At 51.6% G+C, this 115343-nt stretch carries 112 protein-coding genes, 1 tRNA gene, 1 other RNA gene and 1 pseudogene (2 of these 115 cut by a window edge); 52 read left to right on the top strand and 63 right to left on the bottom strand.

Features of this window, described 5'->3' with window-relative positions:
• Positions 1 to 188 carry the beginning of a peptidase U32 family protein gene (locus tag ACLJXE_RS10370; protein ID WP_286629397.1) on the bottom strand. Its footprint begins 808 nt before the window's first position, so 188 of the gene's 996 nt are visible here — the first part of the coding sequence; its start codon is at positions 186 to 188; the stop codon falls past the left edge of the window.
• A gap of 219 nt (positions 189 to 407) precedes the next feature.
• Here ACLJXE_RS10370 and ACLJXE_RS10365 point away from each other — a divergent pair, with 219 nt between their 5' ends.
• A complete protein-coding gene (locus ACLJXE_RS10365) occupies positions 408 to 932 on the top strand; it encodes an SCP2 domain-containing protein (RefSeq protein WP_137382409.1) in 525 nt (174 codons plus the stop codon).
• Positions 926 to 1429 (top strand): GNAT family N-acetyltransferase, encoded by a 504-nt coding sequence (locus ACLJXE_RS10360; RefSeq protein WP_137382408.1) that lies wholly within the window; start codon positions 926 to 928, stop codon positions 1427 to 1429. Before ACLJXE_RS10365 ends, ACLJXE_RS10360 begins: the two co-directional genes overlap by 7 nt.
• Here the strand turns inward: ACLJXE_RS10360 and ACLJXE_RS10355 are convergent.
• Positions 1426 to 1731, bottom strand: a complete 306-nt coding sequence (locus tag ACLJXE_RS10355; RefSeq protein WP_286629398.1) for a GIY-YIG nuclease family protein — start codon at positions 1729 to 1731, stop codon at positions 1426 to 1428. The two genes, ACLJXE_RS10360 and ACLJXE_RS10355, sit on opposite strands and share 4 nt — an antisense overlap.
• 37 nt (positions 1732 to 1768) lie before the next feature.
• Between ACLJXE_RS10355 and ACLJXE_RS10350 the strand changes: the two genes are divergently transcribed.
• Entirely contained in the window at positions 1769 to 2197 is a 429-nt protein-coding gene (locus ACLJXE_RS10350) for a YhbP family protein (RefSeq protein ID WP_286629399.1), read from the top strand.
• 38 nt (positions 2198 to 2235) lie between these two features.
• Positions 2236 to 2871: an NAD(P)H-binding protein gene (locus ACLJXE_RS10345; RefSeq protein ID WP_410750808.1), complete on the top strand. Its 636-nt coding sequence runs from the start codon at positions 2236 to 2238 to the stop codon at positions 2869 to 2871.
• A 29-nt stretch (positions 2872 to 2900) separates the two neighbouring features.
• Here the strand turns inward: ACLJXE_RS10345 and dolP are convergent, their stop codons facing one another.
• From dolP to ACLJXE_RS10325, 4 genes are all read right to left on the bottom strand, one after another.
• Entirely contained in the window at positions 2901 to 3476 is a 576-nt protein-coding gene (gene dolP, locus ACLJXE_RS10340; protein WP_048213381.1) for a division/outer membrane stress-associated lipid-binding lipoprotein, read from the bottom strand.
• A gap of 9 nt (positions 3477 to 3485) precedes the next feature.
• Positions 3486 to 4076, bottom strand: a complete 591-nt coding sequence (gene diaA / locus ACLJXE_RS10335; RefSeq protein WP_003024948.1) for a DnaA initiator-associating protein DiaA — start codon at positions 4074 to 4076, stop codon at positions 3486 to 3488.
• A 61-nt stretch (positions 4077 to 4137) separates the two neighbouring features.
• Positions 4138 to 4539 (bottom strand): YraN family protein, encoded by a 402-nt coding sequence (locus ACLJXE_RS10330; protein WP_410750807.1) that lies wholly within the window; start codon positions 4537 to 4539, stop codon positions 4138 to 4140.
• On the bottom strand, positions 4497 to 6548 hold the full coding sequence (locus ACLJXE_RS10325; protein WP_410750806.1) for a penicillin-binding protein activator: 2052 nt from the start codon (positions 6546 to 6548) through the stop codon (positions 4497 to 4499). The genes ACLJXE_RS10330 and ACLJXE_RS10325 overlap by 43 nt, the downstream gene beginning before the upstream one ends.
• A gap of 62 nt (positions 6549 to 6610) precedes the next feature.
• Here ACLJXE_RS10325 and rsmI point away from each other — a divergent pair, with 62 nt between their 5' ends.
• Both rsmI and ACLJXE_RS10315 read left to right on the top strand, forming a co-directional pair.
• On the top strand, positions 6611 to 7474 hold the full coding sequence (rsmI, locus tag ACLJXE_RS10320; protein ID WP_410750805.1) for a 16S rRNA (cytidine(1402)-2'-O)-methyltransferase: 864 nt from the start codon (positions 6611 to 6613) through the stop codon (positions 7472 to 7474).
• 196 nt (positions 7475 to 7670) lie between these two features.
• The gene (locus ACLJXE_RS10315; protein WP_410750804.1) at positions 7671 to 7880 is read left to right on the top strand and encodes a winged helix-turn-helix transcriptional regulator; all 210 of its coding nucleotides are present in this window, start codon (positions 7671 to 7673) and stop codon (positions 7878 to 7880) included.
• A 3-nt stretch (positions 7881 to 7883) separates the two neighbouring features.
• On the opposite strand, the gene ACLJXE_RS10310 is transcribed toward ACLJXE_RS10315, so the two are convergent.
• The 12 genes from ACLJXE_RS10310 to kbaZ form a co-directional block, all read right to left on the bottom strand.
• The gene (locus ACLJXE_RS10310; protein ID WP_410750803.1) at positions 7884 to 8603 is read right to left on the bottom strand and encodes a galactosamine-6-phosphate isomerase; all 720 of its coding nucleotides are present in this window, start codon (positions 8601 to 8603) and stop codon (positions 7884 to 7886) included.
• 53 nt (positions 8604 to 8656) lie between these two features.
• A complete protein-coding gene (gene agaD, locus ACLJXE_RS10305; RefSeq protein ID WP_410750802.1) occupies positions 8657 to 9448 on the bottom strand; it encodes a PTS galactosamine transporter subunit IID in 792 nt (263 codons plus the stop codon).
• Positions 9438 to 10244 carry a PTS galactosamine transporter subunit IIC gene (gene agaC, locus ACLJXE_RS10300; protein ID WP_005131760.1) on the bottom strand — a complete coding sequence of 269 codons (807 nt, stop codon included), beginning with the start codon at positions 10242 to 10244 and terminating at the stop codon, positions 9438 to 9440. Before agaC ends, agaD begins: the two co-directional genes overlap by 11 nt.
• Positions 10245 to 10299: 55 nt before the next feature.
• Positions 10300 to 10776, bottom strand: a complete 477-nt coding sequence (gene agaB / locus ACLJXE_RS10295; protein WP_410750801.1) for a PTS galactosamine transporter subunit IIB — start codon at positions 10774 to 10776, stop codon at positions 10300 to 10302.
• Between the two features lie 186 nt (positions 10777 to 10962).
• Complete coding sequence (gene kbaY / locus ACLJXE_RS10290) at positions 10963 to 11838, bottom strand: tagatose-bisphosphate aldolase subunit KbaY (protein ID WP_410750800.1); 876 nt, start codon at positions 11836 to 11838, stop codon at positions 10963 to 10965.
• Between the two features lie 12 nt (positions 11839 to 11850).
• Positions 11851 to 13005 (bottom strand): AgaS family sugar isomerase, encoded by a 1155-nt coding sequence (locus ACLJXE_RS10285; RefSeq protein ID WP_410750799.1) that lies wholly within the window; start codon positions 13003 to 13005, stop codon positions 11851 to 11853.
• 300 nt (positions 13006 to 13305) lie between these two features.
• Positions 13306 to 14439 (bottom strand): N-acetylglucosamine-6-phosphate deacetylase, encoded by a 1134-nt coding sequence (gene nagA, locus ACLJXE_RS10280; RefSeq protein WP_410750798.1) that lies wholly within the window; start codon positions 14437 to 14439, stop codon positions 13306 to 13308.
• Positions 14436 to 14870, bottom strand: coding sequence for a PTS galactosamine/N-acetylgalactosamine transporter subunit IIA (gene agaF, locus ACLJXE_RS10275; protein WP_038634146.1), 435 nt, complete (start codon positions 14868 to 14870; stop codon positions 14436 to 14438). The genes nagA and agaF overlap by 4 nt, the downstream gene beginning before the upstream one ends.
• 16 nt (positions 14871 to 14886) lie before the next feature.
• Positions 14887 to 15765 (bottom strand): PTS N-acetylgalactosamine transporter subunit IID, encoded by an 879-nt coding sequence (agaE, locus tag ACLJXE_RS10270; protein WP_043017758.1) that lies wholly within the window; start codon positions 15763 to 15765, stop codon positions 14887 to 14889.
• Positions 15755 to 16534, bottom strand: a complete 780-nt coding sequence (gene agaW, locus ACLJXE_RS10265) for a PTS N-acetylgalactosamine transporter subunit IIC (protein ID WP_003839998.1) — start codon at positions 16532 to 16534, stop codon at positions 15755 to 15757. Before agaW ends, agaE begins: the two co-directional genes overlap by 11 nt.
• 10 nt (positions 16535 to 16544) lie before the next feature.
• Positions 16545 to 17018: a PTS N-acetylgalactosamine transporter subunit IIB gene (gene agaV, locus ACLJXE_RS10260; RefSeq protein WP_003024925.1), complete on the bottom strand. Its 474-nt coding sequence runs from the start codon at positions 17016 to 17018 to the stop codon at positions 16545 to 16547.
• 19 nt (positions 17019 to 17037) lie between these two features.
• Positions 17038 to 18333: a tagatose-bisphosphate aldolase subunit KbaZ gene (gene kbaZ / locus ACLJXE_RS10255; RefSeq protein ID WP_410750797.1), complete on the bottom strand. Its 1296-nt coding sequence runs from the start codon at positions 18331 to 18333 to the stop codon at positions 17038 to 17040.
• Between the two features lie 249 nt (positions 18334 to 18582).
• Between kbaZ and ACLJXE_RS10250 the strand changes: the two genes are divergently transcribed.
• Entirely contained in the window at positions 18583 to 19392 is an 810-nt protein-coding gene (locus ACLJXE_RS10250) for a DeoR family transcriptional regulator (protein ID WP_187260119.1), read from the top strand.
• Between the two features lie 60 nt (positions 19393 to 19452).
• Here ACLJXE_RS10250 and garD read toward each other — a convergent pair whose 3' ends face one another.
• The gene (gene garD, locus ACLJXE_RS10245; RefSeq protein ID WP_286629413.1) at positions 19453 to 21024 is read right to left on the bottom strand and encodes a galactarate dehydratase; all 1572 of its coding nucleotides are present in this window, start codon (positions 21022 to 21024) and stop codon (positions 19453 to 19455) included.
• Positions 21025 to 21435: 411 nt separating this feature from the next.
• Between garD and garP the strand changes: the two genes are divergently transcribed.
• From garP to ACLJXE_RS10150, 19 genes are all read left to right on the top strand, one after another.
• Positions 21436 to 22770, top strand: a complete 1335-nt coding sequence (gene garP, locus ACLJXE_RS10240) for a galactarate/glucarate/glycerate transporter GarP (RefSeq protein ID WP_286629414.1) — start codon at positions 21436 to 21438, stop codon at positions 22768 to 22770.
• Positions 22771 to 22785: 15 nt separating this feature from the next.
• Positions 22786 to 23556: a 2-dehydro-3-deoxyglucarate aldolase gene (gene garL / locus ACLJXE_RS10235; RefSeq protein ID WP_410750796.1), complete on the top strand. Its 771-nt coding sequence runs from the start codon at positions 22786 to 22788 to the stop codon at positions 23554 to 23556.
• A 30-nt stretch (positions 23557 to 23586) separates the two neighbouring features.
• Entirely contained in the window at positions 23587 to 24477 is an 891-nt protein-coding gene (garR, locus tag ACLJXE_RS10230) for a 2-hydroxy-3-oxopropionate reductase (RefSeq protein WP_286629416.1), read from the top strand.
• A 65-nt stretch (positions 24478 to 24542) separates the two neighbouring features.
• Entirely contained in the window at positions 24543 to 25688 is a 1146-nt protein-coding gene (gene garK, locus ACLJXE_RS10225) for a glycerate 2-kinase (RefSeq protein WP_286629417.1), read from the top strand.
• A 32-nt stretch (positions 25689 to 25720) separates the two neighbouring features.
• Positions 25721 to 26097: RNase P RNA component class A (gene rnpB / locus ACLJXE_RS10220), an RNA gene on the top strand.
• A 481-nt stretch (positions 26098 to 26578) separates the two neighbouring features.
• Positions 26579 to 27931 carry a histidine-histamine antiporter gene (hdcC, locus tag ACLJXE_RS10215; protein WP_005131726.1) on the top strand — a complete coding sequence of 451 codons (1353 nt, stop codon included), beginning with the start codon at positions 26579 to 26581 and terminating at the stop codon, positions 27929 to 27931.
• A gap of 40 nt (positions 27932 to 27971) precedes the next feature.
• The gene (locus ACLJXE_RS10210; RefSeq protein WP_286629418.1) at positions 27972 to 29108 is read left to right on the top strand and encodes a histidine decarboxylase; all 1137 of its coding nucleotides are present in this window, start codon (positions 27972 to 27974) and stop codon (positions 29106 to 29108) included.
• A gap of 211 nt (positions 29109 to 29319) precedes the next feature.
• A complete protein-coding gene (locus ACLJXE_RS10205) occupies positions 29320 to 30702 on the top strand; it encodes an amino acid permease (protein ID WP_286629419.1) in 1383 nt (460 codons plus the stop codon).
• Positions 30699 to 31967, top strand: a complete 1269-nt coding sequence (hisS, locus tag ACLJXE_RS10200) for a histidine--tRNA ligase (protein WP_286629420.1) — start codon at positions 30699 to 30701, stop codon at positions 31965 to 31967. The genes ACLJXE_RS10205 and hisS overlap by 4 nt, the downstream gene beginning before the upstream one ends.
• Positions 31968 to 32115: 148 nt before the next feature.
• On the top strand, positions 32116 to 33954 hold the full coding sequence (locus tag ACLJXE_RS10195) for an ATP phosphoribosyltransferase regulatory subunit (protein ID WP_410750795.1): 1839 nt from the start codon (positions 32116 to 32118) through the stop codon (positions 33952 to 33954).
• A 674-nt stretch (positions 33955 to 34628) separates the two neighbouring features.
• A complete protein-coding gene (gene tdcA / locus ACLJXE_RS10190; RefSeq protein WP_410750794.1) occupies positions 34629 to 35567 on the top strand; it encodes a transcriptional regulator TdcA in 939 nt (312 codons plus the stop codon).
• Positions 35568 to 35664: 97 nt separating this feature from the next.
• Positions 35665 to 36654 carry a bifunctional threonine ammonia-lyase/L-serine ammonia-lyase TdcB gene (gene tdcB, locus ACLJXE_RS10185; protein ID WP_137382486.1) on the top strand — a complete coding sequence of 330 codons (990 nt, stop codon included), beginning with the start codon at positions 35665 to 35667 and terminating at the stop codon, positions 36652 to 36654.
• Positions 36655 to 36676: 22 nt separating this feature from the next.
• Entirely contained in the window at positions 36677 to 38008 is a 1332-nt protein-coding gene (gene tdcC, locus ACLJXE_RS10180) for a threonine/serine transporter TdcC (protein WP_271442072.1), read from the top strand.
• Between the two features lie 31 nt (positions 38009 to 38039).
• The gene (gene tdcD / locus ACLJXE_RS10175) at positions 38040 to 39248 is read left to right on the top strand and encodes a propionate kinase (RefSeq protein ID WP_410750793.1); all 1209 of its coding nucleotides are present in this window, start codon (positions 38040 to 38042) and stop codon (positions 39246 to 39248) included.
• A 28-nt stretch (positions 39249 to 39276) separates the two neighbouring features.
• Positions 39277 to 41571, top strand: a complete 2295-nt coding sequence (gene pflB / locus ACLJXE_RS10170; protein ID WP_410750792.1) for a formate C-acetyltransferase — start codon at positions 39277 to 39279, stop codon at positions 41569 to 41571.
• Between the two features lie 13 nt (positions 41572 to 41584).
• Positions 41585 to 41980, top strand: a complete 396-nt coding sequence (locus ACLJXE_RS10165) for an enamine/imine deaminase (RefSeq protein WP_286629425.1) — start codon at positions 41585 to 41587, stop codon at positions 41978 to 41980.
• A gap of 89 nt (positions 41981 to 42069) precedes the next feature.
• Complete coding sequence (gene tdcG / locus ACLJXE_RS10160) at positions 42070 to 43434, top strand: L-serine ammonia-lyase (RefSeq protein ID WP_410750791.1); 1365 nt, start codon at positions 42070 to 42072, stop codon at positions 43432 to 43434.
• Positions 43435 to 43787: 353 nt separating this feature from the next.
• Positions 43788 to 45119, top strand: coding sequence for a hypothetical protein (locus ACLJXE_RS10155; protein ID WP_410750790.1), 1332 nt, complete (start codon positions 43788 to 43790; stop codon positions 45117 to 45119).
• A gap of 24 nt (positions 45120 to 45143) precedes the next feature.
• A complete protein-coding gene (locus tag ACLJXE_RS10150) occupies positions 45144 to 46454 on the top strand; it encodes a serine dehydratase subunit alpha family protein (protein WP_410750789.1) in 1311 nt (436 codons plus the stop codon).
• A gap of 130 nt (positions 46455 to 46584) precedes the next feature.
• Here ACLJXE_RS10150 and ACLJXE_RS10145 read toward each other — a convergent pair whose 3' ends face one another.
• Positions 46585 to 46737, bottom strand: coding sequence for a hypothetical protein (locus tag ACLJXE_RS10145; protein ID WP_410750788.1), 153 nt, complete (start codon positions 46735 to 46737; stop codon positions 46585 to 46587).
• A 26-nt stretch (positions 46738 to 46763) separates the two neighbouring features.
• Positions 46764 to 47465, bottom strand: coding sequence for a pirin family protein (locus tag ACLJXE_RS10140; protein ID WP_101742427.1), 702 nt, complete (start codon positions 47463 to 47465; stop codon positions 46764 to 46766).
• A 104-nt stretch (positions 47466 to 47569) separates the two neighbouring features.
• Between ACLJXE_RS10140 and yhaJ the strand changes: the two genes are divergently transcribed.
• A complete protein-coding gene (gene yhaJ, locus ACLJXE_RS10135; protein ID WP_271442079.1) occupies positions 47570 to 48466 on the top strand; it encodes a DNA-binding transcriptional regulator YhaJ in 897 nt (298 codons plus the stop codon).
• Positions 48467 to 48576: 110 nt separating this feature from the next.
• Here yhaJ and ACLJXE_RS10130 read toward each other — a convergent pair whose 3' ends face one another.
• The 11 genes from ACLJXE_RS10130 to exuT all read right to left on the bottom strand — a co-directional run bounded on the left by ACLJXE_RS10130 (position 48577) and on the right by exuT (position 55866).
• Positions 48577 to 48942, bottom strand: coding sequence for a DUF805 domain-containing protein (locus ACLJXE_RS10130; RefSeq protein WP_137382496.1), 366 nt, complete (start codon positions 48940 to 48942; stop codon positions 48577 to 48579).
• A gap of 125 nt (positions 48943 to 49067) precedes the next feature.
• Entirely contained in the window at positions 49068 to 50054 is a 987-nt protein-coding gene (gene yqjG, locus ACLJXE_RS10125) for a glutathionyl-hydroquinone reductase YqjG (protein ID WP_410750787.1), read from the bottom strand.
• A 71-nt stretch (positions 50055 to 50125) separates the two neighbouring features.
• Complete coding sequence (locus ACLJXE_RS10120) at positions 50126 to 50518, bottom strand: DoxX family protein (RefSeq protein ID WP_005131473.1); 393 nt, start codon at positions 50516 to 50518, stop codon at positions 50126 to 50128.
• A gap of 183 nt (positions 50519 to 50701) precedes the next feature.
• A complete protein-coding gene (locus ACLJXE_RS10115) occupies positions 50702 to 51001 on the bottom strand; it encodes a YqjK-like family protein (RefSeq protein WP_410750786.1) in 300 nt (99 codons plus the stop codon).
• Positions 51001 to 51396, bottom strand: coding sequence for a phage holin family protein (locus tag ACLJXE_RS10110; protein ID WP_271442083.1), 396 nt, complete (start codon positions 51394 to 51396; stop codon positions 51001 to 51003). The genes ACLJXE_RS10115 and ACLJXE_RS10110 overlap by 1 nt, the downstream gene beginning before the upstream one ends.
• Positions 51397 to 51398: 2 nt before the next feature.
• Positions 51399 to 51704 carry a YqjD family protein gene (locus tag ACLJXE_RS10105; RefSeq protein WP_003024832.1) on the bottom strand — a complete coding sequence of 102 codons (306 nt, stop codon included), beginning with the start codon at positions 51702 to 51704 and terminating at the stop codon, positions 51399 to 51401.
• Between the two features lie 33 nt (positions 51705 to 51737).
• The gene (locus ACLJXE_RS10100; RefSeq protein ID WP_286629434.1) at positions 51738 to 52106 is read right to left on the bottom strand and encodes a DUF1090 domain-containing protein; all 369 of its coding nucleotides are present in this window, start codon (positions 52104 to 52106) and stop codon (positions 51738 to 51740) included.
• A 148-nt stretch (positions 52107 to 52254) separates the two neighbouring features.
• On the bottom strand, positions 52255 to 52638 hold the full coding sequence (gene mzrA, locus ACLJXE_RS10095) for an EnvZ/OmpR regulon moderator MzrA (RefSeq protein WP_286629435.1): 384 nt from the start codon (positions 52636 to 52638) through the stop codon (positions 52255 to 52257).
• 3 nt (positions 52639 to 52641) lie between these two features.
• A complete protein-coding gene (gene yqjA / locus ACLJXE_RS10090; protein WP_410750785.1) occupies positions 52642 to 53304 on the bottom strand; it encodes a DedA family general envelope maintenance protein YqjA in 663 nt (220 codons plus the stop codon).
• Between the two features lie 349 nt (positions 53305 to 53653).
• Complete coding sequence (gene exuR, locus ACLJXE_RS10085; RefSeq protein ID WP_005131459.1) at positions 53654 to 54430, bottom strand: transcriptional regulator ExuR; 777 nt, start codon at positions 54428 to 54430, stop codon at positions 53654 to 53656.
• A 134-nt stretch (positions 54431 to 54564) separates the two neighbouring features.
• Positions 54565 to 55866 carry a hexuronate transporter ExuT gene (gene exuT, locus ACLJXE_RS10080; protein ID WP_286629436.1) on the bottom strand — a complete coding sequence of 434 codons (1302 nt, stop codon included), beginning with the start codon at positions 55864 to 55866 and terminating at the stop codon, positions 54565 to 54567.
• A 473-nt stretch (positions 55867 to 56339) separates the two neighbouring features.
• On the opposite strand from exuT, the gene uxaC reads away from it, so the two are divergent.
• The 3 genes from uxaC to ACLJXE_RS10065 all read left to right on the top strand — a co-directional run bounded on the left by uxaC (position 56340) and on the right by ACLJXE_RS10065 (position 60016).
• Complete coding sequence (uxaC, locus tag ACLJXE_RS10075) at positions 56340 to 57752, top strand: glucuronate isomerase (protein WP_410750784.1); 1413 nt, start codon at positions 56340 to 56342, stop codon at positions 57750 to 57752.
• Positions 57753 to 57766: 14 nt separating this feature from the next.
• Positions 57767 to 59254 carry a UxaA family hydrolase gene (locus ACLJXE_RS10070; protein WP_286629438.1) on the top strand — a complete coding sequence of 496 codons (1488 nt, stop codon included), beginning with the start codon at positions 57767 to 57769 and terminating at the stop codon, positions 59252 to 59254.
• 207 nt (positions 59255 to 59461) lie between these two features.
• Positions 59462 to 60016: a YgjV family protein gene (locus ACLJXE_RS10065; protein WP_286629439.1), complete on the top strand. Its 555-nt coding sequence runs from the start codon at positions 59462 to 59464 to the stop codon at positions 60014 to 60016.
• 14 nt (positions 60017 to 60030) lie between these two features.
• Here the strand turns inward: ACLJXE_RS10065 and sstT are convergent, their stop codons facing one another.
• The 4 genes from sstT to ACLJXE_RS10045 all read right to left on the bottom strand — a co-directional run bounded on the left by sstT (position 60031) and on the right by ACLJXE_RS10045 (position 64331).
• On the bottom strand, positions 60031 to 61275 hold the full coding sequence (gene sstT, locus ACLJXE_RS10060) for a serine/threonine transporter SstT (RefSeq protein WP_286629440.1): 1245 nt from the start codon (positions 61273 to 61275) through the stop codon (positions 60031 to 60033).
• A 245-nt stretch (positions 61276 to 61520) separates the two neighbouring features.
• A complete protein-coding gene (locus tag ACLJXE_RS10055) occupies positions 61521 to 62489 on the bottom strand; it encodes a TerC family protein (protein ID WP_286629441.1) in 969 nt (322 codons plus the stop codon).
• Positions 62490 to 62759: 270 nt separating this feature from the next.
• A complete protein-coding gene (locus ACLJXE_RS10050) occupies positions 62760 to 63758 on the bottom strand; it encodes a Gfo/Idh/MocA family protein (protein WP_410750783.1) in 999 nt (332 codons plus the stop codon).
• A 72-nt stretch (positions 63759 to 63830) separates the two neighbouring features.
• Positions 63831 to 64331: a M48 family metallopeptidase gene (locus tag ACLJXE_RS10045; RefSeq protein WP_410750782.1), complete on the bottom strand. Its 501-nt coding sequence runs from the start codon at positions 64329 to 64331 to the stop codon at positions 63831 to 63833.
• A gap of 84 nt (positions 64332 to 64415) precedes the next feature.
• Here ACLJXE_RS10045 and rlmG point away from each other — a divergent pair, with 84 nt between their 5' ends.
• Complete coding sequence (gene rlmG, locus ACLJXE_RS10040) at positions 64416 to 65552, top strand: 23S rRNA (guanine(1835)-N(2))-methyltransferase RlmG (protein ID WP_410750781.1); 1137 nt, start codon at positions 64416 to 64418, stop codon at positions 65550 to 65552.
• A gap of 101 nt (positions 65553 to 65653) precedes the next feature.
• On the opposite strand, the gene ACLJXE_RS10035 is transcribed toward rlmG, so the two are convergent.
• Together ACLJXE_RS10035 and ygjG are read right to left on the bottom strand one after the other, a co-directional pair.
• Positions 65654 to 67672, bottom strand: a complete 2019-nt coding sequence (locus tag ACLJXE_RS10035; protein ID WP_410750780.1) for an FAD-dependent oxidoreductase — start codon at positions 67670 to 67672, stop codon at positions 65654 to 65656.
• A gap of 176 nt (positions 67673 to 67848) precedes the next feature.
• Entirely contained in the window at positions 67849 to 69228 is a 1380-nt protein-coding gene (ygjG, locus tag ACLJXE_RS10030; RefSeq protein ID WP_167335587.1) for a putrescine aminotransferase, read from the bottom strand.
• 430 nt (positions 69229 to 69658) lie between these two features.
• On the opposite strand from ygjG, the gene ACLJXE_RS10025 reads away from it, so the two are divergent.
• Together ACLJXE_RS10025 and ACLJXE_RS10020 are read left to right on the top strand one after the other, a co-directional pair.
• The gene (locus ACLJXE_RS10025; protein ID WP_410750779.1) at positions 69659 to 71179 is read left to right on the top strand and encodes a methyl-accepting chemotaxis protein; all 1521 of its coding nucleotides are present in this window, start codon (positions 69659 to 69661) and stop codon (positions 71177 to 71179) included.
• Between the two features lie 318 nt (positions 71180 to 71497).
• On the top strand, positions 71498 to 73063 hold the full coding sequence (locus ACLJXE_RS10020) for a methyl-accepting chemotaxis protein (protein WP_410750778.1): 1566 nt from the start codon (positions 71498 to 71500) through the stop codon (positions 73061 to 73063).
• Here ACLJXE_RS10020 and ACLJXE_RS10015 read toward each other — a convergent pair.
• A complete protein-coding gene (locus ACLJXE_RS10015; protein ID WP_410750853.1) occupies positions 73060 to 73737 on the bottom strand; it encodes a PadR family transcriptional regulator in 678 nt (225 codons plus the stop codon). The two genes, ACLJXE_RS10020 and ACLJXE_RS10015, sit on opposite strands and share 4 nt — an antisense overlap.
• Positions 73738 to 73976: 239 nt before the next feature.
• Between ACLJXE_RS10015 and ACLJXE_RS10010 the strand changes: the two genes are divergently transcribed.
• Positions 73977 to 74759, top strand: coding sequence for a siderophore-interacting protein (locus ACLJXE_RS10010; protein ID WP_410750777.1), 783 nt, complete (start codon positions 73977 to 73979; stop codon positions 74757 to 74759).
• On the opposite strand, the gene ACLJXE_RS10005 is transcribed toward ACLJXE_RS10010, so the two are convergent.
• Positions 74756 to 75604, bottom strand: coding sequence for a helix-turn-helix domain-containing protein (locus ACLJXE_RS10005; protein ID WP_353655427.1), 849 nt, complete (start codon positions 75602 to 75604; stop codon positions 74756 to 74758). The two genes, ACLJXE_RS10010 and ACLJXE_RS10005, sit on opposite strands and share 4 nt — an antisense overlap.
• Before the next feature lie 67 nt (positions 75605 to 75671).
• Here ACLJXE_RS10005 and cfa point away from each other — a divergent pair, with 67 nt between their 5' ends.
• The gene (cfa, locus tag ACLJXE_RS10000) at positions 75672 to 76826 is read left to right on the top strand and encodes a cyclopropane fatty acyl phospholipid synthase (RefSeq protein WP_271455840.1); all 1155 of its coding nucleotides are present in this window, start codon (positions 75672 to 75674) and stop codon (positions 76824 to 76826) included.
• Positions 76827 to 76920: 94 nt separating this feature from the next.
• Here the strand turns inward: cfa and ACLJXE_RS09995 are convergent, their stop codons facing one another.
• Positions 76921 to 78579, bottom strand: coding sequence for a glycerone kinase (locus tag ACLJXE_RS09995; RefSeq protein ID WP_410750776.1), 1659 nt, complete (start codon positions 78577 to 78579; stop codon positions 76921 to 76923).
• Between the two features lie 562 nt (positions 78580 to 79141).
• On the opposite strand from ACLJXE_RS09995, the gene ACLJXE_RS09990 reads away from it, so the two are divergent.
• Positions 79142 to 80239: a glycerol dehydrogenase gene (locus tag ACLJXE_RS09990; protein ID WP_410750775.1), complete on the top strand. Its 1098-nt coding sequence runs from the start codon at positions 79142 to 79144 to the stop codon at positions 80237 to 80239.
• Positions 80240 to 80331: 92 nt separating this feature from the next.
• On the top strand, positions 80332 to 82257 hold the full coding sequence (dhaR, locus tag ACLJXE_RS09985; RefSeq protein ID WP_286629452.1) for a dihydroxyacetone kinase operon transcriptional regulator DhaR: 1926 nt from the start codon (positions 80332 to 80334) through the stop codon (positions 82255 to 82257).
• Here the strand turns inward: dhaR and ACLJXE_RS09980 are convergent.
• From ACLJXE_RS09980 to ACLJXE_RS09965, 4 genes are read right to left on the bottom strand one after another with little or no spacing between them, the layout of a single operon-like run.
• Positions 82235 to 82765 (bottom strand): cob(I)yrinic acid a,c-diamide adenosyltransferase, encoded by a 531-nt coding sequence (locus ACLJXE_RS09980; RefSeq protein WP_410750774.1) that lies wholly within the window; start codon positions 82763 to 82765, stop codon positions 82235 to 82237. The genes dhaR and ACLJXE_RS09980 overlap by 23 nt on opposite strands.
• Positions 82766 to 83119, bottom strand: coding sequence for a glycerol dehydratase reactivase beta/small subunit family protein (locus tag ACLJXE_RS09975; RefSeq protein WP_410750773.1), 354 nt, complete (start codon positions 83117 to 83119; stop codon positions 82766 to 82768).
• 16 nt (positions 83120 to 83135) lie between these two features.
• The gene (dhaT, locus tag ACLJXE_RS09970; protein ID WP_116360753.1) at positions 83136 to 84299 is read right to left on the bottom strand and encodes a 1,3-propanediol dehydrogenase; all 1164 of its coding nucleotides are present in this window, start codon (positions 84297 to 84299) and stop codon (positions 83136 to 83138) included.
• Between the two features lie 22 nt (positions 84300 to 84321).
• Positions 84322 to 84750 (bottom strand): GlcG/HbpS family heme-binding protein, encoded by a 429-nt coding sequence (locus tag ACLJXE_RS09965; protein WP_410750772.1) that lies wholly within the window; start codon positions 84748 to 84750, stop codon positions 84322 to 84324.
• A gap of 394 nt (positions 84751 to 85144) precedes the next feature.
• Here ACLJXE_RS09965 and ACLJXE_RS09960 point away from each other — a divergent pair, with 394 nt between their 5' ends.
• The 9 genes from ACLJXE_RS09960 to ACLJXE_RS09920 all read left to right on the top strand — a co-directional run bounded on the left by ACLJXE_RS09960 (position 85145) and on the right by ACLJXE_RS09920 (position 94558).
• Positions 85145 to 86812, top strand: a complete 1668-nt coding sequence (locus tag ACLJXE_RS09960) for a propanediol/glycerol family dehydratase large subunit (RefSeq protein WP_286629456.1) — start codon at positions 85145 to 85147, stop codon at positions 86810 to 86812.
• A gap of 11 nt (positions 86813 to 86823) precedes the next feature.
• Positions 86824 to 87408: a propanediol/glycerol family dehydratase medium subunit gene (locus ACLJXE_RS09955; protein ID WP_040230555.1), complete on the top strand. Its 585-nt coding sequence runs from the start codon at positions 86824 to 86826 to the stop codon at positions 87406 to 87408.
• A 2-nt stretch (positions 87409 to 87410) separates the two neighbouring features.
• Positions 87411 to 87839: a diol dehydratase small subunit gene (locus ACLJXE_RS09950; protein ID WP_286629457.1), complete on the top strand. Its 429-nt coding sequence runs from the start codon at positions 87411 to 87413 to the stop codon at positions 87837 to 87839.
• Positions 87840 to 87849: 10 nt separating this feature from the next.
• Complete coding sequence (locus tag ACLJXE_RS09945) at positions 87850 to 89664, top strand: diol dehydratase reactivase subunit alpha (RefSeq protein ID WP_410750771.1); 1815 nt, start codon at positions 87850 to 87852, stop codon at positions 89662 to 89664.
• A 110-nt stretch (positions 89665 to 89774) separates the two neighbouring features.
• The gene (locus tag ACLJXE_RS09940) at positions 89775 to 90098 is read left to right on the top strand and encodes a DUF1889 family protein (protein ID WP_410750770.1); all 324 of its coding nucleotides are present in this window, start codon (positions 89775 to 89777) and stop codon (positions 90096 to 90098) included.
• Positions 90099 to 90533: 435 nt separating this feature from the next.
• A complete protein-coding gene (gene leuC / locus ACLJXE_RS09935; protein WP_410750769.1) occupies positions 90534 to 91955 on the top strand; it encodes a 3-isopropylmalate dehydratase large subunit in 1422 nt (473 codons plus the stop codon).
• 1 nt (position 91956) lies between these two features.
• Positions 91957 to 92583, top strand: coding sequence for a 3-isopropylmalate dehydratase small subunit (leuD, locus tag ACLJXE_RS09930; RefSeq protein ID WP_410750768.1), 627 nt, complete (start codon positions 91957 to 91959; stop codon positions 92581 to 92583).
• 61 nt (positions 92584 to 92644) lie between these two features.
• The gene (locus tag ACLJXE_RS09925; RefSeq protein ID WP_410750767.1) at positions 92645 to 93559 is read left to right on the top strand and encodes an alpha/beta fold hydrolase; all 915 of its coding nucleotides are present in this window, start codon (positions 92645 to 92647) and stop codon (positions 93557 to 93559) included.
• 33 nt (positions 93560 to 93592) lie between these two features.
• Positions 93593 to 94558, top strand: coding sequence for a LysR family transcriptional regulator (locus tag ACLJXE_RS09920; protein WP_410750766.1), 966 nt, complete (start codon positions 93593 to 93595; stop codon positions 94556 to 94558).
• Here the strand turns inward: ACLJXE_RS09920 and ACLJXE_RS09915 are convergent.
• Positions 94503 to 94776, bottom strand: a pseudogene (locus ACLJXE_RS09915) (cytoplasmic protein). The gene ACLJXE_RS09920 and the pseudogene ACLJXE_RS09915 overlap by 56 nt on opposite strands.
• A 161-nt stretch (positions 94777 to 94937) precedes the next feature.
• Positions 94938 to 95013 (bottom strand) — tRNA-Ile (locus ACLJXE_RS09910).
• Positions 95014 to 95137: 124 nt separating this feature from the next.
• On the opposite strand from ACLJXE_RS09910, the gene mug reads away from it, so the two are divergent.
• Positions 95138 to 95644, top strand: a complete 507-nt coding sequence (gene mug, locus ACLJXE_RS09905; RefSeq protein WP_410750765.1) for a G/U mismatch-specific DNA glycosylase — start codon at positions 95138 to 95140, stop codon at positions 95642 to 95644.
• A gap of 51 nt (positions 95645 to 95695) precedes the next feature.
• Here mug and rpoD read toward each other — a convergent pair whose 3' ends face one another.
• The 3 genes from rpoD to rpsU form a co-directional block, all read right to left on the bottom strand.
• On the bottom strand, positions 95696 to 97543 hold the full coding sequence (gene rpoD / locus ACLJXE_RS09900; RefSeq protein WP_003024699.1) for an RNA polymerase sigma factor RpoD: 1848 nt from the start codon (positions 97541 to 97543) through the stop codon (positions 95696 to 95698).
• Between the two features lie 165 nt (positions 97544 to 97708).
• Positions 97709 to 99454, bottom strand: a complete 1746-nt coding sequence (dnaG, locus tag ACLJXE_RS09895; RefSeq protein ID WP_137382533.1) for a DNA primase — start codon at positions 99452 to 99454, stop codon at positions 97709 to 97711.
• 238 nt (positions 99455 to 99692) lie between these two features.
• Positions 99693 to 99908 carry a 30S ribosomal protein S21 gene (gene rpsU, locus ACLJXE_RS09890; protein WP_001144069.1) on the bottom strand — a complete coding sequence of 72 codons (216 nt, stop codon included), beginning with the start codon at positions 99906 to 99908 and terminating at the stop codon, positions 99693 to 99695.
• 236 nt (positions 99909 to 100144) lie between these two features.
• Between rpsU and tsaD the strand changes: the two genes are divergently transcribed.
• Positions 100145 to 101158 carry a tRNA (adenosine(37)-N6)-threonylcarbamoyltransferase complex transferase subunit TsaD gene (gene tsaD, locus ACLJXE_RS09885; protein ID WP_038633989.1) on the top strand — a complete coding sequence of 338 codons (1014 nt, stop codon included), beginning with the start codon at positions 100145 to 100147 and terminating at the stop codon, positions 101156 to 101158.
• 48 nt (positions 101159 to 101206) lie between these two features.
• Here the strand turns inward: tsaD and ureG are convergent, their stop codons facing one another.
• From ureG to ttdA, 10 genes are all read right to left on the bottom strand, one after another.
• Complete coding sequence (gene ureG / locus ACLJXE_RS09880; RefSeq protein WP_410750764.1) at positions 101207 to 101824, bottom strand: urease accessory protein UreG; 618 nt, start codon at positions 101822 to 101824, stop codon at positions 101207 to 101209.
• A 9-nt stretch (positions 101825 to 101833) separates the two neighbouring features.
• Complete coding sequence (locus tag ACLJXE_RS09875) at positions 101834 to 102505, bottom strand: urease accessory protein UreF (protein WP_410750763.1); 672 nt, start codon at positions 102503 to 102505, stop codon at positions 101834 to 101836.
• Positions 102505 to 102963 carry an urease accessory protein UreE gene (ureE, locus tag ACLJXE_RS09870; RefSeq protein WP_410750852.1) on the bottom strand — a complete coding sequence of 153 codons (459 nt, stop codon included), beginning with the start codon at positions 102961 to 102963 and terminating at the stop codon, positions 102505 to 102507. The genes ACLJXE_RS09875 and ureE overlap by 1 nt, the downstream gene beginning before the upstream one ends.
• Positions 102964 to 102972: 9 nt before the next feature.
• The gene (gene ureC / locus ACLJXE_RS09865) at positions 102973 to 104676 is read right to left on the bottom strand and encodes an urease subunit alpha (RefSeq protein WP_410750762.1); all 1704 of its coding nucleotides are present in this window, start codon (positions 104674 to 104676) and stop codon (positions 102973 to 102975) included.
• Positions 104669 to 104989 carry an urease subunit beta gene (locus tag ACLJXE_RS09860; RefSeq protein ID WP_286629468.1) on the bottom strand — a complete coding sequence of 107 codons (321 nt, stop codon included), beginning with the start codon at positions 104987 to 104989 and terminating at the stop codon, positions 104669 to 104671. Before ACLJXE_RS09860 ends, ureC begins: the two co-directional genes overlap by 8 nt.
• A 9-nt stretch (positions 104990 to 104998) precedes the next feature.
• Entirely contained in the window at positions 104999 to 105301 is a 303-nt protein-coding gene (locus ACLJXE_RS09855) for an urease subunit gamma (RefSeq protein ID WP_137382538.1), read from the bottom strand.
• Between the two features lie 10 nt (positions 105302 to 105311).
• The gene (locus ACLJXE_RS09850) at positions 105312 to 106136 is read right to left on the bottom strand and encodes an urease accessory protein UreD (protein ID WP_410750851.1); all 825 of its coding nucleotides are present in this window, start codon (positions 106134 to 106136) and stop codon (positions 105312 to 105314) included.
• Between the two features lie 122 nt (positions 106137 to 106258).
• Complete coding sequence (locus ACLJXE_RS09845; protein ID WP_410750761.1) at positions 106259 to 107722, bottom strand: anion permease; 1464 nt, start codon at positions 107720 to 107722, stop codon at positions 106259 to 106261.
• Between the two features lie 49 nt (positions 107723 to 107771).
• Entirely contained in the window at positions 107772 to 108377 is a 606-nt protein-coding gene (gene ttdB / locus ACLJXE_RS09840; protein WP_137382541.1) for a L(+)-tartrate dehydratase subunit beta, read from the bottom strand.
• Positions 108374 to 109285: a L(+)-tartrate dehydratase subunit alpha gene (ttdA, locus tag ACLJXE_RS09835; protein WP_410750850.1), complete on the bottom strand. Its 912-nt coding sequence runs from the start codon at positions 109283 to 109285 to the stop codon at positions 108374 to 108376. The genes ttdB and ttdA overlap by 4 nt, the downstream gene beginning before the upstream one ends.
• A gap of 210 nt (positions 109286 to 109495) precedes the next feature.
• Between ttdA and ttdR the strand changes: the two genes are divergently transcribed.
• Positions 109496 to 110437: an L-tartrate utilization transcriptional activator TtdR gene (ttdR, locus tag ACLJXE_RS09830; protein ID WP_286629470.1), complete on the top strand. Its 942-nt coding sequence runs from the start codon at positions 109496 to 109498 to the stop codon at positions 110435 to 110437.
• A gap of 31 nt (positions 110438 to 110468) precedes the next feature.
• Here the strand turns inward: ttdR and plsY are convergent, their stop codons facing one another.
• Positions 110469 to 111086: a glycerol-3-phosphate 1-O-acyltransferase PlsY gene (plsY, locus tag ACLJXE_RS09825; protein WP_286629471.1), complete on the bottom strand. Its 618-nt coding sequence runs from the start codon at positions 111084 to 111086 to the stop codon at positions 110469 to 110471.
• Between the two features lie 106 nt (positions 111087 to 111192).
• Between plsY and folB the strand changes: the two genes are divergently transcribed.
• A complete protein-coding gene (folB, locus tag ACLJXE_RS09820) occupies positions 111193 to 111561 on the top strand; it encodes a bifunctional dihydroneopterin aldolase/7,8-dihydroneopterin epimerase (protein WP_038633959.1) in 369 nt (122 codons plus the stop codon).
• 90 nt (positions 111562 to 111651) lie between these two features.
• Entirely contained in the window at positions 111652 to 112470 is an 819-nt protein-coding gene (gene bacA / locus ACLJXE_RS09815) for an undecaprenyl-diphosphate phosphatase (protein WP_410750760.1), read from the top strand.
• Positions 112471 to 112524: 54 nt separating this feature from the next.
• Here the strand turns inward: bacA and ACLJXE_RS09810 are convergent, their stop codons facing one another.
• On the bottom strand, positions 112525 to 113760 hold the full coding sequence (locus ACLJXE_RS09810; RefSeq protein WP_410750759.1) for a multifunctional CCA addition/repair protein: 1236 nt from the start codon (positions 113758 to 113760) through the stop codon (positions 112525 to 112527).
• A gap of 61 nt (positions 113761 to 113821) precedes the next feature.
• Positions 113822 to 114442: a TIGR04211 family SH3 domain-containing protein gene (locus ACLJXE_RS09805; RefSeq protein WP_410750849.1), complete on the bottom strand. Its 621-nt coding sequence runs from the start codon at positions 114440 to 114442 to the stop codon at positions 113822 to 113824.
• Positions 114443 to 114684: 242 nt separating this feature from the next.
• On the opposite strand from ACLJXE_RS09805, the gene ACLJXE_RS09800 reads away from it, so the two are divergent.
• Positions 114685 to 115343: the 5' portion of an inorganic triphosphatase gene (locus ACLJXE_RS09800; protein WP_410750758.1), read on the top strand. The gene runs 643 nt beyond the window's last position; the window shows 659 of its 1302 coding nt (coding positions 1–659); its start codon is at positions 114685 to 114687; the stop codon falls past the right edge of the window.

Here is a 115343-nt window from a genome sequence, read left to right as displayed (position 1 = left end):
ATGTGCAGTTTACGGCGATGCTGATGGACGAAACTCACCGCTTCCTGCAATTTTTTCTCGGTAAAATTAAGGCCGGCGAAATGACGGGCGTTGGTATCATCTTTTAGCCCGATGTACACAGCATCAGCGCCGTTCTCGATGGCCGCCTTAAGCGCCGGGAGATTTCCGGCAGGGCAGAGCAGCTCCATAATTTATCCTGAAAGTTACGCCGCCTGGGCGCAAAAATGTTAACGAAGAGGGATTTTAGTTAACCTTGCTGAGACAATTTTTGATTTGAGGCAGTTAAAGTTGTATTGGTATCACCAATAAAGAGGTAACAATTTCGTATTGAATTGTTGATTTATGCCGCTATGTCGTTTATTTGATATGGCAAAATAGCAGGACTATTGAAACAGGGAGTAAAGCTCGTGTTGGATAAACTGCGTTCACGCTTAGTACATTTAGGTCCTTCTCTGATGAGTGTACCGGTTAAACTGACGCCCTTTGCGCTGAAGCGCCAGGTTCTGGAGCAGGTCCTGAGCTGGCAGTTTAGTCAGGCGCTGGCCGATGGGGAGCTGGAGTTTCTCGACGGTCGCTGGCTGAGCATTCATGTGCGCGATATTGGCCTCAGATGGTATACCTCAGTAGAGAACGGCAAGCTTATCGTCAGTGAGAGCGCAGATGCTGATGTGAGTTTTAGCGCCGATGCCAGCGATCTTCTGATGATCGCGGCGCGTAAGCAGGATCCAGATACGCTTTTCTTCCAGCGTCGCCTGGTGATCGAAGGTGATACAGAATTAGGGCTGTATGTTAAAAATCTGATGGACGCCATCGAACTGGAGCAGATGCCGAAAGCATTACGTGTCATGCTGCTGCAGTTGGCGGATTTTGTTGAGGCGGGTATGAAAACGTCGCCAGAAACCAAACAGACCTCGGTAGGTGAAGCATGCTGATTCGAGTTGAAATTCCCATTGATGCCCCAGGTATTGATGCGCTGCTGCGTCGTTCATTTGAAAGCGATGCGGAAGCGAAGTTAGTGCACGACCTGCGCGAAGACGGTTTCTTAACGCTGGGTCTGGTTGCTACCGATGATGAAGGTCAGGTAGTGGGCTACGTCGCATTCAGCCCTGTTGATGTGCAGGGTGAAGATCTGCAGTGGGTCGGCATGGCACCGTTAGCGGTAGATGAAAATTACCGTGGGCAAGGCCTGGCGCGTCAGCTGGTTTATGAAGGGCTGGATTCTCTTAACGAGTTTGGCTACGCCGCGGTGGTCACCCTGGGCGATCCGGCATTGTACAGTCGCCTGGGCTTCGAACTGGCGGCTCATCACGACCTGCGTTGCCGCTGGCCGGGTACAGAAAGTGCCTTCCAGGTGCATCGCCTGGCGGAAGATGCGCTGGAGGGCGTATCTGGCCTGGTGGAATATCACGACCATTTCAACCGCTTTTAAGTGTCGGGGGTTTGCAGGCTCCTCAGTAGAGTCTCAAACCCTTCACCTTCCACAAGGCGCTCTTTCTGGCGTTTTGTAAGCTGCTTGACCCGATACTCTATGCGCAGGGCCAGCGAGCGATCGCCGACTTGTGCCGCAAATGCCAGAGTGAGCTCTCCCTTCCCGCGTAGCGCTTTCGCACCTTTTCCGCTCTGATGCTGCTGATAGCGGCGTTGTACATCGGTGGTTATTCCGGTGTACAGGGCATTGTCTGCGGTACGGATCAGATACAGATACCAGGGTGTCATTGTTACCATCGACATGATAATTTTCAGTCCTACAGTATAAAAGAGAACAGAAATGGAAACACTGACTGCGGTGACGCGTTGGCTGGCAAAGCAGCACGTCGTGACCTGGTGTGTACACCATGACGGTGAATTGTGGTGCGCCAATGCGTTTTATCTGTTTGATGCGCAAAAGGTTGCGTTCTATGTGCTCACCGAAGAGAAGACCCGCCATGCACAGATGTCTGGCCCGCGTGCGTCCGTTGCCGGAACGGTAAACGGTCAGCCTAAAACGGTCGCGCTGATTCGCGGCGTTCAGTTCAAAGGGGAAATCCGCCGCCTGGAGGGAGAAGAGAGCGACGCTGCGCGTAAAGCGTATAACCATCGTTTCCCTGTCGCCAGGATGCTGTCAGCGCCCGTGTGGGAGATTCGGCTGGATGAAATCAAGTTCACTGACAATACGCTGGGCTTTGGCAAGAAGATGCTCTGGCTGCGTGATCTATAGTTAGAAGATCGATTGAGGGTGCGGGGGACGGAAAAGTAATGAGCCAGGTGTTAATAACAGGTGCCACTGGGCTGGTGGGCGGAAATTTGCTGCGGATGTTGCTGAATGAACCCCGAATCCATGCTATCACCGCACCGACACGACGACCATTGGCAGATACGGTCGGGGTCTATAATCCGCACGATCCACAGTTAAGTGATGCGCTGGCGCAAGTTACTGACCCGGTCGATATTGTTTTTTGCTGCCTGGGTACGACCCGACGTGAAGCGGGTAGCAAAGAGGCGTTTATCCATGCGGATTATACGCTGGTGGTGGACACCGCCCTGACAGGGCGTCGGCTGGGTGCCCAGCATATGCTGGTGGTGAGTTCGATGGGCGCCAATGCGCATTCGCCGTTTTTTTATAATCGGGTGAAAGGGGAAATGGAGCAGGCGCTGATCGCTCAGAAATGGCCACGATTAACGATTGTCCGGCCTTCGATGTTGCTGGGTGACAGGGAACAACAGCGAATGAACGAAAGGCTTTTTGCGCCGTTATTCAAGCTGCTACCGGGAAACTGGAAGTCCATTGAGGCGCGTGATGTCGCGCGGGCAATGCTGGCGGAAGCGATGTCGCCGGATCATGAAGGCGTTTCAATCCTCACGTCCTCAGCGCTTCGGGAGAGGGCGAAATAGCCCGGCTAATCAACCGGGCTATTAATAGGCTACTTGATGAACGTAAAGGCGGTGGTGACGCGTTTCACGCCGCTTACCCGGCTGGCGATATCCGCTGCCGCTTTCGCTTCGCGCTCAGTCACCAGACCCAGCAGGAAGACTTCTCCATTCTCGGTGGTGACTTTAACGTTTGACGATTTAACCTGATCGCTGGTTAGCAACTGGGAGCGCACTTTGGTGGTGATCCAGGTATCGTTGGACGCATCGCCCAGGCCGATAGGTTGGCCCTGACGGATCTCATTAAAGACTTCCGTTGTGCCCTCCACACCCATTGCAATTTGTTTTGCTCGTGCAGAGAGTTCACTATTCGGCGACTGGCCGACCAGCAGGACTTTGCCCTGATATGCGCTCACGTTGATGCGCGCTTCTTTCTTGATCTGGGCATCTTTCGACAACGCCGTATTGACGCGTAATTCCAGGGTCCCATCATCTACCTGGGTGCCGACACTGCGAGGATCCGTTGCTGCTTTCGTCCCGACAGCTGCTGTTCCGACAACGGCGGCAGCTACACAGCCTTGCAACAGCAACGCTGAGAGAACGACGGCGAGCGGCGAAAATGCCTTCATGTGTACTCCTTAATCATCCTGGTGAGGGAAAAGCGTGTTATCAATGAGATCGCAAAGGCAATTGACCGTCAGCATATGCATTTCCTGAACGCGGGCGCTGTGGTGTGAAGGGATGCGGATTTCAACGTCCTGTGGCCCCAACAATCCGGCCAGTTCCCCTCCGTCATAACCGGTCAACGCAACGATCGTCATGTCGCGCGTAACGGCTGCTTCAACGGCTTTTACGATATCGCGGCTATTACCACGCGTAGAAATTGCCAACAGAACATCACCTGCATGTCCCAGCGCACGGACTTGTTTTGCATAAACTTCGTCGTGCAGGCGATCGTTGGCAATCGCAGTTAAGACCACATTATCAGTATTTAGTGCAATCGCAGGTAAACTGGGTCGCTCTGTTTCAAAACGGTTGATCATGCTGGCAGCAAAATGCTGTGCGTTGGCAGCGGATGTCCCATTACCACAACAGAGAATTTTGTTGCCATTGAGCAGGGACTGAACCAGCGTCATGGCTGCACGGGAGATCGCATCCGGGAGTGCTTCAGCCGCAGCTATCTGAGTTTGAATGCTTTCTGTAAAGCAGACTTTGATTCTGTCTAACACGCTAATCCTTAAGTACCAGGCACGTCAGGTTATTTTATTTGCCTGATGGGCAGGTTCTGATTCAACTATATGAGCGGTCGTTGAACGCGTTCTTAAACCACTCAACATCATTTCCGGTGAAGGCTAACACATCGAACCGGCAATCCACAGTATCAAAACTCCCATTGTGGCGCGCAAGCCACAAGCGGGCGGTCTGTAATAATTTGTGTTGTTTGCTGCGGGTCACACTCGCCGCCGCGCCGCCAAATTGGGCGGACCGCCGGTAGCGGACCTCGACAAAGACGGTGGTCCTGCCTTCACGCATTATCAGGTCGATTTCGCCGCCACGTTCACGTACGTTGGCGGCGAGAAAACGCAGTCCTTTGCTTTCCAGCCAGTGACGCGCAGTTGTTTCCCACGTATCACCGGTCTGTTTGCTCGTTAACTGGCGGGGACGACCTGTCCTTGCTGGTATTTGAGCCATGATAACTTCCTGTTAATCACGCAATCCTGAGTTGCGGTCAATGCGCCGGTGTTGCCGTTAATTTCGAAGCCCTGCACCTGACGCATTTGCGAGAAATGATTAGCGAGCGACCAGGCATCAACACCCATTGCATACATGCGCGCAAGCGAGTAGTCATTGCGTACTGCACTAAGCGCTTGCTGCATGAGCGGCTCGTTGCCGCCAGCCAGCATTGGAATTTCGCTGTACTGCAGGCCTTCCATCTCCAGACGGAAATCAGGACCAGCGGTACCCTGCGCGCTACGGGAACTGGCATAAAGTGTTGCGCCGCTCTGGCTGCCGTTACGCATGGCGATCATCGGTTTAATAAACGCAATTTCTTCCGGCGTCGCCAGAATATACACAGCATCAACACGACCGCTGCCGCCAGTGATTTGGGCATCGGTAGGCGCTGCCGGTATCGTCAGACCGCCAATCGTCACGCCAGGTTGCGCAGGCACAGAGGACGCCACCGGGCTACCCGTCAGGGAAATCCCCGAACCGCCGTTGACACCCATTTTAAGCTCAGCGGTCGACCCGAACTTCTGCTGCAGCACCGTGCCGCCACCCAGTTTTTGCCATTCCTGAGCAAAGGCATTGGCGACACGATCGCCCAGACTGCTGCGTGGGATCAGCAGCAGCGGAGCCTGCTTGCCCTGGGCGTGAATATGACGTGCGGCATCGCGCGCTTCATCTTCTGGTGATAGTGCGAAGTAGCACACATTCGCCAGATTCTTCACCGACTCGGGCTGGTTTAGTGCCAGTACGTTGAGCGGTGTATTGCTTTTCATCAGCTCTTCGACATTGTTCTTCAACAGCGGGCCGACAACAATGCTGGCGCCATCCTGCTGCACCTGAGCCAGGATCTGATTCAGCGGCTGTGATGACGTGTCGTAAATTTTCAGCTCTGCGGACGGATTCGCCGGCGCGCTGGCCGTCGTTGCCGGTTGAACTGGCGCAGTCTGAGGCACTGCGGCCGCTGGCTGTACTGGCGTATCGTTGGTCAGATCGCTGACAGAAGCCTGAGCGGGACTGGCGACGCCGTCAGTCGTCTGTGGTTGTGCCGTTGTTACACCTGCATCAGTGTTAGCTGCAGGTACGGCGGCAACAGGTGCAGCGACCGGTTGAGTACCCATATTTTTTGCCGCTTCAAAGCCCTGCTGAATGGTTCGCCCAAAAACAGCGGCCTGGCCATTCAGAGGCAATAGCAGTGCTATCTTGCTGGTGGAGGCGGGCTTAAAGCTCTGAACGTTGACGAGCTGCGTAGGCAACAGTTTCGCCCCAGGATTTTGTGGGTAACGTTTTTGCCAGTCGGCAATACCCGCTTTCATCATGTTTGGATCGTTACGGTTATCGAACCAGACGCGCTGGAGATCCAGCCAGCCTTGTAGAACGTTTTCATCAGCGTTGATGACCAGCGTCTGTGCTTGTTCTGGCGTCATTGACGACAGGGCCTGCCAGGTTGCATCAATATTTTTCTGCTTATCGTTGGCGGCCAACAGCGGTTCCTGAGCGATCAGCGCGCGTAGCAGCGTGAGCGACGGACGACCCTGGTTGGCGTCAATTTGCGCCTGCCAGTAACGTGCTTGCTGGTTTTGCGAGAAATCGGCTGGTTTTAACTGACCCAGTAGCGCCTGTGCGCCAGCGATATCTTTCTGCGCAAGTTTGATTTCGACGGCCAGTAGTGACTGTTCAGGACGCTGGGTATCGTTCAGTTGCTGCGGTAACTGGTTGAACAACTCGACCGCCTGCTGGCTCTTGCCTTCTTTCAGCAGTGCACGAATGGCGAGTAATTGCCAGTTGGTCTTGCTATCATCTGAGCTTTGCTGCATTTGCTGCAGATAAAAGCCGGAATCAGCCTGTGCTGTGCCCTGCATATGGGCAGCACTCTGGTCTGGCGCCTGGGTGCCACAGCCTGCGAAAATCAATGCTGCCAGAATGACAGGCAGCGCGCGTGCAGCTTTCAAACGAGAAAATGTTGAGGGTACCATACTGTATCCAGTGATATTTTTTACGCAATGCTCAATATTAAATCGGCAATACGGACGACACAATGAAACAACACGAATCGGCGGATAATTCTCAAGGCCAACTCTTTATTGTACCTACTCCTATCGGAAATTTGGCTGATATTACCCAACGAGCGCTCGAAGTTTTACAAGCCGTTGATTTGATTGCCGCTGAAGATACTCGTCATACAGGGCTATTGTTACAACACTTCGCGATTAACGCGCGATTGTTCGCCCTGCATGACCACAACGAGCAGCAAAAGGCCGAAACGCTGGTGGCAAAGCTCAAAGAAGGGCAAAACATTGCGCTGGTTTCCGATGCCGGAACACCGTTGATTAACGATCCCGGCTACCATCTGGTGCGCACCTGTCGCGAAGCGGGGATCCGCGTGGTACCTCTGCCTGGCCCTTGTGCGGCGATTGCCGCGTTGAGTGCTGCAGGTCTGCCATCAGATCGTTTCTGCTATGAGGGGTTCCTGCCAGCCAAATCTAAAGGGCGTCGTGATGCGATGAAAGCCATTGAGGCTGAACCACGTACGCTTATTTTTTATGAATCCACTCACCGCTTGCTAGACAGCCTGGAAGATATGGTAGCGGTCTGGGGCGAATCCCGTTATGTCGTGCTGGCGCGTGAACTGACCAAAACCTGGGAAACCATTCATGGTGCGCCGGTGGGGGAGTTGCTGGCGTGGGTTAAAGAAGACGAAAATCGCCGTAAAGGTGAAATGGTGCTGATTGTCGAAGGGCATAAAGCGCAAGAAGACGACCTTCCGGCTGATGCGCTGCGTACGCTGGCCTTATTGCAGACAGAATTGCCGCTGAAAAAGGCCGCCGCGCTGGCCGCAGAAATCCACGGCGTGAAGAAGAATGCGCTGTATAAGTATGCGCTGGACCAGCAGGGAGCGTAAAAGTGAGCCCCTACCAACCACCTTTTACCGTTACGCCATTGATCCTCAATCAAGTCATTGAGGTTGGTGAGTTGATGGGGCTTGTCGATAACCCGGGCCAATTGCGATCCGGCAATATCGGTGTTTACAGGGAAAAGTAACCATTATCTCTGCTTTGCAAGAGGGATTAGGACAATCATCGGCCGTGTCGGAAGAAATGTCGGAGGAAAGGCCGTCTGATTTACTGGATATGGAAAAGCGCATTCTACAAATCTTGTCGAATCAGCCTGGTAGATCTGCCAAAAGTATCGCTGATGAGTGTGAAATCTCACCCCGAACAGTTGAACGCTATCTGAAAGCGTTGCAGCTAAAAGGTAAACTGCAACGTGTTGGCGCGACGAAACGGGGGATGTGGCGGGTGCTGTAAATTTTATTTATCAGGATATTGTGAGCCGTCAATTAGGCAACTCACATTGCTGTGCAGCCACAAAAATGAAGCAGGAATTGCAGTAGTAACAGTGGCGGCCAGGTATTTTTCTACCGCATCATGCTTCCCTTCACCTGCTATCAGCAACAAGATCTCTTTTGCATTCAGGATGTCCTTCAACCCGAGCGTAACGCCGCGAGTTACAGGATTAGTGGCCGTTTTTAACATGTCATGATGGCGCGTTTTCTCATCAAGTACGCTGATATGGCAAAACGGTTCCAGGAACTCCGCGGGTTCATTCAGTCCCAAATGGCCATTTTTGCCGATTCCGAGCAGACATAAATCAAGGCCGCCACGGCTGGCAATAATCTCGGTGATGCGTTCGCATTCCTGCTCGTTAACATTTTCAGATTGAAAACCGACCAGCTGTTCTGCTCGTAAACCCAGTGGTTGAACGATATGTTGTTGCAGGAAATATTGGCACGTTACTGGAGAGTTCAGGGGAATGCCAATCCACTCATCCAGTTTTACGAAAACTACCCGGCCAATATCGATCTGACGCTGGTTAATTTTCTCGACAAAATAGCGATAGGTGAGAAGCGGAGTGCCTCCGGTTGCCAGACAGATGGTGGCATCAGGTTTCTTCTGTATCAGCGTAATTAACTGCTCGCTGGCGCGATCGCTCAATACGTCATAATTGTCGCAGTACTGGGTGTATTGCATTTTTCGAGTCCTTTTGAAGGAGGATGTTGCTGGCCGCTTCATCCTCTTTTCGTTTAAAGAATGCCAAGTGCTGACGAGATAATTGACAGTACAAACGTTACACCGATTAACAGTACAGGATGTGCTTTTTTCACCCGCAACAGGTAGTACATCAGCAGCGTGTAGCCCATCGGTAAAATATTCGGGAATACTTTATCGAAAAAATCCTGCTGTAACGCCACGCTGTGGGTACTGTCGATCGCGAAGGAAGTTACAACATTGATATGCACATAGGAGGCGATGAGCCCACCGATAACGGTTATCCCGAGGATCGTTGCTGAGCGGGCGATCATCTGCGAATTTTCCCGTACTTTATCGATAGCTTTAACCCCGACCGAGTAACCAACGTGCGTCCAGCCGACACGCAGGAAAAAGATCATCAAATAAACGGCGAAAAACAGAATTGGCCCCAGTATGTTCCCCTGACTGGCGAAAGAGGAGCAGATCCCCGCCATAATGGGCAGCAAGGTGAACCAGAAAATGGCATCGCCGATCCCGGCGATGGGTCCAAACAATGCCACTTTCAAGCCCTTAATCGTGTCGCGATTTTCTCCCTTCTCTTCCATTGAGATTAGAAGTCCCATCAGGAAGCCAACCAGGTTTGGGTGGGTATTGATAAATTCCAAATGATCTTTCATTGCCGCGCTGAGACCGGCTTTATCATCCTTATAGATTTTTTTCAGTGCCGGGAGCATTGCCCAGGTAAAACCTCCCGCCTGCATCCTCTCATAGTTAAAGCTGGCCTGAAGAAGGGACGATCGAAACCCCAGGCGAGTAATGTCTTTTTTACTGATTTCAGATCCCATTGCTGTAGTCCTCTTCTTCATTGTTCTTATTGGCGACAGGCTGAGGTTGAGCCTGCTGTTTGGCTTTCGCATTGAAAAACTCATATACGGCGAAGCCTGCGCCTAATACGGCGACGGGCAGAAGGTTGTTAACCTGGATGTAGCAAACGAAAAGGAAGCCAGCAATCAGGTATGGAATGTACTGTGCTTTAAACATCACGCGGAGCAACAAACCAAAACCGACTGCGGGCAAAATGCCCCCGGCCACTTCAAATCCATGTGTTAACCAGGCGGGCATGGCTTTTACCAGAGACTGCATAGCGCCTTGTGCCAGATACGTACACAGGAAGGCTATGATGGCGTAAGAAGAAGCCACAATCAGCGTTGTCAGCCAGTTCAAACGTGTAAATGCGCCTGTGTTTGCTTCTTTCGCACAGCTATCTGCTTTCGCCATGAACAGGGAAAATGCAGAGTAAAAGAACAATATGACGTACTGCATCAAGAGGCTGAAAGGTAAGCCAAGACCGATAGCTGTTTTAGCATCCACACCGGTAGACCATGCTATTACCGTGGTCATTAAACCTGCCATGATGGGGTTCGGCGGTTGTACTCCACCTGCGGGTGTCAAACCGGCAAAGGCCAGTTCTGTCAGACCACCCGTTATCAGGCCAATATGAATATCGCCGAGAATAGCGCCGGTTAGAGTACATACAATGATTGGCCGGAATAAAAACAAGGCTTCCAGCCAAAAATCTATTCCAAGGAAGAAGACTAATGCAGCCAGGGATATACCCTGAAGTAGGGTTATTTCATGCATGTCGGACACCTCAAATAAATAAATCCTTTTATTATGAATAAATCTGATTTATCCCTTACTCAGGGATCTGTTCTTTTTGATCGCCGGGGACATCCTGAATAAAAATATTAATGCCTTTTTTCTTAATAAATTGAAGATCTTCAAGATCCTGCTCGTTAACATAAACCTTGCTACTGATCTGCTTTTTACCTTCTGAAAAATGCATATTACCTACATTGACATCCTTCAGAGTAATGCCTCCTTCAAGCAATTTTCTGACCGTTTGTGGGGTCCGGCAAATCAGGAAGATTTTCTGATGTGGTGCGGCCTTACCGATAACGTTGATGGTTTTTTCTATAGAAAAAAAGCGGATGCCAAAACCATAGGTTTCAGCGGTGATGCCCATTAATTTCTGCTGGATCTCATCTTGAGCAACGTCATCATCAACGACGACTAACAGGTTTGCACCAATTGTTGATGTCCATGTCACGCCAACTTGTCCGTGAACTAAGCGGTTATCAATACGGGTTAAAAGAATATTTGGACTGCTCATAATTAAATCCTCACCATAAAATAATTGAATGACATAGATTATTGAAATATATTATTATCGCAGCACTAAATTAATAGATTTATTCAGCGTGATTTAAAAATCAGACCTCCTTTGTTATTTGAACAATGAGTGCTACCTGACATTATGCAGATAGCACTCGTGAATAAAAAAGAGATATAACGATGGTCACGATAATTCGCAGGCCGCCATCAATTTGTTTGCTGAGCCACATACATTGATTTTGCTACGCACCACTTCTTTCATCGCATCCATACCGACCCGCATGTAGTAGCGCGGATCGTTGCCCTGCGGATTTTCTGCAAACCATGCTTTGACCGCGTCGGCAAAGGCAATTTTCAGCTCAGTGGCGACGTTAACTTTGCACACGCCAAGCTCGATCGTGCGGCGGACGTATTCGTCAGGGACGTCGCTTGCGCCATGCAGCACTAGCGGAATGTCCACTACCTCACGAATTTCACCCAGGCGCTGGAAATCGATTTTAGGCGTTTTGGTGTACAGGCCGTGTGCTGTGCCGATGGCCACTGCAAGGCTATCTACGCCGGTACGCTCTACAAACCGTTTGGCTTCTTGCGGATCGGTGAGGAAGGCGCTTTCGGCATCCACGCTCATGTCATCTTCAACACCGCCGAGTCGACCTAACTCTGCTTCAACACTGCAATCTTTGGCATGGCAAAAATCGACGACAGATTTCACCAGCTTTACGTTTTCTTCAAACGGGAAGTGGCTACCGTCGATCATTGCGCTACGAACGCCAGCATTTACTTTGCGGCGGATATCGTCCAGAGATTCATGATGATCGAGATGTAACGCCAGCGGCATGTCGTAGCTGGTGGAATAAGCGCTGCACAGTGCATAGATCTCTTCCAGTGCAATATGCTTAAAGGTGCCAGGCGTTCCGGCGAGGATCACTGGCGATCGCATTTCATGGCACACTTCAAGGATCGCCTGGATCGTTTCGGCGTTGTGAATGTTGAAGGCAGGTACGGCATAGCCCTTTTTTTGCGCATCCAGCAGAAGATATTTTGTGGAAATAATGCTCATAAAACGATCCTCTTAGGCGTTCCAGGGATGAATAACAACGCCCTGTACAACACGGTTCACTGTGCCACTGGCGGAAGGTGTATCCGGCGTATTACCGATATTGATTGATTGGGTCAAAGCAAAGACCTGGGCGTAAATCAGGAAGCAGAACGCCAATTCCATATCGATGAAAGAGCGTGCTGGTGGCAACAGAATATGTGGGCCAGCTTCAATCACTTCATGGGGTTGTGCGGAAATCGCGACTACCCGCAGCGCCTGCCGATCGCGGCGTAATTCTGCTAACAGATCGAGATCGTATTGACGTGTATAGGGATGATTGGAAACAAAGACAACGACCAGCGTTTCGTTGTCAACCAGCGACTTTGGACCGTGACGAAAGCCGGTCGGGGAATCGTAGAATGCGACCAGTTTTCCCGCTGTTAGTTCCAGAACTTTCAGTGCTGATTCTCGCGCAACTCCTTGTAATCCACCGCTACCGAGGTAGACGATCCGTTTCCAGGGCTCATTGCCAAACACACCGTCGCTGAAATTGCCAAGTGAAGTCAGGATCGCCTGGCACCGATCTGCCACATCGCGGAAGGTCTGACTGTTGATTTTCTCTGGGGCGAATACTGCCAGGCAGCTGGCCATCATGGTGGTAATGCTGCTGGTCATGGCAAAACCACGGTCATGTGTTTCAGCGGGCATTAACAGAGCAAAAGCATTGTCGCTTGCGACTGCGTTTTGATACAGGCTACCTGCTTCGTTGCAAGTGATCGGCAGGTGATAACACTCAGGTACAAACTGATTAGCCAGTTCCACTGCCGCAACGCTTTCTGGGCTGTTACCTGAGCGAGCGAAAGAAATTAGCAACAGCGGATGTGCGGGACTCAGGTAATCCATCGGATTGGTGACCAGATCGGTGGTCGGCACAGCACTGATGTTTTTTCCGGTATAGCTTGCCAGCCACGGAGCGATGATGTCGCCAATGAACGCTGAAGTCCCGGCCCCGGTCAGTACGATCCGCAGATCGTTTTTGCGCAACAATGGCGCAAGAAAGCTATCAATGGTGGATCGAATATTGTCGATATTGGTGAGAGAACGGATCCAACTGGCTGGCTGTTGACGGATCTCTTCTTCGGTCCAGGTGCCCGTTGCCGCAGTAACAGGGGTATAGGTTTCTGGCATAACTTAAGTCCTTAGTCTTGTAAACTCCACTTAAGACACTGGCGATATGTCGCTATCTTTCGTTTCGTTTCATTTGTTCATCATGTAGATTGATTAAAATCTATATGAAAGAAATCGAAAGAGCAATGATTCAAAATGAAATAAAACGAAATTTGTGATCGTGAGAACGAAAGGCGTGATTATCTTATTGATCTATAAGGAGGAGATTTGTTGAAAGGTGGTCTGGTATTTACTCAACCGAAAGGAAAAGAAAGGCCTTGCGATCGAAGACCGCAGGCCAATACAAGACAAAATGAAAGGTCAAAGGGGGAGAGCCTGACCCTGAATCCAGATCTGTTGTAAATGCAGCCCGCTATTTAGCGCGATCGCGTCGGCACGTTTGCCCACCGCTAACGATCCCAGTAGGCGATCGATGCCCAATAGACGTGCGGGGTGGAGAGAGGCCATATGAATCGCTTCTTCTGCCGTTACCCCGGTCAACTCGACCATATTACGTACGGCTGTATCAACCGAGAGTGTGCTGCCAGCCAGTCCACCGGACGCGGTACGCACAATACCGCTGCGCATTTCCACTTCCTCGCCGCAGAGCGTATAGCGCCCGTCCGGCATTCCTGCAGCCTGCATGGCATCGGTGATCAGCACCAGTCTGTCTTTCGCACAGCAGCAGCATAGCTTCATGGCCGCCGGGTGGACGTGGTGTCCGTCAGCAATAAGCTCTAGCCAGGCGCGAGGGTCGGTTAACCCTGCGCCAACCATTCCGGGCTCCCGGTGATGTAAGCCTGTCATACCGTTATAGCAGTGAACCAGTCCGTCAGCACCGGCATCAAAGGCCGCGCGGGTTTGTTCCCAGGTGGCTGAGCTGTGGCCCAGCATTACCCGTACGTCGCGTCGCTTCAGATGTTCGATAGCCTGCAATGCGCCGGTTTTTTCTGGCGCCAGAGCAACGACGCGTAATGTTTGCTGGGAAATCGTAATCAGTTCATCCAGTTCACTGAGTTCCAGTTCCCTGAAAAGCTCAGGCGGATGCGCACCTTTGTTCTGTGGCGTAAAGTACGGGCCTTCAAGATAACTGCCCAGCACCTGTGCGCCAGGCCCACCAGAATGGTAACGACAGGCGATACGCTCCAGCGCCCTGTGAATATCCGGTAGTGGAGCGGTGACGGTGGTGGGTAGCCAGTTGGCTACCCCTTCACGCGCTTTGTGCATCGCCAGTTTGTCGAGCGTATCCGGTGACTCATCCATCACATCGACGCCCGCACCACCGTGCACGTGGGTATCAATGTAAGCCGGACAAAGCAGTTCAGCGTCGCGGTCCATAACGCCGGAAGGAATTGGCTCTATTGCAGCAATGATACCGTCTTCAATGTGTAACTGATGATCGTCCAGCCACCCCTGCTCGGTCAGTAGACGTCTGGCACGCAGTCGCTGTGTCATATCCCTTCCTCAACGGGTTTTTCCTCGCGACAGCGTCCCAGCTCATCCACCAGGCTGGTTAAACCCCGGTGCCCGCACTCCAGCGCCTGTAAACGAAACGCTTCGCTGCTCAGGCCGTCGCGCTCTAGCACCATCTCCAGTAGCAGTTGTAGATTGGTACCGGTGATCACTTCAGTGCCTTGCCTTTGCATGGCCAGGGTGGAAGCGACGCGAAATGGCGTCCCGCCCAACAGATCTGTCAGAAACACGATGTCTTGCTGAGCATCCAGTTCACTCACCGCCTGTTCAAGTTGCGAGGTGAGTAAGGCAGTGGTTGAGGTTTCCGGAAAGTCGATAGCGATGAACTGAGTTTGCTCACCCAAAATCTGTTTCATCGCTTTTTCCATTCCGCTGGCAAACCCGCCATGACCGGTCAAAATAATACCTAACATCTACAACCCCTTATATTTACAGGAAGTGACAGAACTTACCTACGACGCCGAGCACCACGGTAATGGCGATAAGGCGCAGAGGACTCCAGCCACGACGGACCAGCCAGAACATGGTCAACGTGTAGACCAGCGGCAAAAATGCAGGCATCAGCTTGTCTATCACGTCTGTTTGCAGTTTCACAACCGCATCGCCAGCAGTAATTTCCAGCGTAGTGTTCAGACGAACATAGGTTGCTACCAGCGCGCCGATCACCGTCATCCCAACGATGGATGCCGCATGTCCAACCTTTTTGGTGTTAGCTTTAATTAGCGGGATGGCAGCAACGCCCATTCGATAAGCATAGTGTGCCAACCCAAAGCGCAGTCCAAGATGAACCACGTTAAACATAACAATAAAGACAACTGCGCCAAGAATAGAGCCTTGCAATGCCAGACTGGCCCCGATACCGCCGCAAATAGGCAATAACGTTAACCAGAACATGGCATCACCGATACCGCCAAGCGGGGCACCTACGGCAATCTTGGTGCTTTGAATACTGTTCACATCCTGCTTGGAGCGTTCCATCGCCAGGATAATCCCGATAACAAACGTGACCAGGAATGGGTGCGTATTGAAGAAGCCCATATGGCCTTTCATCGAACGCGCCAGATCGCGCTTGTTGGTATGAATCTTTTTCAGTGCAGGTAACAGGCCATACAACCATCCTGATGCCTGCATACGTTCGTAGTTAAAAGAGGCTTGTAATAACATTGAACGCCAGGCAACACGGTTGATATCTTTTTTCGTCAGCTCGGCACCGATATTCTGGTCTTCGTAGACGTTTTCATTGGTGCCGGACAGCAGTGTTTCTTCGGTTTCGGAAACGTTCGGCAGAGCCGTTTGATTAGATGCCATCTTCGAATTCCTCTTTTTGTGCTGCAGGAGCTGTAGGTTCAGGTGATTTACGCAGAAAGTCGATCAGCGCCATTGCCAGTGCTGCTGCGGCAATCGCCAGCACGGGGAGTTTGAGCCAGGCTGCGGCAACAAAACCCAGGATGAAGTAGGGGATATAGACGTTTTTCATCATGATTTTCAGCAGTACGGCGAATCCGATAGCTGGCATGATGCCACCTGCCACTCCGAGGCCGTCGATCAGACGCGTCGGCAGAACATCTATAGCGGTTTTGGCATGTTCTGCACCAAAGTAAATCGGCAGGAACGCGCATAAAAAATAGAAGGTCCCCAGCGCCAGCAACGCCAGATAGTTGACCCGCTCAATCCCTGCAGTATCGGCATTCGCTGCCATGCGATCGCACCGAGCCATCACCCCTGACATCACTGAGAACAGGAAGGTAATTCCCATCTGTACCGCTACGGCGAACGGTACCGCCACACCCACGGCAACTTCGGGTTTCACTCCGGTTGTTATGGCAAACGTAGTTCCTACGATAGTGCCGATAATCACGTTTGGCGGCTGAGCTCCAGCCAGCGGGGCCAGACCCATCCACACCAGTTCCAGCGTACCCCCTGTCAAAATACCGGTATGCAGATCGCCCAGAATCAAACCGACCAGCGGCCCGAGAACAACCGGGCGGTGCATGTGCGTTAACCCGTTGAACATATCCAGCCCTGCAATAAAGGCGAGAATACCCAACGCAAAAGCCTGCAACAGACTGATTTCCATTGTGAATCCCTCAGAGAAGTTTATAGAGGTCCTGGGCGGGTTCTGTTGGAACGCCCTGAACGAAGCATTCCACTCCAGCGGCTTTGAGCCCGTTGAACGCCGTAATATCAGCAGCGTCTACAGAAACCGTTTTGGCGATTTGTTGCTTGCCGTTGGCGTAGTGCATATTGCCAACGTTGATACGGTTAACAGGAACACCGCCTTCGACCAGACGAAAGAAATCCGCAGGCGATTTGCAGACCAGCAGAATTTTCTGGCGATCGGCGGCACGGTGAATATTGTCGATCACTTTTTGTAGTGACCAGAAGCGTACGGCGATCCCTTCTGCCAGTACCATTTCCATCAGGTTTTGCTGCACTGGATCTTCTGCCACCTCATCATTAGCGACCAGCACCAGGTTTGCCCCCGCAAACCCAACCCATTGCACACCAACCTGACCGTGAATCAGACGTTCATCAATGCGACTTAATACAATGTTTGGCATGGTATTTTTCTCTTTTTTGTTATGCGTTACGATCTTGAGCACCCAGGCAGGCGCAGTGATATTGCTGCAGTATGTCCTGAATATGGTTAATGATGAGTTCTCGCGGCGTGGCGCTGAGATCTCCCTCGCGTACTTTTACGTACTGCAAGGGTAAATACTGGCTAATCAGCGGCAGTGGAATGGGGTCATCCGCCAGGTTACGCACCAGACGTTCGAATGCCTCATCAATCTGGCTGTCCGGCCAGTAGTAACGAACCCGATCGGAGTAGCTATATCCACGGGCCAGACGGCGTGCGTTGCCATCGCCGTGATAGTGGCTCTGCCAGTACTCGGGGCGATCAAGCATCACGCTTTCCAGCACGTGTCGCAGGCCTGAACAGGCTTTTGCAGGCAGCAATTCTTCTTCAATGGCAGCTAACGAAAACAGCACCTCGCGCAGGGCGAAGGTCAGCGCAGGCCCCACTTTCAAAATAGCGAAGTGGTCTATCACCAGTTGGCGCAAGGACTGTGGCGTTTGGTAATCGGTAGAATGCGCTTCAAAAACCAGCGTGTCGTAGTCTTCCACCATTTTGCTGAGCGCCACGGCTTTCTGTGGTTGATAATCAATGATGTGTGTGTGGTCGAATTCAACGCCAGGTTGCACCACCAGGGCGATAATACGTGGCCAGATATCTTCCAGCCCGCGCTTTTCAAAGGCGTGATAGTGGGCCTGTAATGTTGCGCGTGCAGCATCCGGCGTTGTTACCGCCAACTCGGTTAACGTTTCGTGGGCGCCGCCAGGAACCGGAACTTCTGTGCCAATCACATAGACCAGATCAGACTCACCAAAATGCGCCATACAGGTTTCTTCGGCAATTTTTGCCAGGCGCGCAGCACGCTCGGCGACGATGTCATCCGTCAGTGGAACCGGGTCGTTAGCACAAGACATGCTGCAATCGAGGTGGATTTTTTTAAAGCCTGCGATGACATAGCTTTTGATCAGATCGTCAGCGTTGGCCATTGCCTGTTCTGCAGGCAGATTTTGCCAACGGTTTGGCCCGAGATGGTCTCCGCCGAGAATCAGCATATCCTGAGAAAAATTAAGCAAGTCGGCTAAACGGCAGACAAAGCTGCGAAAATCGGCTGGTGTCATACCCGTATAGCCGCCAAACTGGTCAACCTGGTTAGAGGTTGCTTCGATCAACAGCGGTGTATGGTTTGCATGGGCGTAGCGTATTGCGGCTTCCAGTACGATTGGATGCGCGGAACAAACGGCATAAATCCCGTTTGCCTTCCCCCGTTTATGCTGCTCGACCATTTTAGTTAGATGTTTCACTTTCCTCTCCAGGTCAGATTACTGCGACATCAATCTTTCGTTTTGTTTCATTTAATACTGCATCATGGTGTTATAAAAATAAAACGAAAGATAATGGTTTTCCGATCTGTTTCACAAAAGAAACACAATGAAAGGTTTCAGCGTAAGTTCGTCCGGCTCTGACCTGCTTGCGGGGCTTGCATTCGCGCAAAAGAAAGGCGTTAATAGGTAAAACGAAATAAAACGAAAGATTCAACTAAAGGATTTCTTATGAGTAACACCGAGTCCTCTGCAGACAAGCGCGTTATTGGCACCAGCGAAAGACGTGAGCAGATCATCCAGCGGTTACGGCAGCAGGGAAGCGTTCAGGTTAACGATCTTTCCTTATTTTTTGGCGTCTCCACAGTCACTATTCGAAATGACCTCGCTTTTCTGGAAAAGCAGGGGATTGCGGTACGCGCCTATGGTGGAGCGCTGATTTGCGAAAGCAATGCGCCTGTTGTGGAGCCTTCTGTTGAAGATAAGAGCTCACTCAATACGGCGGTAAAACGCAGTATTGCCAGAGCTGCTGCGGAGTTGATTCAACCGGGACACCGCGTGATCCTTGACTCCGGCACCACGACGTATGAAATTGCCCGCCTGATGCGCCAGCATACCAATGTTATTGCTATGACCAACGGTATGAATGTCGCCAATGCGTTACTGGAAGCAGAAGGGGTTGAGCTGTTGATGACCGGCGGTCATTTGCGTCGTCAGTCGCAATCTTTTTATGGCGATCAGGCAGAACAATCGCTACAAAATTATCACTTCGACATGTTGTTTCTTGGCGTTGATGCTATCGATTTAGAGCGTGGTGTTAGCACGCACAACGAAGATGAAGCACGCCTCAACCGCCGGATGTGCGAAGTGGCTGAGCGTATCATCGTCGTTACCGACTCGACGAAGTTTGACCGCTCGAGCCTGCATAAGATCATTGATACTCAGCGAATTGATATGATTATTGTCGATGAAGGTATTCCAGAGGAGAGTCTGGAAGGATTACGTAAGCATGGAATTGAGGTTGTTCTGGTGAGTATCTGATAAAAAAGGCCGGGAAGTTTACGAACTCCCCGACCTGTAATTGAATTTAACCTTCAGGAATCAGGTCACTGGTGCCGGGTTAAATACCGCCAGCTGGTTATGTAATCCCCATTGATCCGAGAAGGTTTTCTTACGCCCGCTGGCCACGTCGAGAATGAACTCGAATAGCTTCAAACCTACCTCTTCGATGGTTTCTTCTCCGGTCGCGATGGTGCCTGCGTTGATGTCCATCAGATCAAACCAACGATTAGCCAGTTCAGTGCGTGTTGCCATTTTTATCACCGGAACGGCCATCAGACCGTACGGCGTGCCGCGACCGGTGGTAAATACCTGCACGGTGATCCCGGAAGCAACCTGCTGAGTTCCACAGACAAAATCGCTGGCGGGGGTAGCCGCGTATATCAGACCGCGTTTGGTTGGGCGCTGGCCCGGCGACAGCACCTCGACAATGGCGCTTTTTCCTGATTTAGCAATGGAGCCCAGCGCTTTTTCTACGACGTTTGCCAGGCCGCCTTTTTTGTTACCGGGAGAGGGGTTAGCGCTGCGGTCAGTTTTCCCCATATCGAGATAGTTGTCGTACCAGGCCATCTCTTCGAGCAGGCGCTTGCCCACCTCTTCGTTAATTGCGCGAGGGGTCAGAAGGTGGATGGCATCGCGCACTTCGGTCACTTCAGAGAACATCACGGTCGCGCCGCAGCGTACTAACAGGTCGGAGGCATAACCCACCGCCGGGTTGGCCGTTACGCCAGAAAATGCATCGCTGCCGCCGCATTGCATGCCGACCACCAGCTCAGAAGCCGGACAGGTTTCGCGCTGGCGCTGATTGAGCTTTGCCAGATGGCGTTCGGCTACCTGCAAAATATCTTCTACCATGGATTTAAAACCAACGTGTTTTTCATCCTGCAGGCTGACGATGCTGGCGCTGTCTACCGGAATACTTTTTACATCGTGAGTACCTTCCAGCAGGCGCTCAGGCTGGAGTTTTTCACAGCCAAGGCCGATGACCATTACTTCACCGCCGAAGTTCGGGTTCAGTGCAATATTGTGGATTGTACGAATCGGCACGATGGCTGCTGGCGCGTTGATCGCCACGCCACAGCCATACAGATGATTGAGTCCCACCACGCCGTCGACGTTTGGGTATTTTGGCAGCAGGTCACGTTCTATGATTTTCACTACATAATCCACCACGCCTGCCACACAGTGCACACTGGTGGAGATACCAAGCAGGTTCTTGGTGCCGACGCTGCCGTCAGCATTGCGGTACCCTTCGAAGGTATAACCCTCCAGCGGTGGCAGTGGTTCCGGGACTTTGGTTGCCAGCGGTAATGTTTCCAGCGGCGGGGCTTTTGGCAGTTCAACCATAGATTCATCGATCCAGCTGCCGCGTGGGATATCGCGAACGGCGAAACCTATTACTTCACCATAGCGGACGATTTCGCCATGAGCAGGAATATCTGTTAGTGCCACTTTATGGCCCTGGGGGATATGCTCTATCAGCGCCAGTCCATCCGGAAAACGTGTCCCGGCTTTCAGACCATTGTCATTGACAATAATCGCCACATTATCTGTGTCGTGTACTTTAATATAAAACGCCGTTGGCGATTCTTGTCTAATTTCGATGTCGGCCATTGTCCAGTATTCTCCAGCCAGGTGGTGATAATAATTGTATGGGTGTTGTTATATTGAAGCTAATTAAAAGCAATAAAGACTTGGTATTGTGAAATAAGGATGTCAGGAGATTAAATCTGAGAATGTGACCGTGATCACTTAAATTCAGGTACACCACGCCGCCAGAGGTGGCAATGCGTAAATGTGTGCATTAGCGCCCATGCTTATGTGCATATGCCTAAGAGAATATTCTAACAACCTTTCTTTAATGAGCGTTTGCACAATGATTAACCTTGTCACGCTGATTATACTAAATCACGGTTTCATAGCGCCTGATAAATTATTGCGTATTTTTATTGGCGGTAATTAATTATTAAAAATGCCTGCCAACTAATAAAAGATATGTGCCAGAGGTAACCCGAGGTAAATAGTATGATACTGGATACGGTTGTAGAGAAAAAGAAAGGCACGCACACTCGTTATTTAATATTGCTGGTAATCTTTATTGTTACAGCCGTTAACTATGCTGACCGTGCAACGTTGTCTATTGCCGGCACAGAAGTAGCGAAAGAGCTACAGCTTAGCGCCATATCAATGGGTTACATTTTTTCGGCTTTTGGCTGGGCTTATTTGCTAATGCAAATTCCCGGCGGATGGCTGCTCGACAAGTTTGGCTCGAAGAAAGTCTACACATACAGCCTGTTTTTCTGGTCGCTGTTTACCTTTCTGCAGGGTTTTGTAGATATGTTCCCGCTGGCCTGGGCGGGTATTTCAATGTTCATCATGCGTTTCATGCTGGGCTTCTCTGAAGCGCCGTCTTTCCCGGCTAACGCACGTATTGTGGCCGCCTGGTTCCCCACAAAAGAGCGCGGCACGGCATCGGCAATTTTTAACTCCGCGCAGTACTTCTCCCTGGCATTATTTTCCCCGCTGTTGGGGTGGTTAACTTTTGCCTGGGGCTGGGAACATGTCTTTACCGTGATGGGGGTGATCGGCTTTGTACTGACCGGGCTGTGGGTGAAACTGATCCATAACCCGACCGAGCATCCGCGTATGTCGCAAGAAGAACTGAAGTTTATCTCTGACAACGGCGCGGTTGTGGATATGGATCACAAGAAGCCGGGCGATGCGGCATCTGGTGGCCCTAAGCTGCATTATATCAAGCAGTTGCTGACTAATCGCATGATGCTGGGTGTGTTCTTCGGACAGTATTTTATCAATACCATCACCTGGTTCTTTCTGACCTGGTTCCCGATCTACCTGGTGCAAGAAAAAGGCATGTCGATCCTGAAGGTAGGTCTGGTGGCTTCTATTCCTGCGCTGTGTGGATTTGTCGGTGGCGTGTTGGGCGGGGTGTTCTCCGATTATCTGATTAAACGCGGCTCCAGTATTACTCTGGCGCGTAAGCTGCCAATTGTGCTTGGGATGCTGCTCGCGTCGACCATCATTCTGTGTAACTACACCGATAACACCACTCTGGTGGTGGCGTTGATGGCACTGGCGTTCTTCGGAAAAGGTTTCGGCGCGCTGGGCTGGCCGGTGATTTCAGATACTGCACCGAAAGAAATAGTCGGTCTGTGTGGTGGTGTCTTTAACGTATTTGGCAACGTCGCTTCCATCGTAACCCCGCTGGTGATTGGTTATCTGGTGAGCGAACTGCACTCATTTAATGCTGCGCTGATGTTTGTAGGATGCTCGGCGCTGATGGCGATGGTTTGCTACCTGTTTATTGTCGGTGACATTAAACGTATGGAATTGCAGAAATAAATAAAGGTATAGGCGATGAATAACACGATATTCCCTAACAAATTTAAAGCGGCCCTCGCGGCACATCAGGTGCAGATTGGCTGCTGGTCTGCACTGGCCAATCCAATCAGTACCGAGGTATTAGGTCTGGCAGGTTTTGACTGGCTGGTGCTGGATGGTGAGCATGCACCGAACGATATCTCGACGTTTATCCCACAGTTGATGGCACTGAAAGGTAGCACCAGTGCACCGGTCGTGCGTGTGCCGACCAATGAGCCGGTGATCATCAAGCGTCTGCTGGATATCGGGTTTTATAACTTCCTGATCCCGTTTGTTGAAACCGAAGAAGAGGCGGTAAACGCCGTAGCATCTACCCGTTATCCGCCGGAAGGTATTCGCGGCGTGTCCGTTTCCCACCGTGCCAATATGTTTGGCACCGTACCGGACTACTTCGCGCAGTCGAATAAGAACATCACCATTATCGTGCAAATCGAAAGCCAGCAGGGCGTTGATAACGTGGATGCGATTGCTGCAACCGAAGGTGTTGACGGTATCTTCGTCGGCCCAAGCGATTTGGCCGCAGCGTTAGGTCACCTGGGGAATGCTTCTCACCCTGAGGTGCAAAAGGCGATTCAACACATCTTTGCCCGTGCGAAAGCACATGGTAAGCCAAGCGGTATTCTGGCTCCGGTCGAGGCAGATGCCCGTCGCTATCTGGAGTGGGGCGCGACGTTTGTTGCCGTTGGCAGCGACCTTGGCGTGTTCCGTTCAGCCACGCAGAAACTGGCTGATTCTTTTAAGAAATAACCACCATCGACAGTAGAGAGAGATAGATATATGACAATGAAAGTTGGTTTTATTGGCCTCGGTATTATGGGTAAACCAATGAGTAAAAACCTCCTCAAGGCAGGTTACTCGCTGGTGGTTGCTGACCGTAATCCGGAAGCGATTGCGGAAGTGATAGCCGCAGGCGCAGAAACGGCGACTACGGCGAAAGCCATTGCCGAGCAGTGTGACGTGATCATCACTATGTTGCCGAACTCTCCGCACGTGAAAGAAGTGGCGCTGGGTGAAGGCGGCATTATTGAAGGGGCGAAGCCAGGGACTGTGCTGATCGATATGAGCTCCATCGCGCCGTTAGCCAGCCGTGAAATCAGCGACGCGTTGAAGGCGAAAGGTGTGGATATGCTGGATGCGCCGGTAAGTGGCGGCGAGCCAAAAGCGATTGATGGCACGCTGTCGGTAATGGTTGGCGGCGATAAAGCGATTTTCGACAAGTACTACGATCTGCTGAAGGCGATGGCGGGCTCTGTGGTGCATACCGGCGAAATCGGCGCGGGTAATGTCACCAAGCTGGCGAACCAGGTCATTGTGGCGCTGAACATTGCCGCGATGTCTGAAGCACTGACGCTGGCGACCAAAGCCGGAGTGAACCCGGATCTGGTATATCAGGCGATCCGGGGTGGGCTGGCGGGAAGCACCGTGCTGGATGCGAAAGCGCCGATGGTGATGGACCGTAACTTTAAGCCGGGTTTCCGTATTGATCTGCATATTAAGGATCTGGCGAACGCACTGGACACTTCTCATGGCGTAGGTGCACAGCTACCGCTGACTGCTGCGGTTATGGAGATGATGCAAGCGCTGCGCGCAGATGGACTGGGAACCGCTGATCACAGTGCTCTTGCGTGCTACTACGAAAAACTGGCGAAAGTGGAAGTCACTCGCTAACAAGAAGGGCGCGGATGCGCGCCCTGTATTTCTTGCCTTGCGCGGCACAGTCAGGCTACATAACTATGAAAATCGTAATTGCCCCAGACTCTTATAAAGAAAGCCTTTCTGCCACCGAGGTAGCTCAGGCAATAGAAAAAGGATTTCGGGAAGTTTTTCCTGATGCGCAATATGTTTCTGTTCCGGTTGCCGATGGTGGTGAAGGGACCGTGAAAGCGATGATAGCCGCGACGCAGGGGACTGAACGTTCAGCCCTGGTGACGGGACCGCTGGATGAAAAAGTGAATGCCTGCTGGGGCATGTCCGGTGATGGTAAAACCGCGTTTATTGAAATGGCTGCAGCCAGTGGTCTGGCGTTGGTTCCTCCAGAAAAGCGCAACCCGTTAGTCACCACGTCGCGTGGCACCGGGGAGCTGATATTGCAGGCGCTGGATAGCGGTGCGCATAGCATCATTATCGGCATTGGCGGCAGTGCGACCAATGACGGTGGTGCGGGTATGGTGCAGGCTCTGGGGGCAAAACTCTGTGATGCCAACGGTACTGAAATCGGTTACGGCGGCGGCAGCCTGACTTGTCTCAGTACCATCGATGTTTCGGGGCTGGATCCGCGCTTAAAAACCTGTTCAATCCGTGTCGCCTGCGATGTGACGAATCCTCTGACGGGCGATACTGGCGCATCCCGCATCTTTGGGCCCCAGAAAGGGGCGACTGAGGAACACATTGTTGAGCTGGACCGTAATCTCTCCCACTATGCCGATATCATTAAAAAATCGCTCAGGGTGGATGTGAAAGACGTGCCAGGCGCAGGAGCGGCTGGTGGTATGGGGGCCGCATTAATGGCTTTTTTAGGCGCGGAGCTGCGCAGCGGTATCGAGATTGTGACTCAGGCGCTCAATCTGGAAGAACATATTCACGATTGTACGCTGGTGGTCACCGGTGAGGGACGCATCGACAGCCAGAGTGTGCATGGCAAAGTGCCGATTGGTGTGGCAAATGTGGCGAAGAAGTACCATAAACCAGTAATTGGTATTGCCGGTAGCCTGACACGCGATGTGGACGTGGTACACCAATATGGTATTGATGCCGTGTTTAGCGTATTAACCCGTATCGGCACGCTGGAGGACGCTTTTCGCGGGGCATCGGATAATATTTACCGCGCTTCAAGGAATATTGCTGCCACGCTGGCAATCGGAATGCGTAGTGCGGGGTGACAAAGGCGCACGAACCCTCTATACTGCGCGCCGAAGCTGACCAGACAGTCGCCGCTTCGTCGTCGTCCTCTTCGGGGGAGACGGGCGGAGGGGAGGAAAGTCCGGGCTCCATAGGGCAGGGTGCCAGGTAACGCCTGGGGGGGAAACCCACGACCAGTGCAACAGAGAGCAAACCGCCGATGGCCCACGCAAGTGGGATCAGGTAAGGGTGAAAGGGTGCGGTAAGAGCGCACCGCGCGGCTGGTAACAGTCCGTGGCACGGTAAACTCCACCCGGAGCAAGGCCAAATAGGGGTTCACAAGGTACGGCCCGTACTGAACCCGGGTAGGCTGCTTGAGCCAGTGAGCGATTGCTGGCCTAGATGAATGACTGTCCACGACAGAACCCGGCTTATCGGTCAGCTTCACTCTTTATAAAACCCCGCTTCGGCGGGGTTTTTGCTTTATGAGGTGTAGCCCACAGGACGTAATCGTTCTATCCGTTGTAACATAAATTACGTTCCCTCTTTTGAATCATACTCTTCTACTTTATCCCTATCAGAAATGCCCGTTTTTGGCGTCATAAACAGGGCACCTTTAAATTACTCATGATTATTAACACTAAAACAACACAATCGAAAAAAAAGTACATCATTAATGAATGTTCGCCGGAATTTTTCCCCCTGATTATTTTAATGCCGGTTTTACTTTATTTAGGTCGAATAAAAGGGGACAGAGTCAATTACTAATGAAATGGTTAAATAGTGAGCAAAAGTACCGCTCAAAAAAAATTGATTCATTATTATTTTTGATTGTTGTCACAATAATGGACATTTCTATTCATAACAATGGCCCACGAATTCAGTACGAATTTCCACTTATTGCAAAATTTTAAATTAATAGGAAACCATTATGGGAACAGTAAGCTCAGGCTCTGCTCATAAAATGGGAGTCATTGCCCTAACGTTAGTGACCGCATCAAATATGATGGGGTCTGGCGTATTTATGTTGCCAACTAATCTCGCAGGAATAGGCTCCATCTCAATATGGGGATGGGTATTTACCATCATCGGTGTTATTGCACTTGCGTTAGTTTTCGCTAAAACCAGTCTAATTACACCTCGTACCGGCGGTATCGTTGCTTATGCCAGTGATGCCTTTGGCCCATTCATTGGGTTTCAGACAACAATGTGCTATTGGATCAGCGCATGGGTAGGAAACGTTGCATTATTGGTCGCAGGTGTCGGCTATCTCAGTTTCTTTTTCCCAGAACTTAAAAATCCAACTTACGGTTGTATTGCCGCAATTATTATTCTGTGGGCATTTGTTTTCCTTGCTAGTTTTGGTGCCAAAGTTGCGGGGCGGGCACAATCCTTTACCGCAACTTGCGGGTTAATTGTAATTTTAGGCGTAGGATTTATTGGGTGGTTCTGGTTTAACCCGTCGCTCTATACTGAAGTTTATAATGGAACGGGTCATAGTGATTCCTCAGCAATAATTTCTGCTGCGTCGATTGCGCTATGGGGCTTCCTTGGCATTGAATCTGCAGTCGTTTCTACCGGTCAGGTCGAAGATCCTGAACGTACGGTTCCTCGGGCTACCGTTATGGGGTTATTAATCGCTTCCGTATGTTATGTCGGCAGCTGCACCGTTATTATGGGGTTGGTACCACATAACGTTCTGGTAGATTCAGCAGCACCTTTTGCTGATGCCGCACGTTATATGTTCGGTAATACGGCAGGGAACATTGCTTCTGCATTGAGCATCATTGCCTGCTTTGGTTCAATTTCAGGTTGGCTGATACTTCAGTCAGAAGGCCCGCGCGCAGGTGCTCAACAAGGACTTTTCCCGAAATTCTTTGAAGAAACTAACAAGCAAGATGTCCCGATGAAAAGCCTCATTTTTACCGGTGTATTAATGAGTATTGTCTTGCTGTTGACGGCATCTCCGAATCTGGCGAAACAATTCCAGGCCGTAATCTTAATGTCGGTGTTTGCTTCACTTCTGCCATATATGTATGCCCTGATTTCGCTTCCAATTATCCTTGTTTCAAAGAAAGCCAATCGTGGAAGATCGTTTATGTTTTACTGCACGTTGGTTGTTATTGGCATGATTTACTGCATTTTTGCTTTGCTTGGTTCTGGCAGCGACTCCATATTCTGGGGCATCTTGATGATGATGGTAACCATTCCATTATTCTCTTTTGTTGCCGCCGGACGTAGTAAGAAAGGTCAGGATATTCTTTATTTAGATAAGCGTATCTAAACGTATCCAACTGTATTTGTTTTATCCACGGGAGTTTAAAATGACATTATCTATTGTCGATCAGAATAAGCTCGATGCTTTTTGGTCATATTGCGTAAAAAATCAGTATTTTAATATAGGTTATCCGGAGTCAGCCGACTTCGATTACACGATACTGGAACGGTTTATGCGTTTCTCCATAAATAATTGTGGTGACTGGGGGGAGTATTGTAATTATTTGCTGAACTCGTTTGATTTTGAAAAAGAAGTAATGGAGTATTTTGCCAGAATTTTCAAAATCCCATTTGAAGAAAGTTGGGGGTACGTTACCAATGGGGGAACTGAAGGTAATATGTTTGGCTGCTATCTGGGGCGTGAGCTGTTTCCAGAAGGTACGCTTTATTACTCGAAAGATACTCATTATTCCGTTGCAAAAATTGTTAAGTTGTTGCGCATTAAATCAAGTCTGGTGGAATCACAGCCGAATGGTGAGATGGACTATGATGATTTGATTCGTAAAATTCAACGCGATAACGAAGAACATCCGATTATTTTTGCAAATATCGGCACAACCGTTCGTGGCGCTATTGATAATATTGCTGAGATCCAACAACGGATTGATCAGCTGGGTATCAAACGTGACGATTATTATTTACATGCTGATGCTGCGTTGAGCGGTATGATTTTGCCGTTTGTGAACGATCCGCAACCTTTCAACTTCGCTGATGGTATTGATTCTATTGGTGTTTCCGGACACAAAATGATTGGTTCGCCTATTCCCTGCGGCATTGTGGTAGCGAAAAGGAAAAACGTTGACCGGATTTCTGTCGAAATTGATTACATCTCTGCACACGATAAAACCATTTCTGGTTCTCGTAACGGCCATACACCGCTAATGATGTGGGAAGCTATTCGCAGCCATTCCTGGAGCGACTGGCAACGCCGCATTGAACATAGCCTGAATATGGCGCAGTACGCAGTCGATCGCTTACAGGCTGCTGGTATTGATGCCTGGCGCAATAAAAACTCTATTACCGTGGTTTTCCCTTGCCCGTCAGAAGCTGTCTGGAAGAAGCACTGTCTGGCCACATCCGGTGAAATCGCACACCTGATTACCACTGCACACCACCTTGACTCCAGCAAGATTGATGAGCTGATTGACGATGTGATCGCCGACCTGAACCAGCAGGCCGCATGAAGAAAGGGCAGTGATAATCATCACTGCCCTCAGGGGGGCGCAACCGATGCCGAGACCAATCATTATCGGTTGCGTCTATCAGACTCTGAACTTACAGAGCCTTCAACGAGATTACCGCTTTACCGATGGGTTGTAACGACAAACTTTGGCCCAGGACATGCGCGGGAGAAGTCCCGCTCATCTCACCATGATCTATTAAATGAGGACTGGCATGGATAAATGTTGCGCGAAAACAAACCAAATGGGCCTGCTTGCGCTGACCATGATGACAGCATCAAATATGATGGGTAGCGGTGTGTTTATGCTGCCTGCCACGCTCGCGAGAATTGGTTCAATCTCTGTCTGGGGATGGGGGCTCGCGTTTTTAGCGATTGCTGCCCTGGCACTCATTTTTTGTAAGATGAGTGAGTTATTTCCGCGCAATGGCGGCATCATAGCCAGTATTACTGCCAGCTTTGGCCCCTTTATCGGCCTACAAATGACATTGTTCTATTGGTTGTCAACGTGGATTGGCAACTGCGCGCTGCTGTTAGCCGGCGTGGGATATCTCTCTTTCTTCTTCCCGGTATTACACAACCCACTTTATGGCACGACGGCATGCATTGTGCTGCTTTGGTGTTCAGTTCTTTGGGGATTACGTGGGGCGAAGCGGGTTGGTTATATGCAAATGTTTACGGGCAGTTGCATGGTGCTGGTGATCCTAAGCATCGGTGTCATGGGCTGGGGACATTTTGACGTTGCTCGTTATCAGGCAGCCTGGAATCTTAGTGGCGTCAGTGATCATCAGGCAATCATTAACGCGGCAACCCTCTCATTATGGGGTTTTCTGGGGATTGAATCTGCATCTGTCTCGTTTAGCCAGGTAAAAAACCCTCGTCGCACAATACCGCTGGCTACCTTGTTAGGGTTGGGGCTCGCTGGGTTATGTTATGCCAGTTCAACCAATGTCATGATGGGTCTACTCCCCCATGATGTACTGATGAACTCCTCTTCTCCTTTTGCCGATAGCGCGAAAGCAATGTGGGGCAGCACGGCTGGGGCGATTATTTCAGCCATGGTCGTTATCGCTTGCCTCGGTGCGATGCCTGGTTGGCAAATCCTGCAAACGGAAGTGCCCAGGGCTGCGGCAGAAGATAATTTGCTCCCTGCTTTTTTTGCCCGTACTAACCGCCATGGTGTTCCCTGGCTTGGGTTGGTTTTTACTGCAGCGCTGATGACTGCACTCCTGCTATTCACATTGTCGCCAAATCTGCAGAACCAGTTCCAGAGCGTGATTACATTGGCCATCTCTGCCAGCTTACTCCCCTATGCCTTTGCTGCAGTATCACTGCCGGTCATGATGGTTGTTAATCGCCGGGGAGGAGATGCCAGTTTCTGGACTTATTGCTGCCTCAGTCTGGTTGCGTTGAGCTTTATTGCACTGGCGCTAATGACAGAGAGTGCCTCTACCGTGGTATGGGGAATTATTTTACAGATGATCACCATCCCTCTTTACCTTCTTTATGTTGCCCGGCGTCATCGCCTGAACAAGGGTGCCCCGCAGCACAATTTGACTGAACAATCTTTTTCTTTATTAAGTAAGGAGTTGTCATGAGCAAAATTCAGGCCATACGAGGTATGCGCGATGTGCTGCCTGACGAAACACCAATGTGGCAGTGGCTGGAGCGTAAGTTTCATCAAATGGCGTTTCGTTATGGATACCAGGAAATGCGCCTGCCGCTCCTGGAGCCCGTTGCGCTTTTTGAACGTGCTGTGGGTGAAGCGACTGATATCGTCTCAAAAGAAATGTACGACTTTACCGATAAAAGCGGTGAGCATATTACCTTGCGCCCGGAAGGGACCAGCGGATGTATGCGCGCGGTTTTGGAAAATAACATGTGTTACAACAAGTCGCAGCGTTTGTGGTATCAGGGACCGATGTTTCGTTACGAGCGTCCGCAAAAAGGGCGGTTACGCCAGTTCACGCAGTTTGGCGTCGAAGCCTTCGGAATGTCCGGTGCTGATGTCGATGCTGAACTGATCTTTATGGTGCGTGATCTATTTGAAGATTTAGGCATATCACAGAACGTCCGGCTGGAAATTAACTCACTAGGGACGCCAGAAGAACGGCGGGCACATCGCAGGGAACTGGTGAGTTGGTTTACTCAACATCGAGACTTGTTGGACGAAGACAGCATCAAGCGCCTGGACGTGAACCCTCTGCGTATCCTCGATAGTAAAAACCCTGAAATGCAAGAGATGATAGAGAACGCACCTCGTTTACTGGATTTTCTGGAAGATGATTCACAGCGGCATTTTAATACGCTGCGGACTCTGCTCGACAATGCCGGTATAACCTATCACATTAACCCACGACTGGTGCGCGGGCTGGATTACTATTCACGCACTGTATTTGAATGGATCACCGATGACTTAGGTTCTCAGGGGACAGTCTGCGGTGGTGGTCGTTATGATGGTCTGGCTGAGTTGTTTAATGGTAAGAAATTGCCCGCTTGTGGGTTTGCTATAGGTATCGAACGATTGTTGCTTCTGCTGCAGACTGTTTATGACGGCCTGAATCCTCAGTGGCAATTCCATCCTGATGTCGTGATTACCAGCGAGCTAGAGGACGGGGGCATACAGGTGCAAGTGTTGGCTTGTGCGCTCCGTCGAGACTTGCCTGGTTTACGAGTCCTCACTGATTGTAGCGGTACCAAACTTAAACGACAGCATCAAAATGCTCTTAAGAGTGGTTGTCGTTTTATTCTGACCATTAATGCTGATCAACAAATTCGTCTTTGGGATTTACAAAATAACCAGCAAAATTTACTAGCGATTCAAGATATTGCATTACGACTTGATGAGCTTAACCAGAAATAAGCGAAATGGGCTATCAAAAGGGCTTCTTGTTGTCTTTTGATAGCTCCTGTAAGATTCTTTAGAAATCCTTATATATTAACAGCCGTGGCTTATGCACTAATAAAAAACACTATTTAGCCAACTTAAATATTATTTACACATTATTCCTATGCCACGAAAAAACCGATTATTTATCGATGGAATTCCTCACCTCGTGCAATTGTGCGGGCATAATGATGAAACTATTTTTAAAGGTGAAGAAGATTACCAGTATTTCTATCAATGCGTCGATACTGCAGTGGGTATTTATGCGATAAAATTGCATGCGTATTCTCTTTCATCAAAAAAAATATTTTTGTTTTTGTCCGCTCCTGATAAAGAATGCCTCGGGCGTTTTATGCAATATATTGCCAAAGGTTACACCCACTACTTCAACCACCGTCACCAGCGCCATGGTACGCTTTGGGATAGTCGATACAATTGCTGCCCCGTCGAACCCAACGCCTATTTCTTACTGACAAAAAAATACGTTGAATGCCATTGCGTGGATGAAACACCTCATCATAGTTTTGCGGATTCCCCCGAAGTGCGGATTACTCCCCATGAGGAGTACCTGCGCCTCGGAGAAAATGCAGCGCAGCGTTCAGGTGCCTATCAGCGCTTTTGCCTGGGGATGATTGCTCCAGCAGTCATTACGCGTATTGAGTCATCTCTGGTGCAAAACTGCCTACTGGCAACGACGCCTTACTCTCAGTCACTGGAAGAAAAATATCAGCGAAATCTGCGGCCACGGAAAAGTGGGCGCCCACGTAAGCATTACCAGAACCCCGCTGCGGACTGGGAGTGGCTGGAAAAAAAAGCGGAGTACTTATTGCAGCAGTATTGCTACAAGGAGATCCGTATGCCACTTCTTGAAAGGTTGGAAGAAAACGCGACGAGGTCTTTTTCCGGTGAAAGTAATGAGCTAATGCTTAATCATCAGGCGTTGTTTCGTGGTGATGGAACGATGGGATGTCTACGGCTTTTATCGCAATATCAGAATCTACAAATTGGCACACGATTATGGTATCTGGGGGCAATGTTCCGTCGTCAGAACCAGCAGAACATCAGCCAATTTCATCAATTGGGCGTGGAAGCGTTTGGCTATCCAGATATTGGCATTGAGATTGAACTCATTTCCTTACAATATGATTTTTTCAAATCGCTACAACTGTTGCCGTTTGTCGAACTCAAAATCAATACATTAGGAAATGTAGAGGAGTTCACTCAATTTCGCCGTCACTTGCAGCAATACTATCAGCCGATGGCATCACTGCTTAATGCCAGGCAGCTAGCTTGCCTGGAGCAACATCCTGAGCGTTTATTGAGTGATAAAGATAATTTGATGCTGCGGTTGGCAGAAAAAGCGCCGCAACTTGAAGCATGCCTGTCATTACAATCCCGCCAGCGTTTTACGCATCTTTGCAACTCACTGACTGCATTGAATATCCCTTTTACCCACGATAAGAATCTCTTCCCCGTAAATGACTATAACGACCAGCTTTTCGAATGGTATGCGGATTCGTTGCATCATAATAAATTGCTGTGTCGGGGCGGGCGTTACGACAATAGCGCCAGTAGGTTAATTGGGCATCCTGTTTCTGCATGTGGTTTCGCTTTCATGCTGGAACCGATTATGCAGTTGCTCACCACTACGAAAAAAGGCAGCGATTACGGTAAGCATGTCGATGTTGTCATCATACCCAGCCAGGAACGGGCACGGGATCAGGCAATACTGCTTGGTCGCCGACTCAGGCGTAATTTCCCGCATTTGAGCATTGTCAATGATTGCTCCACGCTACGCTTATCAACCCGGCAGAAGAACGCGCAACGTCAGGGGGCACGTTTTATTTTGCTTATCGACGGTAGCGACAATGAGGTCACTTTTTGTGATGAAGAAAACCATTGCTGGGTGCAAATCCCTCTTCATGAAGTGACTGCACATTTGAGTATGGTGTTAATGATGTAACCCGGTGGCTCGCAATGAGAAGTGGCCTTCCTTTTACTGAAGGGGATACCTTTCTTTATCTGGGAAAAGGCACTGGTGGATATTTCCTGTTTTGTGACAAGCAACACAAAACGCTGTGCGATACGTTTTTCTCGAGAATAAATGAACGTAATCGATCACCATCACAAAATTACTCGCTGATAAATCGTACAAAATCAGTGTTAATACAATGTTGATAATGATGGTTTTATGTATTATTTAGTTTAAATATTGATAAATGTAATGTTTCTTTACAAACAAATAAGGCAAAAAAATGTGATGCATGGCGTTATTTATTCACGGTTACAATTAAAATATAATTAAATTTGATAAGTTGCTTATTAAATTTAAGCGGCATTTTGCCTGATAATTACTCTGTAATTGATTGAAATATAGCCTTTCATGTTTTTTGGAAATAGCGGAAAAAGCAGGTGTGTTATTGCCATAAAATTCCGTTATCCCCCCATCTTTTTTTGATTAAAGTCAGGTTAAAGTGAGATCGTGTTTTTATAATATATTGATTATAAAGTGTTTTATTGTTTTATAATAATCTTACAAAATGTAAGGGAAGGGGATTTGTGAGTGGTCGCACATATCCTCGATTGCTTAATTTGGTACACTTCCTGCCGTCAACAAAGTAATTAGCGCAGGTCGATATGAATACTATTACTCTCCCTAAAACACAGCATTTAGTGGTCTTTCAGGAAGTCATTAGAAGTGGTTCTATCGGCTCGGCTGCAAAAGAATTAGGATTAACTCAACCCGCTGTCAGCAAAATCATTAACGATGTTGAGGCTTATTTTGGCATTGAGTTAGTCGTGCGTAAAAATACCGGTGTGACGCTGACCCAGGCAGGTCAGGTAATGCTTTCATGGTCTGAATCCATTACCCGCGAAATGAAAAACATGGTTGATGAGATGAATAGCATGACCAGCAACGCGGTTGTGGATGTGTCGTTTGGCTTCCCTTCACTGATCGCCTTTACCATCATGTCCGGCATGATTAAAAAATTCAAAGAGGTGTTCCCGAAAGCGCAGGTTTCCATGTATGAGGCTCAGCTCTCTTCTTTCTTACCTGCGGTACGCGATGGTCGTCTGGATTTCGCCATTGGTACGCTAAGTGATGAGATGAAACTGCAGGACCTCCATGTTGAGCCGCTTTTTGAATCAGAGTTTATTCTGGTGGCCAGTAAGTCCCGAACATGCACCGGCATCACCACACTGAGCGCGTTGAAAAACGAACAGTGGGTGTTGCCACAAACGAATATGGGTTACTACAGCGAACTTCTTACCACGTTACAAAATAATGGCATCAGCAGTGAAAACATCGTTAAAACAGACTCCGTCGTCACGATTTATAATCTTGTTCTCAATGCTGATTTCTTAACAGTAATTCCCTGTGATATGACCGCTCCATTTGGTTCAGACCAGTTTATTACTATCCCGGTAGAAGAAGCCTTACCGGTTGCACGTTATGCCGCCGTTTGGTCTAAAAATTATCGAATAAAAAAAGCAGCATCTATTTTGGTTGAATTAGCCAAAGAATATTCGTCATATAATTGTTGTAGGCGAAAGCAATTAATTAAGATTGATTAAAGATTGAACTTGTTTTAATGAAAATTAACACCATCGGTCTATATCAGACGTTGGTCACGGCTATCTATTTACTTTAATACCCAGGTAAGAGGTTCTAATGCACATTACATACGATCTCCCGGTTGCAATTGAAGATATCCTCGAAGCGAAAAAAAGACTGGCGGGGAAAATTTATAAAACGGGAATGCCTCGCTCTAACTATTTTAGTGAACGTTGCAAAGGGGAAATTTTCCTCAAATTCGAAAATATGCAACGTACGGGCTCATTTAAAATCCGTGGTGCTTTTAATAAGCTCAGTTCATTAACTGAAGCTGAAAGACGTAAAGGTGTGGTGGCGTGTTCTGCGGGTAACCATGCGCAGGGCGTTTCTCTCTCTTGCGCTATGCTCGGTATCGACGGCAAAGTGGTGATGCCAAAAGGCGCGCCGAAATCTAAAGTGGCGGCAACCTGCGATTACTCCGCAGAAGTTGTGCTGCACGGTGACAACTTCAACGACACTATCGCTAAGGTCAGCGAAATTGTCGAAACTGAAGGCCGTATCTTTATTCCTCCTTATGATGATCCAAAAGTGATTGCCGGCCAGGGAACGATTGGCCTGGAAATTTTAGAAGATTTATACGATGTCGATAACGTGATTGTACCCATTGGCGGTGGCGGACTGATTGCGGGTATTGCCGTAGCAATTAAATCTATCAACCCAACAATTAGAATTATTGGCGTGCAGTCTGAAAACGTTCACGGCATGGCGGCATCTTTCCACGCTGGAGAAATAACCACGCACCGAACGACCGGCACCCTGGCGGATGGTTGTGACGTCTCCCGCCCGGGTACTTTGACCTATGAAATCGTTCGTGAGTTGGTAGATGACATTGTCCTGGTCAGCGAAGATGAAATTCGCAACAGCATGGTGGCATTAATTCAGCGAAATAAAGTTGTGACTGAAGGTGCCGGTGCGCTGGCCTGCGCAGCATTATTAAGCGGGAAATTAGATAGCTATATCCAGAACAGAAAAACAGTCAGCATTATTTCTGGCGGTAATATCGATCTTTCTCGTGTATCCCAAATTACTGGTTTAGTTGACGCTTAATATACTTCGTTGAGGATAGGATATGAGTACTACTGATAGCATTGTATCCAGCCAGACAAAACAATCGTCCTGGCGTAAATCAGACACCACCTGGACACTGGGTTTATTTGGTACAGCCATCGGCGCCGGGGTGTTGTTCTTCCCTATCCGCGCAGGTTTTGGCGGCTTGATTCCCATTCTGTTGATGCTGGTGTTAGCATACCCCATCGCTTTCTATTGCCACCGTGCCCTGGCACGCCTGTGTCTTTCCGGTTCTAATCCTTCCGGCAACATCACAGAAACGGTTGAAGAGCACTTTGGTAAAACGGGCGGCGTGGTTATCACGTTCCTCTACTTCTTTGCGATTTGTCCGCTGCTGTGGATTTACGGCGTCACCATTACCAACACCTTTATGACCTTCTGGGAAAACCAGTTGCAGATGCCTGCGCTGAACCGTGGCTTCGTGGCACTGTTCCTGCTGCTGTTGATGGCATTCGTCATCTGGTTTGGTAAGGACCTGATGGTTAAAGTGATGAGCTACCTGGTATGGCCGTTTATTGCCAGCCTGGTGCTTATCTCCCTGTCCCTGATTCCTTACTGGAACTCTGCGGTTATCCAGCAGGTTGATCTCAGCAATATCGCGCTGACTGGTCATGACGGTATTCTGGTCACTGTGTGGCTGGGTATTTCCATCATGGTGTTCTCTTTCAACTTCTCGCCGATTGTTTCTTCCTTCGTCGTCTCTAAACGTGAAGAGTATGAGAAAGATTTTGGCCGCGAATTTACCGAGCAGAAGTGCTCTAAAATCATCTCTCGCGCCAGTATGCTGATGGTTGCTGTGGTGATGTTCTTCGCCTTTAGCTGCCTGTTCACACTCTCTCCGGCAAACATGGCTGACGCGAAAGCGCAAAATATTCCGGTGCTGTCTTACCTGGCGAACCACTTTGCGTCACTGTCTGGCACGAAATCGACCTTCGCGACAGTTCTGGAATACGGTGCGTCTATCATCGCACTGGTCGCTATCTTCAAATCTTTCTTCGGCCACTATCTGGGCACGCTGGAAGGTCTGAACGGTCTGGTGCTGAAGTTTGGTTATAAAGGCGATAAAACTAAAGTTTCCGCCGGTAAACTCAACACCATCAGCATGATCTTCATCATGGGTTCCACCTGGGTTGTGGCTTACGCCAACCCGAATATCCTGGACCTGATTGAAGCGATGGGTGCGCCAATTATCGCCTCACTGCTCTGCTTGCTGCCGATGTATGCCATCCGTAAAGCGCCGTCACTGGCGAAATACCGTGGCCGTCTGGATAACGTGTTTGTTACCGTGATTGGTTTGCTGACCATCCTGAACATCGTTTACAAACTGTTTTAATCCATAAGCTCAGGATGAGCGGAGTAGTGAAATGAATGAGTTTCCGGTAGTACTGGTTATTAACTGCGGTTCATCTTCCATTAAATTCTCAGTGCTGGATGCAGCAAACTGTGAAGTTTTAATGGCGGGAATTGCAGACGGTATTAACTCTGAAAATGCGTTCATAGCAATTAATGGAGGTGAGCCAGCTAAGCTGGCTCACCACAGCTACGAAGATGCATTAAAGGCTATTGCCGTTGAACTGGAGAACCGTAATTTAATGGACAGCGTGGCCTTAATTGGCCACCGTATTGCCCACGGCGGAAGTATCTTTACTGAATCGGCAATTATTACTGATGAAGTTATTGAGAATATTCGCCGGGTCTCTCCTTTAGCACCGTTACATAATTATGCGAACCTGAGTGGGATTGAATCTGCACAGCATCTTTTCCCAGGTGTGCAGCAGGTTGCGGTATTTGATACCAGCTTCCACCAGACAATGGCGCCTGAAGCTTATATGTACGGTTTACCGTGGAAATATTTTGAGGAGCTGGGTGTTCGTCGTTATGGCTTCCATGGCACGTCGCACCGCTATGTTTCTCAACGTGCGCATGAACTGCTTGAGCTACCGCATGATGATTCTGGACTGGTTGTGGCTCACCTCGGGAACGGGGCGTCTATCTGTGCGGTTCGTAATGGGCGGAGCGTGGATACCTCGATGGGGATGACGCCGCTGGAAGGCCTGATGATGGGGACTCGCAGTGGTGATGTGGACTTCGGTGCGATGGCGTGGATCGCCAGTGAAACCAACCAGACGCTAAGCGACCTTGAACGCGTAGTGAATAAGGAATCTGGTCTGTTGGGTATTTCCGGTTTGTCGTCCGACTTACGTACGCTGGAAAAAGCCTGGCACGAAGGACACGAACGCGCACAGCTGGCGATTAAAACGTTTGTGCATCGTATTGCACGTCATATCGCCGGACATGCTGCATCGTTGCATCGTCTTGATGGGATTATTTTTACCGGTGGAATTGGTGAGAATTCAGTATTAATTCGTCGTCTGGTGATTGAGCATCTTGCCGTTTTAGGTGTGAATATCGACAGCGATATGAATAGTCTGCCAAATTCTCATGGCGAAAGAATTATCTCTAATAAGGACGCTCGTGTCGTCTGTGCGGTTATTCCCACAAATGAAGAGAAAATGATTGCTCGTGATGCCATTTATTTAGGCAAAATTAATACACCAGTAGAATTTGCATAATTAATTTTCAGTAGAGAGATTATTTTTCATGAAGGTAAATATCGATACCAGCGATATGCTGTATGCCGAAGCCTGGAACGGCTTTAAAGGTACGGACTGGAAAGAAGAAATTAATGTCCGTGATTTTATTCAGCACAACTACACGCCTTATGAAGGGGATGAATCTTTCCTCGCCGAAGCAACACCAGCAACCACTGCGCTGTGGGAAAAGGTGATGGCGGGTATTCGTATTGAAAACTCAACGCATGCGCCGGTTGATTTCGATACCAATATTGCAACGACAATTACCGCACACGATGCGGGTTATATTGAACAAGAACTGGAAAAGATTGTCGGTCTGCAAACGGACAAGCCGCTCAAGCGCGCTCTGCATCCGTTTGGCGGCATCAACATGATCAAAAGCTCTTTTGATGCTTATGGTCGTGAGATGGACGCTGATTTTGAATATCAGTTTACAGAACTGCGTAAAACCCATAACCAGGGTGTGTTCGATGCCTACTCTCCGGATATGTTGCGTTGCCGTAAATCCGGTGTACTGACTGGTCTGCCGGATGGCTATGGTCGTGGCCGCATTATCGGCGACTACCGCCGCGTGGCGCTGTACGGTATCCGCTACCTGGTACGTGAACGTGAACTGCAATTTGCCGATCTTCAGTCGAACCTGGAGTGGGGGCAGAATCTTGAAGCCACGATTCGTCTGCGTGAAGAGTTGTCTGAGCACCGTCGTGCCCTGCTGCAAATGCAGGAAATGGCGGCGAAATACGGCTGCGATATCTCCCGTCCGGCGCGTAATGCGCAGGAAGCGGTACAGTGGGTGTACTTTGCTTACCTGGCTGCGGTGAAATCTCAGAATGGCGGCGCGATGTCGCTGGGCCGTACTGCCTCCTTCCTCGATATCTACATTGAGCGTGACTTCAAAGCAGGCACCTTAACCGAGCAGCAGGCGCAGGAGCTGATCGACCACTTCATCATGAAGATCCGCATGGTGCGCTTCCTGCGTACGCCGGAATTCGACACCCTGTTCTCCGGTGACCCTATTTGGGCGACCGAAGTTATCGGCGGTATGGGGCTGGATGGCCGCACGCTGGTGACGAAAAACTCGTTCCGCTACCTGCATACGCTGCACACTATGGGACCGGCACCTGAGCCGAACCTGACGGTGCTGTGGTCTGAAGCACTGCCGATTGCCTTCAAAAAATATGCCGCCCAGGTATCTATCGTCACATCGTCTTTGCAATACGAAAACGACGATCTGATGCGTGCAGACTTTGACAGCGATGACTATGCCATTGCCTGTTGCGTTAGCCCGATGGTGATCGGCAAACAAATGCAGTTCTTTGGCGCGCGAGCCAACCTCGCCAAAACGTTGTTGTACGCAATCAACGGCGGTGTGGATGAGAAACTGAAAATCCAGGTTGGACCGAAAACCACGCCACTGATGGATGATGTGTTGGATTACGACACGGTGATGGAGAGCCTGGACCACTTTATGGACTGGCTGGCCGTGCAGTACATCAGCGCACTGAACATCATCCACTACATGCACGACAAGTACAGCTACGAAGCTTCGCTGATGGCGCTGCACGATCGTGACGTTTATCGCACGATGGCGTGCGGTATGGCGGGTCTCTCCGTAGCGGCGGATTCTCTGTCAGCGATTAAGTACGCACGAGTGAAACCGATTCGTGATGAAAACGGTCTGGCTGTCGATTTCGAAATTGAAGGCGACTATCCGCAATACGGTAACAACGATGAGCGCGTAGACAGCATCGCCTGCGACCTGGTTGAACGCTTTATGAAGAAAATTAAAGTGTTGCCAACCTATCGTAACGCAGTGCCGACGCAGTCCATTCTGACCATCACCTCTAACGTGGTGTATGGCCAGAAAACCGGTAACACGCCGGATGGACGTCGCGCAGGTACACCGTTTGCACCTGGGGCGAACCCGATGCACGGCCGCGATCGCAAAGGTGCTGTTGCCTCGTTGACCTCGGTGGCCAAACTGCCATTTACCTATGCCAAAGATGGTATCTCGTACACCTTCTCCATTGTGCCGGCTGCGCTGGGCAAAGAGGACAGCGTACGTAAAACCAACCTGGTCGGTCTGCTGGATGGTTACTTCCATCATGAAGCACATGTCGAAGGCGGGCAGCACCTGAACGTTAACGTCATGAACCGCGAAATGTTGATGGATGCCATAGAGCACCCGGAAAACTATCCGAACCTGACGATCCGCGTGTCTGGTTATGCGGTGCGCTTTAACGCGCTGACCCGCGAACAGCAGCAGGACGTTATTTCACGTACTTTCACCCAGGCGCTATAACGCCGGAGGGGCTATGAGAAAAGTTATTGCAACGGAATGTGCGCCAGGGGCCATTGGCCCTTACGTACAGGGTGTGGATCTGGGCAGCATGGTGTTCACATCGGGCCAAATACCGGTGTGCCCACAGACCGGTGAAGTGGCTGAAAACGTGGTCGATCAGGCGCGTCAGAGTCTGGAAAACGTGAAAGCGATTGTCGAGTCCGCAGGTTTGAAAGTGAGCGACATCGTGAAAACCACCGTTTTCGTTGCCGACCTGAATGACTTCGCCACGATTAACCAGGTGTACCAGCAGTTCTTTGATGAGCACAAGGCTATCTACCCCACGCGCAGTTGCGTTCAGGTCGCCCGCTTACCGAAGGATGTGAAGCTGGAGATTGAGGCCATCGCCGTACGTGGTGACACGGTGTAATCCCCTGCGGGGCGATCGTGCGGATCGCCCCGATCCTTTAATGAGTGTGAAACCTGGTCTTCACTGAACGGCAATCCGAGGGTGTGGATATGATTAGCGCATTCGATATTTTTAAGATTGGCATTGGACCTTCCAGCTCCCATACCGTGGGGCCAATGAACGCCGGTAAAAGCTTTATTGACCAACTGGTCAGTAGCGGAGAATTGCACCAGACCACGCGCATTGTGGTCGATCTCTATGGATCGCTCTCCCTGACCGGAAAAGGTCACGCGACCGATATCGCCATCATGATGGGGCTGGCCGGTAACAGTCCGCAAAACGTCAATATTGATTCAATTGCTGGTTTTACTCAGGAAGTGACACGTACCGGACGTTTACCGGTTGCCGAGGGCACACATGTTGTCGATTTCCCACCTGCTGAAAGCATCCTTTTCCATAGCGAAACACTTCCGCGCCATGAGAATGGCATGCGCATCGTCGCGTGGAATGGTCAGGAGATGCTGTTAAGTAAAACCTATTACTCCGTCGGCGGTGGTTTTATCGTTGAAGAGGAGCAATTTGGTCAGGCACATGACGTTGAAACACATGTACCCTACAACTTTCATTCCGCCAGCGAACTGCTGAAACTCTGCGAGCGAAACGGACTTTCCGTTTCCGGTCTGATGATGCAAAACGAGCTGGCGCTGCGCAGCAAAGAAGAGATTGATGCTGGCTTTGCCGCGATCTGGGATGTCATGCACGCGGGTATTGAACGCGGTATGAACACCGAAGGCGTTCTGCCTGGTCCACTCAACGTCCCGCGTCGCGCCGTGGCACTGCGTCGGTTGCTGGTCTCCAGCGATAACTTGTCCAGCGATCCGATGAACGTTATTGACTGGATCAACATGTTCGCTCTGGCCGTGAGCGAAGAAAACGCCGCCGGGTGTCGGGTTGTTACCGCACCGACCAATGGCGCATGCGGGATTATCCCTGCCGTCCTGGCTTATTACGACAAGTTCCGCCGTCCGGTGAATGCCAACTCCATCGCCCGTTATTTACTGGCTGCCGGGGCGATAGGCGCACTGTATAAGATGAACGCCTCGATCTCTGGCGCCGAAGTCGGCTGTCAGGGCGAAATTGGTGTGGCCTGCTCAATGGCCGCGGCTGGGCTGACGGAATTGCTTGGTGGTAGCCCTGCGCAGGTCTGCATTGCGGCTGAGATCGCGATGGAGCATAACCTTGGCCTTACCTGCGATCCGGTGGCCGGACAGGTGCAGATTCCGTGCATTGAACGTAATGCGATCAACGCAGTGAAAGCCGTCAACGCCGCGCGAATGGCGTTACGACGGACGTCCGAGCCACGCGTCTCGCTCGATAAAGTGATCGAAACTATGTACGAGACGGGCAAAGACATGAACGACAAATACCGTGAAACCTCTCGTGGAGGCCTGGCAATTAAAGTGGTTTGTACCTGAGGTTAATGGCCGTTATTAGGGGTTGCACGCTTTTCTCGGCCGGATAAGGCGCAAGCGCCGCCATCCGGCAAAGAGTGATTCAATCTGACAGGACAAAAAAGGCGTACTTTAGTACGCCTTTTTTGTTGTGATCTGCTTCAAAAATAGAAATTAATAACATTTTATGTGAGTTAAAGAGAAAATATTTCTTAACTATCAGCAATTACAGGGGTTTGTTTGTGAAGTTTTTCTCTAACCCTGCGCGTATGATTTCTCCATTCTAATAGCTTGCCTGCATCTCATGTACTGCGTATCGCCTTGAAGCAGTGCGATAAAATAAAAAAAAACTCTACCTACACATTAAGCGGGAAATTATGGAAACGGCAACGAATAGTAGCGTAATACTCGACGCATCAGCGCCTGCGCGTCGGGCGGGAATGACCGAAAGTGAATGGCAGGAAGCCATTAAGTTCGACAGCACGGACACGGGCTGGGTCATTATGAGTATTGGGATGGCGATTGGTGCGGGGATTGTTTTCCTTCCCGTCCAGGTGGGGCTTATGGGGCTGTGGGTTTTCTTGCTCTCCTCAATTATCGGCTATCCTGCGATGTATTTGTTCCAGCGCCTGTTTATCAACACGCTGGCGGAATCCCCGGAATGCAAAGACTACCCGAGCGTAATCAGCGGCTATTTGGGTAAAAACTGGGGCATCCTGTTAGGCGCGTTATATTTTGTGATGCTGGTTATCTGGATGTTCGTTTACTCCACGGCTATCACTAACGATAGCGCCTCTTATCTGCACACTTTTGGCGTCACTGAAGGGTTGTTGTCTGACAGCCCATTCTACGGCCTGGTGCTGATTTGTATCCTGGTTGCCATCTCGTCACGTGGCGAAAAAATGTTGTTTAAGATCTCCACGGGCATGGTGTTGACCAAGCTGTTGGTGGTTGCCGCGCTTGGTGTATCAATGGTGGGGATGTGGCATTTGTATAATGCGGGCTCACTGCCGCCGATGGCGCTCCTGATCAAAAACGCAATTATCACGCTGCCGTTTACCCTGACTTCAATTCTGTTTATTCAGACGCTAAGTCCGATGGTTATTTCGTACCGCTCTCGTGAGAAATCGATTGAGGTGGCACGCCATAAGGCCCTGCGTGCTATGAATATCGCCTTCGGTATTCTGTTTGTCACCGTCTTTTTCTACGCCGTTTCCTTCACGCTGGCGATGGGTCACGACGAAGCGGTTAAAGCCTATGAGCAGAACATTTCCGCTCTGGCGATTGCCGCACAGTTTATCAGTGGTGATGGTGCCGGTTGGGTAAAAATCGTCAGCGTTATCCTGAACATTTTCGCCGTGATGACCGCCTTCTTCGGTGTTTACCTGGGCTTTCGTGAAGCCACTCAGGGGATCGTGATGAATGTGCTGCGCCGCAAAATGCCAGCTGAGAAAATTAACGAAACTCTGGTTCAACGCGGCATTATGGTCTTCGCTATCTTACTGGCCTGGAGTGCAATTGTGCTCAATGCGCCGGTACTGAGCTTCACCTCTATTTGTAGCCCAATCTTCGGCATGGTGGGTTGCTTGATCCCGGCCTGGCTGGTCTACAAAGTTCCTGCATTGCACAAATACAAAGGCGCCTCCCTGTACCTGATTATCGTCACCGGCCTGTTGTTGTGCGTTTCTCCGTTCCTGGCATTTTCCTGAGTTATCTGAGCAAGGGTTGTTGTTATGTTTGAGACTACATTGAATCTATTATGGGATAGTTTTATTCGCGCTGTGCAGGAAGAAGTGAAACCTGCGCTGGGTTGTACGGAACCTATCTCTCTGGCTCTGGCAGCGGCTGCCGCTTCTGCTGAGCTGGACGGCGCGGTGGAACGCATTGATGCGTGGGTCTCACCAAACCTGATGAAGAACGGCATGGGTGTTACCGTGCCGGGTACCGGGATGGTCGGTCTTCCCGTAGCGGCTGCGCTGGGTGCTTTGGGGGGAAATGCCCAGGCAGGGTTAGAAGTACTGAAAGATGCGTCGGCGCACGCCATTGCAGATGCCAAAGCGATGCTGACCGCCGGGAAGGTGGCGGTGATGCTGCAGGAGCCTTGCGAGGACATTCTCTTCTCTCGCGCGAAGGTTTACAGTCAGGAAGGTTGGGCGTGTGTGACGATTGTCGGCGGGCATACCAACATTGTGCATATCGAGACCAACAAAGGCGTGGTGTTTACTCAGCCTGAGCAGGTTCAGGCTGATGAGCAGGAATCCCCGCTGGCAGTGCTATCCCACACGTCGCTGGAAGAGATTGTGGCATTTGTGAATGCTGTGCCGTTTGACGCTATTCGCTTTATTCTTGATGCGGCAAAACTGAACGGTGCGTTGTCTCAGGAAGGGCTAAGCGGTAGCTGGGGCTTGCATATCGGCACCACACTTGAGAAACAGTGCGCACGTGGTCTGCTGGCTAACGATCTCTCAACCGCCATTCTTATTCGTACCAGTGCGGCATCGGATGCACGAATGGGCGGGGCGACGTTGCCAGCAATGAGCAACTCCGGTTCCGGCAATCAGGGTATTACTGCCACCGTTCCGGTGATGGTGGTGGCTGAACACTTTGGTGCCGATGAAGAGAAACTGGCACGTGCGCTGATGTTATCTCACCTGAGTGCTATCTACATCCATCATCAGCTTCCGCGTTTGTCTGCACTGTGCGCGGCAACGACCGCGGCAATGGGCGCGGCGGCAGGTATGGCGTGGGTTGTGGATGGTCGCTATAACACTATCGCTATGGCTATTAGCAGCATGATTGGCGATGTGAGTGGGATGATTTGCGATGGCGCATCAAACAGCTGCGCAATGAAAGTCTCTACCAGCGCGTCGGCGGCGTGGAAGGCGGTACTCATGGCGCTGGACGATACTGCCGTGACGGGGAATGAAGGCATTGTGGCGCATAACGTGGAGCAATCTATCTCTAACTTGTGTGCGCTGGCGTGTCGTTCAATGCAGGAAACCGACAAGCAGATCATTGAGATTATGGCCAGCAAGGCACATTAATCTGGCGACTGACTGCCTGATGGCGTGCAGCTTTCCGGCCTACGGGTGTGCATCGTTACAAAACCGTAGGCCGGATAAGACGTATTAGCGTCGCCATCCGGCAGGCCGCTGTCCGAACGACGATTACCCGTCAGAGAGCGGCTTCTTCTTCTTCCAGCCGTAGCCCGGCATCAGCAACGATTGCTTCCAGTTCCGTTAGCAGGTCCTCGTAGCCAAAGACGACGGTTTCCTGTTTTTTGGCCTCAACCCGCTGCTGGCGTTTTTTTGATGACTTCTTGCTCAATAGTCGTACTCCCTTGATTCTAATGACTATACGGGCAAATCTATCAGCAAAGCGCGCAATGGGGTATCGGCAACTAACGTTATGTTAGTTTCATCACGAATAAATGCGCCATCACCGCAGGTAAGCGCTTCTTTTTCGGCACCTGAAGTGACCGCGTGGAACGTGCCATGGATCGACTGCAAATACGCGCGAGGCCCATGCAATTGAAAACTCAGTGATTCACCTTTTTGCAGCTCAACATGATGTACCCAGACCTGCTGGCGAAGATGCAGGCTGCCCTGTTCACCGTCAGGTGAAGCAAGCAGTTGATGCTTGCCGGCATTCAGCGTCGCTTTTTGCACGCAGGTATTTTCCCGCTGCGGGCAGGCGTCCAGCCATAGCTGCATTCTGGTCAGGGGCTTATCTTTGCTGATATTGTGCTCGCTGTAGCTGATCCCCGGTTGCGTAGCGAGCAGTAACACCTCTCCGGCTTTGGCCTGAATATGGTTACCTTCGCTGTCGCGATACTCGGCTTCCCCTTCAAGGATCAGATTGACGATATCAACCTTTGGATAGGTACGCGGCTGGAAAGAGGCCCCCGGTGCCAGAACTTCCTGGTTCAGAACACGCAGCGAGGCATAACCCAGCAGTTTAGGATCAAAATAGTGTCCAAAGGAGAAGGTATAACGGGCCTGCAGCCAGCCGTAGTCTGCTTGCCCGCATTGTTTGGCTGTACGGGTAGTAATCATAGTTCTTGACCTCTCTTTACTTCCTTTTATGTTAAATGGCTAGACGCTGCATTGTTAGCCAGATATTCTGCCCGGTATGTTCAAATTTCCTGAATGAGAACGAAATGGCCAAAGAACGGGCTTTAACGCTTGAAGCGTTACGCGTCATGGACGCAATAGACAGGCGCGGCAGCTTTGCCGCCGCGGCAGATGAACTGGGACGCGTACCTTCCGCCCTCAGCTACACCATGCAGAAACTGGAAGAGGAGCTGGATGTTGTGCTGTTTGACCGCTCAGGTCACCGCACAAAATTTACCAACGTCGGGCGTATGCTGCTTGAACGTGGGCGCGTGTTGCTGGAAGCGGCGGATAAGCTGACGACCGATGCTGAAGCGCTGGCCCGTGGTTGGGAAACGCATCTGACGATTGTCACCGAAGCGTTGGTGCCAACGGCGGCATTCTTCCCGCTTATCGACCGCCTTGCCGGAAAGGCGAACACGCAGCTTTCCGTCATCACTGAAGTGTTGGCCGGGGCGTGGGAGCGTCTGGAGCAGGGCAGAGCGGACATCGTGATCGCGCCGGATATGCATTTCCGCTCATCATCAGAAATTAACTCGCGCAAGCTGTACTCGCTGATGAACGTCTATGTGGCGGCACCGGATCACCCGATCCACCAGGAGCCGGAACCGTTGTCTGAAGTCACCCGTGTGAAATACCGGGGAATAGCGGTGGCGGACACTGCCCGTGAGCGCCCGGTGTTGACAGTTCAGCTTCTGGATAAACAACCGCGTCTGACGGTCAGTACTATTGAAGATAAGCGTCAAGCGCTGTTAGCCGGGTTGGGTGTAGCGACCATGCCGTATCCGTTAGTCGAAGAGGATATTGCCGCTGGCCGGCTGCGTGTGGTTAGCCCGGAATCGACAAATGAGATAGATATCATCATGGCCTGGCGTCGGGACAGTATGGGCGAAGCGAAGTCCTGGTGTTTGCGGGAAATCCCGAAACTGTTTGCCGGGAAATAAAAAGATGATGAGGCCGGATGGCGGTGCAATTGCACCTTATCCGGCCTACATGACGGAGTATGTTGTAGGCCTGATAAGCGCAGCGCCACCAGGCATCTGTGTGTGCTACGTCAGGACAGCTGTTTAGGGTCAGCGCCGAAGCGGTTGCTACCCGGCGTGCCGTTTTGACAGTTGAAAAGAATGATTACCAACCAGCCAATGATGGGGATCAGCAATACTAACAGCCACCATGCTGAACGGTCGGTGTCATGCAAGCGCCGAAACTGAACAGCCCACCACGGTATAAAAACCAGAATGGCATAAATCGTTGTTAATACGCCTTCTCCCCCGGCGCGTTGCCAGCCAAACATCCTGTCTAACACGCTCAGCACGAACGTAAAGATGATGTTAACCAAAATAAACATCCAGTACTCTTTGCGCCGTGCACGACCACCAAAACCAAAGTAGTTCTTTAATACGTTTAAATACCAATCCATTTTCGCCTCGTTCTGCGTTCAATTACTTGTTTTTAAAGCAATCAAAATAAGAATAGCTGCGAATATAATGCTGGTAAATATTTATGGTGTGAATAATTAGACCCCCAAAAGGGGGCCTGTGTAAATTAGGCGAAACGGCTGTCACGCCCGTGAGGCTCGTTGAGATCCTGCCACGGACCGATAGAAATAATACCGGTCGGGTTAATGGTCTTGTGGCTGCGGAAATAGTGATTGCGGATGTGGTCGAAATTGACGGTGTCCGCAATGCCTGGCATCTGGTAGATATCACGCAGAAAACCGTACAGATTCAGATAGTCACTGATCCGATGCTTGTCGCATTTGAAGTGGGTGACATACACCGGATCAAAACGTACCAGCGTAGTCCACAGGCGAATGTCAGCCTCTGTTAGCTGGTCGCCAGTCAGATAGCGATGCTGACCGAGAATCTGCTCCAGTCGCGCCAGTGATTCAAAGACTTTTTCTACTGCGCTGTCATACGCTTCCTGGCTGGTAGCAAAACCAGCTTTATAAACGCCATTATTGACGTTGTCATAAATCCAACTGTTCAGATCGTCAATTTTGCTTTGCAGGGCTGGTGGATAGTAATCCCCGGCTTTTGCGCCCAGCGCATCAAACGCGGTGTTAAACATGCGGATGATTTCTGCCGATTCGTTGCTGACGATGGTGTGATTTTTTTTATCCCACAGCACGGGAACCGTTACCCGGCCGCTGTAGTGCGGATCGGCGTGTAAATACAGTTGATAGAGAAACTCGTGCTGGTAAAGCGTATCGCCTGTTGCTGCCGGAAAGTTGCTATCAAACGTCCAGCCGTTTTCCAGCATCAGCGGATTCACTACGGAAACGGAAATGAAGGGCTCCAGACCTTTGAGTTTACGCATAATCAGCGTGCGATGCGCCCACGGGCAGGCCAGAGAAACGTACAGATGATAGCGGTCTTTTTCGGCGGCGAAGCCACCCTCGCCAGTGGGTCCTGATGCGCCATCTGCGGTGAGCCAGTTACGGAAAGCCGATGCAGAACGTTGGAATTTACCTCCGGTCGATTTGGTGTCGTACCAGGTGTCATGCCATACGCCGTCAATGAGTTGTCCCATTTTATCACCTCTTTAGATAGCAAAAGCGAGGAGATGTCTCCTCGCTTTTTGATGCGTTTAGTATAACTTGCTTACCACTTTTTATTCAGTACGCGGTCGATACTGAACGCACCCGGACCAGTGATAGCCAGCAGCAGGAAACCGCCTGCGATGGTCAGGTTTTTCATGAACATCAGAGAGTTCATCCCTTCCGCAAAGTTGCTGTGGAAGAGGAACGCGGTCAGCAGGGTGAAGCCTGCGGTGAACAGCGCGGTAGTACGGGTCAGAAAACCAAACAGGATGGCCAGACCGCCGCCGAACTCAAGCAGAATAACCAGTGGCAACATAAAACCAGGGACGCCCATGGCTTCCATATACTGTTGGGTACCCGCATATCCGGTGATTTTTCCCCAACCTGCAGTAATAAACAGGATTGGCATCAGAATGCGCGCTACCAGTACACCAACATCTTCTAATTTTTTCATCGTACTCTCCAGGAAACCACTCAGGCGGATTGTTTTGTCTTTTGTGCATCAACGCTGCAGAGCGCGTCGTTGCTGTCGATGGAGAGAATCATAGACGTGCTGGAAGACAATTGTTAGCAAGGAAAACTGTCAGTAATTTTCAAAAAATTTGAGGAACCCGCAAAATAGGGGAGACGGCAGGGGTTAACTGCGCAATTGTTGCTGTCTGATTGTCGATTTAATCAGACGCCATACGCTCCAGACGCTAAAACCGCGTTTAGCCCAGCGAACCAGCAGATTAGGATTACGAATGGTGCGTACAGCCATAATACTGCTGCCGACCAGCACCCAGGCGCGCAGGTTCAGCAGCGTTTTCCAGCCACGATCGTATACGTCAGTCACCTCCAGCCAGTCGCGGCGGGTGGCAGACAGATCCAGCCGTTGCTGCTGGATCTGCCCAAGCAGTTGTGCCTTACGTTTTTGGCGCTCGACTTTACTGCTCATTAGACATCATCCTCCAGGGCCTGCCTGTCATTAGCAAGTTCGTGGCGTGTATGGCGTAATAGTGTTGATTTACGGGCTTTACGTAGCGTCCATATCCCGCCAACGAGCGCTAAAAGCAACAGCACAACGGTGGTGGCAATCATCGCGTTCAGGCGGTACTGAGGGTCAATGGCCCAGATGATAAGCACCATCAGGCTCATCAGCCCAAATGCCGCAAAGAGCATAGTCAGTCCCAGCATCAGCACGATCTGGACAAGGTTAGCTTTTTCCTCTTCCAGTTCAACGACGGCCAGCCGTAATCGGGTCTCTACGATCTCAACGAGAATCGTGAGGATCCGTTGTCCAATCCCCAGGACGCTTTTGCCCGGACCTTGTGCGTGTTGAGAGTCAGCCATTATTAGCGGCGCGACAGCAGTACACCAAGCACCACACCGACCGCAGCGCCAATACCAACGCCTGTCCATGGGTTTTCGCGCACATAGTTATCGGCTTTGGCCGCAGCTTCACGGGTTTGCTTAGCAATCACATCGCTGGTCTCGCTCAGGCGATGGCGGCTCTCGCGCAGCGCATGTTCGGCTTTGCTGCGAATTTTACTCATCTCTTCCTTCGACTTATCGCCAGAGGAGCTCAGTACTTCTTCGAGCGTATCCGCAAGGGATTTCAGCTCGGCGCGCAGATTTTCCGTAGCGTTATCTTTCGACATAGTTTTCTCCAGGTGAGTGGGTAGTTACCGTACTTAGTAATCGCGGGTCTCAAGTTTCTTCAGCTCTTTCTGAGCCTCTTCAAGCTTACGTTCGCGTTTTGCGATTTTATCCGCATCGCCTTTTTGCTTCGCTTCGGCTAAATCACGCTGACGTTCGGCTATCTCATTTTTCTGTTCTGCGATTTTTTTCTGGTGATTCGCGCGCAGTTTGCTGTCAGTACAGTTTGCCCGAACTTCACTCAGCGCTTTGTTCAGGCCATTGATGCGGCTCTGATTGTTGTGCTTTTCGGCATAACTAATTTCCCGTTGAATATCTTGTTCTTTTTCCTGACAGAGGGAGTTAGCGTAGCTGCCGGCACTGAGAGCGAAAAGACTAATTGCCAAAGCGATGCGGTATTTCATTCTTGAACCTTCCATTGTGATTCGACCCGGTGCTTTGTGGTCGATGCTCCAGAATAATAAAGCTGTAGGTCATAACTTCAGTTTATTAATCATAGGCACTAAACGGTGAAATCACCAAAGTGAGTGATCTAATTCAGATTCCTGGAGATTAACCAAAGCGGTGCGGTGTATCCCGTAAACGAGATAACCACTGCACTGCCTGATTGTCATCATCCTGTTGAGCAATAACGAAGCCATGCGGTAATGTTCTGTCCAGAACGACCTTCGCGGCTGCGCTTTGCGCGCTGGAATCAAAGGTGATCAGCAGCGCGTCATTTTGCGGGGTAATACTTTTAAAACGAATGCCGTTGGCATCCAGATGATGCCAGATAGAGAAGCCGTCTGGCATGCTGGTGCCCTGGTTTACAGCACGAATGGCCAGCGTCGATTCCTGCTGGCGGATGGCTGACCAGGTCAGGATAAGCGCGCCTAAAAACAGGATAAAAGTGGTTGTCCAGGCCAGTCGTCGGAGCGTTATGCGTGATTTCAGCATAATTTACCCTCGGTTCCCGTATTTCTTTTTCCATAATACAACCAGTGAACCTGCGAGGCCAAATACCAGCAAAACAACGGGAAGCAGCATCAGGCATGACATCAGCTGATCTTCATACTTGAGGAATACCGGCGTTTTGCCCAGCAGATAACCCAGTGATGTCAGGATTAACACCCATAGTAATCCGCTCATCCAGTTGAAAAACTGAAAGCGGGCATTGTTCAGGCCGGACAACCCGGCAATGGTCGGCAGTAATGTTCTGACGAACGCAATGAATCGGCCCACCAGCAGCGCAGACAGACCATGCTTGTGGAAAAGATGATGCGCGCGTTGGTGATAATGAGCCGGAAGATGAGAAAGCCAGTTCTGCACGGTGCGGGTATTACCCAACCATCGGCCCTGAATATAGCTGAGCCAACAACCGAGGCTGGCTGCGGTGGTGAGTAGCAGTACCGTTTGCGGAAAACCCATTGCGCCTTTGGCAATAAGTACGCCGACCAGTACCAGCAAACTGTCACCAGGTAAAAAGGCTGCTGGTAGCAACCCATTTTCCAGGAACAAAATTGTAAACAGTACAAAATACAGCATACCAATCATGGAAGGATTGGCCAGAGTGTCAAAATCCTGAGCCCATAAAGCATTCAGTAATTGAGTCAGTAGTTCCATTCAGTATTCCTGGAGAATCGGTTATGGTCACGCCGTTGTTCTTGAGTTTGTAATGCCGCGATTTTATTGGTGTTTTTTGCATGGATCGCGGTCTGCACAAATTCACGGCCTGAACTGTTCCCTGTTAAGTTGTGAAGTAAGCAAGCACTAACACATAAAAAATTCAAAACGCTTTTAATTGTAACAAAGGTCAACGTAGTCCGTTATAGAAATTACGATGGTTGAACTCTGATTTTGCTGATCGCAATGGAGTGAGGCGAGAGGATTTACACAGGCTGACACTTTATACCTAATGCTTACCGAGTGTCAGAAACAGGCGCTATTACCGCGCCTGTGAAAGTCAGAAGGTTTATTTTGTGCTGTTTGCAGCGGTATCCAGATGAACTACCGGATTTTCCGTGAAAAGGTAACGATCCGCGTTGAACTCGAAATCATCGCTGGTTTCGTTAAACAGCATCTGTTTCGTGTTCTCGAGGTGCTGCCACATTGCCAGTTTGGCTGCATGCGGATCTTTGCGAATTAATGCCCGCAGGATCTGGTCATGGTCATCACACCAGTTGTCTACCGTGCGCAGATCAATGTGATCGTGCAATTTCTTCCAGTAGGGGTTGTGAACGCGCTGGGTCCACATTTTTTCAACAATGGCGGCCAGAGCTGAGTTTTGCGTCGCTAGCGCGACCTGAACATGGAACTGCAGGTCCCATTCGGAGTCACGAAAGCTTTTTTCGTTGCGCGACTTCTCCTGGATTTCCATCAGTTTCATGATGTCCTGCTTGGTCACCTGGGTGGCGGCAAACTCGGCGATGTTGCTCTCAATAAGCTGACGCGCTTGCAGCAATTCAAAAGGACCGTAGCTGGCGAATTCCAGACCTTCGTCGGGAGCAACATAATGTTTGGGTTGGTTAGAGATGACGTGGATACCAGATCCTTTACGCACCTCAACGTAGCCTTCAACCTCGAGCATGATAATCGCTTCACGAACCACAGTACGGCTGACATTCTTTTCATCGGCAATAAAGCGCTCGGCGGGAAGTTTATCGCCCACCAGATAGACGCCTTGCTCGATGCGTTCTTTTAGATCGGCAGCAAGTTGTTGGTACAAACGTCGTGGTTCAGTGATTTCCATATGCACTCCAGGCATGATACGGCAGACTATATTTGTTATACCACTTTTGCGATGACGGCTCTACTCGCACCGACAAAAAAGCCGCCAGTCAACTGGCGGCTCTGCATTATATACCGATGACGACCAGCGTCAGGTTAATTTTGCGTAGCGGGAGTGCCGGTTTGCGGACCTGAATCAATCTCGCTTGCCGATTTGTTCTGCAGTACCGTCCAGATGACTAGCGCACCGAGCAGGTCGAATACTGCCAGTACGGCGAACAGTGGGCTAAAGCCGATGGTATCAGCCAGGGCGCCAACGACCAGGGCAAACAGGGTACTCGCCAGCCAGGCTGACATACCCGTCAGGCCGTTAGCGGTCGCGACTTCATTACGGCCAAATACGTCAGAAGAGAGCGTAATCAGCGCGCCAGACAGCGCCTGGTGAGCAAAACCACCGACGCACAGCAGGGCGATAGCAATATACGGGCTGGTGAACAGACCAATCATCCCTGGGCCAATCATCAGCAGCGCACCCATGGTGACGACCATTTTACGAGACACGATCAGGTTTACGCCAAACCAGCGCTGGAACAGCGGCGGTAAGTAACCCCCGATGATACAGCCCAGGTCAGCGAACAGCATTGGCATCCACGCGAACATCGCAATCTCTTTCAGGTTAAAGCCGTAGACTTTAAACATGAACAGCGGGATCCAGGCGTTGAATGTACCCCAGGCCGGTTCTGCCAGAAAACGTGGCAGCGCGATACCCCAGAACTGGCGGTTACGCAGGATCTGGCCAAGCGACATTTTCTTCGCTGTGCTGTTTTTGTGCTGTGATTCCTGACCGTTAAGGATGTAATCACGCTCTTCGTCAGACAGTTTTTTCTGGTCGCGCGGGTGCTTATAGAAGACAAGCCAGGACATCGCCCAGATGAAGCTCAGGGCACCAGAAATAATGAACGCCATCTGCCAGCTGTGCATGACGATAGCCCACACGACCAGCGGCGGAGCGATCATCGCGCCAATAGAAGAGCCGACGTTAAAGTAACCTACGGCAATAGAACGTTCTTTTGCCGGGAACCATTCAGAACTGGCTTTCAGACCTGCAGGGATCATCGCGGCTTCTGCGGCACCGACTGCGCCTCGTGCCAGTGCCAGTCCACCCCAGCTACCAGCCAGCGCCGTGGCACCACAGAAGACGGCCCACAGAACGGCGAACATCGCGTAGCCTATTTTGGTGCCGAGCACATCCAGCACGTAGCCAGCAACGGGTTGCATTACGGTGTAAGCAGCAGAATACGCTGCGATGATATAGGAATACTGTTGAGTGGAGATGTGTAACTCTTCCATCAGAGTTGGCGCAGCTGCCGCCACAGTGTTACGTGTCAGGTAACCCAGCACGGTGCCAAGCGTCACCAGTGCGATCATGTACCAACGTAACCCTTTAATTTTACGCATGTAAAACCTCATCGTTTTGTTATGTCCGCTAACGAGCGGTCATCTTCCAGTCCAGGGCGGAGGATGTTCTTTTACGAAGGGCGTGACCGAAAAAAACTGGCACTGCCCCGAACTTTGCCATGTCAATGATTGTGCTAATTCGGTTTCCGTACCGGTCAATCCGATGGTGGACCATCGGTAATTTGCATTCCGTCGGCTTATGTATCGCGACGGCAAAAAGATAACTTGTCATACAGCTTTAAAAGGTGAGTGCCATCACAAAAGTGTGAATCTTCGTGTGGTCATTAATTCGATTCAGCAAAGCCAGTAATGGCGAGGCCTGCCGTGAGTTTTACCTCTTTGAGAGTAATTTTTTTGTCATCATTTGTTGATCTAACTCACGAAAATATCTTCAGTGTATGGAAATTGGTGTGATAACTTTGACAGCATCAAAACATAAGCAATCTGACGCACTCGCTGAGAGGAAGACGATAATGACCCCGTTTATGACAGAAGATTTCCTGCTGGATACCGAATTTGCCCGCCGTCTGTATCATGATTACGCCAAAGACCAGCCAATCTTCGACTACCACTGCCATTTGCCGCCGCAACAAATCGCTGATAACTACCGTTTTAACAACCTGTATGACATCTGGCTGAAGGGTGATCACTACAAGTGGCGCGCCATGCGCACTAACGGTGTCGCTGAACGCTTGTGTACTGGTGATGCGTCCGATCGCGAGAAGTTTGAAGCATGGGCCGCGACGGTCCCACACACCATCGGTAACCCGCTCTACCACTGGACGCATCTTGAACTGCGTCGCCCATTTGGTATTACAGGTAAGCTGTTGTCCCCTGCAACTGCCGATGAAATCTGGAATCAGTGCAACGAATTGCTGGCGCAGGATCAGTTTTCCGCGCGTGGAATCATGCAGCAGATGAATGTAAAAATGGTCGGCACCACCGATGATCCGATCGACTCTCTGGAACATCACGCTGCGGTCGCGAAAGACAGCACCTTTGCTATCAAAGTGCTGCCAAGCTGGCGTCCGGATAAAGCCTTCAACATTGAACTGGCGACCTTTAACGATTACATGGCGAAGCTGGGTGAAGTGTCTGACACCGAGATCCGCCGCTTTACCGACCTGCAAACCGCGCTAACTAAACGTCTTGATCACTTTGCTGCACACGGCTGTAAAGTCTCCGACCATGCGCTGGATGTGGTGTTGTTTGCCGAGTCTAACGAAGCGGAACTGGATAACATCCTGGCGCGTCGTCTGGCGGGTGAAACCCTGAGCGAGCACGAAGTTGCCCAGTTCAAAACTGCCGTACTGGTGTTCCTTGGCGCTGAATACGCACGTCGTGAATGGGTGCAGCAGTACCACATTGGCGCATTGCGTAATAACAACTTGCGTCAATTCAAACTGCTGGGCGCGGATGTCGGTTTCGACTCCATTAACGACCGTCCGATGGCTGAAGAACTGTCCAAACTGCTAAGCAAGCAGAATGAACAGAACCTGCTGCCGAAAACCATCCTGTACTGCCTGAACCCGCGCGATAACGAAGTGCTGGGCACCATGATTGGTAACTTCCAGGGTGAAGGCATGCCGGGCAAAATGCAGTTCGGTTCCGGCTGGTGGTTTAACGACCAGAAAGATGGGATGGAACGTCAGATGACACAACTGGCACAGCTCGGTCTGCTGAGCCGTTTTGTGGGTATGCTGACTGACAGCCGCAGCTTCCTGTCGTACACGCGCCATGAATACTTCCGTCGCATCCTGTGCCAGATGATTGGCCGCTGGGTGGCTGCGGGTGAAGCACCTGCAGATATTCAACTGCTGGGTGAAATGGTCAGAAATATTTGCTTCAACAATGCACGCGATTACTTCGCCATTGAACTGAACTAAGGCCCGGGGTTGGTATGCAATACATCAAGATCCACACGCTGGATAACGTCGCGGTTGCGCTCGCGGATTTGGCCGAAGGGACCGAAGTCACCGTTGATGGACAGGCTATTACCCTGCGCCAGGCGGTAACACGTGGCCATAAATTTGCTTTACGCGATATTGCGCAAGGCGAAAACGTTGTTAAATATGGTTTGCCAATTGGCCATACGCTGGTTGATGTCGCTGCGGGTGAGCACATTCATGCTCACAACACGCGTACGAATCTGAGCGATCTGGACACGTATAGCTACCAACCGGATTTTCAGGCGGAAGTTGCTCAGGCAGCCGATCGCGACGTGCAGATTTATCGCCGCGCGAACGGTGATGTTGGGGTACGCAACGAGCTGTGGATCCTGCCGACCGTCGGCTGTGTCAATGCGATGGCGCGTCAGATGCAAACCCGTTTCCTGAAAGAGACCCACGACGCCGAAGGTATCGACGGCGTTCATCTTTTCAGCCACACCTACGGCTGCTCGCAACTGGGTGACGACCATATCAACACTCGCACCATGCTGCAAAACATGGTGCGTCACCCGAATGCGGGGGCGGTGCTGGTGGTTGGCCTCGGTTGTGAAAACAACCAGGTTGATGCTTTTCGCGAAACGTTAGGTGAGTATGATCCTGAACGCGTTCACTTTATGGTCTGCCAGCACCAGGAAGACGAAGTGGAAGCGGGGATCGAACATCTCCATCAGCTGTACAGCGTGATGCGTAACGATAAGCGTGAGCCGGGTAAACTCGGCGAGCTGAAGTTTGGTCTGGAATGTGGCGGATCTGATGGCTTGTCTGGTATCACCGCTAACCCGATGCTGGGGCGTTTCTCTGACTACGTGATCGCGAACGGCGGGACTACCGTGCTGACTGAAGTCCCGGAGATGTTCGGTGCTGAGCAGCTATTAATGGACCACTGCCGCGACGAAGAAACCTTCGGTAAGCTGGTGACCATGGTCAATGACTTCAAGCAATACTTCATTGCTCACGACCAGCCGATCTACGAGAACCCATCGCCGGGGAACAAAGCGGGTGGCATCACCACGCTGGAAGATAAATCGCTGGGATGTACACAGAAAGCGGGTTCCAGCAAAGTTGTCGATGTACTGCGCTACGGCGAACGCCTGAAAACGCCAGGTCTGAATCTGTTAAGTGCTCCGGGTAATGACGCCGTTGCGACCAGTGCGCTGGCGGGGGCCGGCTGTCATATGGTGTTGTTCAGTACCGGGCGCGGTACACCGTACGGCGGTTTTGTACCGACGGTGAAAATCGCTACCAACAGCGAGTTGGCCGCGAAGAAAAAGCATTGGATCGATTTTGATGCCGGGCAGCTAATCCACGGTAAAGCGATGCCGCAACTGCTGAATGAGTTTGTCGATACCATTGTTGAGTTTGCCAACGGCAAACAGACCTGCAACGAACGCAATGATTTCCGTGAACTGGCTATCTTTAAAAGTGGCGTAACGCTGTAATGACCCTTCATCTTTCGCGCGATAGCCGCGTTGGCTGCGTTCATTCACCCCGGTTACTTACTCCAGTAAGCTCCCGGGAGTGCCTGAACTTGCCGCCTTGCTGTAGCACGAAATCTATTGGGTAATCGAAATCGAGTGGATTTAAAAAAACGGCGTTTCATAATATGGAGCGCCGTTTGCTTTTGTATTTTCTGATAAGGATCTTCCATGACCGCGTATTGGCTGGCCCAGGGCGTAGGTGTCATCGCCTTTCTGATCGGTATTACCACTTTTTTTAATCGTGACGAGCGCCGGTTCCGGCTACAGCTCGCCGTCTATAGCGCCACCATTGGCGTACACTTCTTTCTGATGGGGGCCTGGCCCGCGGGAATGAGCGCTGAGCTTAATACCGTACGTACCCTGGTCTCAATGCATACCCGCAAGCTGTGGGTCATGACGGTTTTTATTGTCCTCACACTGGTCCTTGGGCTGGCAAAATTGCAGCATGCTATGGAGCTACTGCCTATTATCGGCACGCTTGCCAGTACCTGGGCACTGTTTCGTTGCAAAGGGTTAACCGTGCGCTGTGTGATGTGGTGTGCAACGGGCTGTTGGGTTATTCACAATTTCTGGCTGGGATCGATTGGCGGGACGATGATTGAAGGAAGCTTTCTGGTGATGAACGGCCTGAACATTGTCCGCTTCAGACGCATGCAAAAACGCGGTATTGATCCCTTTAAAATTGAAAACAGTGCACAGCAAGAAAAGCCCTCCGCCCGATGACGGAGGGGCTGTGATTAGCCGCGCAGGGCGTTGTTTGCCAGACGCTCGTCTTCCGCCTGACAGGCTGCGGCAGTAAACAGTACGTCTGTTGATGAATTCAGCGCTGTTTCACAGGAGTCCTGCAATACGCCAATGATGAACCCGACGGCGACCACTTGCATGGCGATGTCATTCGGGATACCAAACATATTGCACGCCAGTGGAATCAACAGCAGAGATCCCCCGGCCACGCCTGACGCACCGCAAGCACACAGCGATGCCACCACGCTCAGCAACAGAGCCGTCGGTAAATCAACCGGGACCCCCAGCGTATTCACGGCCGCCAGCGTCAGAACCGTGATGGTAATCGCCGCGCCCGCCATATTGATGGTGGCCCCCAGCGGGATAGAAACAGAGTAGGTGTCACGGTCCAGATTCAGTTTCTCGCACAGTGCCATATTCACCGGAATATTGGCTGCAGAGCTACGGGTAAAGAAGGCGTACACGCCGCTTTCGCGCAGGCACGTCAATACCAGCGGGTATGGGTTACGACGAATCTTCCAGAACACCAGCAGCGGGTTGACCACCAGCGCAACCAGCAGCATACAGCCTACCAGCACCGCCAGCAGTTGCGCGTAGCCCCACAGCGTGGCAAAACCCGTCGTCGCCAGTGTGGAAGAGACCAGACCGAAGATACCTATCGGTGCAAAGCGGATAACCAGTCTCACCATAAACGTGACGGCATCGGACATATCATTGACCAGATTCCTGGTTGTCTCATTGCCATGGCGTAGCGCAAAGCCAAGGCCGACAGCCCATACCAGAATACCGATATAGTTAGCATTCAGCAGAGCATCAATAGGGTTAGCGACCATACTCATCAGCAGGCTGCGCATGACCTCAATAATGCCGGATGGCGGCACGATATCGCCAGCGCTGCTGGAAAGATGCAGCGTCGAGGGGAAGGCAAAGCTGAATACTACGGCGGCTAATGCTGCTGAAAATGTTCCCAGCAGGTAAAGGAACAGAATGGGGCGGATATTGGTTTTTTGCCCGTGCTGGTGGTTTGCGATAGATGCCATTACCAGCATCAGTACGAGGATTGGGGCGACGGCTTTTAATGCGCCGACGAACAGTGTCCCCAGTAGGCCGACGGCTTCTGCCGCAGGTTTTGAAACCAGTGCCAGCAGAATCCCCAGTACCAAACCTACCAAAATTTGTTTAACCAGGCTCCCCTGCGCCAAACGCGAGAGCAGCCCCGATGAACGTAGCGTAGTCATGTAGTCATCCTTTGATTGTGTTGTTGTTCACCCGTTGTGCGTTCTCATGACGCATCTTTCTGGATGTAACAAAGTGTTTGCATGGCTGAGTATAAGGAAAGATGCCGGTTCGGGAAGATAAATATCCTGGTTTTCGCGTTCATGTCATGTTTTGCAACTTTAAATTAACATCGTTTTGACATATACAGCAAAAAGCCCGACGCACGCAATGTGCGGTCGGGCTTTATCAACTAGCTAAGTGAAAGTTACTGTATTTGCTGCTTTTTATCGTGCTGGTGGTTGACCCACGCATTCACAACCAGCGTCACAAACAGAATACCGAAGACCACACCTAACGAGATAGCGATCGGGATATGGTAAAAATCGACGATCAGCATCTTGATACCGATAAACACCAGGATGACCGATAAACCATATTTCAGCATCGAGAAACGCTCCGCCACACCTGCCAACAGGAAGTACATCGCACGCAGACCCAGGATAGCGAACAGATTAGAGGTCAGTACGATGAACGGATCTGTGGTGACGGCAAAGATTGCCGGAATACTGTCGACGGCAAAAATCACATCGCTCAGTTCAACCAGGATCAATACCAGCATCAGCGGTGTTGCAAACAGCAGACCGTTTTTACGCACGAAGAATTTTTCGTCTTCAATGGTATCGGTCATACGTAAATGGCCGCGCAGCCAACGCACTAAGGGTTTGTCGCCAATACCGGAAGCGTCTTCTTTCGCCAGCGCCATCTTCACGCCGGTAAACAGCAGGAATGCGCCGAACACGTACAGCAGCCATTCGAACTGGGCGATAAGCCAACTGCCTGTGAAGATCATGATCGTACGTAATACAATCGCGCCCAGTACACCATACACCAGTACCCGACGTTGCAGTGCCGCAGGTACGGAGAAGTAACTGAATAGCATCAACCAGACAAAGACGTTATCTACCGCCAACGATTTCTCGATCAGATAGCCGGTAAGGAACGCCAGCGCCTGCGGGTCGGCAACGGCACGGCCCTGAGTCTCAGCCAGGTACCACCAGAATGCCGCGTTAAACAGCAACGACAACGTTACCCAGACGATTGACCAGGCCGCTGCCTGCTTCATCGACATCGTATGTGCGCCACGACGCCCCTGTAGCAGCAGATCGATGGCCAGCATAATGACCACCACAACAGCGAAGCCACCCCATAACAACGGTGTGCCGACAGTATTCATTTTATTTCCCCATGCATAAAAAAACGGCCAACGCCGAATGACGTTAGCCGCTGCTTTTTATGCATAGACCTTGCCATTCGGCAAGGTCTCACTTACAACAACAAAGGAATACGCTGTCGTATTCCTTTGTTATCGCCCGGTGACCGGATGTGGTTTTTCACACATCGTAATGACGATCAACCGACAACGAAGTTACTCCCCTTTGCGGGTTACAAAATATTACAGGCCATGCTTTCAGTCAATGGCCTGCAACATTCGTTTTACATACTTTTACGCAGTCAGCGGTATCTGAGCATCATCTGCGGGGAAAATAACGCCGGTCTGGCGGCGAATCTCTGTCTGCAGTTTGGCGGTAATACGACTGACGTTCAGTGCCGGATGATCCACTTCGCCGGAATCAACCAGATGAGCAAAAGCCTCTGCCTCATAAAGCATAGTATTGATGTGCTGAGGCACCGTCAGATCCTGCGTTTTGCCACCGCGCGGAATAAAGCACACTTTCTGACACTCGGAAATCTTCTCGATAACCAGCGACCCTGCTTCGCCCTGAATTTCACTGGCCAGCACGGAATCACTGACTTTCGAGTGCTGCAACGTGACGCTAAAATCGCCGTAATTGAGTACGACCACGCCGTGGGCATCGACGCCGCTTTCCAGCAGGCTGGCACTTGCCTGAACACTCAGTGGTTCCCCCCAGAGCGCAACCGCAGCGGCCAGGCAGTAAAAGCCGATATCCATAATCGAACCGTTAGAAAACGCCGGATTAAACGTATTGGGATTTTCACCGTCCAGATAACGCTGATAACGTGAAGAATACTGGCAGTAATTGATCAGCGCTTTCCTGACTCGCCCAATTTTGGGTAGTGATTGCTGTAATAGCAGGAAATTAGGCAGGCTGGCGGTCTTAAATGCTTCAAACAGCACGACCTGATTTTCGCGCGCGCAGGCGATAGCGGCTTCGGCTTGTGCCAGGTTAGAGGCCAGCGGTTTCTCGCAAATGACATGCTTTTTGTGTTGTAGAAACAGCGTTGTCTGCGGGAAGTGCAGAGAGTTCGGGCTGGCAATGTAAACGGCATCAATGGCGTCACTTTGCGCCATTGCCTCCAGCGAGGTAAACAGATGCTCGACGGGATAATCATTGGCGAAGGTCTGTGCCTGTTCAAGGCTACGGGAATACACTGCGGTTAACTTATATTTGCCGGTTTCATGGGCGGCATCCACAAACTGGCGGGTGATCCAGTTTGTGCCAATCACTGCGAAACGTATCATAAAGGCCTTCAGGCTGCGAAAAGGGATCCTTGCGTCAATTTAGCATGCTCTGAAGACAAAGCCAGTGCGCGACTACGCAGTTTGCTTCAGCGATTGTTGCGTGAGCCACAGGCGGGTATCAAACTCCAACTGGTGGTACTGCGGTTCCATATGGCAGCACAACTGATAAAACGCTTTGTCGTGCTCTTTTTCTTTCAGATGTGCCAGTTCATGCACGACGATCATGCGTAAAAAAGGTTCAGGCGCAGAACGGAAGACGGTAGCGACGCGGATCTCCGCTTTGGCTTTGAGCTTGCCACCCTGCACGCGGGAGACGGCAGTATGCAGACCCAGCGCATTTTTCAGCACGTGTATCTTACTGTCATACATGACTTTATTCAGCGGCGGGGCGTTTCGCAGGAACTGATTTTTCAGATCCTGGGTATATTGCCAGAGCGCTTTGTCAGTCGCGAAGTCATGTGTACCGGGATAACGCTTTTCCAGCACTGCCCCCAGACGCTGTTCAGCAATCAGCGTACGAACCTGGGAAAGTAAACTCTCCGGGTAGCCTTGCAGATAGGTCAACTGACTCATTAGTGCCCCATATAAAGTATAAAAAGTGTATACTCACGCACCCTTTTCAGGGATACGCCGAAATTTTACCATTCAGGAGGGCCGATGAGCCACATAGACAACGGTTTCCGTTCGCTGTCACTTAAACGTTTCCCGGAAACGGATGACGTTAACCCGCTGCTGGCGTGGGAAGCTGCAGATGAATATCTGTTGCAACAGCTGGACGATACCGAGATTAGCGGCCCGGTGCTGCTCCTGAATGATACTTTCGGCGCGCTGGGCTGTGCACTGTCGGAACATACGCCATACAGCATTGGCGACTCTTATTTAAGCGAACTGGGGACGCGTGAAAACCTGCGCCATAACAATATCGCGGAATCCAGCGTCAAGTTTCTCGACAGCACCGCTGAATACCCGCAGGCGCCGGGCATTGTGCTGATTAAAATTCCCAAAACGATGGCGCTGCTGGAACAACAGCTCCGTGCGCTGCGTCAGGTTGTCACGCCGCAAACGCGCATCATTGCAGGGGCGAAGGCGCGTGATATTCATACCTCAACGCTTGAGCTGTTTGAAAAGGTGCTGGGCCCAACCACTACCACACTGGCGTGGAAAAAAGCCCGTCTGATTAACTGTACCTTCAGCAATCCAGAACTGGCTGATGCCTCGCAGACGCTGAGCTGGAAACTGGAAGGCACCGACTGGACTATCCATAACCATGCCAACGTCTTCTCCCGTACCGGGCTGGATATTGGCGCGCGTTTCTTTATTGAGCACCTGCCGGAAAATCTGGAAGGGGAGATTGTCGATCTTGGTTGTGGCAACGGTGTGATTGGCCTGACTTTGCTGGAGAAGAACCCGCAAGCGAGCGTGGTGTTTGTGGATGAATCACCGATGGCGGTGGCATCAAGCCGCCTGAACGTCGAAAGCAACATGCCTGAAGCGTTGGATCGCTGTGAATTTATGATCAACAACGCGCTGTCTGGCGTGGAGCCTTTCCGCTTTAACGCCGTGCTGTGTAACCCGCCGTTCCATCAGAAACATGCGCTGACCGATAACATCGCCTGGGAGATGTTCCACCACGCCCGCCGCTGCCTGAAGATCAACGGCGAACTGTATATTGTGGCTAACCGTCACCTCGACTACTTCCACAAGCTGAAGAAGATTTTCGGCAACTGCGAGACCCTCGCCACCAACAATAAGTTTGTGGTGCTGAAAGCGGTCAAAACGGGTCGTCGCCGCTAATTGCGTGTGCCGGATGGCGGTTGACGCCTTATCCGGCCTACAACGCGCTACCCCGTAGGCCTGATAAGCATAGCGCCATCAGGCCTTCGAGGTACATTTTGTTAAATCTCAAGCGCTAAGCGGGTCCCTTGTGCAATAGCACGTCGGGCATCCAGCTCCATCGCCACATCACACCCCCCGATCAGATGCACTGTTTTACCTGCTGCATGCAGCGGATCAAGCAGCTCCCGGCGTGGTTCCTGGCCGGCGCAAATCACCACGTGATCCACATTCAGGATCTGTAGTTCACCGTTGATCATCACGTGTAACCCGTCATCATCGATCTTCTGATAGCTCACCGCCGGGATCATTTTTACGCCACGTGAAAGCAGGGTAGCGCGGTGGATCCACCCCGTTGTTTTACCTAAACCTTGCCCAGGTTTACTGGCTTTACGCTGCAACATCACTATCTGGCGTGGGCTGCGGGGTAGATGTGGGCCTTCCGGACGTAAACCGCCGGGCTGTTGCAGGCTGGTGTCGATTCCCCATTCTACGCAGAACTCGGCAATATTCTGGCTGGTGGGATCGCCGGGCTGGCTCAGATACATGGCGGTATCAAAACCGATCCCGCCGCAGCCAATGATCGCCACGCGTTTCCCTACCGGTGTTTTATCACGTAATACATCGAGATAGGTCAGTACCTTAGGGTGATCGATACCATCGATCGGCGGCGTACGCGGTTCGATCCCGCTGGCGAGGATCACTTCATCAAAGGCTTGCAGTTCGTGGGCGCTAACAAACTGATTGAGTTTCAGTGTGACACCCGTTACGTCGATCATCCGGCGGTAGTAGCGCAGTGTTTCATAGAATTCTTCTTTGCCGGGGATCTGCTTGGCGATATTAAACTGCCCGCCAATCTCACCATGCGCGTCAAACAGCGTCACGTGGTGACCACGTGCGGCGGCGTTAATAGCAAAAGCGAGACCCGCAGGACCCGCACCCACAACGGCCAGATTCTTCAGGTGAGTCGCTGCAACAATGGGCATTTTGGTTTCATGACAGGCGCGTGGATTCACCAGACAGGAGGTAACTTTGCCGACGAAAATCTGATCCAGGCAAGCCTGGTTGCAGCCGATACAGGTGTTGATCTCATCGGATCGTCCGGTTTGCGCTTTTGACAGCAGCTCAGCATCGGCAAGGAACGGCCGGGCCATCGATACCATATCGGCATCGCCGCGTGCCAGAATGTCATCCGCAACGGTCGGATCGTTAATACGGTTAGTGGTGACCAGTGGGATCGTCACATGACCTTTCAGCTTGCGCGTTACCCAGCTAAACGCACCCCGGGGTACCGGTGTGGCGATGGTGGGGATACGCGCTTCATGCCAGCCAATGCCGGTGTTAATCATTGTGGCACCTGCGGCTTCTATAGCCTGTGCTAACTGGACGGTTTCGTCAAAGGTTCCGCCTTGCTCCACCAGGTCGAGCATCGACAGGCGGAAGATAATAATAAAGTCACTGCCGGCACGCTGGCGTACCGCCCGCACGACTTCCACGGCAAAACGCATACGGTTGGCATAGTCACCGCCCCATTCATCATTACGCTGGTTGGTGCGCAGAGTCAGGAATTCGTTGATCAGATAGCCTTCCGAGCCCATTACCTCCACGCCATCGTAGCCTGCTTCCCGCGCCAGCTGTGCACAATGGGCAAAATCCTCAATCAGTTGCAGCACCTCATCGTGCGTCAATTCATGCGGCGTAAAGCGATTAATAGGGGCCTGAATGGCGGAAGGCGCAACCAGATGCGGTTGATAGCTGTAGCGACCGGTGTGCAGGATTTGCAGGGCGATTTTCCCGCCTTCGTCGTGAACCGCATCGGTAATGATACGGTGGTGCGCCAGCTGGCTGGTGTCGTTCAGCATCGCGCCACCTTCCATACCCACACCCGATAGCGCGGGCGCAATTCCTCCGGTCACAATCAGGGCTACGCCGTGACGGGCGCGTTCGGCGTAGAACGCGGCCAGCCGTTCTGCACCATCGGGATACTCTTCCAGCCCGGTATGCATTGAACCCATCAACACACGGTTTTTAAGCCGGGTGAAGCCTAAATCGAGCGGGGCGAACAGCGACGGATAGCTCATAAAGGTGTCCAGTATGTAAAATTATTGTTATGTGGTCGGATGAGTTACTAATTTAGCCGTCGTCGTGTAAAAGGGAAAAGGGGAATGCCGTGATTGTGATGGGATTCAAAAAAGGAGCGGGGCCAGAGAACGAATTTGCCGGATGGCGATACTAACGTATCGCCATCCGGCAGTGGTTACACCTGCTCTACGCTCACCCGTAATGCGGCCAGGGCTTTGCGGGTTGATCGCAATACCAGTTCGCATTGCTCGATTGTTAACGTTAACGGCGGTTCGATACGGATCGTCTTCGCGTTATTCAGTGTTCCGGCGACCAGCACCCGCTGACGGAACATTTCACTGGCAAAGCTGTAGCCAATCTCGTTATCGACAAACTCAATCGCCATCAGCATGCCTTTACCGCGAACGTCGTGTACCAGATCCGGATATTCACGCGCCAGATGACGGAAACCATCCAGCAACATATCGCCTTTCTGCTCTGCCTGAGCGGGTAAATTTTGCTCCAGCAGGACGTTAATGGTCGCCAGCGCCGCCGCGCATGAGAGCGGGTTGCCACCGAAGGTGGTGGTATGCAGGAAAGGGTTGTCGAACAGGACGGAGAACACTTCTTCGGTGGCAATGGTCGCGCCAATTGGCATCACGCCACCCCCCAGCGCCTTGGCCAGACACAGAATGTCAGGCTGCACGTTTTCATGTTCACAGGCGAACATCTTGCCGGTGCGTCCCATGCCGGTTTGCACTTCGTCGAGGATCATCAGCGCGCCAAACTCATCGCAAAGTTTACGTACCGCGGTTAAATACCCTTGCGGTGGTAGGATCACGCCTCCTTCCCCCTGGATTGGCTCCAGAATCACGGCGGCAACATCGTCGCCGGTCTTTTTGCATTCGCTCAGGACGGTGCGCATGGCATCAATATCGCCAAAAGGAACATGGCGGAAGCCCGGCAGCAGCGGCATAAACGGTTTGCGGAAGGTTGATTTAGCGGTGGCGGATAGCGACCCCAGCGATTTACCGTGGAAGGCTCCGCTGGTGGCAATAAATGTAAATTTACCGCGCGGCGATTGATACGCTTTCGCCAGTTTTAGTGCCGCTTCAACCGACTCGGTCCCGCTGTTACTGAAGAAACTGTATTTCAGCTTTCCGGGAGCCAGTGCAGCAAGTGTTTTTGCCAGCATGGCCCGTAATGGGTCAAGTAATTCCTGGCTGTGCAGAGGTTGTTTCGCGAGTTGATTCTGTACGGCGGAGACCACTACTGGATTACGGTGCCCCACGTTGAAAATTCCAAAACCTCCCAGGCAATCGACAAACTCCTGTCCCTGGGTGTCGACAAGCGTATTCAGGCTTCCCGCTTGCCACTCTACGGCTCCGTAATCCCCGCCGGCAGTTACAGATTTTCTATACTCTAAGAACCCCGGATTGACATGCTCTTTGAAGTAATCAATCACCTCTCGGTTTAGTGCTTTCATTTCCTCATGATCAAGCGTTCGCTTCTCGATGAGATTCAGTGCGTGTGCGCTGCAGGCCAGAGCCGATGCGCTGGAAGGTAACCTGTTCAAAATATGCTCCCGGAGCTCGCGTATCACATGATACTGAATTAAGTATTGCAGGGATTGCGCCATCCCGACGCGCTTAACGAAAATCGGGATAAACACCAGGGAAGATCTTGCTTGTGCAACATTTAATCTCAAACATTAACATTTGCTGGCATTTTGCCCAGGTTTACGCGCGTAAAACCGACGGGAAAAACGCGTTATTGCGCTAAAAGTGGGCAATAATTGCACTATTGCGGTGCGCAGAGTGAAGGTGTGTTGAATAGTTACGTAATGAAAGTATTTTAAATCAATGAATTAGAAAACATACAAATTTTGAGGTTTAATCGCAAATTGCGATCTAAATCAAATTTAACAACTAAAGTTAAAAAGATTAGCGCCGAAATAACATAAGCCGAAAGAGTTAACAACCAGATAACCTGCACAGGACGCAACCATGTCTTCTCATCCCTACGTTAGTCAGCAAAATACACCGCTGGATGATGATATCACCCTCATGTCGACTACCGATTTACAAAGCTATATCACCCATGCGAACGATACCTTTGTCCAGGTCAGTGGCTATCAGCTGAATGAATTGCTTGCTCAGCCGCACAACCTGGTTCGTCACCCGGACATGCCGAAAGCGGCGTTTGCGGATATGTGGTACACCCTGAAACAGGGGGAACCGTGGAGCGGTATTGTGAAAAACCGGCGGAAGAATGGCGATCACTATTGGGTGAGGGCCAATGCGGTGCCGATGGTGCGGGAAGGTCGCGTAACCGGGTATATGTCGATCCGTACCCGGGCTACGGAAGCGGAAATTGCGGCGGTCGAACCTTTATATAAAGCACTCAATGAAGGCCGTTGTAATCGGCGCGTCCATAAGGGGCTGGTGGTACGTAAAGGCTGGTTGGGTAAACTCCCGTCGCTTCCGGTTCGCTGGCGGGTACGCAGTGTCATGGCTTTCATGTTTGTTATCCTGGCAACTGCGCTACAGCAGATGGGGGCTGAATGGCCGCAACTGTTGGTGAGCGCACTGGTGATGATGCTGGCGACGGTTATTTTCGAATGGCAGATTGTGCGCCCGATCGAGAATGTTGCCCAGCAGGCACTGAAAGTAGCGACTGGCGAGCGCAACAGTGTGACCCATCTTAACCGTAGCGATGAACTGGGTCTGATGCTACGGGCGGTGGGGCAGTTAGGGTTAATGTGCCGCTGGCTTATTCATGACGTGTCGAGTCAGGTCAGCTGTGTGCGCAATGACAGTGAAACGCTGGCGAAAGGTAGTGATGATTTAAACAAGCATACACAGCAGGCGGTAGAGAATGTGCAGGAAACGGTCACCACCATGAATCAGATGGCGGCATCGGTGAAGCAAAACTCTGCGACAGCAGCGGCAGCTGACAAGCTGTCTATTGCCGCCAGCAGCGCGGCGACACAGGGCGGTGAGGCGATGGATACGGTCATTAAAACAATGGACGATATTGCCAACAGCACCCAACGGATCGGCACTATCACGACCCTGATTAACGATATCGCCTTCCAGACAAATATTCTGGCGCTGAATGCGGCGGTTGAGGCGGCCAGGGCTGGGGAACAAGGAAAAGGATTTGCGGTGGTGGCCGGAGAAGTACGCCATCTTGCCAGTCGTAGTGCAAGCGCAGCAAATGACATCCGTAAACTGATTGATGCCAGCGCCGACAAGGTGCAGTCCGGCTCCGATCAGGTTCATGCCGCAGGGCGGACAATGGATGATATTGTGGCGCAGGTCCAGAATGTGACACAGTTGATTGCTCAAATTAGCCATTCAACGCTGGAGCAGTCAGATGGACTTTCCAGCCTGACCCGTGCTGTTAATGAGTTGAGCAGCATTACGCAGAAAAATGCCGAACTGGTCGAAGAGAGCGCACAGATTTCAGCAATGGTAAAACATCGTGCCGGTCGCCTGGAAGATGCGGTGACTGTGCTGCATTAATTCTCTCCCCATCCTATTTTCCCGCCAAACGCTTATCGTCCCCGGTAGGCGTTTTTTGTAATAATTTTGTTAATTATATATTAAATGATACCACTTTGGTATTACGGTACTATTTTCCTTATTCCTCTCTGACAGCAAGTGTTTCGTTTTTAAATATTTTGAAATATCGCTTATATAACGATCGGTCTTGCTTGATTCATCGTCAAAAACTATTTAGCAACATTGATGTAAATTAAAAAACGATCAATATCATAAAGTTAGGTGAATGCTGACCGATAAGGATATCTGTCTGAAGAAAACTGTCTCCAGGGAGAAAATATGTTCTTGCATAACGTAAAGATTCGCTCGAAATTATTTATCGCGTTTGGTTTATTTATTGTACTGATGATGGTGAGTTCGGGCCTTTCGCTGTTGAGTCTGGATCGTAGTAACAGTGGGATGCAGAACATCATTACCAATGACTATCCGATTACGGTAAAAGCCAATCTGCTCATTGATAATTTTCAGGAGTTTGTCAGTACTCAACAATTGATGTTATTGGATGAGGAAGGTAAATGGACCCAGGCGTCCCAGAAAAAACTCGATACCATCAGCCAGCAAATTTCTGCTCTGCTGGATGCGCTGAGTGCTGCGCCTCTCAATGATGCTTCCAAAAAAATTGTTGCGGATATCCGCGATGTGCGTGAGCAGTATCTGGCTTCCCGATTCCGCATTCTGCAGGCGTTGCAGAATCACGATCGCTCTGGTGCGATGCACGAGATGATGACCCGCACGGTGAATGTGCAGCAGGCTTATAAAGCAAAAGTGCAGGAATTGATCGCTATTGAAGATGCCCAGATGCAGAAGGCGGGTGCTCAGGTGGAATACGATTTCCATACCAATCGCGCACTGTTGATTACTCTGGCGCTGATAAGCATTGCTGCCGGTTGTGTGATGGGTTGGTATATTGTGCGGTCAATTACCCGACCTCTTAATGAAGCAGTGCAGTTTGCTGAGGCGATTGCGCAGGGCGATCTCACTCGCAACATCAGTATGGAACAGAAGGATGAGATCGGTGTGCTGCTGCAAGCGCTGATGGCAATGAAAACCCGACTGCTAGAGATTGTCGAGGAAATGCAAAACGGTTCCGAGAATATCTCTGCCGCGGCGGCACAGATTGTCGCGGGTAACCAGGATTTGGCTGCGCGTACCGAAGAACAGGCAAGCTCGGTAGAACAGACCGCAGCGTCGATGGAACAAATTACCGCGACGGTCAAAACGACGGCAGACCATACCCATGAAGCGACGAAGCTGTCTACGGGAGCGGCGACGGTCGTGAAAAACAACGGTGAGATGATGAATCAGGTGACGCAGAAAATACGTGTGATTAATGAAACCTCTAACCGTATGTCAGAAATTATCAACCTGATAGATTCGATTGCGTTTCAAACCAATATTTTGGCGCTAAATGCGGCTGTCGAAGCGGCACGCGCCGGTGAGCATGGGCGTGGTTTTGCGGTAGTTGCCGGAGAAGTGCGTCAACTGGCGCAAAAAAGCGCATCGTCTGCCAGCGAGATCCGCAATCTGATTGAAGACTCCACCAGTCAAACCCGGGAAGGGCTGGCGCTGGTTGAAAAAGCCAATGCGTTGATCAATGGAATGGTCACTAACGTTGAAGAAATGGATGTGATATTACGGGAAATCGGTCAGGCCAGCCGCGAGCAGACGGACGGTATTTCGCAGATTAACAGTGCGATTGGCCTGATCGACACCACCACGCAACAGAACTCCTGTCTGGTAGAAGAGTCCGTTGCGGCAGCGGCGTCATTAAACGAACAGGCATTACACTTAAAAGAGATGATTAAAGTGTTCCGCGTGCGCAAAGAGGACGCGCAGCCTGCTTAATCAAGCTGGGTGATGTCCAGCGATGCGCGATCGATAATACCGATGATCTTCTTGATTTGCGCTTCGCTGGTGTCACCGTGATTGACCCGCAGATCCAGCACGGCTTTAAAATTCTCCAGCGCTCTTTTCATCTGTGGATTCTTGCGTAATTCAAAGCCGACACTGCGTGCTTTAATACGTTCGTGGATATGTTCCAGATGTTCCCGGTTCTCCTCCAGCCATTGCAGGCCTTGCTCTGTGATTGTTATTTGCTTACGTCCACCTTCCTCGTCACGGATGGCGATAAGCGACTGATCCTGTAAGAAATCCAGTGTCGGGTAAATAACGCCCGGGCTTGGGGTGTAATTACCCTGAGTCAATGTTTCAATCGCTTTGATTAGCTCATAACCGTGGCTGGCATCGCGGGTCAAAATATCCAGAATCACCAGACGTAATTCGCCGTGGCCGAAGAAGCGCTGACGTCGACCGCCACCACCGCCGCCACCGTGGCGATGTCCGCAGCCATGTTCATGGCGGTGTTCTTTGTTACAGCCTTCGTGACGACGTTCTTCACCTTTGCAGCAACCTTCGTGGTGTTCGCTGTGGTGATCTTCGTGGCGATGTCCTTCGCCTTTACAGCAGCCTTCGTGCTGGTGTTCTGCATGTTTGCAGCAACCTTCATGATGATCTTGCATCATTCATCTCCTGATGTGGTTTCGATATATCTAATTTATATCTAAACTTTTTATATTTGCAAGTCTACTCGTAAATAATAATGCAATTAATTGATTTATATGTTTTTATTTTCGCATCTGACGTTCGAAATGGTCCGTACTGACTCTATCAAAAAAGTTCTTGCAATATTCTCAATTAGCAATCATTATCATTTGAAATTTGTTTAGATATATCTAATCTCTGTCACGAAGGCGAAAAAATGACAAATAACACTTCACGCTATCCACAGCGCGTTCGCAATGAGCTGCGCTTCCGTGAACTGACCGTCCTGCGCGTTGAACGTATCAGCGCAGGTTTTCAGCGCATTGTGCTGGGCGGTGACGCTCTGGATGGTTTTAGCTCACTTGGTTTTGATGACCATACCAAGGTCTTTTTCCCGGAACCGGGTAGTCACTTTGTGCCACCCGTAGTGACGGATGAGGGGATTGTCTGGCCAGAAGGTGTGCGTCCGGTATCCCGTGATTACACGCCGTTGTATGACCAGGCACGCCATGAACTGGCGCTGGATTTTTATATCCACGACGGCGGTGTGGCGAGTACGTGGGCGATGAATGCTCGTGAAGGTGACAAATTGACGATTGGCGGACCACGTGGCTCGCTGGTGGTACCAGAAGACTATGCGTACCAGGTTTACGTTTGTGATGAATCTGGAATGCCAGCGCTACGTCGTCGGCTGGAGGCGATCGGCCGTTTAGCGGTACGTCCAGACGTGACGGCGCTGGTCAGCGTACGCGATGCAGCGTATCAGGACTATTTTGCTCATCTCGACGGTTTTACCATTCAGTGGTTTGTCGGCCATGACGAACAGGCAGTGAATGAGCAGCTTTCACAGCTGACCGTGCCTGCACAGGATTATTTCATTTGGATAACTGGCGAAGGAAAAGTGGTGAAAAACCTGAGCGCCCGCTTTGCTACTGAGGCTTTCGAACAGCAGTTGGTGCGTGCAGCAGCTTACTGGCATCAACGCCGGAACGTTAATTAATAATGTGACGGTGAAACGCCAAATGCCTGGCGGAAGGCATAACTAAACGCTGCGGTGCTCGAATACCCCACATCGAGCGCCACGGCGGTTACGCTTTTATTTTTCTTCAGCATGAGTACGGACTCCAGAATTCGCATTTTTTGCTTCCAGACGCTGAAGGGTAATCCGGTTTCTTTTTTGAAATGACGCGAAAAGGTACGGGCAGACATACCTAAATGTTGTGCCCAATACTCAACGGAATGTTCCAGCGCCGGAGACGCTTGTATTGTTCGGCACACTTTGGTTAATTCGCGATCCTGCGGCCACGGTAATACAAAGGCGACTTCTGGTAATTGCAAAATAATGTCCACCAGTACACTGACCAGTTTGCCTTCTTTTGACTGGTTATCATAATGGCCTGAAATTAAGGTGGTCGCGTAATGAATAAACTCTCTGGCGAAATCACTGATCGCCACAACTTTACACTCATCGATTCTTTCCTCGAGAAAGCCTGGCTTAATATCCAGATTCTCTAAATGCACATCATCCAGCGCCCAAACCGCATGCTCAGTATTATTGGGGATCCAGATGCCGTAATGCGCGGGGATTATCCAGCACTTGCCGGCGACATCAATGCGCATACTGCCTTTGCGGGCAAAATGAAACTGCATAAAAGCATGTGAGTGCTGCGGAACATGGTGGTTGGCTTCAAGGACATAAGAGCGAAAGTAAACGTCCTGCGGCAGCTCGGCCATGGAGTCGTCGGGGAAGGCGTTCCACTGTTTTGGGGGGAAAGTATCCATATTCAAAGAAGTTATTCTCCCGGTCAGGTGGCCGCTACTCGATAGATCTTGTCCGCAAATCATAATACATACACTCTTTTTTCCATAATAATCTTGCGTAATAATTAATGGCCCACTTTTGGTAAATACCATGAACACGCTTTGTTCAGATGCTGTCATCGTCAATGAAACAAATGATAACTGGACCCGAATGGGAAAAGAGCTGCTCCAGCAAGCAGATATTCAGATCAATGGTTCCCGCCCCTGGGATATTCAACTTCATCATGCCGGTTTCTTTAAACGGGTGCTGCAACAAGGCTCCTTAGGGCTTGGCGAAAGCTATATGGAAGGCTGGTGGGACTGCGAACGGCTTGATGTTCTGTTCTGCAAAATCCTGAAAGCAAAACTCGACCAGCAAATGCCGGGAAATCTGAAGGATATATTGCGCATTGCCAGCGCCCGTCTGTTTAATTTGCAGTCTCGCAGTCGAGCGTGGATTGTCGGTAAAGAACACTACGATATTGGCAACGATCTCTTTGCGCTCATGCTGGATCCCCACATGCAATATTCCTGTGGCTACTGGAAAGAGGCAACCACCTTAGACGACGCGCAAAATGCCAAATTAAAAATGATTTGCGAAAAGCTGCAACTGAAACCGGGCATGCGTTTACTGGATATTGGTTGTGGTTGGGGCGGACTGGCCGAATATGCGGCGCGTCATTATGGCGTAGCGGTAGAAGGCGTCACTATCTCGAAAGAGCAGCAAAAAATGGCGCAGCAGCGCTGTGAAGGCCTGGATGTGACCATCCTGCTTCAGGATTATCGTGACCTCGACAAGCACTACGATCGTATTGTCTCCGTAGGGATGTTCGAGCATGTGGGGCCAAAAAATTACGATACCTATTTCAGTATTGCTGACCGCTGTTTGAAATCGGACGGATTGTTCCTGCTGCATACCATTGGCAGCAATAAAAAAGGGATGAGTGTTGATCCGTGGATCAATAAATATATTTTCCCGAATGGCTGCTTACCGGCGATTTCTCATATTGCTGAAGCGAGCGAGTCGCGATTCGTGATGGAAGACTGGCATAACTTTGGCAGTGACTATGATAAAACGCTGATGGCCTGGCATGCGCGGTTTAATCAGGCGTGGCCAGAGCTGTCATCGCGTTATTCCGCGACCTTCAGAAGGATGTTCAATTATTACCTGTGCGCTTGTGCCGGAGCGTTCCGCGCCAGAGATATTGAGCTGTGGCAAGTATTGTTTAGCCGGGGCGTAGAAGGCGGTATTCGCGTCTATCGCTAATATGCAGCCGGATGGTGGCGCAAGCGCCTTATCCGGCCTACAACAGTGTGCAAACGGTAGGCCTGGAAGCAGCGCGCCACCAGGCTGTTATGATTTAACCCAACTCACTCTCTGCCAGTGCTTTAAATACCATAGCGACAGCGTGTGCACCGGGGTCCATATTGCCCAGCAGGCTATCGCCGCTGAGATACGATGCGCGACCCGCGTTGGCTTTGCTCGACAGACAGGTACGCTCTGCGCCTGCCTGTGCCGCGTCGAAAGCAGCTTGCAGGTTTTGCGGTTGTGCCAGTAGAGACGTCAGCGCGGGTTGCAGCGCATCAATCATCGTACGGTCACCTTCGTCTGCACCGCCGTAGAACTTCATCTGCGCCAGCCCTGTGTTCAGTGCTTCGGCAACATCAGCCCCTTGCCCCAGCTTCTGCCCGGCGGCGGTAAAGAAGATTGACATCAGTACGCCGCTGGACCCGCCCATCACCACGGTCAGGCGTTCGCCGATCAGTGCGAACAGCGTGGCGAGGTTATCCAGTGGAAGCTGCTGACGATGCAGCAGGTCAGCGATTTCACGTGCACCAGCGGCAAAAGTTGAACCTGTATCACCATCACCTACTTTGGCATCCAGCGCGTTGAGGTGTGCTTCCAGATCGGAAAGCGTTCCGGTGACCTGCTCAATAATCCTGGCGACCAGCGTATTGGCTGAAGGCTGGAATTCTACACGCGCGCTGCGCGGCGATGATGGCACACAGTTGATTTCGCGTGGTGGGACAGGTGTCGGCCAACTGCTGGTTTCTACTTCGGTTAACAGCGCTTTTTCGATGCTTTCTTCCAGTACGATGGCGGTCAGCGAGAAACCTTTCATATCCAGGGCGGTGACCAGCGAGGCCGGGCCAATCAGCCAGTCGATACGCGGATGCAGTGGGCTGTTTGCCAGTTCCCGAGTGATGATAGCCATTTCAGCAACGGACACGCCGCCCAGATTATTAATCATCACTGCCAGACGGCCGGTTTCAGGCAGTGCCGCCATCAGTTTATCGACCATCAGAGTCACCACCTGCGCACTGTTTTGGGTCGCGATAACCGAGGCGCCAGGCTCGCCGTGAATGCCCATGCCCAGCTCGGCATGGCCCGCATGATGGCGTGGTGCAGCGTCGGTTTCCTGCGGCAGATGGCAACTGGAAATGGCGACGCCCAGGCTGAAGGTGTTACTTGCTGCATACTGTGCTTCACGCAGGACGGTAGCGAGGTTGTAGCCGCGTTCAGCGAAATAGCCTGCCACTTTATGTACCAGGATAGTGCCCGCAATCCCGCGAGGATGCTTGTTATCCGGCAGGGAGATATCGTCGCCGACAATCAGCATTTCGACGTTATAGCCAAGGCGGCGTGCTTTTTCGGCGGCGAGGCCGAAGTTAAGACGATCACCCGTGTAATTTTTAACGATCAACAGACAGCCAGCATCGCCAGTTACCGCCTGGATTGCGGTAAGCACTGCATCTACGCTCGGGGACGCAAACACGTCACCACAGACTGCCGCGGTCAACATCCCTTTGCCGATAAAGCCAACGTGGGCGGGTTCGTGTCCTGAGCCGCCACCGGAGATCACCGCCACGTTATCTTTGTTGAGATCGCGACGAACCACGATGCGAATAGCCGGATCGCTTTCCAGACGCGCCAGATTGTTCCACGGACTGGCGATAATCGTACCGTCGATGACGTCGTTAACGAGTTGGGTACGCTGATTAAAAAAGAATTGAGACATAACGGCTCCTCGAGGTTGAGTGTAAGACAAACCCCCGAATGCATTGTCATGGTGCGGAGGCGATGGGGAGATTCTGGCGGAGTCTGCGTGGAAAAAAACAGCGGCAAAATGAGTTTCATTACGGAACGTAATTGTTATTTTTTGTTCCGTAATGAAACGTATTTGTGAGGGGAACGATCACAATGCGAGCCCGCTCGACTTTTTTATCGTCTTTTCAGTGCTGGCCACACCGCATAGTAAACGTTTTGTTACTGCTTTTAATGGGGGCAGAGAGAGGCAAAGGGAATTCGATTTTCGCGTTCTGCAAGGATTTGCCGGTAAATGAACGGATCGGGATCGCAAACCTTAGTGTTTTTATGGTTAATCGTTTCAATATGGAACACATATCATTTTTATCTGTTTCATATCAGAACAAAAAGACGAATGATTTTTTTGTTCCCGCCTCGCCATACAGTTATTGCATCGCTCCGGTACCTCCCGTTTTCGCCGTTCGCAACAGGCTAAACAGGTTAACGCCAGGGCTCACCATGTAAAAACATGTACTTATTTGAGGATGAAAGGAATGCTAAAAGTTATTCAATCTCCAGCCAAATATCTCCAGGGTCCTGACGCTTCTACCTTATTTGGTCAATACGCTAAAAATCTGGCAGACAGCTTTTTCGTGATTGCAGATGACTTCGTCATGAAACTGGCGGGAGACAAAGTACTCAATGGCCTGCACAGCCACGGTATTAGCTGTCACGCGGAACGCTTCAATGGCGAATGCAGCCATGTTGAAATTAATCGCCTGATTGCCATTCTGAAGCAGCACGGTTGCCGTGGTGTTGTTGGGATTGGCGGTGGGAAAACGCTGGATACCGCCAAAGCGATTGGCTACTACCAGAAACTGCCGGTGGTGGTGATTCCAACTATCGCCTCAACTGATGCGCCAACCAGTGCACTGTCTGTTATCTATACCGAAGCCGGTGAGTTTGAAGAATATCTGATCTACCCGAAAAACCCGGATATGGTTGTCATGGATACGGCAATTATCGCCAAAGCGCCGGTACGCCTGCTGGTGGCCGGGATGGGCGATGCGCTCTCGACCTGGTTTGAAGCAAAAGCGTGTTATGACGCCAGAGCAACCAGCATGGCGGGGGGGCAGTCCACAGCGGCAGCCCTGAGCCTGGCGCGCTTGTGCTATGATACGCTGCTGGCAGAAGGTGAAAAGGCGCGTCTGGCGGCGCAAGCTGGCGTGGTGACCGATGCTTTGGAACGTATTGTGGAAGCGAATACCTATCTCAGCGGTATTGGCTTTGAAAGCAGTGGCCTCGCGGGGGCACACGCCATCCATAACGGCTTCACCATTCTGGAAGAGTGTCACCATTTGTACCACGGTGAAAAAGTGGCGTTTGGTACGCTGGCGCAACTGGTACTGCAGAACAGCCCGATGGAAGAGATCGAAACGGTGCTGAGTTTCTGCCAGAAAGTGGATCTGCCGGTAACGCTGGCGCAAATGGGCGTAAAAGACGGCATCGACGCTAAGATTATGGCCGTTGCGAAAGCCACCTGCGCGGAAGGTGAAACCATTCACAATATGCCGTTCCCGGTGACGCCTGAAAGCGTCCATGCCGCTATTCTGACGGCAGACCTGCTGGGACAACAGTGGCTGGCGCGTTAATCAGACGTCGGTAAGTCTTCTATTCGGCATTTTCTCCCCCTCTGACAGTCTCTGCCGGAGGGGTTGTCTATGGTCAAACAGCGGAAATGGATATGACGGCGCACACTCATGGCATCGGGAAGGAAGTTTCTTCGGTCATTGCTCAGTCATGGCATCGTTGCAGCAAGTTTATGCAGCGGGAAACCTGGCAGGCACCGCATCAGGCGCAGGGACTGACTTTTGAGTCGATTTGTCGCCGTAAGACGGCACTGCTGACGATTGGACAGGCCGCGCTGGAAGATGCCTGGGAGTTTATGGATGGACGTCCCTGTGCGCTGCTGATTCTGGATGAATCGGCTTGTATTCTCAGCCGGTGCGGCGATCCGCAGACGGTGGAACAGCTGGCGGAACTTGGCTTTCGTGACGGTAGTTACTGTGCGGAAAGCATTATCGGCAGTTGTGCGCTATCGCTGGCAACGATGCCAGGGCAGCCGACAAAAACCTCTGGCGATCAGCATTTTAAGCAGGCACTGCATCCGTGGTCGTTCTGCTCTACCCCGGTCTTTGATAACCATGGGCGGCTGTTTGGCTCTATTTCTCTGTGCTGCCTGGTGGAGCATGAATCCGTTGCCGATCTCTCCCTGACGCTGGCAATTGCCAGAGAAGTCGGTAACTCTTTGCTGACCGACAGCCTGTTGGCCGAATCTAACCGCCATCTTAATCAGATGTATGGGTTGTTAGAGAGCATGGATGATGGCGTAATGGCATGGAACGAGCAGGGCGTTCTGCAGTTTCTTAATGCCCGTGCCGCTTTGCTTTTACATCTGGATGCACAGGCCAGCCAGGGAAAAAACATTAATGACCTGGTTAATCTGCCCACCTTGCTGCGCCGGGCGATCAAACATGCTCGCGGCCTGAATCACGTCGAAGTGACTTTCGAAAGTCAGCACCAGTTTGTTGATGCTGTTATTACTCTGAAACCCATCGTTGAAGAGCAGGGCAACAGCTTTATTCTGCTGCTTCATCCCGTTGAACAAATGCGTCAGTTGATGACCAGCCAGCTCGGGAAAGTCAGCCACACCTTTGAACAGATGTCGACGGATGACCCGGAAACCCGTCGGCTGATCCATTTTGGTCGCCAGGCGGCGAGAGGGAGTTTCCCTATTCTGTTGTGTGGTGAAGAGGGGGTGGGTAAAGAGCTACTGAGCCAGGCTATTCACAATGAAAGTGAACGTGCCAGCGGGCCTTATATCGCCGTTAACTGCCAACTGTATGCCAACAGCGTGCTGGGGCAGGATTTTATGGGCAGTGCGCCAACCGATGATGAAAACGGTCGGCTGAGCCGCCTTGAGCTGGCGAACGGCGGTACGCTGTTTCTGGAAAAAATTGAGTATCTGGCACCCGAGTTGCAATCCGCGTTGTTGCAGGTAATCAAGCAGGGTGTATTGACCCGCCTTGATGCCCGCCGCCTGATCCCGGTAGATGTGAAAGTGATTGCCACTACCACGGTTGATCTCGCCAACCTGGTGGAGCAAAACCGCTTTAGCCGCCAACTGTATTACGCATTACACTCCTTTGAAATTGTTATTCCGCCGCTGCGGGCACGGCGTAACAGCATTCCGGCGCTGATTCATACACGCTTAAATAGCCTGAAAAAACGCTTTTCATCCAGTCTGAAGCTGGACGATGACGCGCTGGCACAACTGGTTGCCTACTCGTGGCCGGGCAATGATTTTGAGCTCAACAGCATTATCGAAAATATTGCCATCAGTAGCGACAACGGCCATATTCGCCTGAGTAATCTGCCAGATTATCTGTTTGCCGAACGTCCGGGTCTGGAGACGGCGTCTTCACTGCTGCCAGCCAGCCTGACGTTTACCGCCATCGAAAAAGAGGCGATTATCCATGCCGCCCGCGTCACCAGCGGACGTGTGCAGGAAATGTCGCAACTGTTGAATATTGGCCGCACAACCTTGTGGCGCAAGATGAAACAGTACGACATCGATGCCAGCCAGTTTAAGCGCAAACATCTGGAGTAGTTTCTTCGATCCTCGCCATCGAGAAGAGAGCATCTGACAGACGATTGATGTAACGCTTAAGTTCATCACGCAGTGTCAACGTTCTGTCCATGGCGATGAGAAGTCGCTCCAGCCGACGCGCCAGCGTGCGCGCAACATGCAACTGTGCCGATGCGAGGTTTTTCCCCGGAACAACAAACTCTTTTAGCGGGCCGCTTTGCGTCATATTGCGATCAATAAGCTGCTCCAACGCCTGAATATCCTCGGGGCTAATCGTCTGCGTTAAGCGAGCAAGGCCCTTCTCATCACTGGCAAGTTCTGCGCCGAGCACAAACAGCGTCTTCTGGAGGGTATGTAAATCCTGGCGAAGCGCTGTCAGGCGCGTGCTGGCGTAGCAGACGCCAAGCTGGGAAATCAGTTCGTCCACGGTGCCATAGGCATTCACGCGGATATCGTCTTTGTCGATACGGCTGCCGCCAAACAGCGCGGTCGTGCCCTTATCACCAGTACGGGTATAGATACGGTACATTTATTTTATCTCGCTGAAAGGAAGCACTTTGACCAGTTGACCGGCATTGGCGCCAAGCGTGCGGATCTGCGCAATTCCGGCGGTGATATGGCCACGGACCAGCGCCCGATCCTCGGGCAACTGGGCGTGGGTTAAAGCAATATCACCCGTGGCGTTGAGACCAAGACCGACACGCAGCGTTGAGCTCTTGGCCGCAAGTTTGCTCAAGGCCAGCGCACAGTCATTCTCGTCACAACAGACGGTCCGGCATGGGACGCCTTGCTCTTCCAGTCCCCAGCACAGTTCATCAAGCGCGCGGGTATCCTGCCAGCGTGAGTGATAAAACAGATGTACACTCGGTGATGAAAGTGACATTGCGCCCCCTTTTGGGTTAGAAAGCCTGACGGAAGATCTCAGCGATCTCTTTCTCGTTCCCTTTACGCGGGTTTGAGAACGCGTTGCCGTCTTTTAGCGCCATTTCCGCCATGTAAGGGAAATCGGCCTCTTTGACGCCCAGCTCCTGTAAATGCTGTGGAATACCAATATCGGCGGAAAGACGAGCGATGGCGTGAATGGCCAGCTCAGCGGCATCCATGGTTGACAGCCCGTCGGTGTTCTCGCCCATAAACTCAGCGATATCGGCAAATTTCTCCGGGTTGGCGATGAGGTTATAACGGGCTACGTGTGGCAGCAGTACCGCATTTGCCACGCCGTGCGGCATGTCGTACAGGCCACCGAGCTGGTGTGCCATCGCATGAACATAACCGAGGTTGGCGTTGTTGAAAGCCATACCAGCCAGCAGAGAGGCGTAGGCCATATTTTCACGGGCTTTCAGGTTGCTGCCCAGCGCGACGGCCTGGCGCAGGTTACGGGCGATCAGACGGATCGCCTGGATAGCGGCGGCATCGGTGACCGGATTAGCATCTTTGGAAATGTAAGCTTCCACGGCGTGGGTCAGGGCGTCCATCCCGGTCGCGGCGGTAAGTGGTGCTGGTTTACCGAGCATTAGCAGCGGGTCATTAATGGAAACCGACGGCAGGTTACGCCAGCTGACAATCACAAACTTCACTTTGGTTTTGGTATTGGTCAGCACGCAGTGGCGGGTGACTTCGCTGGCCGTACCCGCGGTGGTATTGACCGCAACGATTGGCGGCAGCGGATTGGTCAGCGTTTCAATCCCGGCGTAACTGTAGAGATCGCCTTCGTGCGTGGCCGCGATGCCGATACCTTTACCGCAGTCATGCGGGCTACCGCCGCCGACGGTAACGATGATATCGCACTGCTCTTTACGAAATACCTCCAGACCGTCGCGCACGTTGGTGTCTTTAGGGTTCGGCTCTACACCGTCAAATACGACCACTTCAATCCCGGCTTCACGCAGATGTGCCAGCGTTTTATCTACCGCACCGTCTTTTATCGCCCGCAGACCTTTATCGGTGACCAGCAGTGCTTTTTTACCGCCTAACAGTTTGCAACGTTCGCCGACAACGGAAATAGCATTTGGGCCAAAAAAGTTAACATTTGGCACAAGGTAATCAAACATACGATAGCTCATAATATACCTTCTTAGATTTAAATTATAATTCGGAAAAACAATTCAGTGCGGTCTCGGCCAATAATCTATCTTGTTCCACAGTACCACCACTAACGCCGACGGCACCGATTAATTGCCCGTCGAATATAACAGGCAAGCCGCCACCAAAAATAACGATTCGCTGTTGGTTGGTGAGCTGTAAACCATATAGAGAAGCACCTGGTTGTACTGCGTCAGTAATTTCATGGGTGCCCTGTCGCAGACAGCAGGCGGTCCAGGCTTTATTGAGAGAAATATCACAACTGGTGACAAACGCCTCGTCCATGCGCTGCATCAGTAGCGTGTTTCCGCCGCGGTCAACCACGGAAAAGACCACCGGAACGTTGATTTCAAGCGCTTTTTCCTCGACGGCAGTCGCCATTTTCTTTGCTGCCGCCAGCGTAATGGTGGCGATTTGTTGGCTCTTATTCACAGTATCTCCTGACAAGGTTGTAGGGCTGAGGTCGCAAAAAATATCGCGCTACAGCTATTTTTTTCTCATTGGGTTTTCTGTATTTTCTCGCGACGCGTTATTAAGTCAATAGCGTGGTTTTTTCTAAAGTATTAATTTTATTTCCTGCGTTCGGCATTTATTGATAATGATCATTTAAGCGTGTCACAATTCTTTGTGGATATTCCTGTTGACCGTTTCAATATGAAACGCTGACATTTAAATATGTATCAAATTGGAACGTAATTAATTTTATTTTTTTATCAGCCTGCTCATTTAAAGTTCGGCTATTGCTGATAAAGGCGATTGCTGGGGTGGTAGAGCACCAGCGATACAGCCTGGCGTCCCTATTCTTTATCTTTTGAGTCCATAAACTATGAGAAGATCAAAACGATTCGAAGTCCTTGCGAAGCGTCCTGTAAATCAGGATGGGCTTATTGGCGAATGGCCGGAAGAAGGTCTGATAGCCATGGAAAGTCCCTACGATCCGGCCTCTTCTGTGAGGGTGGAAAAGGGTCGTATTGTGGAACTGGACGGCAAGAGCCGCGCACAGTTCGACATGATTGACCGCTTTATTGCCGACTACGCGATAAACGTGGCTGAAACCGAGCGCGCCATGCAGCTCGACGCTTTGGAGATCGCCAGAATGCTGGTGGATATCCACGTCAGTCGCGAAGAGATCATTGCCATTACCACCGCTATTACCCCGGCGAAAGCGGTGGAGGTGATGGCAAAAATGAACGTGGTAGAGATGATGATGGCGCTGCAGAAAATGCGCGCCCGACGCACGCCCTCCAACCAGTGTCACGTGACTAACCTGAAAGATAATCCGGTGCAGATTGCCGCCGATGCTGCTGAGGCGGGGATTCGTGGTTTTTCCGAGCAGGAAACGACGGTCGGGATTGCCCGCTATGCGCCGTTTAACGCCCTGGCGCTGTTGGTCGGTTCTCAGTGTGGTCGCCCTGGCGTACTGACACAATGTTCCGTTGAAGAGGCTACTGAGCTGGAACTGGGAATGCGCGGGTTAACCAGCTACGCCGAAACGGTATCGGTCTACGGCACGGAGTCGGTGTTTACCGATGGCGATGATACGCCGTGGTCAAAAGCGTTTCTCGCCTCGGCCTATGCATCTCGTGGCCTGAAGATGCGCTACACCTCCGGCACCGGTTCGGAAGCCTTGATGGGCTATTCCGAGAGTAAATCGATGTTGTACCTGGAATCCCGCTGTATTTTCATTACCAAGGGTGCGGGTGTGCAGGGGCTGCAAAACGGTGCGGTCAGTTGTATCGGGATGACGGGCGCAGTGCCGTCGGGTATTCGCGCAGTGCTGGCGGAAAACCTGATTGCGTCGATGCTCGACCTTGAAGTGGCCTCGGCCAATGACCAGACCTTCTCACACTCCGATATTCGTCGTACCGCCCGCACCCTGATGCAGATGCTGCCTGGCACCGACTTTATCTTCTCTGGCTATAGCGCCGTCCCTAACTACGACAACATGTTTGCCGGCTCTAACTTCGATGCTGAAGACTTCGATGATTACAACATACTGCAACGTGACCTGATGGTTGACGGCGGTCTGCGCCCGGTAACGGAAGAAGAAACCATCGCCATCCGTAACAAGGCGGCGCGGGCTATTCAGGCGGTATTCCGCGAACTGAGCCTGCCGACAATCAGTGATGAGGAAGTGGAGGCTGCCACCTATGCTCACGGCAGCAAAGACATGCCTGCGCGCAATGTGGTGGAAGATCTGGCGGCAGTGGAAGAGATGATGAAGCGTAACATTACCGGGCTGGATATCGTCGGGGCGCTAAGCGGTAGCGGATTTGAAGATATCGCCAGCAATATTCTCAATATGTTGAGACAGCGCGTGACCGGCGATTACCTGCAAACATCGGCCATTCTGGATCGTCAGTTCGACGTGGTCAGCGCCGTGAACGACATCAATGATTATCAGGGACCCGGCACCGGCTATCGCATCAGTGCCGAACGCTGGGCGGAAATTAAAAATATTGCGGGTGTGGTTCAGCCCAGCTCGATTGAATAAGGCGGTACATCGTGGAATGCACAACTGAACGTAAACCCGTTTTTACCTTGCAGGTCAGTGAAGGTGAGGCGGCAAAAGCAGACGATCGCGCCGACGAAGTGGTGATTGGCGTCGGGCCGGCCTTTGGCAAGCACCAGCATAAAACCCTGATTGATATGCCGCACAACGCGATTCTGAAAGAGCTGGTGGCAGGGATTGAAGAAGAGGGACTGCATGCGCGAGTGGTGAGAATTCTGCGCACTTCGGATGTCTCTTTTATGGCGTGGGATGCGGCGAACCTCAGTGGCTCCGGCATCGGGATTGGTATTCAGTCAAAGGGGACGACAGTTATTCATCAGCGTGATTTGCTGCCCCTGAGTAACCTTGAACTCTTCTCTCAGGCCCCGCTGCTGACGCTGGAAACGTATCGCCAGATTGGAAAGAACGCTGCGCGCTATGCACGCAAAGAGTCGCCCTCGCCGGTTCCGGTGGTCAATGACCAGATGGTGCGCCCCAAATTTATGGCCAAAGCCGCGTTGTTTCACATTAAAGAAACCAAGCATGTGGTGCAGGATGCTGCGCCTGTCACGCTGCATATTGCATTAGTAAGGGAATGACAATGAACGACAACATCATGACCGCGCAGGATTATCCTTTAGCTACCCGCTGCCCGGAGAAAATCCTGACCCCCACCGGGAAACCGTTAACCGATATCACCCTTGAGAATGTGCTGGCGGGACATGTAGGGCCGCAGGATGTGCGTATTTCCCAGCAAACGCTGGAGTATCAGGCGCAGATTGCCGAGCAGATGCAACGTCACGCCGTGGCGCGCAACTTCCGTCGGGCGGCGGAACTGATTGCCATCCCGGATACCCGCATTCTGGAAATCTACAACGCACTACGTCCGTTTCGCTCTTCATTCGCGGAGCTACAGGCGATCGCTGATGAGCTGGAACATACCTGGCATGCGACAGTGAACGCCGGATTTGTGCGTGAGTCGGCAGAGGTGTATCAGCAGAGAAACAAGCTGCGTAAAGATAGCCAGTGACGGAGGGAATATGCCGTTAATTGCAGGGATTGATATCGGCAACGCCACCACGGAAGTGGCGTTGGCGCAGCATGGCCGGTTTATCGCCAGCGGGATTGTCGCGACCACGGGCATGAAAGGAACGCGGGACAATATTGCCGGGGTGGTCGCTTCTCTGCAGCAGGCGCTGGAAAAAACGCCATGGTCGCTTAAAGATGTGGCGAAAATCTGTATCAATGAGGCCGCACCAGTAATTGGTGATGTGGCGATGGAAACGATCACGGAAACCATCATTACTGAATCGACGATGATTGGTCATAACCCGCAAACCCCTGGCGGGGTCGGCGTGGGGATGGGGACCACGATCGCCGTGGAGCGCCTGGCATCGTTGAACGAGCCTCAGTTTGCCGAGGGTTGGATCCCATTGGTGGGTGAGGAAATGGATTTCCTCGAAGCCGTTTGGCTTATCAATGAGGCGCTGGATCGTGGCGTCAACGTGGTGGCGGCGATCCTGAAAAAAGATGATGGCGTACTGGTCAATAATCGCCTGCGTAGAACGATGCCGGTGGTTGATGAAGTCACGCTGCTGGAAAAAGTGCCGGAGGGGGTATTGGCGGCGGTCGAAGTCGCGGCCGCGGGCCAGGTTGTTCGTGCGCTGTCTAACCCCTACGGCATCGCCACGTTCTTTGCCCTGACGCCGGAGGAAACGCAAACCATCGTCCCTATTGCCAGGGCGCTGATTGGTAACCGCTCCGCCGTGGTGCTGAAAACGCCGCAGGGCGATGTGCGCTCAAGGGTGATCCCGGCGGGTAAGATCTTTATCCGCGGAGAAAGGCGCGGCGGCGAGGCTGACGTGGCGCAAGGGGCGCAGGCTATCATGCAGGCGATGAGCGCCTGTGCGCCTGTGTGTGACATTCGCGGTGAAGCGGGAACGCACGCAGGCGGTATGCTGGAACGCGTGCGTAAGGTGATGGCATCGCTGTCCGGGCATGACATGAACGCGGTGCATATTCAGGATTTACTGGCAGTTGATACGTTTATTCCTCGTAAGGTGCAGGGCGGCATCGCCGGGGAGTGTTCGATGGAAAATGCTGTCGGCATTGCGGCGATGGTGAAATCCGATCGTTTACAAATGCAGGCTATTGCCAGCGAGTTGAGCGCGCGGTTAAACACCTCTGTTGAAGTGGGGGGGGTAGAGGCCAATATGGCCGTGACTGGCGCGTTAACGACGCCTGGATGTGCTGCGCCGCTGGCGATCCTCGATTTAGGCGCAGGTTCCACTGATGCTGCCATCATCAATAGCGAAGGTGCAGTAAAGGCGGTTCATCTGGCCGGGGCAGGGAACATGGTCAGCCTGTTGATTCAGACGGAGCTGGGGCTGGGCGATCCGTTTCTGGCCGAGGAAATAAAAAAATACCCGCTGGCGAAAGTAGAGAGCCTGTTCAGTATTCGTCATGAGAACGGCGCGGTGGAGTTTTTCCGCGAACCACTCAGCCCGTCGGTTTTTGCCAAAGTGGTGTATCTGAAAGACGGCGAGCTGATCCCCGTGGATAACCAGACTTCGCTGGAAAAAATTCGTCTGGTGCGACGTCAGGCTAAGGAGAAGGTCTTTGTGACGAACTGCCTGCGTGCATTACGGCAGGTGTCACCCGGCGGCTCCATTCGCGATATCACTTTTGTGGTGCTGGTGGGGGGCTCGTCGTTGGATTTTGAAATTCCGCAGATGATCACCGACGCGTTGGCGCATTACGGTGTCGTCGCAGGACAGGGCAATATCCGGGGGACCGAAGGGCCGCGTAATGCGGTGGCAACCGGCCTGGTTTTAGCCGGGGAAGCAAAAAAATAGCGCAGAAAACAGTCGCCGCAAGCGTTTAGCTGCGGGGTAAATCAAATAAAGGCAACGTTCTCTTTGATATCCCGGCTGAGTTGGGTACATAGTATAAATGTGTCTCTCACGTGGTTAATTTTAAGGATAAGAGCATGCCAACAGCAATTGAGAAAGCATTGGATTTTATTGGTGGTATGAACACCTCGATGTCAGTACCCCATTCAATGGACGAAAGTACCGCTAAGGGAATCTTAAAGTATTTGCATGACTTAGGTGTGCCAGCGAGTCCGGAAGTTGTGATGGCACGGGGTGAGCAGGAGGGATGGAATCCTGAGTTCACGAAAAAAGTGGCCGGATGGGCAGAAAAAGTGGCCTCCGGCAACCGTATCCTTATCAAGAATCCAGAGTATTTTTCGACCTATATGCAGGAGCAGCTCAAAGAACTTGTGTGAGCTGACTATCGCATAAAACGCTAACGGACGTTTCCATCTCTGGATGGCAGCGTCCAAAAGCGTTGCCATAATTCTGATTAATCTCGATTGCCATCCTGGTGCGTTTAAAACGCGTGGCTAACTCTATATCTTAAAAATAACCACGTTTTTATTATCTGGTTAACCTCTGACGATCTCCATTTCATAAAATACGCCATTTCGTTTTGTCCCTCTGGGCAAAATACAAATATGAATCTAATCAGGTCAGCGGTACCTGCGGAATCGTTGTGATCGCAGCGCAACCTACTCTGAGCGGCGTCTGCTCACCAACACGAAGTGTGTTTTTATACTTTCCCGCCTGGAATCATCGTTTTTTCATGAATGTGTCACTATAGCCAAAAGCCTCATTGACGAATATCTCATTACTCAGCCATTCGTTACCCCAGGAATATATCTATGTCTGCTAAAACGTTGTATGAAAAATTAGTTGAATCGCATACCGTTCGGGAACTTGATAACGAAGGGCATGTTTTACTTTATATCGATCGTTCGATACTCAATGAATATACCAGTCCACAAGCATTTAGCGGGTTAAGGGAACGGGGACGGCCGGTGCGGCATCCGGAAGCCTTTCTGCTGAATGTTGATCATGTTAATCCCACCCGAACACAGCGCGATATGCTGATGACGGATCCCGGCGGTCAGTTGCAGGTTGATTATTTTCGGGAAAATGCCGCTGATTTTGGTATCACGTTATTTGATGTGCTGGACCCACGACAAGGGATAGAACATGTCGTTGCCCACGAGCAGGGGCTGGTCATGCCCGGAATGGTGATTGCGGCTGGCGACAGCCATACCACCACTTACGGTGCGTTCGGCGCTCTGGGATTTGGTATCGGTACGTCGGAAATCGAACACCTGCTGGCTACTCAGACGCTGGTCTATCGTAAGCTGAAAACCCTGCGTGTCAGCGTTAAGGGTGAATTACCTTTTGGTTGTTCTGCAAAAGATATCGTTCTTGAATTACTCGAACGTACTGGCGCAGATGGCGCGACAGGATATGCCATCGAATTCGACGGTGAAACAATCAGTGCCCTGAGTGTTGAGGGGAGAATGACGCTTTGCAATATGGCCGTGGAGGCAGGGGCTCGCGGTGCGATTATTGCGCCGGATGCAAAGGTTTTTGACTATATCTACGGGAAGCCGCAAATGCCCACAGGTGAACTCTGGCAACAGGCATTGCAGGAATGGTCGCAGTTGAGTAGTGATGCCGATGCGGTTTTTGATAAGACCGTGACGATCGACTGTCTCGATCTTGAGCCTAAAGTGACCTGGGGGATCAGCCCGGATCAAACCTGTGCGATCACCGGCTATGTCCCATCCCCGGAACACGAAACGCATCCACTTAAACGCCTCGCGCTTGAGAAAGCTCTCCAGTATATGGATCTGCGGCCCGGTACGCCGGTGAGTGACATTCGTATTTCGCACGCTTTTATTGGCTCATGTACGAATGGTCGCATTGAGGATCTGCGGGCCGTCGCGAAAGTCGTGGCAGGACGCAAAATTGCCAGTCATGTGCGCGGGATTATTGTGCCCGGATCAACGCAGGTCAGGTGCCAGGCGGAAGACGAGGGGCTGGCGAAAATCTTCATTGACGCTGGTTTTGAATGGCGTCAGTCGGGTTGCTCAATGTGCCTTGCGATGAACGAGGACGTGCTGGCAGCAGGCGATCGCTGCGCATCGGGTACGAACCGTAATTTCCCAGGGCGGCAGGGCGCAGGGGCAAGAACGCATCTAATGAGCCCGGCGATGGTCGCGGCAGCAGCGGTAGCAGGGCATCTGGTCGATGTTCGGACATTACTTCAGGCGGGGGAATGAGATGGATACGTTTAAGCAAATGAGCGGGCGAATTGCGCCAATGCTGGAACCGAATATCGACACCGATGTGATTATGCCGAAACAGTTCCTGAAAGGGATCGATCGTCAGGGATTGAATAAAGGGGTGTTTTTCGATCGCCGTTTCCAGGGCAATGGTCAGCCTAATCCCGATTTTTTTCTCAATATGCCGGGCTGGCAGGACGCGACGTTTTTGCTGGTCGGCCCCAATTTTGGCTGCGGATCGAGCCGTGAACATGCCGTTTGGGGATTAAAACAGTTGGGCATCCGGGCGCTGTTAGGTTCCACTTTCGCCGGGATTTTTGATGACAACTGCCAGCGCAACGGGATCCTGACAATCTCTTTGGATGACGCGTCTCTGGCTCGTCTGGCACTGTTAGCTGCGAAGGCTGACAGCAATTTGATCACGGTTTCTCTTGAACGCTGCGAGATTGTGACAGCAGATGAAACACTTCCTTTTGTCATTAGTGAACTCAAACGAGAGATGTTGGCCGCTGGCGAAGATGCGATTGCCTGGACACTGCAATATCTGCCAGAGATCGAAAATTTTGAGGCGCAGCATTACGCACGTCGCCCATGGTTAAAGCGTCCGGTATCCACAGGTGGCTAAGAAAAGAGATGGCGATGAAACGGGTGCAATGTCGGACAAGCAATGAAGACAGGAGACAGTGATGAGTACAGTTATTGAATGCGGCGCTTCTCCGTTCATTCCAGGGTTTGCATTAAAGGATGTACGACTGCCAAATGGTTTAATAATCCGGGTTGCCACCGGAGGGAACGGTTCGCCGTTGGTGCTCTTACATGGCCATCCGCAGAACCACATCACATGGCGCAAAGTCGCACCGGAATTGGCGAAAAGCCATACGGTGATTTTGCCGGATTTACGGGGCTATGGAGACAGCGACAAGCCGGCGAGTGACCCGGCACATCGTACCTATTCAAAGCGTATGATGGCGCAGGATATTGTCATGCTGATGGAGATTTTGGGTTATCCGCGGTTCGCTTTTGTCGGGCATGACCGTGGAGGACGAGTGGGACACCGGCTGGCCCTTGATTATCCTGACAGTGTGACGTGTTGCACGTTCATCGACATAGCCCCGACAGCCACAATGTACGCGTTAACCAATAAGGCGTTTGCCACGCGCTATTTTTGGTGGTTTTTCTTGATCCAACCTTTTCCATTACCGGAAACAATGATCGCGCTCGATCCGGCATTTTTTCTGCGTAAGCATATTGCAGGCCAGTTGAAAACGGCGGGGGCGACATCAGAAGATGCGTTCAATGAATACCTGCGCTGTTACCAGAATCCAGAGATGATCCATGCGGTCTGCGAAGATTATCGTGCTGCGGCATCGATTGACCTTGAAGACGATGCTGCGGATGCGTCTGCACGTATTGAGTGTCCGTTACTGCTGCTGTGGGGAGCTCAGGGCACGGTCGGGCAGTTGTATGATGTGGTGGATACCTGGAGAGAAAAAGCGACGCACGTGCAGGGTGAAGCATTGCCTTGCGGGCATTCTCTGCAAGAGGAGATCCCAGAGATCTTCATGCAGAAACTGCAGTCATTTTTGCGATCGGTGTTATAACATTGTCATTTTCCGTCATCTCGCTGCGATGTTATGAAAACGACGCTTGTAGGTAAAAAGCATCGCCAGCCTCTTGAGGGCTGGCCTTCTGTTGAAGATCTTTTCGTTTTTGTCACTGTTGCCCGCAACGGTGGATTTGCCCGGGCAGCGCTGGAGCTGGGGCTATCCCCCTCCTATATCAGCAAACGTATCGCTATTCTTGAAAAATGCCTCAACGTTCGGCTTTTTTTCCGTAATAACAGAGTGATGCGTCTCACACCGGAAGGTGAAAATGCGCTGGATGGGGCGATGCAGGTCGTCAGTGAAATGGATGGCTTTGTCAGTCGTCTGGATAATCAACGTGGCGTATTGGCGGGTCATATCACCATCAACTGCTCATTTGGTTTTGGGCATAAATATGTCGCAGAGGCGCTGTCGTCATTTATGATTGCCTACCCTGATATCACGGTAAAACTCATGCTAACAGATCGTGAAGTGGATCTTGTGGAGGAGGGAGTCGATATTGAGATTCGTGTTGGGGATGACATCAATGAATTGTATATCGCACGGCAGTTGTCCACTAATCGCCGGATCCTTTGTGCTTCCCCTGAGTATCTCGAACGCCACGGTAAACCAGAGTCTGTTAGTGCGCTTGTGCAACATGATTGCCTGATGATTCAGGAAAAAAACTCGGCATTTGGCAACTGGATATTAACGGATGGCAGGCAGCAGACACATTGCCGACTGAACAGTTTTCATTCTTCCAACAGCGGCAGCGTGGTGCTCATTTGGGCATTGAAAGGTCATGGCATTACATTGCGGTCGGAATGGGATGTTGCGCAGTATATTGCACGCGGTGAACTGGTTCACGTATTGCCCCAGTGGTATCAGGAAGCGAATATCTGGGCCGTATATACCCGGCGTTCATCAAGCTCTGATCGTATCAAAACCTGTATAGATTTCCTCACTGAACATTTTGCGCAATGCTTGCCTGGCGGCAAAACACCGGATGTGCTGTAAGCAGTAGGCGCCAACTGTAGTGGCGCTGGATGCCCTTACTTACGTTTACTGTTGGGTGTTCTTTTTGCCAGCACCCAGTGGCTTTTAGGACTTTGCGTTGGTGGCGCGGTTTTGTTGTCCGCGATAGTGGCAAAGTTATCTTTTACCCCACCACGTGGCCCGACCTCCACATAGATACCTCCGTTGTTACCGGAGTTCTCACCTGGTTTTAGCGTCATATTTTACCTCCTGATTTTTGGGAGACGATTATCGGAGGTTGAGGGGAAGATTAATATCGGCCAGATGGCGTTGGCAGAAAGGCATAAACACTGGGGGTAACTTATGAGAGGAATAATCGGTACTAAAAAGGGCCTGCGATTTCTCGCAAGCCCTTGAAATATGGTGGCCCCTGCTGGACTTGAACCAGCGACCAAGCGATTATGAGTCGCCTGCTCTAACCACTGAGCTAAGGGGCCGTGGCGGTGGATTATAAAGTAACTCCGCGTTGCAATCCAGACATAAGCGTACGGATGCTGTTTTTATAAACAATGTATTTTCAGTCCGTTATACTTGTCCCTTGATGTATTGTTCGGAGTAATTATGGTTAAGGACATACTGGCGCCGGGGCTACGGGTGGTGTTTTGCGGCATCAATCCGGGGTTGTCTTCTGCGGGGACCGGCTTCCCATTCGCGCATCCGGCTAACCGCTTCTGGAAGGTTATTCATCAGGCGGGATTTACCGAACGCCAGCTAAAGCCGGAAGAGGCGCAACACCTACTGGACTTCCGCTGCGGTGTCACCAAATTCGTCGACAGACCAACGGTACAGGCCAATGAGGTTAAGCTACAGGAGATGCGTAGCGGTGGCCGTAAGCTCATCGGGAAGATAGAAGAGTACCAGCCAGATGCGCTCGCAATCCTCGGGAAGCAGGCATTTGAGCAGGGGTTCAGTCAACGTGGCGCGCAGTGGGGAAAACAGACACTGACGATTGGTGCAACGCAGATTTGGGTATTGCCGAACCCCAGTGGGTTAAGCCGTATTACGCTGGATAAGTTAGTGGAGGCGTATCGGGAGTTGAATGACGCGCTAATTATGCGCGGGCTGTAAATAAAAACGCCACCTTGCGGTGGCGTTTATGCTTATACGGCTGCAACGAGATTAATCGTCGAGGAAGCTGCGCAGTACTTCAGAACGGCTCGGGTGACGCAGTTTGCGTAACGCCTTCGCTTCGATCTGACGGATACGTTCGCGGGTAACGTCGAACTGTTTACCCACTTCTTCCAGCGTGTGGTCGGTGTTCATATCGATACCGAAACGCATACGCAGAACTTTCGCTTCACGTGCGGTAAGCCCAGCCAGAACGTCGTGCGTTGCAGCACGCAGGCTCTCAGTGGTGGCAGAATCCAGCGGCAGTTCGAGGGTGGTATCCTCGATGAAATCCCCCAGATGCGAATCTTCATCGTCGCCGATCGGCGTTTCCATGGAGATAGGCTCTTTAGCGATCTTCAGCACTTTACGGATCTTGTCTTCCGGCATCAGCATACGTTCAGCCAGTTCTTCCGGCGTCGGTTCGCGACCCATCTCTTGCAGCATCTGGCGGGAGATACGGTTGAGCTTGTTGATGGTCTCAATCATATGTACCGGGATACGGATGGTACGCGCCTGATCCGCGATCGAACGGGTGATCGCCTGACGGATCCACCAGGTTGCATAGGTAGAGAACTTGTAACCACGACGGTATTCAAACTTATCAACCGCTTTCATCAGACCGATGTTACCTTCCTGAATCAGATCCAGGAACTGCAGACCACGGTTGGTGTATTTCTTGGCGATGGAGATAACCAGACGTAAGTTTGCTTCAACCATCTCTTTTTTCGCACGGCGGGCTTTCGCTTCACCGATGGACATACGACGGTTGATGTCTTTAACCTGCTCGATGGTCAGGCCGGTTTCTTCTTCAATTTGCTGCAGTTTCTGCAGGCCGCGGTGAACATCATCTGCCACATCGTGCAGTTTTTCAGACCACGGTTTGTTCATCGCGATTGCCGCGTTGAACCAGGTTTCGCTGGTTTCGTTGCCGGTGAACAGAGTGATGAAGTTCTTCTTCGGCATTTTGCACTGCTCAACGCAGAGCTTCATGATCAGACGTTCCTGAGTACGCACGCGGTCCATCATGACGCGCATGCTGTTTACCAGGTAGTCGAACTGTTTTGGCACCAGGCGGAACTGTTTGAATACTTCAGACAGCTTCTGAATTTCTTCCTGCGCGGCTGCATGGCTGCGGCCTTTCGCTTTGATCGTGTCGCGGGTGATTTCGTACTGGGTACGCAGTTCACCGAATTTCTCGCGCGCTAATTCAGGGTCGATGCTGTTGTCGTCGTCGCTGCTGTCGTCGTCGCCGTCTTCTTCATCTTCGTCTTCGTCGTCATCCATCTCTTCCTGAGAGAGTTCAGAGCCGACGTGGGTCGCGGTTGGCGCCATGTCTTCTTCTGCGTTCGGATCGACAAAGCCGGTGATCAGATCGGAAAGACGTGCTTCTTCAGCTTCTACGCGATCGTATTGCTCAAGCAGATAGGTGATGGCTTCCGGGTATTCGGCAACGGAGCATTGAACCTGGTTAATCCCGTCTTCGATGCGCTTAGCGATGTCGATTTCGCCTTCACGGGTTAACAGTTCAACGGTACCCATTTCGCGCATGTACATGCGGACAGGGTCAGTTGTACGGCCGATTTCGGATTCAACGCTGGACAGAACCTGAGCAGCCGCTTCTTCCGCGTCTTCATCGGTACTGTTGGAGGTTTCAGCAAGCAGCAGATCATCGGCATCCGGTGCTTCTTCCATCACCTGAATACCCATGTCATTGATCATTTGGATGATGTCTTCGATTTGATCTGAATCGACGATATCTTCCGGCAGATGGTCATTGACCTCGGCATAGGTCAGATAGCCTTGCTCCTTACCACGTTGGACAAGAAGCTTCAGCTGTGACTGCGGGTTTTGCTCCATAAGACGGTATCCACACTTAATTCGTTTGATTGGTGTTGGGCGGTAAAACCGCCAACGGCAAAACGAGGGCATACTTATATTTTGCCGCTGCCTCTCCGTGCGGCTGTCGGGGGCTTCCCGATCGATATTCGGCAGTTAAGCCGTTAAATACTGTTGTCTTTCAGTTTATTTCTTGGCCAGTTCCTGGTTCAGCGTCCAGAGTTCCCGGCGTTCTTCGCTGCTTAAACCGTGTGTGCGCTCACGAGCTATCAACTCTTCCTGGCGCAGTTCAAGCATCGAATCAAACATATGGTTGAGTGAGTCGGTGAAGGTTTTTTCTGCGATATCTTTATCTGCTATATCGTCCCACATCGACAGTTTTTCAAGGGTCGCAGCATCATTTGTACCGCGATAGTGCTCTAAAAGTTGTCCGGTGGTCAGACCTGGCTGAGACAGACAAGTGTTGACCAGTTCTCTGAATAAGCCAAGTCCAGGCAGCTTATTTTGATCCAGTGCACCTAACGGCGGAACCAGCGGGGCCAAATCCGGGTTTTGCACCAGTAACCCTATAAGTATACGCATGGTCGTACGTTTTAGCTGTGGAACAGGGCGGGAAGCCCCATTTTCTGCCAGTTTTGGCATTAAACGTTCAAGCTGGCTGTCATCCAGGATGCCGAGCTTGTTCCCTAACTCCTGTCGCAGATAAATGCGCAACGTTTCGCCTGGAACCTGAGTGATCAGCGGTAGCGCCAGCGTACTGAGCTGTGCGCGCCCGTCCGGGGTACTCAAATCGACCTGCGGCAACAGGCTGTTGAACAAAAATGCGGAGAGCGGTAAAGCCTGCTCCATTCGGGCTTCGAAAGCCTCTTTCCCTTCTTTACGCACCAGCGTATCGGGGTCTTCGCCGTCAGGTAAAAACATAAAACGTAGCTGGCGGCCGTCTGTCATATAAGGCAGTGCGGTTTCCAGCGCGCGCCATGCTGCGTCGCGCCCGGCGCGGTCACCGTCGTAGCAGCAGATGACGTTGTTCGTCGCACGGAACAACAGCTGAATGTGATCGGCGGTGGTTGACGTCCCCAGGGATGCCACGGCGTAGTTAATGCCGTATTGCGCCAGCGCCACCACATCCATATAGCCTTCGACCACTAACAGACGCTGCGGATCGGCGTTATCCTGTTGGGCTTCATAAAGGCCATACAACTGACGGCCTTTATGGAAAATATCGGTTTCCGGGGAGTTCAGGTACTTCGGCAGGGCATCGCCCAGCACACGTCCACCAAAACCAATGACCCGACCACGTTTATCACGAATGGGGAACATCACCCGTTCGCGGAAGCGATCGTAACTGCGTCCTTGATCGTTGGTGACCAACATTCCCGCGTCGATCAGCGATTTGCGATTCTCGGGATTGCCGCCAAACCGTTTCAGGACGTTGTCCCAACCGGGGGGCGCAAAACCAATGGCAAAACGGGTGATAACGTCGCTACTTAATCCTCGCTTTTCCAGGTACTGGCGCGCAGGGGTAGCGGCGGGTTGCATCAAAGACTGTTGATAAAAAGTGTTCAGGCCGTCCATCAATTGATAAAGACTTTGCCGTTGATGGCGCTCTATCTGACTGGGGCCACTGCCTGCTTCATAGGGCACTTCTAAGTTGTGCATTGCGGCCAGTTCTTCGACGGTTTCCACGAACTCGAGCTTGTCGTAGTTCATGAGAAAGTCGACGGCGTTGCCGTGTGCACCACACCCAAAGCAGTGATAAAACTGTTTTTCACCGTTTACGGTGAAAGAGGGGGTTTTTTCGTTATGGAACGGACAGCACGCGTGATAATTTTTGCCCTGCTTTTTCAGCTTTACCCGCGCGTCGATGAGATCGACAATGTCGGTTCTTGCCAGCAGGTCATTAATGAATACGCGAGGAATTCGTCCAGCCATATGCCCCTGTTTTTTTGATGACTCATATACACAAAATCATTCAGGATGCATCAAGGCGGCAAGGGAGCGAATCCTCAGGAGCGTACATTAGTACGTGACTGGGGTGAGCGACTGCAGCCAACACAGAGGCAGCTTGAATGATGACGTGTATAAACGAAAATAAGCCGCGCATTCCTTCCGGAAGCACGGCCTTACAACTACAACTCAGTCTGAATTGAGAGCGTTGGCTCTCAATGGATTAGTACAGACGAGTACGGCGTGCGTTTTCGCGAGCCAGTTTCTTCGCGTGACGTTTCACAGCAGAAGCTTTAGCGCGCTTACGTTCGGTAGTCGGTTTTTCATAGAACTCACGACGACGAACTTCCGCCAGAACACCTGCTTTTTCGCATGAACGCTTGAAGCGACGCAGTGCTACGTCGAACGGCTCGTTTTCACGTACTTTAATTACCGGCATGTAACTCTCACCTTTAATAAATTCGGTTTGCCGCTGGCATCAACGCCAGCTTATTTCAAAATGGTGCGGAATTTTACTGCAATTGCTGCTGCTTTGTAAAGCACCGACGCGATTTTGAAAGGGACTTTTATAAGGACAAGGAGTATACACGAGCGGAACTCCTGGGGCGAACAAAGTTTTACATCAACCCGCATTGGTCCTACACTGCGCGGTAATAGAGCGAGGTAAAACAAGTCATGCGTGTATTGGGCATTGAAACATCCTGCGATGAAACCGGCATCGCCATTTACGACGATGAAAAAGGTCTTTTAGCCAACCAATTGTATAGTCAGGTGAAATTACATGCTGACTACGGCGGCGTGGTGCCAGAACTGGCTTCGCGCGATCATGTGCGTAAAACCGTACCGCTGATCCAGGCCGCGCTGAAAGAGGCGGGACTGACAGCCAAAGAGATTGACGCGGTAGCTTATACCGCAGGTCCTGGCCTGGTTGGTGCGCTGTTGGTCGGCGCAACCGTGGGGCGTTCGCTGGCATTTGCCTGGGGCGTTCCGGCAATTCCTGTACACCACATGGAAGGCCATCTGTTAGCCCCAATGCTGGAAGAAAATCCGCCTGCATTCCCGTTTGTCGCGCTGCTGGTTTCCGGCGGTCATACGCAGCTGATTAGTGTCACCGGAATTGGCCAGTATGAACTGCTGGGCGAATCGATTGATGATGCGGCAGGTGAAGCATTCGATAAAACAGCCAAGCTGCTGGGGCTGGATTATCCTGGTGGTCCAATGCTGTCAAAACTGGCATCACAGGGCGTCGAAAAGCGTTTTGTCTTCCCGCGTCCAATGACTGACCGCCCGGGACTGGATTTCAGCTTCTCTGGTCTGAAAACGTTTGCTGCGAATACCATTCGTAATAACGAAAATGACGATCAGACTCGCGCAGATATCGCCCGAGCCTTTGAAGATGCGGTAGTCGATACGCTGATGATCAAGTGCAAGCGCGCACTGGATCAAACCGGTTTTAAACGTCTGGTGATGGCGGGAGGCGTCAGTGCGAACCGTACGCTGCGTGCAAAGCTGGCCGAGATGATGCAAAAACGCCGTGGTGAAGTGTTCTATGCGCGTCCGGAATTTTGCACTGACAACGGGGCAATGATCGCCTATGCCGGCATGGTGCGTTTTAAAGCTGGCGCGACGGCCGATCTTGGCGTGACGGTACGTCCACGCTGGCCGCTGGCGGAATTACCGGCGGCATAAGCTCACAATATCGTAGGCCCGGGAAGCGCAGTGCCACCGGGCAATACGCTACATCCGCAGCATCCCCTTCTCTTCCAGAAACGCGATAATGGTTTCCAGACCCTCTCCGGATTTTAAGTTGCTGAATGTCCATGGCCGCTCGCCGCGCATGCGCAGGGTATCGCGTTCCATGACCTCCAGCGAGGCACCGACGTAGGGTGCCAGATCGGTTTTGTTGATCACCAGAAAATCTGATTTTGTGATCCCAGGGCCACCTTTGCGCGGGATCTTTTCGCCCTCGGCAACGTCGATCACGTAGATCGTCAGGTCGGCCAGTTCCGGACTAAAGGTGGCGCTCAGGTTATCGCCGCCACTTTCCACGAAGATCAGATCCAGATTGCCGAATTTGTCGCTCAGCGCTTCTACTGCCGCCAGGTTCATTGACGCATCTTCACGGATTGCGGTATGTGGGCAGCCGCCGGTTTCCACGCCGACAATCCGTTCAGGCTCCAGTGCGCCAGCCTCGGTGAGAATGCGCTGATCTTCTTTGGTGTAGATATCGTTGGTCACGACGGCAAGTTGCCAGGTGTTGCGCATGGCTTTGCATAATGCCTCCAGTAGCGCGGTTTTTCCGGAACCCACCGGGCCGCCTACGCCCACGCGCAGGGGGGGTTTGTGTGCACTCATGTTTTCTCCTCAGGAGCGGAATAGTCGGGAATATTGCGTTTCGTGCCGGGCAGAGGCGATGGCGGCCAGTGGCGTAGAGGAGCCGAGACAAATGTCAGGGCAAACCAGTGCCTGTGCCAGACCCTGTGCATAGCGATCGCAAAGCGAGATAATCAAGCGCTGCGCCGCCTGCTGACCAAAGGGGACCAGTTTGACGCCGGCCATCACCGCACTTTCAATCCAGCTGTAGCCGAAGCTTAACGCCAGCTCTGTCAGTGGGATTTTCCAGCGCACACCCAGCCAGGCCATGCCGCACAGCTGGCTTTCACTAAAGAGCGCGCGCCATTGCGGGGAACAACCGGGCTCCCAGTCGGTGACCAGGCGCGTAAAGGCTATGCCCCGGCTGCGTTCTTCATCCCGCAGTTCGCGGGTTTCCCGGCAGGCCAGCAGGTAAGCGGTCCAGCGGCGCGCGGCGGCGAGATCGTCCTGCTCACAGGCGCGATATAATCTCGCCAGCAGCGGCATGTCGACGGTAAAAAAGTTGTGCTCCATCTGCTGGATTTGCCAGTCAGAGAAGTCATCGACGCTTGTCACCCAGCCGATCTCGACCGCCCACTCCAGCCCCTGGGACCAGGTAAACGCTCCCACCGGTAAACTGCTGCTGGCAAGCTGCATCAGGCGCAGCTGTTGGGTGCTATGCATCAGTGCGCATGACCGTGATGATGGCCATGTGACTCGCTGGCATAAGCACCTGCTTCCGGTTCAAACGGCAACTGGGCGAACGTGACCTCGAGGTTGAACTGGCGCAGCATATCGTCCAGCACATGATCGTGGTGGTAGCGCAATTCAGCGGGCAGGATTTGCAGCGGAACGTGGCGGTTGCCGAGGTGATAACAGGCTTTAGCGAGCAGGAAAGGATCGGCGCAGCGCACGACAGAAACCGACTCCGGCGCGGCGATGACTTCGACGACTTCGCTGCCTTCGTCGTTGGTCAGCAGATCGCCGGCGCGCAACAGTAAACCTCGCGGTAGCATCAGCCCGGCTTCGCGGCCGTCGTTCAACGCGACTCTGGCGCGACTTTTTACCCGAACATCAATGGGTAGTGTGACGCTTGCGGTGACTGGGTGGGCGTGGTTAAGGCGTTGGGTCAGATAGATCATCATCACTCCTTAAAACAGGAAATAGCGTTGCGTCATCGGCAACACATCTGCCGGTTCGCTGGTGATAAGTTCGCCATCAATACGCACCTCGTAGGTTTGGGCATCGACGGTGATATTGGGCTGTAGGCTGTTGTGGATCATGTCGGCTTTTTTCACCGTCCGGCAGCCCTTAACGACAGCGATGGCACTTTGCAGATTGAGCTGTAGCGGGAGGTTTAGCGCATCAGCAGCCTGAGAGATAAATGTCAGACGACTGTGATGCCGCGCCGCGCCGAGCGCGCCAAACATCATGCGGTAATGCACCGGCTGCGGAGTCGGGATCGAGGCATTGATATCGCCCATCGGCGCACAGGCAATCATCCCGCCCTTAATGATCGTTGCCGGTTTTACACCAAAGAATGCCGGTGACCACAGCACCAGGTCAGCCAGTTTACCAACCTCAATGGAACCGACTTCGTGGGCGATACCGTGGGTCAGCGCCGGGTTGATGGTGTATTTGGCGATATAGCGTTTAACGCGTTGGTTATCGTTATCGCCGGTTTCTTCCGCCAGCGGACCGCGCTGTACCTTCATGCGGTGCGCCACTTGCCAGGTACGCAGGATCACTTCTCCCACGCGTCCCATGGCCTGAGAATCCGATGAGGTCAGGGAAAATGCGCCAATATCGTGCAGCACATCTTCGGCGGCGATCGTTTCCCGACGAATACGCGATTCGGCAAAAGCCACGTCCTCGGCGATATCCGGGTCGAGGTGGTGACAGACCATTAACATATCGAGGTGCTCGTCGATGGTGTTGACGGTGTAAGGCAGCGTTGGGTTGGTAGAAGAGGGCAGTATATTCGCGTGTGCGCAGGCGGTGATGATGTCCGGCGCATGGCCACCACCCGCCCCTTCGGTGTGGAAGGTATGAATAGTGCGATCGCCAATTGCTGCCAGCGTATCTTCGACGAAGCCAGACTCATTCAACGTGTCGCTGTGCAGCGCGACCTGAATGTCCATTTCATCAGCGACGGTCAGTGCGCAGTCGATAGCCGCCGGGGTGGCACCCCAGTCTTCGTGGATCTTAAGGCCAATCGCCCCTGCAGCGACTTGTTCGCGTAACGTGTCGGGATTCGAACCATTGCCCTTGCCCAGCAGACCGATATTGACCGGCAGCGCGTCAGCCGACTGGAGCATACGGGCGATATACCATGGGCCTGGCGTACAGGTGGTGGCATGGGTTCCTGCTGCCGGTCCCGTGCCACCGCCGATCATTGTCGTCACGCCAGAGACCAGTGCCTCTTGCGCCTGCTGCGGGCAGATCCAGTGAATATGGGTGTCCACACCGCCAGCGGTGACGATCTTACCTTCTCCGGCGATCGCTTCTGTGCCAACGCCGACAGGGATCGTGACGTCAGGTTGAATATCCGGGTTACCTGCTTTGCCAATGGCGAAGATCCTGCCGTTTTTGATGCCAATATCCGCTTTAACGATCCCCCAGTGATCGACGATCAGCGCGTTGGTTATCACCAGATCCACACACGCTTGCGCGCGCATTTGACCCTGCCCCATACCGTCGCGGATCACTTTTCCGCCGCCGAATTTGACCTCTTCTCCATAGGTGGTGAAGTCTTTTTCTACTTCGATCCACAATTCCGTATCTGCCAGCCGTACTTTATCGCCGGTTGTCGGGCCAAACATGTCAACGTAAGCTTGCCGGGACAGTTCATTCATTGTCTGCCTCCAGTGCACCCATGACTTCACCGCGAAAACCCACGATCCGCTGTGCACCGGCCACACGCACCAGTTCGACTTCCCGCTTTTGTCCGGGTTCGAAACGTACTGCGGTACCCGCAGCAATATTCAGGCGAAAACCACGTGCGGACTGACGGTTAAAATGTAGCGCCGGATTGACTTCGTAAAAGTGATAGTGCGATCCCACCTGGATGGGGCGGTCGCCATGATTTTCCACCACGATCGTGCGGGTTGTCCGGCCCGAATTGATCGCGATAGTTCCCGTTGAGATCTGATATTCACCAGGGATCATTGCTGCTCCTTAAACGATCGGGGTATGGACGGTGACCAGCTTAGAACCGTCCGGAAACGTGGCTTCTACCTGAATATCCGGGATCATCTCCGGAACGCCTTCCATCACTTGATCGCGGGTGAGAACGTGGCGACCGTCTTCCATCAGTGAGGCAACAGTTTTGCCATCGCGCGCACCTTCCATAATAAAAGCGCTAATCAACGCCACTGATTCCGGGTAGTTCAGCTTTAGCCCGCGGGCCAGGCGCCGCTCCGCCACCAACGCAGCGGTAAACAACAACAGCTTGTCTTTTTCTCGGGGGGTCAGTTCCATAATGGCTCTCTTAGGTTTGCCAGATTCGCGGGAGTACGGGAGATTTCTGCATAAGCAGTGGGCGTAGGAATTGCCAGATATCGCGCATCACGCGCTGAACGACCAGGTTGTCATCTGCCAGAAAACGTAGCGTAAGCAACGCGTCGTTAAGCGTGGCTCCGGCGTAATTTCCCAGTGGTGTAAGCCGTTCGCGTACACCTTCCAGCATATTTTCGTTCGCCGGGTAGCACAGCAGTGTGCCGACCCAGGGATGCCGGGCAATGCTGCTCAAGTCTCCACCTTGCAACTTCAGGCGTTCTACCAGGAGCGGTTGTCCGTCCCGCCATACTTCCAGACGGTTCTGCAGCGTGCCGTGACTGAACGTTTCCTGCAGTACCGGTCGTCCGAGACACAAGAGATCCCAGGCAAACAGATGACTTTCCTGTGTCAGGTGAAAGACTGACTGGAGAGTGGCATTGGCGCCGGGAAAGAGGATCGTGTCCTGCGGTAGCCACTCCAGTGTGGCGTGTGGGGCGAGGGTAAAATGCTGGCGTAGCTGCGCCTGCGGTCCACGGCTACGATAGAACTTGCCCGCACCGGGCATTGTTATTAAGGCATGGCTGTGTTCGTTGAGTGAAACGGAAATATGCAACTCGTCACCGCCGACAATGCCGCCGGGAGGATGAAGTAAATAGAGATGACAGACGTCGTTTTCCGGGTAAAACGGGCGCTGGACTGTTAACGGACCGTGATGACGCGACGAGGCAAGCACCGTTTTGTGTGTGGTGCGGGTAAACTGCAAATCCAGTTCGGCCTGCCAGCCCCGTGTATGTGTCTCGTGCGCAACGGTATCCAGAGCGTTTCCCTTATCGGCATGAGGGTATTTGTATACAAAAAAGTATGCCTCAGCACAGTGGGAAAAGGGTCATATGAGAAGCTTATGGAAAAAGGGGCGGCAATACGCCGCCCCAGTGGGGTTTACAGTAAAACGAGGGGCATCCAGACCAGGCCGGTTATCACCAGCAGCACGAGGAAGATCAGGCCAAAAATGGCACCTAATCGCCAGTAATCTACCGTTGGCAAATAGCCGCTACCGTAGTAGATAGGGCTTGGGCCGGTTGCATAGGGGGTCAGAATGCTGCCCAGACCAATCGCCGCACCCACCATCAGGCAGAAGACTGGCAGTGGGATAGCGGGCATCGCCAGAGCGGCGGCAATCATCATCGGCGCCAGTGCCGAGGTGTATGCCGTGGCGCTGGCAAAGAAGTAGCGCAGCAGATAAAACACCACGATCAGTGCCACCATCACCATCATTGGCGAGTAACCGCTTAGCCCGTTTGCCAGCAGCTTGCCAAACCAGGTGATAAAGCCGGTGTTATTGAGTCCAGTGGCGAGCGTTATCAGTGAGGCCAGCCAGAAAAAGACGTTCCACGCGGCTTTATTACTGACGATGTCATCCCAACTGATGATGCGCAGCACCAGCATTAGTGCCACCACGCTGTAACCGACCATCGCGGCATCGATATAGTCACCGCCGAAGATCCACAGCACCAGCGCGCCAACCATCAGCACCAGCATCTTTTTCTCACGCGCGCACAGCGGTCCCATTGCTTTTAGCTCGGTGTCTGCCCAGCGTGGTACCTGATCGCCGGATTTCAGTACCGGCGGGTACAACACGTATGCCAGCCAGGGCACGATCAACACCAGCGAAATACTCAGCGGCAGCATCCCAAAGAACCAGTCTCCCCAGCTTAGCGCCGTGTGAGATGCACCTTTCATCAGACCGATTAGCAGCAGGTTTGGTGCCATCGCCGTTAAGAAAATAGCGCTGGTAACGCAATCAGCGACAATCCCCATCCACATAATGTAAGAGCCGATGGAGCGGACGCTGGGATCATTGGGCTGTGAGTTATACAGCGGCGGCAGGTTGCGGATGATCGGGTAGATAATCCCGGCGCCACGCGCAGAGTTGGAGGGCGTGACAGGAGCAAGGATCAGTTCAGAGAACATCACCGCGTAGCCGAGAAACAACGTACGGTGCCCCATCTTTTTCACCAACATCAGCGCGATACGTCGACCAAGTCCGGTTTTCTCATAGCCGGTGCCAAACATAAAAGCAGCGAAGATCAGCCAGATAACCGAGTTAGAAAAACCCGATACCGCCCATGACAGCGATTTGGCGGTAAATTTAAAACCGTCCTGCGCGAGTTGTTCAGGGCTAAACAGGATCCACGGCGACAGTACAGCGATAATCGAAATACCTATCATCGCGACGACCGCACCCGGAACAGGTTCCAGAATGAGCCCTACAATCACGCCGGTAAAGACGGCAAAATAGAGCCAGGTGTGGCTCTCAAGACCGGTGGGAACGGGCAGAACAGCAATAATGGCGATAACCACCAGCGGAGCCAGGTATCGCCACCAACCAGCTAAAGGTGCCATTGTTGTATCCCTGCGAAAGGGGGAGGAGCACAGCGCCCCTCCGGGTGGGTTATTTGATGTAGTGCACGTGCTCGCAGATTTCTTCCACGATCGGATCCCGGCGTTCAGCGAACAACTTTTTGTTTTCAGCGATCAGGTTATTGCCGTGGGTGTCGATGGAGACAATCAGCGGGCCGAACTCTTTTACCCGGCATACCCACAGAGATTCCGGCATACCCAACTCCGTCCAGTGCACTTCTTCGATCTCTTCAACCTGGGTTGCCGCGACGACTGCACAGCCTGCCGGGAAGATCACGTGCAGCGCTTTGAATTGTTTGCAGCCTTCTTCCGTCAACGGCCCCATACCGCCTTTACCGACCACCAGTTTCACACCTGTTTGCTCAATGAACTCTTTCTCAAAGGCTTCCATACGCATGCTGGTGGTTGGGCCAACGGAAACCATCTCCCATTTTTCACCGTTCTTACGTACGATTGGACCTGCGTGGAAAATGGCTTTGCCGCTCAGGTCATACGGTATCGGGCGCTTAAGTTCGATCAGGCGGCGGTGGCACACGTCGCGACAAGTCACCAGCGTACCGGTCAGGTAAATCACATCGCCAACGCGGATGTCTTCCAGATCTTCGGCTTTGATCGGGGTTGTCAGGATCTTTTTCATAACGCGCTCCGGGTGTGAGACAGATTTTCGAAGGAGAGGTCAGCATGAACCAGCAGCGTGCCGCGACGGTGCGCCCAGCAGCCTGTAGAGACGGCGACGCCGATAGTGGAGGGATGGCGTGCGGCAGATTCGATATGTACGCCCATTACGGAGCTATTCCCGGTCAACCCTTGCGGGCCAATGCCCAGACGGTTAAGCCCCTCTTCCAGGCGCAGTTCCAGTTCAGCCGCTTTCGGGTTCGGGTGACGTGACCCGATAGGACGCAGTACCGCTTTTCGTGACAGCACGGCCGCGGTTTCTACCGAGGTAGCAATACCGACACCGACCAGTACCGGCGGGCAGGCGTTGACCGCCAGCGTTGAGATATTTTCGAAGACAAATTTCACTACGCCTTCGTAGCCTTCAGAAGGCATTAACACTTTGGAACGTCCCGGTAGCGTACAGCCACCGCCCGCCATGTAGACTTCGATTTCTGCATCGTCGCCGTCAGGGATGATATCCCAGGTGACCCATGGCACACCGGTGCCGGTATTTTTACCGGTATTCACTTCGTCAAAAATCTCGACCGCGTTATGACGTAGCGGCGCTTTGACGGTCGCGTCTTCAACGGCTTGTTTCAAAATGCTTTGCAGTTCGCCCAGCAGCGGAAAGCGGGAGCCGACCTTGACAAAGAACATGATTTCGCCGGTGTCCTGACAGGCCGGGCGATTCAGGTCGATAGCCTTCTGCATGTTGTCAAACATGGTGTGGTAAATGATTTTACCCATTGGTGACGTTTCACCTTCGCGTAGCTGTTTTAATTTATCTACGACGTCATCGGGCATGCGGGTAGAAATCATGGCGGTAAAATTCGCGACAATGTTAGTCAGCGTGTTTATCGCATTTTGGTTATTTTGTTCGCTCATTATGCTAACTCCAGTTCTTTTATTTATCTGGAAATAAATTCTCCGGCACAAACTACCACTAAAAATGTGGCTTTATATTATTTGCCACTGTGAATATCCAATTAACAGTTCGTGAATGATGTCCAGATAAGGCAATAAAAATTGCGCAAGGGCAGGGTTTAATTCGTATCAGAGAATTACACTGCGGTTAACAACATCACGGATATACTGAACATGCTGAACACTTATCCCCTGGCGAAAGACCTGCAGGTGCTGGTTGAGATTGTTCATAGTGGCAGCTTTAGCGCAGCCGCCGCGACGCTTGGACAAACGCCTGCGTTTGTGACAAAACGCATTCAGATCCTCGAATCTACGCTGAGCACGACACTGCTTAGCCGCTCTGCACGCGGCGTGGTATTAACGGAAAGCGGGCAACGTTGTTATGAACATGCGCTGGAGATCCTTGCCCGTTATCAGCATCTGGTGGATGATGTCACACAAATCAAAACGCGTCCGGAAGGGATGATTCGTATCGGCTGTAGCTTTGGGTTTGGGCGGAGTTATATTGCTCCTGCTATTACTGAATTGATGCACAGCTATCCTGAATTACAGGTGCATTTTGAGCTTTACGATCGGCAAATTGATTTAGCTCAGGATAATATCGATCTGGATATTCGGATTAATGATGACATTCCTGATTATTATATTGCGCATTTGTTAACGAAAAACAAAAGAATATTGTGTGCCGCACCGATATATTTACAAAAATATGGCCTGCCGATGACGTTACAGGAATTAAGCCATCACGATTGCCTGGTAACGAAAGAGCGCGATATGACCCACGGGGTATGGGAGCTCGACAATGGTCAGGAGAAAAAAACGGTTAAGGTAGCAGGGCACCTCTCGTCCAACAGCGGTGAGATAGTGCTGCAGTGGGCGCTGCAAGGAAAGGGGATTATGTTACGCTCCGAATGGGATGTGCAGCCGTTTCTGCGCAGCGGCGAGCTGGTTCGCGTACTGCCAGACTACGCGCAGAGCGCCAACATTTGGGCGGTTTATAAGGAGCCGCTGTATCGCAGCGTTAAGTTACGTGTGTGCGTGGAGTTTCTGGCAACGTGGTGTCAGCACAGATTGGGGAAGCCTGTTGAGGGGTATCAGATTCCACAAGCCGGATAAGACGCGCTAACGTCGCCATCCGGCAAGAAAATCACTCAGGGTCTTTTTCGCGCTTTTTCTTTAGCTTGGTCCAGATTTTTGTCTCCTGACGACGCCACAGACGCTGGATGTTGTCATGGTGACGCAGCAGAATTAAGCATGACAGCATGGAGACCGGGAAGGTGAACTGAGGGTTGAACCACCAGACGTAGAACGGCGCAATCAGCGCGCTGACGATAGCGCCTAATGATGAATAGCCGCTCAGCAGGACGGTTAGCAGCCAGGTACCGGCCATTACGCCAGTAAGATCCCAGCCAATCGGCGCAATCGCGCCAAAGGCGGTGGCTACGCCTTTTCCACCTTTAAAACCGAAAAATATCGGCCAAATATGCCCCAGGCAGGCTGCGATAGCGATCAATCCCAACCAGAAGGGACTGACGCCTAGCGCGTATGCCCCCCAGACGGGTAACATACCTTTCAGGACGTCGAAAATCAGCACGGCGACGGCGGCGCCTTTGCCTCCAATTCGCAGCACGTTTGTCGCGCCCGGATTCCCAGAGCCGCTTGCACGCGGGTCCGGCAATCCAGCGAGGCGGCATACCAGAATGGCACTGGAAATTGAGCCGCAGAGGTACGCGAAGATGATCATTCCAGGCGCGATTGCACTCATAAGCTGTTCCGTTTTGAAAATGTCGTGTAAAACGCTACTTCTGTGGATAATACGCATATTTCGCCGGAAGTGGTATCCGGGTTAGCCAAAAAGCAGGCAGGTCGTGATGGATATTGTATTTATAGAGCAACTTTCAGTAATCACCACTATCGGTGTTTATGACTGGGAACAAACTATCGAACAAAAACTGGTGTTCGATATCGAAATGGCATGGGATAACCGTAAATCTGCCAAAAGTGATGATGTCGCTGATTGCCTGAGCTATGCTGATATTGCTCAAACCGTTGTTAATCATGTGGAAGGTGGGCGTTTTGCTCTGGTAGAACGTGTGGCGGAAGAGGTGGCAGATCTCCTGCTTAGCCGCTTTAATTCCCCGTGGGTACGTATCAAGCTCAGCAAGCCTGGGGCGGTAGCCCGGGCGGCAAACGTCGGCGTTATCATCGAGCGTGGCAATAATCTGAAAGAAAATAATTAACTTAATAATATCTAAACCAAACAGGTATAAAAGAGTCCTGACGTCGGCTCTTTTTTGCCGTGCTTTTTCTCTTTCGTTAGGGGTTTATTGATGAGTGATATGCACTCGCTGCTGGTAGCGGCAATTTTGGGTGTGGTCGAAGGGCTGACGGAGTTCCTACCCGTTTCCAGTACCGGCCATATGATAATTGTTGGCCACCTGTTAGGTTTTGAGGGCGATACCGCAAAAACGTTTGAAGTCGTGATCCAACTGGGTTCCATTCTGGCGGTCGTGGTGATGTTCTGGCGACGTCTGTTTGGTTTAATTGGCATTCACTTTGGTAAGACCCCGCATGAAGGAACCGGGAAGGGACGGCTGACGCTGGGGCATATCCTGTTAGGGATGATCCCGGCGGTGGTACTGGGATTGATTTTTCACGATACCATCAAATCACTGTTTAACCCGGTCAACGTGATGTATGCGCTGGTGGTGGGGGGCGTGCTGCTGATTGCCGCAGAATGCCTGAAACCAAAAGAGCCGCGTGCGCCGGGTCTGGATGATATGACTTACCGCCAGGCGTTTATGATTGGCTGCTTCCAGTGTCTGGCGTTGTGGCCGGGTTTTTCCCGCTCCGGGGCGACCATTTCCGGCGGTATGCTGATGGGGGTGAGCCGCTATGCGGCATCTGAATTCTCATTCCTGCTGGCGGTACCGATGATGATGGGCGCGACGGCGCTGGATCTCTACAAAAGCTGGTCGTTCCTGACCGCATCAGATATTCCGATGTTTGCTGTCGGCTTCGTGACGGCATTTGTTGTGGCGCTGGTGGCGATCAAAACTTTCCTGCAATTGATTAAACGGATCTCGTTTATTCCCTTTGCGATTTACCGCTTTATTGTTGCTGCCGCGGTTTACGTCGTGTTCTTCTGATTACTTACTGTGGTGCCGGATGGCGGCGTTCCGCCTTATCCGGCAACGCATTGTCTACACTTTCGGGCAACGCTGCTCCTTCCAACTGGCCACTGCTGCAATGCGACGTCGGGTCAGTTCCTCGCGAATTGCCGATCCTTTAAAACCAGCCTCGACAACCTCTTTTGTGGGTACCGCTTGTGCAACCAGCCAGGCTTCGCGCAGCAATCTGCCCTGCGGATAATCTGCTGCTTCGAAACCCGTTCGACCACGTACGTCGGCCTCGCTGGTCAGGGCGATTTGTTCCACACGTTGTGGTTTACGCCAGGCGTCAATGGAATCAAACAGCTTCACGATGGTTTTGGGCTGCAGAATCGGGAAGGTATGAATCAGATCGTGAAATTCGGCTACCAGTTTGGCTAAGTCGCGGATGTCATTAGGCACGCGCATGCGTTGGCACAGTTGTTCTACCAGCTTAACGCCTGCCGGGCCGTGACCATGGTGGCGCGGCCAGAGTGTTTTGGGTGTCAATGCCTTACCGAGATCGTGGCACAGCGTGGCGAAACGCACGTCGACCTCCGGGCTTAACATGGCCGCCATCGACAGCGTCATCAGCGTGTGAATGCCGGTGTCGATTTCCGGATGCCATTGTGCGGGGGCTGGAACGCCAAACAGGGCATCTACTTCCGGGAACAGCACGCACAGGGCATCGCAATCGCGCAGGACCTGGAAAAATACCTGCGGATTACGGGTGGTTAAGGCGCTTTCTGTCTCTTTCCACACGCGTTCTGGCGTCAGGTGTTCCAGCTCTCCAGCGGCGGCCATGTTGCGCATCAGCATCATGGTTTCATCAGCAACACGAAAGCCAAGGTGTGCATAGCGGGCAGCAAAACGCGCCACGCGCAGGACGCGCAGCGGATCTTCACTAAAAGCAGGGGATACATGACGCAACAAACGATTTTCCAGATCGCCACGACCGTTATACGGATCGATAATCTCTCCGTCGTCGTCACGGGCCAACGCGTTGATCGTCAGATCCCGGCGCTGTAGATCGGCTTCCAGCGAAACGTCCGGCGCGGCATAACAGGTGAATCCAGTGTAACCTGAGCCCGATTTTCGTTCGGTGCGCGCCAGCGCATACTCTTCCCGGGTGCGAGGGTGGAGAAACACGGGGAAATCGCGACCGACCTGCTGATAGCCCGCGTCAAGCATCTCCTGCGGCGTGGCGCCGACAACGACCCAATCTTTATCTTTAATCGGTAGCCCTAATAACGCATCCCGAACAGCACCACCGACCAGATAAATCTTCACGCCACATTCCTTTTGAAAAAATTATCCCTTAATCATATGTCAGTGTGGCGGAGAAGGCGATTCAGTTCATCCAGCGATCTTTGCGTTTACGGCTTGGGAGCATATGCGGAAGAACCAGGCCGAGCAGCAGACCGAGTCCCAGCACGCCGCCGCCATACATGAACCATTGCATGATGATAGTACGTTGCTTGTCATCAAGCTGCAGGTTAGCGGCGCTGACTTTCTTTTGCGCCACAATAAGCTCGTTCTTCAGCTTCTGGTTTTCTTCCTTCAACCCGTCGATCACGCTGTCGCTTTGCGATACTTTTTGCTGCATATCGGCGGTGCGTTGATTCCAGGTGGTATCGATATTATTGAGCTTATCGGTCAGTGTCTTAACCTGGTTTTCCAGGTCGGGTACACGGGTACGCAGGCTTGGCGTACTGTTCAGCTCTTTAAGTGGGATCCACGCGGTACGTCCAGTGCTGTCTTTCACCTGGGCGTAGTTGGTGTTGGCGTCAGTCTGTAAAAGCGTTACTTCCTCGCCGGCGTTAACCGTGCCCACGAGGCGATAATTATCTCCCGGACCGCTGCGGACCCAGGTATTCAGTTCATCAGAGACATAGCGCTTCTCTTCGGCATGAGAGACTGCAGTGGCGCTAAGTGCGAGTAAAGTTAATCCAATCAGGCGTAATTTTGGCATCAGGCTGTCGTTATTGTCATAGAAAAGTGGAACGATAGTAGTGGCATCAGTGTCTCTACGCAAAGCATTCGACATCAATCGGAATCATCTGTGTCCTTTTTGCCACCACTCGAAACTTTTACGCCCGTCAAATTGCTCGTTGCATGGCAATTTGGCGCAAAATACTATCTACTGACAATCAAGAATGCACTTAGTTCGCAGTCTGTTTACTCAACTGTGACATAACCCATAAGTACAAGAACATGGCCCAGGAAATCGAATTAAAGTTTATCGTCAATAGTGATGCTGTAGATGCGCTACGTGAACGTCTGAATACATTGGGGGGAGAGCATCACGCCCCCAGCCAGTTGCTGAATATTTACTACGAAACCCCGGATGCCTGGTTGCGAGGCCATGATATGGGGCTGCGTATTCGCGGTGAGAACGGTCGTTATGAAATGACCATGAAAATTGCCGGACGGGTAACGGGCGGTCTGCATCAACGACCAGAATATAATGTCGCCTTGAGCGCGCCGGAACTGGATCTCACCCAGTTTCCTGCTGAGGTTTGGCCCAATGGTGAACAGCCAGCCGATCTTGCCTCTCAGGTGCAACCGTTGTTCAGCACCGATTTTTACCGCGAGAAATGGTTGGTTGATGTCGACGGCAGCCGGATTGAAATCGCTCTCGATCTGGGGGAAGTGAAGGCCAGCGAGTGTGCAGAACCCATCTGCGAGCTTGAACTTGAGTTGTTGAGCGGCGATACCCGTGCGGTACTGAAGCTGGCAAGTCAGCTGGTGTCACAAACCGGTTTACGCCTGGGCAGTCTGAGCAAGGCGGCTCGTGGTTATCATCTGGCACAGGGGAACGCGCCGCGTGAAATCAAACAGACGGGCATTCTGAAAGTCCCTGCGAAAGCGAG

Source organism: Citrobacter sp. U14242 (assembly GCF_046555775.1).
Lineage (GTDB): Bacteria > Pseudomonadota > Gammaproteobacteria > Enterobacterales > Enterobacteriaceae > Citrobacter.
The sequence above is the reverse complement of the archived record's forward strand: the minus strand, read 5'-3'. Positions and strand labels throughout refer to the sequence as shown.

Coding starts and splice junctions, on each gene's coding strand:
- ACLJXE_RS10330 (WP_410750807.1), bottom strand. CDS start 4,539: ATGGCTCAAATACCAGCAAGGACAGGTCGTCCCCGCCAGTTAACGAGC.
- rlmG (WP_410750781.1), top strand. CDS start 64,416: ATGAGCCACATAGACAACGGTTTCCGTTCGCTGTCACTTAAACGTTTC.
- tdcB (WP_137382486.1), top strand. CDS start 35,665: ATGCACATTACATACGATCTCCCGGTTGCAATTGAAGATATCCTCGAA.
- agaV (WP_003024925.1), bottom strand. CDS start 17,018: ATGCCAAACATTGTATTAAGTCGCATTGATGAACGTCTGATTCACGGT.
- ACLJXE_RS10165 (WP_286629425.1), top strand. CDS start 41,585: ATGAGAAAAGTTATTGCAACGGAATGTGCGCCAGGGGCCATTGGCCCT.
- ACLJXE_RS10115 (WP_410750786.1), bottom strand. CDS start 51,001: ATGAGCAGTAAAGTCGAGCGCCAAAAACGTAAGGCACAACTGCTTGGG.
- ttdR (WP_286629470.1), top strand. CDS start 109,496: ATGCTGAACACTTATCCCCTGGCGAAAGACCTGCAGGTGCTGGTTGAG.
- ACLJXE_RS09925 (WP_410750767.1), top strand. CDS start 92,645: ATGAGTACAGTTATTGAATGCGGCGCTTCTCCGTTCATTCCAGGGTTT.
- agaD (WP_410750802.1), bottom strand. CDS start 9,448: ATGGGATCTGAAATCAGTAAAAAAGACATTACTCGCCTGGGGTTTCGA.
- garP (WP_286629414.1), top strand. CDS start 21,436: ATGATACTGGATACGGTTGTAGAGAAAAAGAAAGGCACGCACACTCGT.
- ureC (WP_410750762.1), bottom strand. CDS start 104,676: ATGAATGAACTGTCCCGGCAAGCTTACGTTGACATGTTTGGCCCGACA.
- ACLJXE_RS10310 (WP_410750803.1), bottom strand. CDS start 8,603: ATGCAATACACCCAGTACTGCGACAATTATGACGTATTGAGCGATCGC.
- garD (WP_286629413.1), bottom strand. CDS start 21,024: ATGGCCGACATCGAAATTAGACAAGAATCGCCAACGGCGTTTTATATT.
- ACLJXE_RS09950 (WP_286629457.1), top strand. CDS start 87,411: ATGAACGACAACATCATGACCGCGCAGGATTATCCTTTAGCTACCCGC.
- ACLJXE_RS09855 (WP_137382538.1), bottom strand. CDS start 105,301: ATGGAACTGACCCCCCGAGAAAAAGACAAGCTGTTGTTGTTTACCGCT.
- ACLJXE_RS10155 (WP_410750790.1), top strand. CDS start 43,788: ATGGAAACGGCAACGAATAGTAGCGTAATACTCGACGCATCAGCGCCT.
- ACLJXE_RS10120 (WP_005131473.1), bottom strand. CDS start 50,518: ATGAAAAAATTAGAAGATGTTGGTGTACTGGTAGCGCGCATTCTGATG.
- ACLJXE_RS10345 (WP_410750808.1), top strand. CDS start 2,236: ATGAGCCAGGTGTTAATAACAGGTGCCACTGGGCTGGTGGGCGGAAAT.
- ACLJXE_RS10250 (WP_187260119.1), top strand. CDS start 18,583: ATGAGTAACACCGAGTCCTCTGCAGACAAGCGCGTTATTGGCACCAGC.
- mug (WP_410750765.1), top strand. CDS start 95,138: ATGGTTAAGGACATACTGGCGCCGGGGCTACGGGTGGTGTTTTGCGGC.
- ACLJXE_RS10105 (WP_003024832.1), bottom strand. CDS start 51,704: ATGTCGAAAGATAACGCTACGGAAAATCTGCGCGCCGAGCTGAAATCC.
- ACLJXE_RS09860 (WP_286629468.1), bottom strand. CDS start 104,989: ATGATCCCTGGTGAATATCAGATCTCAACGGGAACTATCGCGATCAAT.
- dhaR (WP_286629452.1), top strand. CDS start 80,332: ATGACGGCGCACACTCATGGCATCGGGAAGGAAGTTTCTTCGGTCATT.
- agaC (WP_005131760.1), bottom strand. CDS start 10,244: ATGCATGAAATAACCCTACTTCAGGGTATATCCCTGGCTGCATTAGTC.
- hisS (WP_286629420.1), top strand. CDS start 30,699: ATGAGCAAAATTCAGGCCATACGAGGTATGCGCGATGTGCTGCCTGAC.
- ACLJXE_RS09845 (WP_410750761.1), bottom strand. CDS start 107,722: ATGGCACCTTTAGCTGGTTGGTGGCGATACCTGGCTCCGCTGGTGGTT.
- ACLJXE_RS10130 (WP_137382496.1), bottom strand. CDS start 48,942: ATGGATTGGTATTTAAACGTATTAAAGAACTACTTTGGTTTTGGTGGT.
- uxaC (WP_410750784.1), top strand. CDS start 56,340: ATGACCCCGTTTATGACAGAAGATTTCCTGCTGGATACCGAATTTGCC.
- ACLJXE_RS10210 (WP_286629418.1), top strand. CDS start 27,972: ATGACATTATCTATTGTCGATCAGAATAAGCTCGATGCTTTTTGGTCA.
- ACLJXE_RS10355 (WP_286629398.1), bottom strand. CDS start 1,731: ATGTCGATGGTAACAATGACACCCTGGTATCTGTATCTGATCCGTACC.
- yhaJ (WP_271442079.1), top strand. CDS start 47,570: ATGGCCAAAGAACGGGCTTTAACGCTTGAAGCGTTACGCGTCATGGAC.
- ureG (WP_410750764.1), bottom strand. CDS start 101,824: ATGAGTGCACACAAACCCCCCCTGCGCGTGGGCGTAGGCGGCCCGGTG.
- garK (WP_286629417.1), top strand. CDS start 24,543: ATGAAAATCGTAATTGCCCCAGACTCTTATAAAGAAAGCCTTTCTGCC.
- agaB (WP_410750801.1), bottom strand. CDS start 10,776: ATGAGCAGTCCAAATATTCTTTTAACCCGTATTGATAACCGCTTAGTT.
- ACLJXE_RS10025 (WP_410750779.1), top strand. CDS start 69,659: ATGTCTTCTCATCCCTACGTTAGTCAGCAAAATACACCGCTGGATGAT.
- garL (WP_410750796.1), top strand. CDS start 22,786: ATGAATAACACGATATTCCCTAACAAATTTAAAGCGGCCCTCGCGGCA.
- ACLJXE_RS09995 (WP_410750776.1), bottom strand. CDS start 78,579: ATGTCTCAATTCTTTTTTAATCAGCGTACCCAACTCGTTAACGACGTC.
- ACLJXE_RS10205 (WP_286629419.1), top strand. CDS start 29,320: ATGGATAAATGTTGCGCGAAAACAAACCAAATGGGCCTGCTTGCGCTG.
- ACLJXE_RS10325 (WP_410750806.1), bottom strand. CDS start 6,548: ATGGTACCCTCAACATTTTCTCGTTTGAAAGCTGCACGCGCGCTGCCT.
- yqjG (WP_410750787.1), bottom strand. CDS start 50,054: ATGGGACAACTCATTGACGGCGTATGGCATGACACCTGGTACGACACC.
- kbaY (WP_410750800.1), bottom strand. CDS start 11,838: ATGAGCATTATTTCCACAAAATATCTTCTGCTGGATGCGCAAAAAAAG.
- ACLJXE_RS10055 (WP_286629441.1), bottom strand. CDS start 62,489: ATGAATACTGTCGGCACACCGTTGTTATGGGGTGGCTTCGCTGTTGTG.
- ACLJXE_RS10020 (WP_410750778.1), top strand. CDS start 71,498: ATGTTCTTGCATAACGTAAAGATTCGCTCGAAATTATTTATCGCGTTT.
- rsmI (WP_410750805.1), top strand. CDS start 6,611: ATGAAACAACACGAATCGGCGGATAATTCTCAAGGCCAACTCTTTATT.
- plsY (WP_286629471.1), bottom strand. CDS start 111,086: ATGAGTGCAATCGCGCCTGGAATGATCATCTTCGCGTACCTCTGCGGC.
- garR (WP_286629416.1), top strand. CDS start 23,587: ATGACAATGAAAGTTGGTTTTATTGGCCTCGGTATTATGGGTAAACCA.
- ACLJXE_RS10150 (WP_410750789.1), top strand. CDS start 45,144: ATGTTTGAGACTACATTGAATCTATTATGGGATAGTTTTATTCGCGCT.
- ACLJXE_RS09805 (WP_410750849.1), bottom strand. CDS start 114,442: ATGCCAAAATTACGCCTGATTGGATTAACTTTACTCGCACTTAGCGCC.
- ACLJXE_RS10350 (WP_286629399.1), top strand. CDS start 1,769: ATGGAAACACTGACTGCGGTGACGCGTTGGCTGGCAAAGCAGCACGTC.
- folB (WP_038633959.1), top strand. CDS start 111,193: ATGGATATTGTATTTATAGAGCAACTTTCAGTAATCACCACTATCGGT.
- ACLJXE_RS10045 (WP_410750782.1), bottom strand. CDS start 64,331: ATGAGTCAGTTGACCTATCTGCAAGGCTACCCGGAGAGTTTACTTTCC.
- mzrA (WP_286629435.1), bottom strand. CDS start 52,638: ATGCTGAAATCACGCATAACGCTCCGACGACTGGCCTGGACAACCACT.
- agaE (WP_043017758.1), bottom strand. CDS start 15,765: ATGGCATCTAATCAAACGGCTCTGCCGAACGTTTCCGAAACCGAAGAA.
- ACLJXE_RS10100 (WP_286629434.1), bottom strand. CDS start 52,106: ATGAAATACCGCATCGCTTTGGCAATTAGTCTTTTCGCTCTCAGTGCC.
- ACLJXE_RS09960 (WP_286629456.1), top strand. CDS start 85,145: ATGAGAAGATCAAAACGATTCGAAGTCCTTGCGAAGCGTCCTGTAAAT.
- ACLJXE_RS09945 (WP_410750771.1), top strand. CDS start 87,850: ATGCCGTTAATTGCAGGGATTGATATCGGCAACGCCACCACGGAAGTG.
- bacA (WP_410750760.1), top strand. CDS start 111,652: ATGAGTGATATGCACTCGCTGCTGGTAGCGGCAATTTTGGGTGTGGTC.
- agaF (WP_038634146.1), bottom strand. CDS start 14,870: ATGTTAGGTATTATTTTGACCGGTCATGGCGGGTTTGCCAGCGGAATG.
- dnaG (WP_137382533.1), bottom strand. CDS start 99,454: ATGGCTGGACGAATTCCTCGCGTATTCATTAATGACCTGCTGGCAAGA.
- cfa (WP_271455840.1), top strand. CDS start 75,672: ATGAACACGCTTTGTTCAGATGCTGTCATCGTCAATGAAACAAATGAT.
- ureE (WP_410750852.1), bottom strand. CDS start 102,963: ATGATCTATCTGACCCAACGCCTTAACCACGCCCACCCAGTCACCGCA.
- ACLJXE_RS10015 (WP_410750853.1), bottom strand. CDS start 73,737: ATGCAAGATCATCATGAAGGTTGCTGCAAACATGCAGAACACCAGCAC.
- ACLJXE_RS10315 (WP_410750804.1), top strand. CDS start 7,671: ATGTCGGAGGAAAGGCCGTCTGATTTACTGGATATGGAAAAGCGCATT.
- ACLJXE_RS09990 (WP_410750775.1), top strand. CDS start 79,142: ATGCTAAAAGTTATTCAATCTCCAGCCAAATATCTCCAGGGTCCTGAC.
- tsaD (WP_038633989.1), top strand. CDS start 100,145: ATGCGTGTATTGGGCATTGAAACATCCTGCGATGAAACCGGCATCGCC.
- exuT (WP_286629436.1), bottom strand. CDS start 55,866: ATGCGTAAAATTAAAGGGTTACGTTGGTACATGATCGCACTGGTGACG.
- ACLJXE_RS10195 (WP_410750795.1), top strand. CDS start 32,116: ATGCCACGAAAAAACCGATTATTTATCGATGGAATTCCTCACCTCGTG.
- exuR (WP_005131459.1), bottom strand. CDS start 54,430: ATGGAAATCACTGAACCACGACGTTTGTACCAACAACTTGCTGCCGAT.
- ACLJXE_RS09975 (WP_410750773.1), bottom strand. CDS start 83,119: ATGTCACTTTCATCACCGAGTGTACATCTGTTTTATCACTCACGCTGG.
- sstT (WP_286629440.1), bottom strand. CDS start 61,275: ATGACTACGCTACGTTCATCGGGGCTGCTCTCGCGTTTGGCGCAGGGG.
- ACLJXE_RS10285 (WP_410750799.1), bottom strand. CDS start 13,005: ATGCCAGAAACCTATACCCCTGTTACTGCGGCAACGGGCACCTGGACC.
- ACLJXE_RS09875 (WP_410750763.1), bottom strand. CDS start 102,505: ATGCATAGCACCCAACAGCTGCGCCTGATGCAGCTTGCCAGCAGCAGT.
- ACLJXE_RS09920 (WP_410750766.1), top strand. CDS start 93,593: ATGAAAACGACGCTTGTAGGTAAAAAGCATCGCCAGCCTCTTGAGGGC.
- ACLJXE_RS10360 (WP_137382408.1), top strand. CDS start 926: ATGCTGATTCGAGTTGAAATTCCCATTGATGCCCCAGGTATTGATGCG.
- ACLJXE_RS10035 (WP_410750780.1), bottom strand. CDS start 67,672: ATGAGCTATCCGTCGCTGTTCGCCCCGCTCGATTTAGGCTTCACCCGG.
- yqjA (WP_410750785.1), bottom strand. CDS start 53,304: ATGGAACTACTGACTCAATTACTGAATGCTTTATGGGCTCAGGATTTT.
- dolP (WP_048213381.1), bottom strand. CDS start 3,476: ATGAAGGCATTTTCGCCGCTCGCCGTCGTTCTCTCAGCGTTGCTGTTG.
- rpsU (WP_001144069.1), bottom strand. CDS start 99,908: ATGCCGGTAATTAAAGTACGTGAAAACGAGCCGTTCGACGTAGCACTG.
- nagA (WP_410750798.1), bottom strand. CDS start 14,439: ATGACACAGCGACTGCGTGCCAGACGTCTACTGACCGAGCAGGGGTGG.
- tdcC (WP_271442072.1), top strand. CDS start 36,677: ATGAGTACTACTGATAGCATTGTATCCAGCCAGACAAAACAATCGTCC.
- ttdB (WP_137382541.1), bottom strand. CDS start 108,377: ATGAAAAAGATCCTGACAACCCCGATCAAAGCCGAAGATCTGGAAGAC.
- ACLJXE_RS10005 (WP_353655427.1), bottom strand. CDS start 75,604: ATGATTTGCGGACAAGATCTATCGAGTAGCGGCCACCTGACCGGGAGA.
- ACLJXE_RS10065 (WP_286629439.1), top strand. CDS start 59,462: ATGACCGCGTATTGGCTGGCCCAGGGCGTAGGTGTCATCGCCTTTCTG.
- ACLJXE_RS10070 (WP_286629438.1), top strand. CDS start 57,767: ATGCAATACATCAAGATCCACACGCTGGATAACGTCGCGGTTGCGCTC.
- leuC (WP_410750769.1), top strand. CDS start 90,534: ATGTCTGCTAAAACGTTGTATGAAAAATTAGTTGAATCGCATACCGTT.
- ACLJXE_RS10140 (WP_101742427.1), bottom strand. CDS start 47,465: ATGATTACTACCCGTACAGCCAAACAATGCGGGCAAGCAGACTACGGC.
- ACLJXE_RS10050 (WP_410750783.1), bottom strand. CDS start 63,758: ATGATACGTTTCGCAGTGATTGGCACAAACTGGATCACCCGCCAGTTT.
- dhaT (WP_116360753.1), bottom strand. CDS start 84,299: ATGAGCTATCGTATGTTTGATTACCTTGTGCCAAATGTTAACTTTTTT.
- ACLJXE_RS10110 (WP_271442083.1), bottom strand. CDS start 51,396: ATGGCTGACTCTCAACACGCACAAGGTCCGGGCAAAAGCGTCCTGGGG.
- rpoD (WP_003024699.1), bottom strand. CDS start 97,543: ATGGAGCAAAACCCGCAGTCACAGCTGAAGCTTCTTGTCCAACGTGGT.
- tdcA (WP_410750794.1), top strand. CDS start 34,629: ATGAATACTATTACTCTCCCTAAAACACAGCATTTAGTGGTCTTTCAG.
- agaW (WP_003839998.1), bottom strand. CDS start 16,534: ATGGAAATCAGTCTGTTGCAGGCTTTTGCGTTGGGTATTCTCGCCTTT.
- leuD (WP_410750768.1), top strand. CDS start 91,957: ATGGATACGTTTAAGCAAATGAGCGGGCGAATTGCGCCAATGCTGGAA.
- pflB (WP_410750792.1), top strand. CDS start 39,277: ATGAAGGTAAATATCGATACCAGCGATATGCTGTATGCCGAAGCCTGG.
- tdcG (WP_410750791.1), top strand. CDS start 42,070: ATGATTAGCGCATTCGATATTTTTAAGATTGGCATTGGACCTTCCAGC.
- ACLJXE_RS09980 (WP_410750774.1), bottom strand. CDS start 82,765: ATGTACCGTATCTATACCCGTACTGGTGATAAGGGCACGACCGCGCTG.
- hdcC (WP_005131726.1), top strand. CDS start 26,579: ATGGGAACAGTAAGCTCAGGCTCTGCTCATAAAATGGGAGTCATTGCC.
- tdcD (WP_410750793.1), top strand. CDS start 38,040: ATGAATGAGTTTCCGGTAGTACTGGTTATTAACTGCGGTTCATCTTCC.
- ACLJXE_RS10010 (WP_410750777.1), top strand. CDS start 73,977: ATGACAAATAACACTTCACGCTATCCACAGCGCGTTCGCAATGAGCTG.